Below are 111,778 nucleotides of genomic sequence, written 5' to 3' on the forward strand. Positions count from 1 at the left end.
GGGCGTCTTCGGTGTGCGTGAGCCGGTCAAACAGGTCCCAGGTGTAGCGGCAGGTCTCGCCGTTGCGCCAGCGCTGGGTCAGGTTGCCCCGCGCGTCATACTGATAGTGCGTGCCCGCGTACTGTTTGAGCAGGTTGTCCAGCGCCTTCGGGCGCGGCTGGCGCGCGCGGTCGGCCTCGCGCTGCGCGTCAGGGTCAATCAGGTTGCTGGCCGGGTCGAAGGCGAAGGTCTCGTGGCCGAGACGGCTTTGCGCTTCTATAAAAACGTAATTTGGTTCGTTATTTTTTACCTGGATGCCGAGCGCTGAGGGTCGATGTGTTAGCGGCTTCGCGGCGGGGCTGGGAAAGCGTATTCCGGCAACCCCTTGCACCTCGTCGCATTGCCGCCAAACCATTGGGTACCATCAAAGCTACATGGCGAATGAAAATTATCTTCCTCGAATCGGCAATCGACATATTCACAATTCAGGAAGCGGCAATCAGCGAAGTTAGATCCACGGAATACGCAGCCAATGAATTTAGTGTCAACAAAAAGGCAGCAATTGAATAGCCCCCAATACCAGTTCAAGTCCTCCATGAAGCACGACAAAAAAACTGAATCAACAACCTTCCCATCAAGCGAAAAATTTTTGAGTGTGCAATATCTGAGTACCGATCCTTCCAGGGTCTTCAACAGCGACGACTCGTCGCTGAACTCTACATTTTCGATTAGCATGTCCACCTCAATTTATCCAAGGTCAGGAGCGAGCAGAACAAGCACTAGCTCCTGTTGAGCCTGTCGAGAAATTACGGTACCGGAATCAAGTTGCGCGGTGGGAAGATAACTCGTAGGCCTTCACTTATTATCCAATAAGCAATCCCAGCCCCCGTCGCCGCGCCGGCTACTTTTGCTGCGGTGTTATCCGAGGTTGCAGACGTCACCGGCGCTGTAGCCGTGCCACCTCCATCACCGCCACATTTTTCAGCATATAACCTCTCATCATCGGCAAGGCCATCCTTCAACTCTTGAATGATGTCTTCATGCCCTTGCACGCTCAATCTCGGGCGCGCACCAAGATATGGTGGGTAATATGGGAGATTGCCGGGATTAGTCTTTACTTCACATATCCGTTTATTAATGTCCGCTTTCTTGTTCTGAATCTTCCTCTTCAGTTGCTGACATTCTGCTCCATTGGGGTCAAGCTGGCGAACTAGACCAGACGGGTCGGTATACATCACTGGATTGCCATTCACATAGGCATAGGTATTGGCGCTCCCAGCCAGCCCAATGGGGTCCTTACTGATGAACCGCCCCACTTCAGGATCGTAATACCGGTAGCGGTTGTAATGCAGCCCGGTCTCCAGATCATGATACTGCCCCTGAAACCGGATCGGGTTCGTGACGGGCGCAGGGCCAGACGCTTTCCGTATCGCCTCCCTCGCCACACCCCACGCGCGGTACTCCGCCGCCCACGCGATCTCGCCCTTCTCATCGGTGACCTCCTGCGGCGTGCCCAGGTGATCGCACTGGTACCATGCCACGCGGTCGATGGGCGGGGCAGGCGGTGGCGGCAGCCACAGCGGGTCTTCATCCTGCCGGTAGTAGTCGCCGTACACCGGTTCATCCAGCAGCGCGAGGGTGTCTTCGCGCACCGCCTGCGCGAGCGGCACAAAACTGCCCGGCTCATACACGTAGTGCGTGGTGCGCGCGCCCAGCCCTTCTTCATCGGCGATCCGGCTCTCCCACGCCAGCGTGTCGCCGTCCCAGCCGTACAGCGTAAAGCCGCACTGCCGTTCACGGTTGCGCTTCACGCGTTCGCTCCGGTTCCAGTGCGGCCCGGCTTCCCGTCTTTGCTCGCAATGCACCTGGCTGTGCATTTCCTAGAAATTACTGTGTCTCCAACAATCGGAACGCCAAGGTTGGAGTATTCGCTTCCCGACGCACGTCCGCAACAAGGGTGAGGTCAGATTTTTCAGTGGCATTCCATAGCTGGCAATAGACTCTTCCAATCTCCGATTCGGAATTCGATTCGACAATATCGAATGGAATTCGCCCGGTGCTGTCCGTTTGAAAAGCGATGCTGTATGGAGGCACTTGAAGGCCTTCGACATTCTCTCTCGACCTTGCTAGCTCATCGGTTATTTCTTCATAAATAGCTTCATTTATCTCGTAGACAGATAAGGCATCAAAATCCCCCGACTTAATTGCTACAAGAAGCCCCTCCAAAAGTCGGTAAATCTCTTCTTTCACCATCGATTTCATTGTCTATCTCCTTCGCTTTGGAACAGTAGTAGAGGACGATGCCGAAGCGCCAATTCCTGAAAAATATGGGTCCGCCTTCATGAGGGTGCATCTAGCCTGCTCTGGAGTAAGCCCCGCAGTTCTAACTGCCTTGTAGGCAATACGTCTCTCCGCAGCCAAAGTTCCACCACCTCGTTGATCCTCAGTCGAATAACGAACCAGACTACGTTTTCAACGGCTCCGCATTAGCGCCCCCCACGCCGGAACAGGCGCTCGTGCATCCAACCGTCGTTGGTCAGGATGACAACCGCCTTGCCCCGCATATCTCCCTGAGTCTGCTCCTCGAAATTCTTGTAGTTGGCGCGGATGCCATCCAATTTGGCCCAGTTGTCGGCGCCATCTACCTTGTAGTGGTAGTTCACCTTCGACAGCCTGACGCCCATCACGTCGCGGGGTTCCGTGAAGCTGTCCACTGCCACGAGGGTGTACCTGCCGGTGCAGAAGGCGTCTTGTCCAGCCGGGGTGTTGGCGCCGTGGGCGACGAGGAATTTCTTGCCAGTGTCCGTGACCTGGTATTCGGCGGCCGGCTCCATCTTGTCGCCGAACAGGGGCGGGGCTTCGGTGTCTCGCTTGCTCAGCAGCCCGGCATGGACCAGCGCATCGGCACGCTTCTGGTTCTGACCGCCCAGCAGGTCTTGATTTGCCAGGGTGAACGGCAAGCCCGTTGCAGGAATCGCGGCGCATAGGCCCTGCTGTGTGTCCAGATACGCCTGGATGGCCTGACCGAAGTTGCTCTTGCTGGCATCCCTGGCGCTGTCGCACGCGGCTAGGGTAAGGGCAACGCTGCTGATGGCGACGAACTTGAGAACGGGGTGCAAAACGGACTTCCTCTGCAGAAATAGCGTGGGAAGTAACGAACCACGCTGCGCTTTCACAGGCAGAGGACTGGAAACCATGAACACCCGGTCCGTCGGCCCAAAGCGGGACTCCCGATATTAGGAATCGCCACGCCGCGCTGGAATTGGAAGATTCTGAAAGCGAACGCAGGACCGCAACGGACTACCCGGGGGACGCGGTCAAGCAAACAGGATCGGGAGATTTGCCAGGGAAAATCTGGCGATCGCGCTGCCCGGCGGCAGGCCCGTGGAGAAGACGGTGGGGAAAGCTGGAGCGGGTGAAGGGAATCGAACCCTCGTATGAAGCTTGGGAAGCTGCCGTTCTACCATTGAACTACACCCGCTCGGGTGTCGTGCCCGGCTATCAAACTCGGGCAGAGACCGGAATTATAGCGTGCCTTTTTCTGCGCCGGGAGGCGGCTTGCCGCCCCCCGGGTTCGCCATCAGCCGAGCTTAATTGGCCGAGATGTTGGCGGCCTTGACGACCTTGCCCCAGCGGTCCAGTTCCGACTGGGTGTAGGCGCCCAGTTCCTTCGGCCCCATGAAGATGGCCTCGGCGCCCTGCTCGGCGGCTTTCTGGCGGAAGGCGTCGGTCTTCATGATCTTCTGGATTTCGCCGGCGATCTTGTCCACGACCGGCGCGGGCGTGTCTTTGGGCGCGTACATGGCGAACCACGACGACACGATCAGGTCGGGATAGCCGGCCTCGGCGGCGGTGGGCACGTTCGGCAGGGACGGCAGGCGGGTGTTGCCGGTGACGGCCAGCGCGCGCAGCTTGCCGGCGGCGATCTGCCCCAGCAGCGGCGGTGGCGTGGTGATGGTCATGTCCACGGCGCCGCCCAAGAGGTCGTTCAGCGCGGGACCGGTGCCCTTGTACGGAATGTGCGCGATCTGCGTGCCGGCCATCTGGTTCAGCAGTTCGGTGGCGACCTGTTGCAGCGAGCCATTGCCGGACGAGGCATAGTTCAACTTGCCCGGATTGGCCTTGGCATAAGCCACCAGTTCCTTGAGCGAGTGGATGGGCAGATCGGGGCGCACCACGACCACCTGCGGCGCAGACAGCACGTTGGCAACAGGCGCGAAGTCCTTGATGGGATCCCAGCCGGCGGCGGGCGTGACATGGGGCGTGATGACCTGGAAGCCGGAGTATTGCAGCAGCAGCGTATAGCCGTCGGGCTTGGCGCGGGCGACGGCCTGCGCGGCGATGCCGCCGGAGGCGCCTGGCTTGTTTTCGACGACGACGCTTTGGCCCAGCGCGGCGCCCAGCGGCTGGGCGATCAGGCGGGCGGCGATGTCGGTGGTGCCGCCGGGCGCGGCGGACACGATCAGCGTGACGGGTCGGTTGGGAAAGTCGGTTTGGGCGCTGGCGGCGCCGGCGGCAACGGTCAGCGCGGCGGCGATACCGGCGCGCAGGATGGTGGGCAGGCTGGGAAATGCCATGGGTGTGTCTCCTTGGTTTTTATAGTGTGGTCAAAACGATATCGGTACTACTGCGGAAATTTCTCGGCCAGCCACGCGGGCGCCGCATGGGTCGCCAGGCGCGGCCCCGCTTGCAGCAAGGCATTGGACAGGTCGCGCTGTACCAGCGCGGGCAAGCCGCGCACGATGGCCAGCAAGGGCGCCAGCGACACGCCGGACTCCACGCCCATGCAGGCGAACATGTGCACCAGCTCTTCGGTATTGACGTTGCCGCTGGCGCCCGGCGCATAGGGGCACCCGCCCAGGCCGCCAACCGCCGCGTCAAAACGGGTGATGCCGGTCTGCCAGGCGGCGATCGCATTGGCCAGCGCCATGCCGCGGGTATTGTGCAGATGCACGGTCAGCGGCACGCCGGGCAAGCGGGCCGACGCCTGTTCGCACAAGGCGGCCACTTGCGTCGGAAACGCCATGCCCGTGGTGTCGCACAGCGTGATGCCGGCCGCGCCCGCATCGACCAGGCGTGCGGCCAGGTCCAGCACCTGTTCCGCCGCGACGTCGCCGTCGAACGGACAGCCGAAGGCGGTGGACAGGGACACGTTGCACGGCATGTCGCTGCGGCCGGCCGCGGCCAGCACCTGCGACAGTTCGGCAAAGGACTGGTCGCGCGTCATGCGCAGGTTGGCGCGGTTATGCGTTTCGCTGCACGACATGACCAGGTTCATCTCGTCGGTGCCCGCTTCCAGCGCGCGCTCCAGGCCACGGATGTTGGGCACCAGCGCGGTGTAGATCACGCCGGGACGGCGGCGGATGCGGCGCATGACGTCCGCCGCGTCGGCCAGCGCGGGGATGGCCTTGGGCGAGGTGAAGCTGGTGACTTCGATGCGTGCAAAGCCGCAGTCGGACAAGGCGTCGACCAGGGCGACCTTGTCGTCGGTGGCAACCAGGGCCTGCTCGATCTGCAGGCCGTCGCGCGGGCCGACTTCGTTGATCTCGATCTGGGTGGGGCCGGTGTTCATGCGATGACTCCCTTGGCGCGCAGGGCGCTGCGTTGTTCGTCCGACAGGCCCGCCTGCGCCAGCACGGTGTCGGTGTGTTCGCCCAGGGTGGGCGCGCGCTCGCGCACCGCGCCGGGATTGGCCGACAGGTAGGGGAAGACGGCGGGCATCTCCACCGGCACGCCGGCGGCGGATTCGACGGTGGTGATGGCGTTGCGGGCGCGGTAATGCGGGTCGGCGGCGATATCCGCGACCGAATAGATGCGGCCGGCGGGCACGTCGGCCTCGCGCATGGCAGCCAGCACGTCGTCGATGCGGCGGGCAAGCGTCCACGCGCCGATGGCGGCGTCGATCTCGGCCACGCGCCGGGCGCGGCCGTCGTTGTGCGCCAGGTCCGGGTCCCGGCCCAGGTCGTCGCGGCCGATGCGGGCCATCAGGCGGGTGTAAATGGCGTCGCCGTTGCCGGCGATGAGCACGTAGCCATCCTGGCAGGGATAGGCGTTGGACGGCGCGATGCCGGGCAGCGCGGCGCCGGCGGGTTCACGCACGGCGCCGAACACGGAATATTCCGGCAGCAGGCTTTCGCTGAGGTTGAACAGGCTTTCGTACAGCGCCGCGTCGATCACCTGGCCCACACCGCCGCGCGCATCGCGCTGGTACAGCGCCATCATCACGCCCAGCGCGCCATGCAGGCCGGCAATGGTGTCGCCCAGCGACAGTCCCGCGCGCACCGGCGCGCGGCCCGGCTCGCCGTTCAGGTAGCGCAGCCCGGCCATGGCCTCGCCGATGGCGGCAAAGCCCGGTTCGCGCGCCTTGGGGCCGGTCTGGCCGTAGCCCGAGACGCGCAGCATGATCAGGCGCGGGTTCAGTTCATGCAGGGCTTCCCACGACAAACCCCATTTTTCCAGGGTGCCGGGGCGGAAGTTCTCGATCAGCACGTCCGCCTGTTGCGCCAACAGGCGCACGATGTCCTGGCCCTCGGCCTGACGCAGGTCCACGCATACCGACTGCTTGTTGCGCGACTGCGCTTCCCACCAGACGGACGTGCCCTCGTGCAGCAGGCGCCATTTGCGCAGCGGATCGCCCTGCCCGGGCGGCTCGATCTTGATGACCTGCGCGCCAAAATCCGCCAGCGTCTTGGCCGCGAACGGTCCTGCGATCAGTTGGCCCAGCTCCAGCACGCGGATGCCGGCAAGAATCTGCCCTGCCATTTCGCCTCCCTGGCGACACTCGATATCAATGGACGGCAGTGTGCGCGCAAAGTCGCGCCGGGCGGAATGGACAATCGGGGAAAGGGGCATTCCCGGAACGAGAAACCCCGGGCAAACCCGCAACCGCGGGAATCAGCTGTCGCTGCGCAGGTGCGCCAGCAGCAGGCGGGCCGCCACGGTCAGCGTGTCGGCATCGCGCACGCCCAGCAGCAGCCAGCGGCGCGCCCACTCGTCGGTCAGGGGAATCAGCTTGATCGGCATCGAGCGCGCATGCGGCTCGGCGGCGATGCGCGGCAGGATGCCCACGCCGCGGGTGGCCGACACCATGCGGCAGATGGCATCGAAGCTGCGCACCTGGATGCGCAGGCGTATCGCCCGGCCCAGGCGCCCGCTTTCATCGGCCAGGCGCGTGGCCAGGGACGTGGCGGGCGGCAGGCCGACGTAGTCGTAGGCCAGCGTGTCGGCAAAGGCTACCTGGGGTTCACCGGCCAATGGGTGACGCTGCGGCACGATCAGCACCAGTTCATCCAGGCGGTACGGAAAGGTGGCCAGGCCGTCGGCCGGAGTGCGGTCGGCGAAAACGCCGATATCGGCGCGGTTCTCCAGCACGGCAGTGACGATGTCGCTGCTGTTCTGCTCTTCCAGGTCGATGCGTACGGCCGGGTGGCCGTCCATGAAGGCGGCCAGGTCTTCGGGCAGGAATTGCGTCAGCGACGAGGTATTGGCGGCGATGCGTACCTGCCCGCGCACGCCCTGGGCAAAGTCGGACAGCGCGCCGGCCATCTGCTCCACTTCCTGCAGCACGCGCAGCGCATGGACCAGGCAGGCCTGGCCGGCGTCGGTCAGCTCCACCCCGGCGGCGTTGCGGTACAGCAGCGCGGTGCCCAGGGCGGCTTCCAGGTCGGAAATTCGCTTGCTGGCCGCGCCCACGGCCAGATGCGACTGGCGCGCGCCCGCCGAGATGCTGCCCTGGCGTGCCACCGAGACAAACAGGGAAAGCGTGACGAGGTCGAAACGGGCAACGTTCATGACAAGAAACCGGGGCGGTGCGCGCCCGATGGAAAGCCGGGCTGGAAACTATAGCCGGGAGGGGCCGGGACAAATATGTCCCTATTTTAATCCCCCCTGGCAGGGGCGGCTGGCCTGGGCTGCCACTACAATTCCCCCCATGACTACGAATAACCCCGCGGACACCCCCGCGAACAACTCCGCGACCACGCCAGTGAACACCCCCGCAACACCCGCCGGCGACGCCGCTGCCACGCCCATTTCCCAGGAAACGCAGGCCGCGCTGGCCAGTACCCCGCATGCGCCGAACAGCCCCGGCGCCACGCACATCCGCAGTTTCGTGCACCGCCGCGGCCACATCACCCAAGGCCAGCTGGCCGCGCTTGAGCGCCTGATGGGCCAGTGGTCCATCCCCTACGCGCCGCGCCGCCTGGACCCGGCCGCCGCTTTCGGCCGCGAGGCGCCGACGGTGCTGGAGATCGGCTTCGGCATGGGCGAAACCACCGAGAAGATCGCGCTGGCCCGCCCGGGCGACAACTTCCTGGGCGTCGAAGTGTTCAACGCCGGCGTCGGCTCGCTGCTGCGCCGCATCGAAGACTCCAGCATCCCGAACCTGCGCATCATCCAGCACGATGCCGTCGAGGTCGTGCGCGACATGATCGCGCCGGACTCGCTGGCCGGCGTGCACATCTATTTCCCCGACCCGTGGCCCAAGAAGCGCCACCACAAGCGCCGCCTGGTCCAGCCGCCGTTCATCGCGCTGCTGGCCAGCCGCATCGCCCCCGGCGGCTACATCCACTGCGCCACGGACTGGGAAGAGTACGCGGTGCAGATGCTGGACGTGCTGGGCAACGAGCCCCTGCTGAAAAACACCGCGGACGGCTATGCGCCGCGCCCGGATTACCGCCCCCTGACCAAATTCGAGACGCGCGGCCTGCGCCTGGGCCATGGCGTCTGGGACCTGATCTTCAAGCGAGTCGCCTGATGCTCTATCCGTCGATTGAACCCTACCGCCACGGCTTCCTGGATACCGGCGACGGCCACCAGGTCTACTGGGAGCTCTGCGGCAATCCGCAGGGCAAGCCGGCGGTGTTCCTGCATGGCGGTCCGGGCAGCGGCTGCTCGCCGGTGCATCGCCAGCTGTTCGACCCGCAGCGCTACAACGTGCTGCTGTTCGACCAGCGCGGTTGCGGCCGGTCGACGCCACACGCCAGCCTGGACAACAACACCACCTGGCACCTGGTCGCGGACATCGAACGCCTGCGCGCCGAGGTCATGGGCGCCGACAAGTGGCTGGTGTTCGGCGGCTCGTGGGGCTCGACGCTGTCGCTGGCCTACGCCGAAACGCATCCGGACCACGTCAGCGAACTGGTGTTGCGCGGCATCTTCGCGCTGCGCCGCGCCGAGATCGACTGGTTCTACCAGGAAGGCGCGTCGTGGCTGTTCCCCGACCACTGGGAAGCGTACCTGGCGCCGATTCCCGAAGCCGAACGCGGCGACCTGGTGGCGGCGTATCACAAGCGCCTGACGGGCTCGGACCCCGCCGAACAGCTGCGCGCGGCCAAGGCCTGGAGCAAATGGGAAGACAGCACGATCACGCTGCTGCCCAGCCCGCGCCACCAGCAAAGCCACGCCGCCGACCGCGCGGCGCTGGCCTTCGCGCGCATCGAGAACCACTATTTCGTCAATGCCGGCTTCATGGAAGAAGGCCAGCTGATCCGCGACGCCCACAAGCTGCGCGGCATTCCCGGCACCATCGTGCAAGGCCGCTACGACACCTGCACCCCCATGCGCACGGCGTGGGACCTGCACCGCGCGTGGCCGGAAGCCGACTTCCACATCGTGCCCGACGCGGGCCATGCCTTTGACGAACCCGGCACGCTGGCGCGCCTGATCGCGACCACCGACGCCTACGCAAAACGCTAAGGAAACGCCATGCACATTACCCTGAACGGCGATGCCCGCGAGTTCCCGCTGGACACCACGGTGACCGAACTGCTTGAAACGCTGGGCTACGCCGGCAAGCGCGTCGCCGTGGAACGCAACGGCGAGATCGTGCCCAAGAGCCAGCACGGCCAGACCGCGCTGACCGACGGCGACCAGATCGAGATCGTGGTGGCGGTGGGCGGGGGCTGAACGCCCCGGGCCAAGATCCCTTGGATGTCGACAAAGGGCTGCAGCGATGCAGCCCTTTTTGTTGCGGGCAGGCCGACGCAGTCGCTCGCAATCTTGCGCAGTCTGACGTCGGGCTAGCAACCTGTTACACGTTAACCCCTCGTCTCAGGCCGACGGAGGGGGTCATAATCGTCGTTGCTGGCGTTGTCGTCGTACGGTTGTCGTGTTGTTGTTCTAGCGTTGCACATTGCCCCATGGGCAGAGGAGGCATCATGAACACCGCGGTCATCATTAACCTCATCATCCAGCTTGTCGCCGGCGCCGCCGGGGGCAATGGCCTGGGCAAGATGCTTCAGCAATTCACGCTGGGGCCCCTGGGCAACACGATCGCAGGCGCGATCGGCGGCCTGGCAGGCGGGTCCTGGCTGGCCCCGATGATCACCGCCGGGGCGGGCGCCATGGCGGCGGGCAACAGCGGCATGGATCTTTCCGCCATTGCCAGCAGCGTGGTCGGCGGCGGCGTGGGCGGGGCGGTACTGACGCTTATTGCCGGCGCCGTGCGCAAGATGCTGGTCGGCCGCACGTCCTGACAGCAATTTCTCGTTCTCTCACCGCAACATAGATAAAGGAAACACTATGGGTCTGCTCAATTTCATCAAGGATGTTGGGGAAAAGCTCTTTGGCGCGAGCGAAGCCAAGGCGGCAACGGCGGATGAACTGAAGAAAGAACTGGATAAGCACGGCCTGAACGCCGACGGCCTGCAGATCACCGTGGACGGCGACAAGGTCACGGTCGCGGGCGAAGCCGCCAGCACCGAGGCCGCCGAGAAGATCTCGCTGGCGCTGGGCAACACCGTCGGCGTGGCCGCGGTGGACAACCAGCTGAAGGTCAAGCAGGCCGCCCCCGAAGCCAAGATGTACACGGTGCAAAAGGGCGACAACCTGTGGAAGATCGCCGAAGCGCAGTACGGCAAGGGCCAGGGCGCCAAGAACACGCTGATCTTCGAGGCCAACAAGCCGATGCTGACCAGCCCCGACAAGATCTATCCGGGCCAGGTGCTGCGCATTCCGCCCCTGTCGTAAATCAGAACAGCGAACAAGCCGGCTGCGCCTTTGCAGTGGTCGGCTTGCATCGCGGCGCAGAACCCCCTGCTGCCGCGATCACTTGGCCAGACGCAACGTCTGGCCATTTTTTTGGCGCTGACCCATCAGCCCTTCATGAAGCGGCCCATGCCCTTCATGCCGCCCATGGCGCGCATCATCTTGGCCATGCCGCCCTTTTTCATCTGCTTCATCATGCCCTGCATCTGTTCGAACTGGGCCAGGAGGCGGTTGACCTCTTGCACGGGCACGCCCGACCCCGCGGCGATGCGGCGCTTGCGCGAGGCCTTGATGAGTTCGGGCTTGGCGCGTTCGGCGGCGGTCATGGAATTGAGGATGCCTTCGGTGCGGCGCAACTGCTTTTCCGCCTGGCCCCCCTGCAACTGGCCGGCGGCCTGCTGGAACTGGGCCGGCAGCTTTTCAAGCAGTGAACCCATGTCGCCCAGCTTTTTCACCTGGCCGAGCTGATCGCGGAAGTCGTTCAGGTCGAACTTGTTGCCCGACTTGATCTTGGCCGCGAGCTTCTGGGCTTCGGCGATGTCGATATTCTTTTGCGCCTGCTCGACCAGGGAGACGATGTCGCCCATGCCCAGCACGCGCTGCGCCATGCGCTCGGGGTAGAAGGGTTCGAGCCCGTCCAGTTTTTCCGAGACGCCGACGAACTTGAGCGGCTTGCCGGTCACGTGGCGCACCGACAGGGCCGCACCACCGCGGGCGTCGCCGTCCAGCTTGGTGAGCACCACGCCGGTCAGCGGCAGGGCCTCGGCAAAGGCGCGGGCGGTGTTGACCGCGTCCTGGCCTTGCATGGCGTCGACCACGAACAGCGTTTCGATCGGCTTGACCAGGTCATGCAGGGCGCGGATTTCGCGCATCATGGCTTCGTCGATACCCAGGCGGCCGGCCGTGTCCAGGATCAGGACGTCGTAGTGGTGGCGGCGGGCATGATCGACCGCGTTGCGGGCGATGTCTTCAGGCTTCTGGCTGGGGTCGGACGGCAGGAAATCGACGCCGACCTGGGCCGCGACGCTTTTCAACTGATCGATAGCGGCCGGACGATAGACGTCGGCGGACACCACCAGGACCTTTTTCTTGCCGGTCTTGCGGCCATGCTGGGTGTGCTGGCCTTCGGACAGCCAGCGCGCCAGCTTGCCGGTGGTGGTGGTTTTACCGGCGCCCTGCAGGCCGGCCATCAGGATGACGGCGGGCGGCTGCACGGCCAGCGACAGTTCGCCGGAATCGGCGCCCAGGTCGCCGCCCATGAGAGCGGTCAGTTCCTTGTGGACCACGCCCACCAGGGCCTGGCCGGGGCTGAGGCTGCCGGCGACTTCTTCGCCCAGCGCCTTTTCCTTGACCCGGGCGACGAATTCGCGCACCACGGGCAGCGCCACGTCGGCCTCAAGCAATGCCATGCGCACTTCGCGCAGCATCTCTTGCGTGTTGGCCTCGGTCAGGCGGGCTTCGCCGCGCAGCGTCTTGACGACGCGCGAAAGGCGTTGAGTTAGGTTATCGAGCATGAGAGGCGTTTCCGCTTAAACTAGCTGATTGAACGGTGGCCGCAGGCGCGGATTCTGCGCTTTCCGGTGGTATGCACCCCAAGGCCCCATCCAGACAACGGTTTCTATGTCACTAGGCATTGTATTTCACACAGCGGCTGCCTTGGCGTACGCAGTGCTGGGAGGCTCCCTTTGGGTCCGCCTGGCGGGCGCCGGGGAAGTCGAGCACACGGGCAAAATCGCCCGGGCGTGCCTGCTGGGGGCCCTGGTTTTACATGGAATCGGGCTGCAACAATCCATGCTGGGGGCCCCGCACCTGTTCATAGGGTGGGCACTGGCGCTGTCCGCCGCCGTGTGGCTGGGCCTGGTGGTGTTCTGGCTGGAAAGCCTGCTGGTGCGCATCGACGGCCTGCAATTGCTGCTGTTGCCCGCCGCCACCCTGGCCAGCGGCCTGGCGGCCCTGTTTCCCCAGGGGCAGTTCGTGCCCCATGCCGACAACCCCTGGCTGCGCGTCCACCTGCTGATCGCCCTGGCGGCCTACGGCCTGATCACCATCGCCGCCCTGCACGCGATGATGATGGCCCTGCTCGACCGCCATCTGCACCGCCCCCTGGACGCCCCCGCCGAACGCAGCATCATCGGCCGGGTGCTCGATTCCCAGCCGCCGCTGCTGGTGCAGGAACAGCTGCTGTTCCGCATCATCTGGATCGGTTTCGTGGTGCTGACGCTGGCCGTGGGGTCGGGGTCGGTGGCGTCCATGAAGCTGACCGGCATGATTCTTCCGTTTGACCACAAGACCGTCTTCACCCTGCTGTCCTGGCTGACCTTCGGGGTGCTGCTGGCCGGACGCCACATCTGGGGCTGGCGCGGCCGCGTGGCCCTGCGCTGGACCCTGACGGGTTTCGGGTTCCTTATCCTGGCCTATACCGGCAGCCGGTTTGTGCTGGAAGTCATTCTGCATCGAGGCTGACGTGGGCAAGTTGCTGTTCTGGATCGTCATCATCATCCTGGTGCTGTTCGTGGCCCGCATCGCCGGCCGCATGGCCGCCGCCCGCCAGGCCCCGCCCCCGGGCGCCAAGCCGCGCCCCGCGGCCGGCCAACCCGCCCCCGGCGCCCCTCAGCCGGGCACCCCTCAGCCGGGCGCCCCCGAAGCCATGGTCCGCTGCGCCCATTGCGGCATCCACCTGCCGCGTTCCGAAGCGCTGCTGCAGGGCGGCCACACCTGGTGCAGCGCGGAACACGCGCGGCTGGGGCCTGCAGCGAAGTAGGACGGAAGGGGCTGGTTGGGGTCTGTATGTCCTGTTTGCGCAGGCCCCAAACCGCTCCAACCGACCCGCTGCGCCGCGCAGGCATAATGCATGTTGGATACAACATGCATGCTTCCTTCCCATGGCCCTGCTTCTGGATCGACATGGCTGGCTGGCGCCGGCCCCTGGTGTTTCCCGCCTGCCCTCTCCCAACTGCGACGCGCGCCCGCCGGGCACGCAGGTGTCGCTGCTGGTCCTGCACAACATCAGCCTGCCGCCGGGGCAGTTTGGCGGCCCCGAGGTTGCCGGGCTGTTCCTGAACACGCTGGACTACGGCTCGCACCCCTGGCTGGAACGGCTGCGCGGGCTGCGCGTGTCGGCGCACTTCTTCATCCGGCGCGACGGCCGCATCGTGCAGTTCGTGTCCACCGACGCGCGCGCCTGGCATGCCGGCGTGTCCCGGTTCGCGGGGCGCGAACGCTGCAATGACTTTTCCCTCGGCATCGAGCTGGAGGGCACGGACACCCTGCCCTACACTGACGAGCAATACGTGGCGCTGCGCAAGCTGACACCGGTGCTGCGCACGCGCTATCCCCTGGCGGCCGCCTGGGGCCACGAGCACATCGCTCCTGGCCGCAAGACCGACCCGGGCCCCGCTTTCAACTGGACGCGCTTTTCGCGCGACAGCGGCTTTGCGCGGCGGCAATTGCCGCCCGCCTGACCCTTACAAGGATTCGTTATGTTGAAGATCTGGGGACGCCTGACTTCCGTCAACGTGCAGAAAGTCATGCTGGCGGTGCGCGAACTGGCGCTGCCGCACACATTCATCCAGGCGGGTGGCCCGTTCGGCGTGGTCGACACGCCGGACTACGCCAAGATCAATCCCAACCGCACCGTGCCCGCCATCGACGACGGCGGCTTCGTGCTGTGGGAATCGAACGCCATCGTGCGCTACCTGGCCTCGCGTTACGGCGCCGGCACGCTGTGGCCTGAAGACGCCTGCATGCGGGCCGATTCCGACCGCTGGATGGATTGGCAGACGACCGAATGGCAAGGTGCCATGGGCCCGGCCTTCCTGGGCCTGATCCGTACGCCCGAAGACAAGCGAGACCGCGCCGCCATCGACCTGTCGGTCAAGCGCAGCAACGCCCGCGCCCAGATCCTGGACCAGGCGCTGCAAGGCCGCGAATTCATCGCCGGCCGCCAGCTGACCATCGGTGATATCGCCCTGGTCTGTTCGGCGCATCGCTGGCTGGCCCTGCCCATCGAACGTCCGGATACGCCTGCGCTGTCGGCCTGGTACCGCCGCGTGATGATGCGCCCCGCGCCGCAGGGCGTGCTGACGCTGCCGCTGGAATAAGCCGGCTTATTCGACCCAGGGCGTCTTGGCCCAGATGGCCCGCAGGCGGGTGTCGTCGCCTTTCAGGCGCTCTTGCCATTGCGGGCCGTCCAGGTAGTCCATCTCGGTGAACTGCTGCTTCATCTGGGCCTGGAATTCCGGGTTGGCAGCAACGTTGCCCAAGGCACGGCGCAGCTTGTCGGCCACGTCCGCCGGCAGGCCCTTGGGCGCCACGATGCCGCGCTCGGATGCAAACACCAGGTTCACACCCAATTCCTTGAAGGTCGGCACGTCCGGCCCCAGCGGCGACCGTTCGGCGCTGGCCTGCGCCAATACCCGCATGTTCTTGCCGTGATAGGGCATGACTTCGCCCAGGTTCAAACCGCCGATCACCGTATGCCCGCCCAGCACCGAGCTGCGCAAAGGCCCAGCCCCGTTGTAGGGCACGTGGTTCAACTGCGTGCCCGTCAGGTTCTGAAACAGCACCAGGGCCAGGTGGTCGTCGGTGCCCACGCCGGTGGACCCGTAGCTGATGGCGCCGGGCTTGGCTTTCGCCGCGGCGATCAGTGCGTCCAGTGTCTGGTAGGGACTGTCGGCCGCCACGCTGAAGGCGCTGGGGTCTCGCACCAGGTTCGCCAGGTAGGTGAAGTCGCCAGTGGTGAAGCCCGCCTTGCGCTCGATGGGCAGGGACACCAGCCCCGGCATGTTGGTCATCGCCAGCGTATAGCCGTCGGGCTTGGCACGGGCCACGTACGACAGGGCGATGGCGCTGGACGCGCCCGGCTTGTTCTGCACCACCACCGTGGCGCCCAATTCCTTTTCCAGGAACACCGCCAGCGAGCGCGCGGTCAGGTCAGTGCCGCCGCCGGGCGCGAAGCCCACGATCAGTTCGATCGGATGATCGGGCCAGGCCCATGCGGGCAACGCGGCGCACAGTCCTGCGACGGAAAGCGCGGCGCGCGCGACGGTCTTGTTCGAAAAAAACATGCTTGTCTCCTGGGTGCTTTCTTGTTTGTGTTTATGTATTGGGGGGATCGGCCGGCAGGACCTTGCCCGGATTCATCAAGCCCTGCGGATCCAGCGCCTGCTTGATGCGTTGCATCAACGTCAGTTCCACCGCGCCCTTGTAGCGTTGCAGGTCGTCGACGCGGCGTTGGCCGACGCCTTGTTCGGCACTGATCGAACCGCCTGCCTCGTGCACGCGGTCGTGCACCAGACGCTGGATGTCGGCTTCCCGCGCACCCGGCGGGGGCAGCAGGTTGTAGTGCAGGTTGCCGTCGCCCAGATGGCCGAACACGCGCATCGCAACGCCCGGAAACGCTTGCGCCAAAGCCTGGTCCGTGGCCCGCACGAAATCGGGAATGCGCGAGGCGGCAAGCGAGATATCGTGTTTGACGCACGCATCGGCCTGCGCCAACGCCAGCGTGATGCTTTCGCGCAAATGCCAGAAGGCGTGGCTCTGCGCCTGGGATACCGCCACGGCGGCATCGAGCGCTTCGCCGGCTTCCAACGCCTCCGCCAGCACGGTTTCAAGCAGCGTCTGCGCATGCTGCTCGTCTTCGCTGTCGGAGATTTCCAGCAGCGCGCACCAGGCCTTGTCGGGCAGCGCCGGGAAAGGCAGGCGCTGTGATGGAAACGCCCGCGCCACGTCGTGCAGGCAGGGCGCCGCCATGACTTCGAATGCGGTCAGCGCCGCGCCGAAGCCCGCGCGGGCGCGTTGCAGCAAACGCAGTGCCGCATGCAGATCCGGCACGACGATCAGGGCGGTGCGCTGTGCCCGTGGCAACGGAAACAGCTTGAGCACCGCGGCAGTGATGATGCCCAGCGTGCCCTCGCTGCCGATGTACAGGTCACGCAGGTCGTAGCCGGTGTTGTCCTTGCGCAGGCCGCGCAGCCCATGCCAGATCTCGCCTTGCGGCGTGACGACTTCCAGCCCCAGCGCCAGTTCGCGCGCATTGCCGTAGCGCAGCACCTGCGTGCCGCCCGCGTTGGTGGCCAGGTTGCCGCCGATGGTGCAGCTACCTTCCGCCCCCAGCGACAGCGGGAACAGGCGGCCCGCCTGCCGGGCGGCGTCCTGCACCGCCTGCAACACGCAACCGGCTTCGACCGTAATGGTGTCGCCGTCCAGATCGACGGCACGGATGCGATTCAGGCGCACGAGCGACAGCACCACCGCGGTCCCGTCCGCGCTCGGCGTGGCGGCCGCCACCTGGCCGGTATTGCCGCCTTGGGGCACCACGGGCACGCCAGCGGCGGCGCACAGGCGCACCACCTGCGCCACCTCCTCGCACGAGCCGGGTCGCAGCACGGCCAGCGCGCGGCCGGTGACGGCCCGGCGCCAATCGGTCAGGTAAGGTTCGGCATCCGCGCCCGTCAAGACCTGCGCGGCGCCCAGGAAGACGACCAGATCGGCCAGCAAGGCCGCATGGCTTGGCACGCCGGGCGCGGTCATGACTGCCATTCCCGCGCGGCCACCGGCGTCAGCAGCTTGCCGCTGTCCATGAAAGCCGCCACGTTGTCCAGCACCAGCTGTGCCATGGCGGCGCGTGTTTCGCGGGTGGCGCTGCCCACGTGGGGCATCAGGGATACCTGGTCCAGATCGGCGAATTCCGTGGCGGGCGTGGGTTCGCGTTCCAGCACGTCCAGTCCGGCGCCGCCCAGCTCGCCCGCGCGCAATGCCGCCAGCGCGGCAGCCTGGTCCACCACGCTGCCGCGCGCGATGTTGACCAGAATGCCCTGCGGGCCCAGCGCGCGGATGACGGCGGCGTCGACCAGATGGCGCGTGGCCGGGCCGCCCACGCAGGCGACCACCAGGAAATCCGCCCACTCGGCCAGATCGACCAGGCGAGCCTCGTAGCCGTATGGCGTCTGAGGCCGCGGCGTCCGGTTGTGATAGCGCACGTCCATGTCGAACCCCGCCCCCCGCCGCGCGATGGCTTCGCCGATGCGACCCAGCCCCAGAATGCCCAGCCGCTTGCCGGACACCCGCGTGGTCACCGGAAACTGCCCCAGGGCGCGCCACTGGCCGCTCTTGACGTAGCGATCGCCCACGGCCGTGCGGCGCGCGGCGGACAAGAGCAGCGCCCAGGCCAGGTCGGCCACGCAGTCGTCCAGCACGTCGGGGGTGACGCTGACGCCGATGCCGCGCCGCGCCGCCGCCTGCAAGTCCAGCGTGTCGTGGCCGACGCCCCAGCTGCATACCGCCTGCAAAGCCGGCAGCGCCTCGAACATGGCCTGCGTGAAGCCGTGGCGCACCGAGGTGACGGCCACGCGCAGGCTGCGCAGTTCGTCGCCGAATGCGGCCAGCCCTTGCGGTTCGCGCCAGGCGGGCAGGACCCGGTAGCGCGACGCCAGCTGCTGGTCGAAAGCCGGCCCCAGCGATGCCACCTGGACAATGTCGTAAGGGGCAGTCACGCAGGCGCTCCGGCACGGGCGGGGATGTAGTTCGCGGCAGCCGCGGCCTCGGCGAACGACAGGCCGTCGCGAATGCCTTGTTCCACCCGCGCATCGGTGTCCTGCGCCTGCTGCGCGGCCGCCAGCACCGCTTCCAGCTGCGCCCGCGGCACCACCACCAGACCGGTGTCGTCGCCCACCACCAGGTCGCCCTCGGCCACCGTCACGCCGCCGATGGTGACGGGCTGGCCCATGGCTTGCAAGCGCAGCCGCGTCTTGCCCGTCAAGGGCGTGACATGGCGAGCCGCCAGCCACAAGCCGGTGGCTTCGATTTCGTCGACATCGCGGCAGGCGCCGTCGATCACCACGCCGGTCGCCTCGCGCCTGGATGCGGCCAGCGAGGCAATACCCCCAAAGGTGGAAATGCAGGCGCCGCCCGCGTCCACCATCAGCACGCGTCCGGGGCCGGTGGCGGCCACCAGGCGTCCCACCGCGAAATCGGCGCGGTCGAAATCGCCCAGCCCGCCGCTGACGTGGCGGGCGGTGACGGCAAAGCCGGCAATGCGGCCGTGTCCGCCGCGCCGCGGGATGCCCTGCACCACCCCGGCGATCCCCAGGGTATCCATGGCGTCGGCCCAGGTGCTGGTGCCATAGGCGGCGCAACGCGCCAGCAAAGCGTGTTCGGTCGTGCTCATCTTGCGGGTCTCCTGTCGGGATGGCGCGCCGGCCATCTCGGGGTGAACGGGCGTTAATCGATTTGCGCGCCGGAGAGCTTGACGCCCTCGGCCCAGCGCTGCGCTTCGGCGTTGATGAAGGACTGGAACTGCTGCGGCGAACTGTTGTTCACCTCGCCGCCCATGTCCTGCAGCTTCTTGGTCATCTCGGGCGTGGCCACGATCTTGGCGACGTCGCGATAGATCTTCTCGCGCAGGTCCGCCGGCATGCTGGCAGGCGCGAACAGGCCGAACCAGGTCGCGGCTTCGAAACCCTTCATGCCGGCTTCGTCCAGCGTGGGCACCTGGCCGATCGCCTCGACCCGCCGCGGATGCGCCAGCGCAATCGCGTGCAACTTGCCCGACTGGATGTACGGCAGCGCCGCCGACAGCGTGACGAACGCCATCTGCACCTGGCCGCCGATCAGGTCGGTCAGCATCGGCGCGTCGCCGCGATACGGCACGTGCACCAGCTTCATGCCCGTCTTGGCCTTGAACAGTTCGCCCGTCAGGTGCTGGGGCGTGCCGTTGCCGGTGGACGCCATGCTCAGGCCCTGCGGCGCGGCCTTGCCGTAGGCGATGAGTTCGTCCAGGTTCTTCACCGGCAGCGACGGCGCGGTCACCAGCACCAGCGGGATCGTCGAGGTCAACGTCAGCGGCGCGAAGTCCTTGAGCGGGTCGTAGTTCAGTTTCTTGTACAGGCTGGCGCTGATGGTGTGCGCCGCCGTCGTCATGTACAGGGTGTAGCCATCGCCGGGCGCGCGCGCCACGGCTTCGGCGGCCACGGTGGTGCCCGCGCCCGGGCGATTGTTGACGATGACCTGCTGCCCCCAGGCCGCGGGCAGCTTTTCGGCGATCAGCCGCGCGATCACGTCGGTGGCGCCGCCCGGCGGATACGGCACCACCAGCGTCACCGGCTTGTCAGGAAAGCCCGCGGCCGATGCCACGGCGCTGCCCAACGCGAATCCCAGGGCCAGCAGCGCCCCGCCCATGCTTTTCAGCTTTCTCATTGCCTTGTCTCCTCGTGGTGTGCCTGATCGGCACTTTTTTCAGGTGCCCGCGCTCTATGGCGCGGTGCACGGGACTGCACGGGCGCGGACTGCTCGTAACGTCAGCCGCCGCCTTGCTGCTCGCGCCAGGCCAGGAGGCGCGCCACGCCCTCGGCCATGCCGACCCTGGGCTGCCAGCCGATGTGCTGGCCCGCCAGGTCATGCGGAATGTGGAACGCGCCGCCCGAGGTCAGGCGCACGGTGCCCGGGGGGTCGGGCTTGATCTCGGGCTGCAGGTCGCTCTTGCAGTAGTCGAGCACCAGCCGCACCAGCTCACCGGTGGTGATGGGCGCGGGGCCGGATACGTTCACGGCCACGTCGGTCGCCGCGCTCTGGAACGCCGCGACGTTGGCGCGCGCCACGTCCGAGACGTGCACGAAGTGCTTGGTGTCGGTGCCGTCGCCCGGCAGCACGGGGCGTTCGCCCTTGCGCACGCGGTCGTAGGTTTCCATGATGTACAGCGAATTGGCGGCGCGGTAGTGCTGCCGTTCGCCATACACGGTGGAATAGCGCAGCACCACGTAGTCCAGGCCGGCCTTCTGGTAGTACTGGCGGCACAGCTGTTCGCCCATGATCTTGGACGCGCCGTACAGGATGGCGGCGGGTGGCGCGCCCACGGAATGGAAGGGGCCGTTTTCCACCAGCGCGCCCGCGATACCCGTGCCGTAGCCATACACCGCATTGGACGAGGCGAAGACGATCTTCCTGACCTTGTTGACGCGGCAGGCTTCCAGCATGTTCTGCGCGCCGCGCACGTTCACGTCCACCGCCTGCCACGGTGTCTGCGCAAAGCCCAGCGTCATGTAGGCGGCCAGGTGCAGCACGCCGTCCACGCCTTCGGTGGCCGCCAGCAGGTCGGGCAGGCGCATCAGGTCGCCGCGCACCACTTTCACGCGCGGGTCGTCCTGCAGGTGGGCGATGGCTTCGGGCGTGCCGAAGGCGAAATTGTCCAGCAGGATCACCTCGCGCACACCGGCGGCCAGCAGCGCGTCGGCAGTGTGCGAGCCCACCAGGCTGGCGGCGCCGGCGATCAGGATGCGGGAATCGGCCAGCGTCAGGGCCGCGTTTTTCTTGTCAGTCGTCATGGTGTTCAGAGTCCCATCGGTTTGTCGTGCATGCCCCAGTACAGGCTCTTGACCTGGCTGTACAGGCGCAGGCCGTGCAGGCCCTTTTCGCGGCCGATGCCGCTGGCCTTGAAGCCGCCGAACGGCGTGGCAATGTGCGATTGCTTGTAGGTGTTGATCCAGACCGAGCCCGCTTCGATGTCGCGGGCCACGCGCCAGGCGCGGGCGTAGTCGCCCGTCCACATGCCGGCGCCCAGGCCGAAGGGGATGTCGTTGGCCTGGCGGATCACGTCGTCTTCGTCGTCGAAGGGCAGCGCCACCAGCACCGGGCCGAAGATCTCTTCCTGGCACACACGCGCCTGGTTGCCCAGGCCGTCGATGATGGTGGGCAGGTAGAACCAGCCGTTGGCCAGCGCCGCCTGCGACGGCGCGGCCCCGCCCACCAGTACCCGGCCGCCTTCCCCGCGGCCGATATCCACGTAGCCAGCAACCTTTTCACGATGGGCGCGCGACACCAGCGGGCCCATCTGCGTGGCCGGGTCGTCCGGCAGGCCGACGCGCACCTGCTGCGTGCGGGTCACGAGTTCGTCCATGAAGCGCTTGTAGAGGGATTTCTGCACGAACAGGCGCGAGCCGGCCACGCAGCTCTGACCAGCCGAACCGAAGATGCCCGAGATCACGCCCGCCACCGCGCGGTCCAGGTCGGCATCGTCGAACACGATGTGAGGCGACTTGCCGCCCAGTTCCAGGCCCACCGGAATCAGGCGCTGGCCCGCGATGCCGCCGATGATGCGGCCGGTTTCGGTGCCGCCGGTGAACGACACCATGCGCACGCCGGGATGCTTCACCAGCGCCGCGCCCACGTCTTCGCCATGGCCGGGCAGCACCGTCAGCAACCCTTCGGGCAGGCCGGCTTCACTGCACAACCGCGCCAGTTCCAGCGCCAGCTGCGGGGTTTCCTCGGAGGGCTTGAGCAGCACCGCGTTGCCGGCGGCCAGTGCCGGGGCGGCCTTCTGGGCTTCGTTCATGATGGGCGAATTCCACGGCGTGATCGCCGCGATGACGCCGAACGGTTCAGCCAGCGCCATCGAGAAATATTCGCCGCGCGGCGAGGTCATCTCGTTCTGCCAGGTTTCGCACACGGCGGCGTAATAGCGGAAATGCCCCGCCGCGCTGTCGACCATGTTCAGGCATTCTTTCCAGGGCTTGCCACTGTCCAGCATCTGCAAGCGCGCCAGCGGCTCGCGTTCGGCGGACAGGCGCCGCCCGATTTCATACAGGGTGGCGGCCCGCTGGTCGGGACGCAGCTTGCGCCAGGGCTTGTTCTGGAATGCGTCCCAGGCAATGGCAACGGCGGTGTCCACGTCCTGCGCCGTGGCGCGCGTGACGATACCGGCAATGCTGCCGTCGGCCGGATTGATGGAGGTGATGACGGCGTCGCCGTCTTGGCTGTGGCGCCAGTTGGCGCCCAAGCGGAAGGGCTTGTGGCTCGATGCGTCCATAACGTCTTGGGTCCGGGAGTTCTGCGGTAGGCGTCATCATCGGCCGGCCGATTATTAGACACAAATAGATATTTTTCTAATATTCTTAGTCTATGGCTATAAATATCAAATACCGGCCGCTCAAGGCCTTTCTGCTGGCGGTGGACACCGGTTCGTTCACCCACGCGGCCAATCAGCTGGGCGTCACGCAGCCATCGTTCACGGCCCTGATCCAGGACCTGGAAGAGGTGCTGGGCCTGCGCCTGTTCGAACGCACCACGCGCAGCATCAGCCTGACGTCCGCGGGGCAGGACTTCTATGCCCGGGTGCAACGGCCTATCGCCGACCTGGAAGAGGCCTACCGCAGCCTGGCGGACCTGGCGGCCGTGCGGCGCGGCAGCGTTGCGCTGGGCGCCCTGCCGTCAACCGCCCTGGCCTTGCTGCCGGCGGCCGTGGGCACGCTGAGCCGGGCGCATCCGGCCCTGAAAGTGCGGGTCGTGGAAGCGCACAACGATGAGTTGATGGCCATGCTGCGCACCAACCAGATCGAGTTCGCGGTGGGCGCCCTGCCCGAGCCGGTGTCCGACCTGTCTTTCACGCCGATGGCCGAAGATTGCTTCTGCGCCATCTTTCCCGCCGGCCATCCGCTGGGGGATGCGCCGGGGCTGCTGCATTGGCGCGACGTGCTGCGCTACGACCTGGTGCTGTTGTCACAGGGTTCGAACGCGCGGCAGCAATTCGACCGCGCGGTGCGTGACGAAGTCGGGGCGCCGGTCACCGCGCTGCGCTACGACGTGACCAACATGGGCACCGCGGCCAGCATGGTGCGCCAGGGCCTGGGCGTGAGCGTGTTGCCGCGCCTGGCGTTGCCGGAATTGAATCTGGCGGGGCTGCGTGCCGCCCCGCTGTGCGATGCGTCGGCGCGCCGCTATATCGGGCTGCTGCACCGGCGCGATCGCTCGCTGTCGCCTGCCGCGCAGGCGCTGGTCGCGGAATTGGAAATCGCCATGGAGAACATTGCGCGGCAGCTGTTGCCGCTGCCACCGCTGGCAGGGGCCGCCTGACCCTCACGCGGCCATCAACCGCGCGCCACCTTCCAGCCCAGTTCCGCCGAGATATCGGCCGCCACGCCCTGCACGACAGCGACCATTTCCTGCATGCGGTCCAGCGACATGTAGGGCACGGTGCTGGACACGCTGATCGCGGCAACGATGCCGCTGGACGCATCGCGCACCGGCGCGGCCACGCAGCGGATCGACGGCTCGTTGTCTTCCAGGTCGAACGCATAGCCGTGCGCGGCGTAGTCGCGCATGCGGTCGCGAAAGGCTTCCCAGGTCTGACGGCCGCCCGGCGCGCGTGACGACACCGGCGCGCCCACCCGGTGCAGCGCCTTCCATTGCGGTTCGTCGGCATCCAGCAGCAGCGCCTTGCCCACGCCGGTGGCGGCCAGCGGCATGCGGTGACCTACGCGCGACCGCATTTCCAGGCCTTTCTTGCCGGGAATCTTTTCCAGGTACAGCACTTCGTCGTTGTCGCGCACCGCCAGGTGGATGGTGTCGCCCGTCTGCGCGGCCAGGCTGTCCAGATAGGGGCGCGCCAGCGTCGCCATCGGAAAGGCTTCGCGCGCCTGGAAGCCCAGTTCGATCAGCTTGGGGCCCAGCACGTAGCCCACGCCCGCCAATGACCGCAGATAGCGTTCCTGCACCAGGCAGCTGGCCAGCCGGTGCGTGGTGCTGCGCGCCACGCCGATGCGGGCGCAGATGTCCTTCAGGTCGCGCGCACCGCCCGCCACGGCCTGGATGACGGCCAGGCCGCGCATGAGCGTCTGCGTGCCGGCGGGGGCCGCGGCATCGGGATCGATCGGGGGAGAAGAGGCGGGAGACGGCAAGGCGGTCATGGATACGGCAGATTCAAGAGACGGGCGAAGCGGGAGGGTTGCCTGGTATCTTGCCACAGATGGTTTCCCTATATGTGGGATTAAATTCTATATTTTGAGATTTTTCAAGCACTGATCTAGAATTTTTCGCACTGCCCGCCCGGCGCGCCAAGACACCGCCCACGGGCTCGACGACAACAAGGCCGACGCGCGCCGCTCCGCACCCCACACGCGGACCGGGCCACGCGGCGGCCCGAGACGAGACAGCTACCTGATGACTTCCGGATCGCCTGCCCGCGCGGCGCTGATAGCGCTGGACTGGGGCACCTCTTCGTTGCGCGCCTATCGCCTGGACGGCGCCGGCCGCACGCTGGATACCCGCCACCTGCCCTGGGGCATCATGCGGCTGCCCCAGCCTTTGCAGGACGGCGCCGCCACCGCCAGCACCCAGTCGGGTTTCGAACTGGCTTTCGAACAGGCCTGCGGCGACTGGCTTCGTGCCGAGTCGGCGCTGCCCGTGATTGCCTGCGGCATGGTGGGCAGCGCGCAAGGCTGGCAGGAAGCCGCCTACCTGGACGTGCCAGTCGACCTGCCGCGCATCGGCACGCTGCTGACCCGCATCGACCGCTCGGGTGCAACGCCGGTGCATATCGTGCCGGGCCTGATCCAGCGCCACGGCCTGCCCAATGTGATGCGTGGCGAAGAGACCCAGGTGTTCGGCGTGCTGTTCGACCAGGCTGGCGGCGGCGCGGATGACGTGCTGATCGGCCTGCCCGGCACGCATTCGAAATGGGTCACCGCGCGCCGCGGCCGCGTCACCCACTTCGATACCTTCATGACCGGCGAGGTCTACGCCGCGCTGCGCGGCCACACCATCCTGGGCCGCACCATGACCGAAGCCCCCGCGCCCGACATGGCCGCCTTCGAACGCGGCGTGAAAGTGGCGGGCGCCCCCGCTGGCCGCGCCGGCGTGCTATCGACGATTTTCAGTACCCGCGCGCTGGGGCTGACCGGCGAACTGGCCGGCGCCTCGCAAGCCGACTACCTGTCGGGCCTGTTGATCGGCCACGAAATAGCCGCCCTGGCCGAGATGCTGCGCCAGCAAGGCGAGCTGCCGCGCATCGTGCTGTGCGGCGACGACGCGCTGTGCCAGCGCTACATCCTGGCGCTGCGCCACTACGGCCTGGGCACGCCCGAACAAGCCCGCAACGCTACCGAACGCGGCCTGTGGCACCTGGCGGTCTGCGCCGGGCTGGTGCCCGCCGCCCAAGCGGCCCCCTCGACATCGCCTGCATCGAACAAGGAAACGCCATGATCCATCCCGGACTGCAAACCGCCATGGGCCACTGCGGCCTCATCGCCATCCTGCGCGGCATCACGCCTGCCGAGGCCGTGCCCGTTGCCCGTGAACTCTACGCCGCGGGCTTTCGCCTGATCGAAGTGCCGCTGAATTCGCCCGAGCCGCTGGCCAGCATCCGCGCCATGCGCGACGCGCTGCCGGCCGATTGCCTGGTCGGCGCCGGCACCGTGCTGAACCCCGACGACGTCGCCCGCATCAAGGACGCCGGCGGCGAGATCATCGTGATGCCGCACAGCGACCCGGCCGTGATCCGCGCGGCCAAGGCCGCTGGCCTCGCGTCCTGCCCCGGCGTGGCCACGCCCACCGAAGCCTTTGCCGCGCTGGCCGCCGGCGCCGACGTGTTGAAGATGTTCCCCGCCGAACAGCTCGGCCCCGTCGTGATCAAGGCCTGGCGCGCCGTGATGCGCCCGCCGATCGCGCTGGTGCCGGTCGGCGGCATCACGCCCGACAACCTTTCCACTTACGCCCAGGCGGGCGCCAGCGGCTTCGGCCTGGGCTCCGCCTTGTACAAACCCGGCCTGTCGGCCGCCGAAGTCGGCCAGAACGCGCGCGCATTCATCGCGGCCTGGCAACGCGCCTATCCCGCCCAGGAGACCCAAGCATGAAGATCACCAAGCTCACCACCTACATCGTGCCGCCGCGGTGGTGCTTCCTGAAGATTGAAACCGACGCCGGCATCGTCGGCTGGGGCGAGCCCGTCGTCGAAGGCCGCGCCCACTCGGTGGCCGCTGCCGTCGAAGAACTGTCCGACTACCTGATTGGCAAAGACCCGCGCAACATCGAAGACCACTGGACGGTGCTGTACCGCGGCGGCTTCTACCGCGGCGGGGCCATCCACATGAGCGCCCTGGCCGGCATCGACCAGGCGCTGTGGGACATCAAGGGCAAGCACCTGGGCGTGCCGGTGTCGCAGCTGTTGGGCGGCAACGTGCGCGACCGCATCCGCGTGTATTCGTGGATCGGCGGCGACCGGCCGGCCGATACCGCCGCGGCCGCCAAGAGCGCCGTCGAGCGCGGCTTCACCGCCGTGAAGATGAACGGCACCGAAGAGCTGCAGTACATCGATTCGTTCGACAAGGTCGAGAAGTGCCTGGAAAACGTGGCCGCCGTGCGCGACGCGGTAGGCCCCAACGTGGGTATCGGCGTGGACTTCCATGGCCGCGTGCACAAGCCCATGGCCAAGGTGCTGATGAAAGAGCTGGACCCGTTCAAGCTGATGTTCATCGAAGAGCCGGTGCTGAGCGAGCACTACGAGGCCCTGAAGGAACTGGCGCCGCTGACGTCCACGCCCATCGCGCTGGGCGAACGCCTGTTCTCGCGCTGGGACTTCAAGCGCGTGCTGTCCGAAGGCTACGTCGACATCATCCAGCCCGATCCGTCGCATGCCGGCGGCATCACCGAAACCCGCAAGATCGCGGCGATGGCCGAGGCCTATGACGTGGCGCTGGCGCTGCACTGCCCGCTGGGCCCGATCGCGCTGGCCACCTGCCTGCAGATCGACGCCGGCTGCTACAACGCGTTCATCCAGGAGCAAAGCCTGGGCATCCACTACAACGCCGCCAACGACCTGCTGGATTACGTCAGCAACCGCGAAGTCTTCGCCTATGAAGACGGCATGGTCGCGATTCCGCGAGGCCCGGGCCTGGGCATCGAGGTCAACGAGGAATACGTCAAGGAACGCGCCGCCGTCGGCCACCGCTGGCGCAACCCCGTCTGGCGCCATGCCGACGGCAGCTTCGCCGAATGGTAAGCCGCTGACCCGCACGCCGATAAAAGAGAGAGGAGACCCCCTTGACCACTGCCACCCATCCGGGCCTGCAAAGCGCCCAGCGGCCCACGCGCAGCCGCTATCTCATCATGGTGATGCTGTTCATCACCGTCGTCATCAACTACCTGGACCGCAGCAACCTGTCCATCGCCGCCCCCGCCCTGAAGGACGAGTTCGGCCTGGACACGGTGCATGAAGGCCTGATCCTGTCGGCCTTCGGCTGGACCTACGCCGCCATGCAGATTCCCGGCGGCTGGCTGGTGGACCGCGTGTCGCCGCGCGTGCTGTACGCGGCCGCGCTGATCCTGTGGTCCACGGCCACGTTCTTCATGGGTTTTGCGGGCAGCTTCGTGATCCTGTTCGTGCTGCGCCTGGCCGTGGGCGCGCTGGAAGCGCCGGCCTATCCGATCAACAACCGCGTCGTCACGACCTGGTTTCCGGAAAAGGAACGCGCCACCGCCATCGGCTTCTACACGTCCGGCCAATTCGTCGGCCTGGCGTTCCTGACGCCGGTGCTGGCCTGGCTGCAACACCACTACGGCTGGCACATGGTGTTTGTCAGCACCGGCCTGCTGGGCATCATCTGGGGCGTGCTGTGGTACCTGATCTATCGCGAACCGCGCCAGTTCAAGGGCGCCAACGCGGCCGAGATCGAGCTCATCCAGCAAGGCGGCGGCGTGGTCGACCTGGACCGCAATGTCAAAGAGAAGAAGGCTCCGTTCAACTGGAACGACCTGGGCCTGGTGATGACCCGCCGCAAGCTGTGGGGCGTTTACCTGGGCCAGTTCTGCCTGACGTCCACGCTGTGGTTCTTCCTGACCTGGTTCCCCACCTACCTGGTGAAGTACCGCGGCATGGACTTCATCAAGTCTGGTTTCCTGGCGTCGGTGCCGTTCCTGGCGGCCTTCGTGGGCGTGCTGTGCTCAGGTGTGCTGTCCGACTTCCTGATCCGCCGCGGCGCCACGGTGGGCCTGGCGCGCAAGCTGCCCATCATTCTGGGCCTGTTGATCTCGACGTCGATGATCGGCGCCAACTTCACCGATTCCACGCCCTGGGTCATCTTCTTTCTGGCCGTCGCGTTCTTCGGCAACGGCCTGGCGTCGATCACGTGGTCGCTGGTGTCGACGCTGGCGCCGGTGCGGCTGCTGGGCCTGACCGGCGGGGTATTCAACTTCGTGGGCAACCTGTCATCGATCTGCACGCCGATCGTGATCGGCTTCCTGGTGTCCAAAGACAGCTTCGCGCCGGCCATCGTGTACGTGTCGTCGCTGGCCTTGCTGGGCGCGCTGTCGTACATCCTGCTGGTGGGCAAAGTGGAACGGATCGACGCCTGATCGTTCCTCTTGCCCCCCCCTCAAGGGCGCCTGCAAAGGCGCCCTTTTTCATGCGCGGACGATTCATGGATGGCATTATTGTTATGATATAACATAACTAATATAGAAGGACACCCCGTGCTTGAAGCCATTGGCCTGACCAAACGCTACGGCGACCAGATCGCATTGCATCCGCTGGACCTGCGTATCGAGCCGGGCGAAATCTATTGCCTGCTGGGCGCCAACGGCGCCGGCAAGACCACCACCATCAACCTGTTCCTGAACTTCATCGCGCCCGACGGCGGCCAGGCCCTGATCAACGGCCTGGATGCGGCGCGCGAGCCGCTGGCCACCAAGCAGCACGTGGCCTACATCCCCGAGCAGGTGAACCTGTACGGTACGCTGACGGGCCTGGAAAACCTGCGCTACTTCGCCGCGCTGGCGCTGGGCGAGGCGCCGCCGCGGGAACGCCTGCTGGCGCTGATGGCGGACGTGGGCCTGGAAGCGGCGGCGGCGGACAAGCGCGTGGCCGCCTATTCCAAAGGCATGCGGCAAAAGGTCTGGATCGCGGTGGCCTTGGCCAAGAACGCGCGCGCCCTGCTGCTGGACGAGCCGACCTCGGGCCTGGACCCGTCGGCGGCGGCAGAATTCACGCGGCTGTTGCAACGCGCCAGCGAACGCGGCGTAGCCATCCTGAACACCACCCACGACCTGTTCCACGCCCGCCAGACTGCCACCCGGGTCGGCATCATGAAGCGCGGCCGGCTGGTCGACAGCCTGGACAGCCGGCAGATCAGCGACACCGACCTGCAAGCCCTGTACCTGGCGCACATGAAGGCCGACGCATGATCTTTCTCATCGCCTTCAAGGACCTGCGCGAACGGCTGCGCGACGGCCGCCTTTACTGGGCCGGCGGCATCGTCGCCGTGCTGCTCCTGACCGCGCTGGCGGTCGGCTACCTGCACCAGCAGGAAGCGCGCGCCGAGCAGGCCGCCGCCCAGAACGCCGACTACGGCGACTGGCTCAAGCAGGGCGCGCGCCATCCGCACGATGCCGCCCACCAGGGCATGCACGTTTTCAAGCCCGACACGGCCCTGGCGCTGCTGGACGCCGGCATCAACCCCTACATCGGCAGCACCGTGTGGCTGCAGGCGCACCGCCAGAGCGAAGTGAAATTCCGGCCGGCGCAGGATGCCACGGGGCTGCAACGCTTTGGCGACCTGTCGGCCGCTTGGATCCTGCAAGCGCTGGGGCCGCTATTGGTGATCGTATTGGGCTTCAACGCGCTTTCGGGCGAACGCGAACAGGGCATCCTGCGCCAGACGCTGAGCCTGGGCGTGGCGCCCTGGCGCCTGTTGTGGGGCAAGGCCTGCGCGCTGGGCATGAGCCTGGCGCTGCTGCTCGTGCCCGCAGCCATCGCCGCAGGCCTGGCGGTGTGGCTGGCCGGCGGACGCGCCGACGCGCTGTGGCGCCTTGTCGCGCTTGGGGCCGGCTATGCCTTGTACCTGGCCACCTTCGTCTTCATCACGCTGGGCGTGTCGGCGGCCGCGCGGTCATCCCGCGTGGCCATCACGGTGCTGCTGGCCCTGTGGATCGCCAACACCGTGGTCGCGCCGCGCGTCATGGCAGAGCTGTCGCGCGGCGTGCATCCCAGCCCTACCCGCCTGGAATTCAACCAGGCCTTGCAGGACGACCTGAAAGCCACGTCCGACCGCGTGTGGATGCAGGCCTTCGGCACCACCGAACGCTGGAGCCGCGACGTGCCGCTGAACCAATGGGGCCTGGCGCTCAAGCTGGATGACCAGTCCAGCTACGCCGTCTACGACCGCCACTTCGGCGGCCTGTGGGACACCTGGGAAAGGCAGCAGGCCGTGCAGGAATCCGCCGGCTGGCTGCTGCCGCTATTGGCCATCCGTGCGTTCTCGGCCGCGATGGCGGGCACCGACTTCGCGCACCATCGCGACTTCACCGTGGCCGCCGAACGCCAGCGCCGCGTGATCCAGGACATCGTCAGCGCCGACCTCGTCGCGCACGCCGACACGCTGGACCACCAGCACTTTTCGTATCAGGCCAGCCCGTCGCTGTGGGCCCGCGTGCCGCCCTTCCAGTACCAGCCGCCCGCGGCCGGCTGGGCGCTGCACGAAGCCCGCCTGAGCCTCTTGATGCTGGCCGCGGCGCTGCTGCTGAGCCTGGCCTTTGCCTGGCGCGCCGTGGCCCGCCAGACCGCCCTGTAGGAGACCCCTGGTGCACGCCCGACAATCCCGCCGCTACGCCCTGGTGCTGCGGCACGAACTGCGCCTGTTGACCCGCGAGCGCGCCCTGTGGCTGTGCGGATTGCTGTTCCTGCTGCTGGTGGCCTATGCCGTCTTCAACGGCCTGTGGCAGACCTCGCTGCGCGACGAGGCCCAGGCCGCGCTGGTGCGCGCCGATGCGCAGGCCCGCGCCGGCCAGCTGGCGCAGCTGAACCGCATCATGGACGGCCGCGAAACGCCCACGCCGTTCGGCAACCCCGCCAGCCCCGCCAACATGGGCGGCGGCCTGGGCGCGCATTACGCCGTCATGCCCAGCGTGGCCCTGGCGCCGGTGGCGCTGGGCCAGACCGATCTGTTTCCGTCGCAATTCAAGGTGACCTACCAAAGCAAGGTCAACTTCATCCACAACAACGATATCGAGAACCCCTGGCACCTGCTCAGCGGGCATTTCGACCTGGCATTCGTGGTGGTCTACCTGCTGCCGCTGCTGATCTTTGCGCTGAGCTACAACCTGCTGTCGGGCGAGAAAGAAGACGGCACCTTGCGGCTGCTGTTGTCCCAACCCCTGGCGCTGCTGACGCTGATCGCCGGCAAGATCTCGCTGCGCGCCGCCGTGCTGCTGGGGGCCGCGGTGCTGTTGCCCATGGCGGCCCTGCTGCTGGTGCGCCCCCAGGCCCTGCACACGATCGGCACGACACTGTGGTGGGCGCTGCTGGTCGGCGCCTATGCGCTGTTCTGGTTTGCCGCCGTGGTGGCCGTCAATGCCTTCGGCAAATCGTCGGCGGCCAATGCCATGATCCTGATGGTGGGTTGGGTGCTGCTGGTGCTGGTGGCGCCGGTGCTGCTGAACCTGGCCGCCGCCTTCGCCAGCCCCGCGCCGTCACGCGCCGAACTCGCCACCCGCACGCGTGTCGCCACCGCACTGGCCATGCGCGACAACGCCGCGCTGCTGTCCACCGACTACCAGCACATGGACAAGCCCGACGTGCTGATCCCCCGCGACGGCCGCCTGGAGATCACCGGCCGGCCCATGGGCCAGGCCCGCGTCGAGCGCCAGGTGGACGAGGCCATGCAGCCCGAGCTGGACCGTTTCGACGCCCAGCTGGCCCGCCAGCAAACGCTGGTGGCGCGCTACAGCGTGCTGTCGCCCGCCGCCGTCGCCTACGAGGGCATCACCGCCCTGGCCGGCACCGGCCAACGCCGCCATGCCCATTTCATGAAACAGATCGACGCCTACCACCAGGCCTGGAAGGACTTTTTCCTGCCCCGCATCGAAGCCGGCCGCGCCATCGCACCCGAAGACTTCGCGGCCATGCCGGTGTTTCGCTGGCAGGAAGAGGACCCCGGCATCGTGCGCGCCCAGGCGGTGCGGGCGCTGCTGCAACTGTTGGCGCCCACGGTGCTGCTGCTGGCCCTGGCCGGCTGGCGCCTGCGCCGCTACCGGGTCGTCTAGCGCCGGCCCACGCCCAAGACACGCTGTCCCCCCCTTCAAGCCCAACGGGAAAGAGTCATGAGGAAAGTCGTATCCACCGCCGCCTTCGCGGCGTGCGCCGCCGTGCCCGGCGTCCAGGCACAGGAACCCGAGCTGCCCGCCATCCGCGTGGAAGCCGCCAGCGAAGCCGATGGCCTGCGGCTGGATTCGCGCAGCAGCACCGCGTCGCGCCTGGGCCTGACCCTGCGAGAAACGCCCGCGTCCGTCGAAATCCTGTCGCAGCAGACGCTGCGCGAGCGCGGCGCCAGCACGCTCAGCGACGCGCTGCGCGGCGCCACGGGCCTGGCCGGCGGCGGCCCGCCGTCCTCGCCCACCACGCTGTCTTCGCGCGGCTTCACCGACATCCTGTACCTGTACGACGGCCTGCGCATGTCCGGCGCCGGTTCGACCAACCGGGTCGAAGACACCTGGAACTACGAACGCATCGAAGTCCTGAAAGGCCCCGCATCCGTGTTGCAGGGCGACAGCGCCATCGGCGGCATCGTCAACTTCCAGACCAAGCGACCCGACCGCGACAATCCCAGCCGCGAAGCCATGTTCTCGTATGGCAGCTACGGCAGCACGCGCACCGGCATCGGCCTGGGCGACAACTTCGGTGAAACCGGTGCCTATCGCATCGACTACAGCCACAACGACTCGCGCGTCGGCACCATCGACCGCGACAGCAACAAACTGGACCACCTGACCACCGGCATCGCTTTCGACGTGGCGCCCGCCACCCGCCTGGACCTGTCGTTCGACTACTCGCGCGACACCGGCCATGCCTACTGGGGCACGCCGCTGGTGCCGCGCAGCGTTGCCCGCGACCCGACCGGCGTGGTCAGCACACCCGACGGCCGCGTGCTGGACCGCAGCCTGGCCCGCAACAACTACAACGTGCTGGACGACCGCAACGAAGCCGAAGCCTACTGGCTGCGCGCCCGCGTGACCCACACGCTGACGCCCGCCTGGACCCTGCGCAACGAATTCGCGATGAACAAGGTCGACCGGCTGTGGAAGAACTCGGAATCCGCCACCTACAGCGCCCCCGGCTTCATCGACCGCGACCAGACCATCATCACGCACCACCAGCGTTACCTGATCGACCGCTTCGACGCCACCCACAGCGGCACGATTGCGGGGCTGTCGAATAAATTCGTGGTGGGCGGCGAACTCAGCAAGACCAGCCTGGACAGCGAACGGCGCTTCTCCAACCGCAGCGCGTCCACCGCCGATGCGCTGCGGGTGTCGCTGCGCAACCCTGCCGTCGGCGACTTCAACGATGACCCGGCGCTGATGAGCGGCCCCGGTAACCGCACCGACTTCACCACCGACGTGCGCGGCGCGGCGTTCTTCCTGGAAGACTCGCTCAAGCTGGCCGAGCCCTGGACGGTGGTGGCCGGCTACCGCTACGACCGCATCCGCGTCGATCGCAGCGTGACGGACCTGAACGTGGGCAGCCGCAGCGAATTCGGCACCCGCTATTCCGCCAACTCGGCGCGCCTGGGCACCGTCTTCGACCTGACGCCGTCGTCGTCCGTGTATGCCCAGTACACCAACGCCACCATTCCGGTGGGCTCGCTGTTCCTGCTATCGCAGGCCAACGCCTCGTATCCGCTGGCCAAGGGCGAACAATGGGAAGCCGGCTTCAAACAGACGCTGGAAAACGTCGAATGGACCGCGGCGGTCTATCACATCAAGCTGGAAAACGTGTTGTCGCGCGACCAGAACGATGCGCGCCTGACGGTCAACAACGGCCGCCAATCGTCGCGCGGCGTGGAACTGTCGGCCGACTGGCGCGTCACGCCCCAGTTCACGCTGTCGGGCAACGTTGCGGTGCTGAACGCGCGCTTCGATTCCCTGACCGAGGCCGATGGCGCATCTCGCGTGGGCAACACCCCGCCCAACGTGCCCGAGCGGGTGGCCAACCTGTACGCCAACTACCGGCTGGCGGACCTGCCGATGAACCTCTTCGTGGGCCTGAACCACACGGGCAAGATCTACACCGACAACGCCAACCAGATCCGCATCAACAGCCACACCACCGTCGATGCCGCGATCAGCTACCGCATCCGGCCCGCCCTCTTGACCTTCCGGGTACGCAACCTGACGGACCGGCTGTATGCCTATTACGGCGGCCGGGCCACCAGCCAGGTGCTGCTGGCGCCGGGCCGCACGTATGAGCTGGGGGCTACGTTCGAGTTCTGACCGATCAGCAGCCTTGCACCGCCAGCCGGCGACGCTGGTTGGCGGCGCGCTGCACCAGCACCAGGGCCAGGCCGGCCGTGGCGATGACCGCACCGGCGATCGGCACGGCGGCATAGCCCAGGCCCGCCGAAATCACCGCGCCGCCCGCAGCCGCCCCCACCGCATTACCCAGGTTGAAGGCGCCCACGTTCACCGACGACGCCAGGCCAGGCGCATCCGTCGCGGCGCGCATCACGCCCATCTGCAACGGCGGCACCACCGCGAACGTCGCCACACCGAAGATCAGCAGCGAAATCGCCGCGCCGACCGACGTCTGGCCGATCCACGGAAACGCCAGCAGGTCGATGATGACGATCACCAGGAACGTGATCAGCGTGCCGTCCAGCGAGCGGTCGGCCATGCGGCCGCCCAGGCCGTTGCCCAGCGTGAAGCCCAGGCCGATCAGCACCAGCATCCCGGTAATGAAGGCAGGCGATGCGCCGGTGATGTCCGCCAGCGTCGGCGCGATGTAGGTGTACAGCGTGAACATGGCGCCCGCGCCCAGCACAGTGGTCAGCAGCGCCAGCAGCACGACGGGGCTCTTCAGCACGGCCAGTTCATGGCGCACATTGGGACGGCGGCCCGCTTCGCCCGAAGGCAGCGCGAACCACAGCGACAGCATGGCAACCAGGCCCAGCACGGCGGTCGCGGCAAACGACATGCGCCAGCCGATCACCTGGCCCAGCCATGTCGCGGCGGGTACGCCGCCCACGTTGGCAATCGTCAGCCCCATGAACATGGTCGCCACCGCGCTCGCCTGCTTGTGGCGCGGCACCACGCTGGCCGCCACCAGCGACCCCAGGCCGAAGAACGCGCCGTGGTTCAGGCTGGTCACCAGACGCGCGAGCAGCAGCGTCGTGTAATTGGGCGACAGCGCCGACAGGATGTTGCCGAGGGTGAAGATCGCCATCAGCAGAATCAGCGCCTTGCGCCGCGACCAGCGCGAAAACGCGAGCGTCATCAACGGCGCGCCCACCATCACGCCGATGGCGTAGGCGCTGATCAACATGCCGGCGCTGGGAATCGACACTCCCACGCCGTCGGCAATCACGGGCAGCAGGCCCATGGGGGAAAATTCGGTCACGCCGATGCCGAAGGCGCCGACGGCCAGCGCCAGCAACGGCAAGCCGGCTTTGACCGGCGGGGATTCATGGATAGACATGCGGGTTCCTTGGAGGGATTGCGCCGACCGGACGGTTCAGGGGCGATCCAGCTACATCAGCCGGCACCTAGGGAAAACCCGATCGGAAGACAGGCGCCCAGTATGCCGGGGATACCCTTGCGGAAAAAGCGACTAAACGGGGAAACACTTTTGACCTGGAGTCATGAATGGCGGGGGGGCAGGCCAACCTGCACCGGGGAAGTCGGACCGCCCCCCTGACCACTCAGGCCGACAGCCCCCACCGCTTGGCGTGCTTGCGGGTATTGGTCCGAATCCATAGCCCCAGGCGATCGATCAGCGTGGTTTCAGTACCTGCCATCGCCTGTCCTCGCAGCGCGGCCTGTACCGGTTCCAAGGCGGCGAGCAACGCATCTATCAGCGCCTGCGCCACCCCCATCACATAGCGAGGGCCGAAACCCAGATCCCGCGTCATCGCCAGCACCTGCTCCGGGCCGATATTGCCCGGCTTTGTTTCGCCGCCCACCGCAAACGCAAAATTGCGCGCAAGCCCGGGATACATCGCCGTGCACATCAGGTCATAGAACGGCGCCAGATGATAGCGACCGTCGGGCATCAGCAACACCGACAGGTTCTTGGCGTGGCTATCGTTGTTGCCCACGCACAGATTGAACAGCACCCACTGCAGGAACCGTTTCAGGTCGAACGGCCCCACGGCCATTCGAACCAGCAGATCGCGGCACTGTGCCAGCGACGGGCCGCCGTCGGCTTCATACTTCATGTCGGACGGCTTGCCTGCCAATTGGCATAAATCCAGCTGATGCAGGCGCAACAAGCCGCCCTCGCCATCCGGCGCCCGGTCGTAGCGCCTGATCAAACAAGCCCGCGTGTCGGGTTGCAAGGCGGCCTCGGCGACTCCCAGCCCCAACCGCGCAGCCAATTGCATCACCAACGTCTCGTTCAACGCCGATGCCCACACCGAGGCGAAGCCCCGGATATCCGGCTTAAGGATGTGCGAAGACGGCGCCGCGCCCTCGGGTATCGCGGGTGAGCCGTCGGGCATCACGGTCACCAGCAACTTGTCCTGCGCCCCGGCCAGCGAAATGCGTGCTCCGTCTGCATTCTCGGCGACCAGCGCCGGTATGGCCGTATCTTGCAAGCGCGTGGCGATATCCCTCCATGTCGCCGCGCGATATCGCGCCGGTGCGGGGCGTTCGCCCTGTGGCAGTATCGTCAAGCCGCTGGCCGTATCCCCCCCCACGCTGCCCAGCAAGCCGAACACCGTTGTGGCGTGGCGGCTGACCTGCAGGAAGCGACGGATCGAGCCTTCGGGCAGCAGGTTTTCAAAAAAGGCATGTACCGCGGCATCCGTGTGGTCGCCGACGCGCAGCGTCACCTCGGGCGAGATCGCATGCGCATCGGGCCACTGCAACCAGGCATCGTCGTAGACGAAGCGCAACGGCCGTTCGTCGAACAAGCGGCCCACCCGACGATCGGCCTGGTAGACATTCAGCACATCGACTCTCATGACCGGCCCACGCGCTTGGGCCGGATCAACACCTCCAAGCCCATCAGATCCAGCAGGTCCAGCACCTTCTGCAACTGCAAGGTGGGTTTGCCGCGCTCCAGGTCGACCACGAAGCGGTTGCCGCTGCCCGACAGGCCTGCAAGGTCCGTTTGCAGCAGGCCCTGCTCGCGCCGCAGGCTTCTCACCAGCTCGCCCAAGTCAGCGGCGGTGCGGATCGTGGCAGGGACATCATTGGCGAACGATGACGCTGACATGAGGCACTCCAAAATTACCGTTCGGTAAGTTTATGCCTATTCAGCTCAAAAATCCCAACAAAATTACCGATCGGTAATTTTTATCAAGATTTTGCTCGTTCAAGTCGAAAAAATTACCGAACGGGAATAATTTGCACGCTCCCCTCTAGGCAAACGCCGCCCGCCCGTCACCCGTGCTGATACCGCCACTCCTGCGTCACGCCCCCATACCCGTATGCCGTTGGCCGGCAGTCCGCGACGTGGATGCTTGAATGCGGGTGCACGTTGCCCAATAAGCCGGCCAGCAGTTCATAGGCCGCCTTGTGATAATCCGCCTTTTCACCGCGGGTATTGGTTTCGCCCGTGATCGTGACCTCAAGCTGGAACGAGTTCCTGCCCTCTTCGGCCAGCGACCGCCCAGCCACGAACCATTGATCGGCCGGCACGTACTGCACGATGACGCGGGTACGCGCGCGCTCTTTCTTCAGCACGTCGCAGGTGAGTTGGGTCAGTTGTTCCACCAGTTGACGGGTAAGCGCCGCGTTGGGGTGGCCAGACACGATGACATTGATACCAGGCATGTTTGCTCCTTGTTGAACCGTGAGCCGCCAGTGTCGGCTGCCTCTTGTTCACGGAAAAGCGGGAAGTTATGCTGACATCTATCGGAAAAACAGGCAGATAGATGTCACGCCTTCTGGATCTGGAGCTTCTCAATACCCTGGTGGTGGTTGCCGATGCAGGCAGCCTGTCGGCCGCGGCGCCCCGGTTGTACCGGTCCCAATCGGCGATCAGCGACCAGGTGCGCAAGCTGGAACAGCTATGCGGCGTCTCGCTGCTGGTGCGCGCCAAGACGGGAACCCGCCTGACCCCGGCGGGCGAACGGCTGGTGGCGCATGCGCAAAAGCTGCTGTCGCTCAGCGACGCGGCCTGGCGCGACATGCAGGGCGCCCAATTGACGGGCGACCTGCGCCTGGCCATCACGGATTATTTCCGGCCGCACGCGTTGCCGATCATCATTCGGCACATCCGCGAACAGTTTCCGCAGCTACGCCTGCATGTCGGCATCCGCAAGAGCGCCTGGATCGAGCAGGAGGCCAATGCCGCCAGTTTCGACATCGGCGTCTCGATGACGATTCTGCACACCGGCCATTCGCCGAACGACGCCCCCTCGGAACGCATCAAACTGCGCCGTGAACCCCTGCACTGGATCGCCGACCGGTCGTTCGCCTTGCCGCCCGCCGGCCAGACACTGGGCCTGATCGTGTTGCCGGACACCTGCTCGCTGCAACGGTTTGCCGTGCATACCCTGGACGCGGCCGGCGTTGCCTACAGCATCGAGCACACGGCGTCCGACATCGGCGGCTTGCACCTGGCGCTGGCGGCGGGATTGGGAATCGCCTGCCTGAACGCGTCCGCGGTTCCCGCTACCGCGATGGCCGTGGAAGGCGACCCCCGGCTGCCCGCGCTACCGGATGTCGAGTTCAGCCTAGCACCGCCGCGCAGACAGGAGCCGGCTTTCATCTCCGACGTCAGGGACATGCTTGCCGCGCATCTGCGCTGAACAAGCGCATGCCGTGTGCAGCAATGAAAAATGGCGCCCGGACTCGGGCGCCATTTCCGGGCAGACTGCCGCTTACTTCAGCAGCAACGCATTCAACCGCTTCACGAACGCCGCCGGGTCAGCGATCTGGGCGCCTTCGGCCAAGAGCGCCTGGTCGAGCAGCAGGCGGGCCCACTGGTCGAACTCGCCGTCATCGGCCGCGCGAATGCGGGCCAGCAGCGGGTGTTCGGGGTTGATTTCCAGCACCGGCTTCACGTTGGGCGCTTCCTGGCCGGCGGCCTTGAGCATGCGCAGCAGGTGCGGGCTGAGTTCGTTCTGGCCTACCACCACGCAGGCCGGCGAATCCACCAGGCGCAGCGTCACGCGCACTTCCTTGACCTGGTCTTCCAGCGTCTTTTGCAGGCGCTCGACCAGCGGCTTGAAGTCTTCGGCGACTTCGGCCTGGTGCTTCTTTTCTTCTTCGTCGGCCAGTTCGGCCAGGTCCAGGCCGCCCTTGGCCACCGACACCAGCGACTTGCCGTCGAATTCGCGCAGGTACGACAGCATCCATTCGTCGACGCGGTCGGACAACAGCAGCACTTCGATGCCCTTCTTGCGGAAGATTTCCAGGTGCGGGCTGTTGCTGGCCGCCGCGAACGTGTCCGCCGTGACGTAGTAGATCTTGTCCTGGCCTTCCTTCATGCGCGCCACGTAGTCGGCAAACGACACGGTCTGCGCCTGGTCACCGCTGTGGGTCGACGCAAAGCGCAGCAACTTGGCGATACGTTCCAGGTTGGGTTGGTCTTCGCCCGCGCCTTCTTTCAGCACCTGCCCGAATTCCGACCAGAACGTGGCGTAGTCTTGCGGCTTGTTCTCGGCCAGGTCTTCCAGCAGCGACAGGATGCGCTTGGCCGACCCTTCGCGAATGGCGCGCACGTCGCGGCTTTCCTGCAGGATTTCGCGCGACACGTTCAGCGGCAGATCCGCCGAATCGATCACCCCGCGCACAAAGCGCAGGTACGACGGCAACAGCTGGTCGGCGTCGTCCATGATGAACACGCGCTTGACGTACAGCTTCACGCCGCGGCGGCCGTCGCGGTCCCACAGGTCCATCGGTGCGTGCTTGGGCACGTACAGCAGCTGGGTGTATTCGCTGCGGCCTTCGACGCGGTTGTGCGTCCAGGCCAGGGGATCGTCGTAGTCGTGCGAGACCGTCTTGTAGAACTCGCGGTATTGCTCTTCTGTCACGTCCGACTTGCTGCGGGCCCACAGCGCATTGGCCTGGTTCACCGTTTCCAGTTCGTCTTGCTTGACCTGCTCGCCCTTCTCCGCATCCCATTCTTCCTTGGCCATGCGGATCGGCAGCGAGATGTGGTCGGAATAGCGGCGCAGAATCTCGCGCAGCTTCCAGCCGTTGAGCAGTTCATCTTCGTCGGCGCGCAGGTGCAGCGTCACGTCGGTGCCGCGCGTGGCTTTTTCGGCCGCGGCAATCGTGAATTCGCCCTGGCCGTCGGATTCCCAGCGGATGGCGTCCGTGGCCCCTGCGCGGCGGCTGATCACCGTGACCTTGTCGGCCACGATGAACGACGAATAAAAGCCCACGCCGAACTGGCCGATCAGTTGCGCGTCTTTCTGCTTGTCGCCGGTCAGTTGCGAGAAAAATTCACGGGTGCCGGAACGGGCGATGGTGCCCAGATTGGCCACCGCTTCGTCGCGCGACAGGCCAATGCCGTTGTCGGAAATCGTGACCGTGCGCGCGTCCTTGTCGTAGCTGACCGTGATGGCCAGCTCGCTGTCGCCTTCGAGCAGCGCCGGCTGGTCGATGGCTTCGAAGCGCAGCTTGTCGCAGGCGTCCGACGCGTTCGACACCAGCTCGCGCAGGAAGATTTCCTTGTTGCTGTACAGCGAATGGATCATCAGGTGCAGCAGTTGCTTCACCTCGGCCTGGAATCCCAGGGTTTCGGACGGGGACGACGCGGCGTTTTGGCTCATAGTTCTACGTGAAGGTCTAAAAAATTAGGGACAAAAGAAACCGGTTACCGGGACGAAGCGCCCGCGCGGTTTCCGGGAAACCCTGCTGTGATGGGGGCCATCGGCCACTTTTCAAGGCCGATCAGAAAATGCCCCAGGACTTGCGGTAGCGCGTCTTGGCTTCCAGTATTTCCTCGCCCTCGATCGCGGCCATTTTGCCGTCGCGAATCAGCTTGCGAATATCGTCTGCCCGGATCTGCAAGGTCTGCTGCGAGCGCAGCAGGAAATCGGCGGTGGCCGGGTCCAGGATGCGGTAGATAGGGCTGAAGACCAGTTGGGTCGCACCCAGCTCGTCAAAATAATAAAGCGCGTCGCCATGGCGCCAGACCGAGCCGAAGCGGTGATATACGTCGCCCAGTTTCTGCCATTGGCCGCCCGGCGCTGGCGTCATCCGGTAGATCAGAGTCGACCGCGAAATCAGCCCGCCGCTGCTGCGAGACCGATACCAGGATTCCTTGCCCCGAAGAAACAGCACCTGCCGACCATCTGAAAATACAAACGGCGACAGCGCGGTAAACGCCCCCGACGCAAATGGATCATCGCCGGCCCGCTCGACCTGCCGGGTCTGGCTGTTATAGAAATAAATGCCATCCTTGCCGGCAAACAAGGCCTGATTGACGTGGCCGCCTTTTTCGCTGATCAAGCGGTAAGGCGCCCGCGCCGCATCGAACGCCTGCGCGCCGACATACACCATGCCGTCACGCGGGTCGCGCAGATAACGCTGGCGGTCCAGGCCGTCGACCTGAAACGCATACAGGCCCGGGGCGTCCGACAGCGGCAGCAGCGTCTCGCGGTAATACACGTGGCGGCCATCAGCAAAGAATTGATCGCCCGGCCGCGTCTCGCCATCTTGCCGCGACGCGATCCGCCGCAACGTCGCCGGGTTGGCCTGCGGCATTTCCGTGCCTTCGTAGAACACCCGCGCGCCGTCGGTGGCCAGCTCGCGCTCGAGCAGCGGCCGGTACGGCTGCGAACTGGCCGGCAAGGCCTTGAACGGATAAAGGTAGGTCTGGGGCTTCTCGCCCCGGCCCGCGCTGAACAATATCTGCTGCCACACTTGCCGCACGCCACCCAATGCCTCGTTCGACTCGGAGTGGAAGGCGCAGAAATAGGTGATCGTGCCATCCGTGAAGTAGCTGTTGCCCAGGAACCTGGCCGACGCCGGCTTCATATCCGGCAGGATCTGATTGCCGCAATACACGTGGCGGCTATCGCGCCCCGCCTGGCGGCCATCGTAGGTGCGCGTTTCAAAGGCATCGAAACTTGCCGGGTCCGCCGCATCCATCCGGTAATACCCATTGCTGGGCACGGCCGCGTAGATGGCGCCCTGATATCGCTTGTAGATACTGCTGCGATAGGACTCGCCCTTGTCGACAGCGACAAAGTCGTCGTTGTCGTTGATCACCAGAAACAGCAGGCTCATTGGCAAACCGGCAATCAGCAAGGCGCAAACGATCGCGATCCATCTGGTGCGTTTCTGCATGGTTTTCGGCCAGGAAGGCCCGGTGCGAAGGTCGGGTTGATGGCCGGAAATTCTATCAAGCCGATCCGCCCCGGATTATCCGATCGTTGATCGCACAAGGCGCATCGCCGCCTTCCCCGCTAAAATCCCGCACTTTCTTCCATCCCCCCACCTTGCCGGCCCCTCCGCCATGCAACCCGCCTCCCTGACCCAACCCGCCTCCCACGGCGCCGCCGACGACGCCGAGCCCAGCCACGACCTGGTCTACGGCCCCGACGACCGCCCCGCCGCCCCCGTCGCCTTCGTCGCCGCCTTGCAGCACCTGCTGGCCATCCTGGTGCCCATCGTCACCCCCGGCCTGCTCATCTGCCAGGCCCTGGGCGTCAGCAGCCGCGACACCACCCTGATCGTGTCCATGTCGCTGGTCATCTCCGGCATCGCGACGTTCGTCCAGTGCAAGCGCTTCGGCCCCCTGGGAGCCGGCCTGCTCATCGTGCAGGGCACCAGCTTCAACTTCGTCGGCCCGCTGATCGCCGGCGGCTCGGTGATGGTCAAGCAAGGCACCCCGGTCGAAGCCGTCATGGCCGCGATCTTCGGCGTCGTCATTGCCGGGTCCTTCGTGGAAATGGGCATCAGCCGCATCCTGCCCTTCGTCAAACGCCTGATCACCCCGCTGGTCACCGGCATCGTGGTGCTGCTGATCGGCCTGACCCTCATCAAGGTCGGCCTCATCAGCATGGGCGGCGGATTCGGCGCCATGGCCAGCGGCACCTTCGCCAGCGCCGAGAACCTGACGCTGTCCGGCCTGGTGCTGGGCACCATCATCCTGCTGAACCGCGTGCCGGTCGTCTGGATCCGCAGCACCGCCCTGGTCCTGGCCCTGGCCGTCGGCTACATCGCCGCCGCCTACATGGGCCGCCTGGACTTCACCGGCGCCCGCGAAGCCGCGCTGTTCCAGGTCCCCATGCCCCTGCACTTCGGCCTGGGCTTCTCGTGGGCCCTGTTCGTGCCCATGCTGATCATCTACCTGGTCACGTCCCTGGAAGCCATCGGCGACGTCACCGCCACCAGCAAGGTGTCCAAGCAGCCGGTCGAAGGCCCGCTGTGGATGCAGCGCATCAAGGGCGGCGTGCTGGTCAACGGCGCCAACTCGCTGCTGGCCGGTGTCTTCAATACGTTCCCCAGCTCGGTCTTCGCCCAGAACAACGGCGTCATCCAGCTCACCGGCATCGCCAGCCGCCACGTCGGCGTGTGGATCGCCGGCATGCTGATCCTGCTGGGCCTGTTCCCGTCGGTGGCCGGCGTGCTGCAAGCCGTGCCCGAACCCGTCCTGGGCGGCGCCGCCATGGTCATGTTCGGCGCGGTCGCCGCATCGGGCATCAACATCCTGGCCGGCATCCACCTGGACCGCCGCGCCCTGCTGATCATTGCCGTGTCCCTGGCCCTGGGCCTGGGCGTGTCGCAAGTGCCGGAAATCCTGTCGCACCTGCCGCATGCCGTGAAAAGCGTGCTGGAATCGGGCGTCGCTACGGGCGGCATCTGCGCGCTGGTGATGAACTGGTTCCTGCCCGAGAAGAAGTGAGCGGTGGCCGACTGGGCCTTGCGCGGCACTACGGCGCGCGGGCCGGGCAGGCCTGCGTTGCCAGGCGCCGGCCCGTCGCCTGACAATTTTTTCCAGACCGCATATAATCGCGGTCTTCGCTTCTCCCGCAGCCGTCCTCAAGTAGCACCGGACGCGTTCGCGACCCCCTTGCCCGGGTGGTGAAATTGGTAGACGCAGGGGACTCAAAATCCCCCGCCGCAAGGCGTGCCGGTTCGATTCCGGCCCCGGGCACCATCAAGAATATTCCCCGTGATTGCCACGCCCTGTATCCCGACAGCTGGATACGGCGATCTCGTTGCGCGCACACTCGCGTCACGAACTCATCGAGACAATTCGGTCGGTTCACCTGATTCGATCCATCGCTCTGACCCATTGAAGCTCCAGTGTGTGCGTGTGAACGCACGCTGTAAAAAGCGCGCGCTATTTGTCACTCGGCCCGATTCAGGCGGCCGGAAATTCGGCAAACTTGGCGCCTCACGGGTGGACTTTGCCTTCCTGCACGTCGCTCCCCATCAACTCGCTCCTGCCGACTGCCCGGGCGTCTTTGTCGCGTCGTGCCATATCGGTTTTTGCTATTTTTATCTGCTTTTGCGATAATTCTCCATGCACATCATCTCCAAGCGATCGTTGCGTGAGTTCTGGCTGATCCATCCCGGGTCCACCAACTCCCTGCTTCATTGGCACACGACGCTGGAACACGCAGAAGCCGCTGATTTCTCGGCGCTGAAGGCGGTGTTCAACACGGTGGACTGGGTCGGCGGCTATGTGGTTTTCGACATAGGCGGCAACAAGTACCGCATCGTTGCCGATGTGGTGTTCCGATCGCAGACCGTCTTCATCAAGTACGTTTTCACGCATAAGGAGTACGACTCATGGAAGCCGTAATCCCCGACCTGACCGAAGTGGCTCGCAGCTATGCCGAATTCCGCGCGATCGCGGGCGTGGGTGCGATCCGCAATGAAGCGGACTACGGCCGAGCGCTTGCGCTGATCGAAGCGATCCTGGACAAGACACGTGGCACCCCAGCGCGAGAAGACCCCTCGCACCCGCTGGCGGATCTGCTGGATCTGCTGACGGCGGCAGTGCATGAGTACGAGGCCGATCACCACGCCATCCCGGCGTCATCGCCCCGCGAGGTGCTGCGCTTCCTGATGGATCAGCACGGGCTGAACCAATCCGACTTGCCTGAGGTGGGCAGCCAGAGCGTCATGTCCGAGATTCTGGCGGGCCGCCGGATGCTCAACACCCGCCAGATTGCCGCATTGGTCGAGCGCTTTCACGTTCGGGCGGATGCCTTCATAGAGCGCGCGGATGCGCATTGAGGGAGCGGTCCCGCCCCACAGCGACGGGCAGGACCTTTTCCCCCTCTCAATGCCGCCCCCACCTACCCTCGTAATACACCCAGTGCCCATGCCGCTGGCGCCATTCCGGGCCGTGGTACACGTACCCGCGCCGCGCCGGTAGCCACACGCCGCCGACCCAGGCATGGCGTCCGCCGACCCATTCCCAATGGCCGGGCGCCCAGACGTAGCCCACGCGGGGCGGCGGCACGACCTCGACCCGGGGTGGCGGCGGCGCCACGTCGATACTGATGGCCACGCTGGCCTGCGCGACGCCCGGCACGCTCAGCGCCCCCAAGGACAACACCACCGCGGCGCCCGCGGTCATCGCGGCTTTGATGAAGCTTTTCATAACGGTTTCTCCCTTGCAATCGCCGCGCCGGACGAGGCGGGCGCGGTGAGGCTAGTGTGCGCGGCGGGAATTATCGAAACGGTTACGCGGCGGGGGCTGGTGGTTTCAGGCGGTTTCGGTGGCGGGCCTGGCCCGGTGCGGTTCTGCCGCCCGTCCCCATAAATTCCGCCCAATGGATTTAACGGGAATTCCCCGATTCTCCGCCCCCACACCGGCCGATACCATTCGCCGCACTTCCGCCGGCTGGCGGGATGACATCCATACGTTGCGCCCCTCGCGCGGAGACACCATGAAAACTTTGACCACTGTCGCGGCAGGCGCCGCGTTGCTTCTTTCGTCGTGGGGCGCCAGCGCGGGCGTGACGTTCGAAAGCGTCAAGAACAAGGGCTTCGTCCAATGCGGCGTGTCCACCGGCGTGGCGGGGTTTTCGGTCAATGACAGCAAGGGCGGCTGGATGGGCCTGGACGTGGACCTGTGCCGTGCGCTGGCCGTGACCATGTTCGGCGACGCGTCCAAGGCCAAGATCATGGCCGTCAGCGCCGTGCAGCGCTTTACCGCCTTGCAGTCGGGCGAAGTGGACGTCCTGCCGCGCAACACCACCTTGTCCCTGACGCGCGACACCACGCTGGGCCTGATCGGCGTGGGCGTGAACTACTACGACAGCCAAGGCATCATGGTGAACAAGTCGCTGAACGTGAAAAGCGCCAAGGAACTTGATGGCGCCACCGTCTGCGTGCAGCCTGGCACCACCACCGAACTGAACCTGTCCGACTGGTTCCGTTCGAAGAACATCGTGTTCAAGCCCGTGGTGGTGGAGCGCCTGGACGAGATCATCCGCGCCTTCGCGGTGGGCCGCTGCGACGCCTTTACGGGCGACAAGTCGCAACTGGCGGCCGCCCGCACCAATCTGGCCAACCCTGAGCAGTACGACATCCTGCCCGAGAACTTCTCGAAGGAACCGCTGGGCCCGATGGTGCGCCAGGGCGACGAGCAATGGTTCAACGTGGTGCGCTGGACGATGTTCGCGATGCTGGAGGCGGAAGAGTATGGCGTGACGTCAAAGAACGTCGACGAGATGCTCAAAAGCACCAACCCGAACGTGCAGCGCCTTCTGGGCGTGACGCCGGGCATGGGCAAGAACCTGGGGGTGGATGACAAGTGGGCCTACAACGTCATCAAGACGATTGGCAATTACGGCGAAAGCTTCGAGAAGAACCTGGGCGAGACCAGCCCGCTGAAGCTGCCGCGCGGCCTGAATGCGTCTTACCGCAATGGCGGGTTGATGTACGGGTGGCCAGTACGTTAAGGACGTTTCCTCCCCAAAAAAGCGAGCGCCCTGTGCGCTCGTTTTTTTTGCCTGCCGCCTCGGTGACGCATGGCGCTGCGGGGCGCCGCGCCCGGAATTCACTTACGTAGTATCGTTGACGACCCCGGCCTTTCCCCTTCCCTCAGGTACATGACCCCTTCATCGATCTCCGTTCAATTCATTCCCACAGGTTTTGTTCCGACCGACGAACAGAGAAAGATCCAGGCGTCCCGCCATCGCATCAATCTGGTCCTGGCCAATGCGGGCGCGGCCAAGACCACGACGTTGGCGCTGCGCATCGGCGAAGCCATCAGCAAGGGAACCGCACCGGAAGAGATCCTGGCGCTGACGTTCACCGACGAGGCCAGGCAGGTCCTGCAGGCGCGCCTGACGGCCGTGGGCATCGCCTACAACACGGCCCGGCGGGTTCGCGTGCAGACGGTGGAGGAATTTTCGCGGCAGGTGCTGGCCGGGATGGAAGATGCCGTGCCGAGCGCGCTGGCCTCGGTTCGCGAGCAGAAGGCCTTCGCGCTGGACGCCCTGGAAAACGTCGGCCCCAATAATCCCGACCGGGGCGATGTGCTGGATATCCGCACGCACAACACGGCGGTCAGCCAGTTTCTGGACAACCTGCTCAAGCTGAAGGCCACCCTGACGCTCATGCGTGGCGGCGACGGCGTGGACCCGGAATTCGCGGCGGAAGGCCTTGCCGTGCCGCTGACCGATTATCTGTGGGCCATCGAGTATGAAAAGCAGCGCATCGACCTGTTCGGGTATGTCGAGGCGCGCGGGTTTTTCGATGCCACGTATGACCTGGCCTGCGCGCTGCGCACGACGCCTGAACTGCACCAGGCCCTGCCCGCCTGCAAACTGGTCGTATGCGACGAGCTGCACGACATCAACGAAGCGTCTTTCTGCATCATCGAAACGTTGTTGAATGTTCACCAGCCCTACTTTGTGGGCGTGGGGGATAAAGACCAGGTGATTTATTCGCACCTGGGCGCCGACGACGCTTTTCTGCAATATCGAATCGCGGCCAGTTTTCCGGACTGCGCGACATTTCCGCTGTCGATGACTTACCGCCATGGCCCGCATCTGGCCTATGCCATGGAAGCGTTCAAGAACAAGGCCGTGGAATCGAATCTGCCGCTGCGCACGGAAATTCATGAGGCTCCCTATGCCGACCAGCCCGGCGCGTGCGGGCAACAGGTTGTGGAGGCCGTTCTGCAGTGGCAGCAAGACGGCAAGCCGCTGGATGCGTGCTGCATTCTGTTTCGCGATCAGCATCAATCCATCGACATCGAAAACGCGCTGATGCAGGCGCAGATGCAATATCGCACGCTGACGATGCACAGCTATCTGCAACGCGACGAAATACTGTTTCTGCGTGGGATGCTGGCGATTGCGCTGGGGGATTTTCATCATGTGGCCTCACCTGAAACCCGGGCCGCCATCGTGGAAGCGCTGGCGACTTTCGCCGAGGTGCCGCTGACCCCGCAAGAACTCAGCGAAGCCAAGGCGACGATCGCCCGGGACCCCGCCACGCTGGAGTATTTCTTCGAAGGCCAGATCAAGCGCGTCGGCAACCCTGCCGCCCGGGCACGTATTGAAAAGGCCGTGGAATATCTACGCGGCCTGGAACCGGCCGCCCCCGCCCACGCCGCGCTGGCAGCGGTCTGCGAATTCGTGGAAATGGAAAAACTGGCGCAGCGCCTGTATGTCCACCCGTACGAAGCCTCTGTCGTGACCAAATGCGTGAACGGCTTCATCGGCACGGCGCGCAACTTGAACCAGAACCTGACCGACTTTTCCGCATGGATCGGGACCGCGGAGAAAGTCGCCGGGGCACGGCCCGGCAAGGCCACGGTATTGCTGGATTGCGTGGCCAACGTCAAGGGCAAGGAATTCGACCACGTGATCCTGCCCTTCCTGGACCAGGGGGAGTTCCCGAATCCGCTGCGCACGCTGTCTGAAGAGGAAAACCTTTTCTATGTGGCGGCCACCCGGGCCAAGTCCCGCCTGACCCTCATCCCGGCGCAAGATCCCGCGCGCCGCAGCCCGTTCATCGCCCGCATGCAGCTGGCCGGCACGCTCAACCGCGCCAACAACGCCGTGCGACGCAACCTGGCCGTACCCACGGCCACCGCCGGCCGCCGCGACCTGAAGGTGGCGTATGCCAACAAGGATGCGGTGAAGTCATTGGGCGCCCAATGGGACCGCACTCGGAAGGTCTGGTATGTCCCCGACCACCTGGACCTGGAGCCGTTCAGGAATTGGCTGGCCGAGCCGTGATCCGTCCCCGCCAAAGCTTTTCCGTTGGCCCGTTTATGATGTCGGGGTAGCGAGTCCACGCAAATGCGGTACTCTCCCCTCCCCAATCATTCCCCCGCAAGGAGCCCAACATGGCACAAGCCTCCGCCCGTCACATCCTCGTTTCGACCGAAGCCAAAGCGAACGAACTGAAGACCGCCATCGCCAACGGCGCCGACTTCGCTCAAGTGGCCAAGGAAAACTCCAGCTGCCCGTCCAGCCGCGACGGCGGCAACCTGGGCACGTTCGGCCCGGGCCAGATGGTCAAGGAATTCGACACCGTAGTGTTCAGCGCCCCGGTCGGCGAAGTCCAAGGCCCGGTCAAGACGCAGTTCGGCTATCACCTGGTTGAAGTGACCAGCCGCAAGGACTAAGTCCCCGCTGCCGCACGCAAAAAAGGCCGCCGCCAGGGTTTCCTGGCGGCGGCCTTTTTCATGGGTGGAACGCTTGCGATGCTGCAAGCGGCTGGCCTGCCACACAGTGGCAACGCCCCCCCTACAGCAGATACAACCTGAACGGATACGCGTAGTAGATCTGCTCGGTCCGGTTCACCCGGCCTTCGAACGCTTTGTAGAGCTGCCTGCGGGTCTGGAACAGGGCGTCCATCGGCGTCACCCCCTTGTTCAAGTCGCCAAAGAAGTAGCGCAGCGTGAGCGTCGAAGAATGCCCGGCTTCATGGCTGATGAGGGGTGCCACGTAATGACGCGCGCCGCTGCGGCGGGCGGCGTCGATGAAGGCCTTGCTCATGGCCAGCTGGCTGGCGTCCAGGTAGACCAGCTTGAAGGCGGCGCCTTGCAGGTCTTTGGGATACATGTCGTCTTCGCCCAGGCCGATGGCGTCGTTTTCGTCTTTTTCGGGCTTGCCCCAGGTAGGGCTGACGACGCCTTCGCCGCTGATCAGCAGGAAGTCGTAACGGCTGCGGGCGAACATGTCGGGCGTGGCCGTGCGAATCAGCTGGAAGGTCGAGCCGGGATAGAGCTTCTGCACTTCACCCGTGGCGTCGTCGGGATCCGTCTCCACATCGCGCAGGATGAATCCCTTGGACTGCGGATCGAGTCCCTTGGCGGAAGGCGTGCGCCCATCGGCAGCCGACGCCTGATTCCCAGAGCCGCCGCCCAGCTTGTCGAAGCTGAACGCGACCGGCTTCAACACGAACAACGGCACCCCGTCGACGGGCAGCAAATCCAACGCGAAATGCATGGACGTGGGTTCGATCTGGAAGATCACACAGGGCGCCTTGCGCAGGCCGGGCAGCAGCGGGCCGAAGAATTCATGAGACAGCACCGCCATGCGGGCGTCGAACCGCGCATCCAGCCGCCGGTTTTCTTCGAGCATGTCGTAGATGCGGCGAAACTCGCGTGACAGGATGCCGGCCGAACGCTCGGGGTTGACGGTTTGCGTAACGGCGTCGAATTCGGCTTGCAGGGTCAGACGGTCATCTTGCTGATGCACGCCGATGCGCATACAACGCTCGGGCGCGGTCGGGGCGACCGTGCCAGCGGCCGTCGTGATCTCGACCGCGGCGGTGGCAATGCCGGGCAAGGCGCCGGCCAACAACGCGCAGACCAGGACGCGGCAGGAAAGGCGTTGGGAAAGCAGCCCGAAGCGGCAGGCGGCGGTGGGGGTCATGAGTGAGACGGCTCTCGAAAACCAGACCCGCCCATGCTACGCACGAACCGTGTGAAGGTCTGTGAAGTTTGCGCCTGACTTTGTTGATGGACAAGCGCCCGTGAACGCCGCCAGCCGCCTGTCCCCGGCCCTAGGCCTTGCCCGTCATCACCATATGGGCCAGGGCATCGGCATCCAGCCCCGCCACGTCCCGCTCAATGACCTTGACGCCACTTTTCAGGATGGCGACGCGATCGGCCAGCGCCACCACGTCGGCCATGTTGTGGCTGATGAGAATGACGGTGCGCCCTTCTTCGCGCAGCTTGCGCACCAGGTTCAGCACCAGGGCGGTTTCCTTGACGCCCAGGGCGGCGGTGGGCTCATCCATGATGACGACGCGGGCGTCCCAGCGCAGCGCGCGGGCGATGGCCACCGCCTGACGTTGGCCGCCGGACATGCGCTCGACGGGCCGATCCATGTCGTCGATGGGCACCGACAGACGTTGCAGGTAGCCGCGCGCTTGCTGGGCCATGCGGCGCTTGTCCAGCAAGCGCAGCGGCCCGATGCGGCGCACCAGTTCGGCGCCCATGAAGACGTTTTCCCAGATGGACAGGCGCGGGGCCAGCGCCAGGTCCTGGTAGATGGTGGCAATGCCTTGCACCAGGGCATCGTGGGGCGAGCGAAACACCGCGGGCTTGCCGCGCAGGCTGAGCGCTCCGCCGCTGGGTTCCTGGGCGCCGGAGATGATGCGGATCAGCGTGGACTTGCCGGCGCCGTTGTCGCCGCAGATGGCCATGACGCGGCCTTCCGGCACGTCCAGGTCGAGGCCCTTCAGGGCCTCGACGGCGCCGTAGGATTTACGGACTTGGCGTAGCGACAAGGCGATGGACGGGGCAGCGGTCATGGCAAAACCATCAATCAACGAAATCAGCGCGTCACTTGGCGGGCGCGAGGAACTTCTGCACATTGCCGGCATCGACCAGCACCGAATCCATGAACAGGTACGGCCCGGACGCGATCTTGTCCTTGGGTTCCTTCTTGACGACGATGCGATCGATGGCGTCGATGGCGGTCACGCCCAGCTGCTCGAACGGGATCATCATCGTGGCGGTGATGAGGCTGTTGGGGTCGGCGATGCGGCGGTACGTCTCGGGGCCGCCGTCCACTGACACCAGGGTGATGTCGCCCTTCTTCAGGCCCTGGGCCTGCAGCAGGTCGTCGATGACGTAGGCCTGGCCGTCGAACGAGGCCCACACGCCCTTGAACTGGCCCTGGTGGCGCAGGAACAGCGCCTGCATGCCGTTGCGCACGTCGTCGCGCCAGCTTTGGGTGCGGGCCATGCTGAACTTGGCCAGGTCCTTGACGGCGGTGTTTTCCGACAGCACGGCGTCGAGCATCTTGCCGCGGATGCGGGTGCCGGAATTGCCGTCGAAGCGGGCGGACAGGATGTTGCCCTGGTAGCCCATCTTGCCCAGCAGGTACAGCACCGACTGCGCACCGGTGGCGTATTCGTTGACCTCGACGTCGAACAGCATGTGCGGGCTGGCGCCCGACATCACGCCCACGACGGGAATGCCCTTTTCCTTGGCGGCCTGCAATTGGGCGTCGGTTTCCACCGGCTTGCCCATGGCGACGACAATCGCATCGACCTTCTTGTTGACCAGGGTATCCAGCTGTTCAGCCAGCTTGGGCAGCGAGCCTTCGGCGTTCAGCTGGGTCACCGTCCAGCCCTTGGCGCGGGCCGCTTCCGAGGCAGCGTTGGCCGCGCGGGCATGGGTTTCCGAAGACATCTGGAAGGCGATGACGCCGACCTCGAAGGCGTGGGCGGCGCCGGCCGCGGCCAGCGCCTGCACGGCAAAAGCGCCCAGCAGCAGTGTGCGCGTGATGAGTCGGTTCATGGCGTTGCCCCTTGCTTATCCGAATTTGAAGGCCGCTTTCTTGAGCACGGCCGATGACACCGCGACGGACGCGATGATGATGAACCCCAGGACGATGTCCTGCACGTAATAGGCGGCGCCCATCAGCACCAGGCCGTTGCCCAGCACTTTCAGGATCAGCGCGGCGACCAGGGTGCCGGGTATGTTGGCGTGGCCGGGGTTGAACATGGTCATGCCCAGCAGCACGGCGGCGATGGCGTACAGGAAGTAGTCGCCGGCCATGTTGGGCGCGGCCGACGACAGGCTGGACGTAAGCAGCACGGCGGCCAGGCCGGCGCACAGGCCGGACAGCGCCAGGCCGATGCCCTTCATGGCATGGATGTTGATGCCGGCCAGGCGGGCGGACTCGCCGGCCTCGCCGGTGGCGGTCATGCGGGCGCCGGTGCGGGTCCACTTGACCAGAAAGAAGGCGAACAGCACGGCGCCCAGCATCCACAGCACCAATGCCGGAATGCCAAAGGGCTTGGCGCGGGCCAGATCGGTAAAGGCGGTGGGCCAGCGGCCCACGTAGGACACGCCGTCGGTCAGCATGAACGCGAAGCCGCGCGCCATGGCGGCCATGCCCAGCGTGGCGATCAGCGATGGCACCCGCAGCCGCGTGACGGCCATGCCGTTGACCAGGCCGCACAGCAGGCCCACGCCCAGCCCCGCCGCGATGGCCAGCACGACAGGCTGGCCGGTGTGCACCAGGGCGCCGGTGACCACGGCGGCCAGGCTGGCGACGTCGGCCACTGAAAGATCCAGCTCGGCCGTGACCAACGCCAACGTGAAGCCGATGGCGATGATGGCCAGGAAACTGGTTTCCTTGGCGATGTTCAACAGGTTGTTGGGGGCAGCGAAGTTCGGGGCGGCGATGGCGAAAAAAACCACCAGGGCCACCCCTGCGATGGCCGTACCGTACTTTTCCAGGATGCCGCGCATCGACTCGACCCTTGCTGCGTTTGATGATGGCGGGGCGGCTGCGCCCTGCCGACCGGGTCTATGCCCTGGCCTGTGGCGTCGTAGTTTATACCCGGCGATGGGGCGCCGGCGCGACTTGGCGCGGCCGCACGCCTAGGGTTTTACCCCAGCCGGGCAGCCGCCAGCGCGTGCGAGACAGGCGCCAGCGCGGCCTCGGCAGCGCGGAACTGGGTGTACAGGCCGCGATAAATGTCGACGCGCGCGGCCTGGGGCTCGTAGCGTCGCGCCCCCTGCACCAGGGCGTCCTGCGCCGCGGCAAAGCCGGAAAAGCGCCCTAGGCCCGTCCATGCCGTGATCGCGGCGCCCAGGATGCCCGGCTGGTCGGCCTGCCCGACGACGACGGGGCGTTCGCAGATGTCGGCCTTGAGCTGGCACCATTCGGGGCTGGATGCCGCGCCGCCGCCAAAGCGAATCTGCGCCACGGGGTGCCCCAAGGCGGCCTCGGCGCGCTCGAGCACGATGCGGTTCAGGAAGGCCACGCCTTCCAGCACGGCCCAGGCGAGGTCGCCCGGGCCATGGCGGCGGTTCAGGCCCAGGAAGGCGCCGCGCAGGTCCGGGTCCCAGTACGGCACGCGCTCGCCTTGCAGGTAAGGCAGGAACAACGCGGGCTGCCGGTCGCGCGGGGCGGCCAGCAGCGTGCTCAGGGCGTCGCCCACGCCGGCCATGCCTTCGTCGCCCAGGCGGCCCAGCAGGGGCAGCAGCCAGGCAAGCGTATCGGCGCCGTTCTGGCCAGGCCCGCCAATCTGGTGATTGCCGCCGCCCCAATCCACGGTCATCAGGCCCTGGGCCTGCACGGGTTCGGCGCCGATGGCGCCGAACACTTCAGTGGTGCCCGAGATGTTGTAGGCATAGCCCGGCCGCAACGCGCCCAGGCCCGCGACGGCGGCCCAGGTGTCGTTGGCGCAGGCGATCACGGGGCGGCCCGCCAGACGGGCCAGTGCACCGGGCAGGCCGGCTTGCACCGGACCGACGGTATCCAGGGGGTCGAGCAAGGCCGGCACCCAGGCAGGATCGGCGCCAATGGCGGTCAGCAGGTCGGTGGCGGACGGGGCCGGTTGCGCGGCGGATGCAGTCGCCGCCACGGGCGTCGGACCCGGCCGCGCCGATGCCGCCAGACGGGCCATCGACACGGTGTCGCTGGCCGCCCGGCCCGTCAGGCACAGGTTCAGGTAGTCCTTGGGGTCCAGCACGGTCCGCACGCGGGCGGCATGGTCGGGCTCCGCGCGCAGCAGCCACGCGATGCGGGCCCAGGGATGAAAGGCGTTGATCTGGCGGACTTCGGGATGATCCGACGGCAAGGCCTTCAGCCATTGGCTTGCGTCCGCCGCGGTACGCGTATCGCGCCAGGTGATTGCGGGCCGGATGGCGGCCCCCTGTGCATCCACGAACACCTGCGTGCGCGTGACGCCGCACAGGGCCAGGGCCTGCACGGCATCGAAGGCCGGACCGGCCTGCACCGCCAAGGTGTCGCACAGCACCTGCAGGCCGCGCCACCAGGCGTCGGCGTCGATCTCGTCCCACCCTGGATGCGGGCCGGCGCCGGGCGGGCTGTCGATGGCGCAGGCATGGGCGGTGGCGCCCGATTCGTCCACCAGCGCCGCGCGAAAGCGCGTGCCGCCCAGGTCCACCGCCAGCACGTAGCTCATGGCAGAGCCTCGGCCAGACGGACGATGCCCCACGGGGCCATGACATCAGGGAGCGAGAATAAATCGGACTTCAGAGGCACGGTCGCGTATCCAATCGCCCTGCCGGCGCCGGCAGGCTAAGCGTGCAACGATTGTATTTCAGGGGTGCGCTGCATCGCAGCACCGGATTCCCTATCAATTGATAATTTCTGTTCAGGTGACAGCCCCGATACCCTGCGACAGAATGGCCTGCACCCGGAGGAGACAACCGGGCCCCTGCAAAAAACCAGAAGGTGCCAGGCCATGAAGCATTCCAGGAACAAGGTCATCATCACCTGCGCCATCACCGGCTCGGTCCATACGCCGTCGATGTCGCCCCACCTGCCCGTCACGCCCGACCAGATCGCGCAATCGGCGATCGAGGCGGCCGAGGCGGGCGCGGCCATCGTGCACTTGCACGCCCGCCAGCCTGATACCGGCCAGCCCACGCAAGACCCGGCGCTGTACGCGCAATTCCTGCCCCGCATCAAGGCGGCGAGCGATGTGGTGATCAACATCACGACCGGCGGGTCGCCCGTACTGCCGCTGGCCGACCGCATGGCGCCCGCACTGCAGTTCAAGCCGGAAGTGGCCTCGCTGAACATGGGGTCGATGAACTTCGGCATGTACGAGTTGCTGGAGCGTTTCAAGGAATTCCAGCACGCCTGGGAACGCCCCTACCTGGAAGGCAGCCACGACCTGATCTTCAAGAATACGTTCAAGGACATCGAGCACATCCTCAGGTCGTGCAACGACAACGGCACGCGCTTCGAGATCGAGTGCTATGACATCGGCCACCTGTACACGGCGGCGCATTTCGTGGACCGCAAGCTGCTCAAGCCGCCCTTCCTGATCCAGTCGGTCTTCGGGATACGCGGCGGCATCGGCACGCACCCCGAAGACGTGATGATGATGAAACGCACGGCCGACCGGCTGTTTGGCGATGACTACACCTGGTCGGTGCTGGCAGCAGGCCGCAAGCAGATTCCGCTGGCGACCCAGGCCGCGACGATGGGCGGCAATGTGCGGGTGGGGCTGGAAGACTCGCTGTGGGACGGACCGGGCGAACTGGCGAAATCCAACGCCGACCAGGTGCGGCGCATCCGCAAGATCCTGGAAGGGCTGTCGTTGCCGGTGGCGACACCAGACGACGCGCGCCAGGCCTTGCAACTGAAGGGCGGCAGCAACGTCGCGTTCTGAGCGCGGCGGGCAAGCCTGCGCGGGCGCCGGCCAGGCGTGCGCGACAACAACATCCAAGGGAGCAAGGAGACACCATGAAAAAGACATTGTGCGCGGCCGCGCTGGCCGCGGCGCTGGGCTGGGGCGCAGCCGCCCAGGCCGACGACGGCGTGATACGCATCGGTTTCATCACCGATATGTCCGGCCTGTCGGCGGACGCGGACGGCCCGGGCGGGGCCGAAGCCATCAAGATGGCGATTGCCGATTTCGGCGGTTCGGTGGCCGGCAAGAAGATCGAGGTACTGGTGGCCGACCACCAGAACCGCGCCGACATCGCGTCATCGCGCGCCCGGGAATGGCTGGACCAGAAAGGCGTGAACATGCTGATTGCCGGGGCCAATTCGGCAGCGGCGCTGGCGATGGCCAAGGTGGCCGAAGAAAAGAAGACGCCCTTTTTCGTGGTGAGCGCGGGCGCGTCGGAACTGACCAATTCGCAGTGCACGCCCTACACGGTGCATTACGTGTACGACACCGTGTCGCTGGCCCGCGGCACCGCGCGCGCCATGCTCAAGGAAGGCAACAAGGACTGGTTTTTCCTGACGGTAGACCACGCCTTCGGCCAGGCGCTGGAACGCGATGCGTCGGCGGTGGTGACGGCCGACGGCGGCACCGTCAAGGGCCGCGTGCGCCATCCGCTGAACACCGCCGATTTCTCGTCGTTCATCCTGCAGGCGCAGGCGTCCGGTGCGACGGTGCTGGGGCTGGCCAACTCCGCCAGCGACACCAGCAATGCCGTCAAGGCGGCCGCGGAATTCGGCCTGACGCCCAAGATGAAGATCGCCGGCCTGCTGGTGCTGATCACCGATATCCACGCCCTGGGTCTGCAAGCCGCGCAGGGCATGTACCTGACCACGGCGTGGTACTGGGACCAGGACGACGCCTCGCGCCAGTGGGCCGCGCGCTTCGAGGAACGAATGAAGAAAAAGCCCTCGATGCTGCAAGCGGGCGATTATTCGGCCGCCACCACCTACCTGAAGGCCGTGGCCGCCACCAAGACGACGGACGGCGACACGGTGATGAAGTGGCTGAAGGCCAATCCGGTGAACGACTTCTTCGTCAAGGACGGCAAGATCCGCGCCGATGGGCTGATGCAGCACGACATGTTCCTGATGCAGGTGAAGACCCCGGCAGAATCGAAGGGGCCGTGGGATTACTACAAGCTGGTGGCACGCGCGCCCGGTGACCAGATCTACACGTCGCCCGCGGAATCGACCTGCCGGCTGATGAAGCCCTGAACCGACAAAAGGAATTCGAATGGCTGAGAAGAATCCTGTCCCCGGCGATATCGGCGCCCTGCCCGTCGACCTGGCCGGCAAGCGCGTGATCGTGACGGCTGGCGCCGGCGGCATCGGCGCCGCCATCGCCGGTGCATTCGCGGCCCGCGGCGCGCGGGTCCACGTCTGCGACGTGGACGAACAGGCCCTGGCGGCCTGCCCGCACCCGTGGTCGCGCGCTGATGTCAGCCGCCGCGACGAAATCGATCGCTACATGCAAGAGGCCCTGTCGCACCTGGGCGGCCTGGATGTGCTGGTGAACAACGCCGGCATCGCCGGCCCCACGGCTGGCATCGCCGACATCGCACCCGACGCCCTGGACGCAACGCTGGACATCAATCTGGCCGCGCAATTCCATACCGTGCGGCATGCGCTGCCGGCGCTGCGCCAGGCAGGCGGCGGCAGCATCATCAACATCAGCTCGGTCGCGGGCCGCATGGGCGTGCCGATGCGCACCCCGTACGCGGCCACCAAGTGGGGCGTGGTGGGTCTGACCCGCTCGCTGGCGGTGGAGCTGGGCGGCTACGGCATCCGCGTCAATGCGCTGCTACCCGGCCTGGTGGCCGGGCCGCGCATCGATCGGGTGATCGAAGCGCGCGCCGGGAACATGGGATTGACTGTGGAAGAGGAAACCCGCCTGGAGCTGGCCGGCGTCAGCCTGGGCCAGTTCGTCCGGGCGGCCGACATCGCCAACATGGCGCTGTTCCTGGCCAGCCCGTTTGGCGCGATGATCAGCGGGCAGGCGATCAGCATCGACGGCGACTTGCAGTCGCTGCCGTGGCAGCCGCCTGCGGATTGAGCTGCACCCTAAACCAACAGCTGGATGGTATCGGCATACACGCCCTGCCGGCGCGCCTGGGCGCCGGCATGCAAGGCTTCCAGCAGGCGCTCGGCCACGTCTTGATTGGCGCTTTCCTTGCGGGTGATCAGCAGAAAATCGAACCACTGGCGCGACGTCAGCGGCAAGGCGACCAGATCCGGATAGGCCGACACGATGTCGGACGCCGACAACGCATTGACCAGACTGATGCCGCGCACCGCCCTGACCGTACCCGCCAGCAACGTCATGTGCGCCTGCATGCCGGACCGCAGCTGCAGCGTATCGGCGATGTCGCCCTGGGGCATGACGTAGTCAGACCACAAGGGCTGCACATAAGTGTCCGGCGCGATATCCGCCACGGCCACCGTGCTGCCGCCTGCGAGCGGATGGTCGCGATGGGCAATCGCCATGACTTCGGTGCGCAGGAACGGCCTGAAACTCAGGCGCGCGCTGTCTTGCGACACGGCACCCAGGCCGACATCGGCGCGCATGGTTTCCACCGCACTGATGAGCTGCACGGACGATTCCAGGTCGATCGAGAACGGCCGAGTGCCGTTGGCCTGCACGTAGCGGCGCACGGCGTCGGACGCGTAGTCCAGCGCCAACGCGGGCGAGGTCGCGATGCGCAGGCTGCGGCCGCCGAACTGCTCGATGCTGTGCAGGGCTTCGTCGATGCGCACCAGCTCGTCCAGCACGAACTTGGCCTCGCTGTACAGGTACTGGCCGGCCTCGGTGGGGCGCAGCGTCTTGTGGGACCGGTCGAACAGCAGCACGCCGGTGGCGGCTTCCAGCCGCGAAATGGCGTGGCTGACTGCCGGCTGCGTCAGGTGCATGGCCTGCGCGGCCTGCCGGGTCGACCCCGTCATGACCACCGTGTAGAAGATACGCAGGTCGTGGATGTTGAAGTTGCGCTTCATGCGAGATCGCGGCTCCCGGTAGAACACAGCCGGCGGGGCCACGCCCCGCCCGGTTCCTGATTCTAGGGGGTATCGCGGCTGACCCGTCCGTCGCCGCACGGGAAATCCGTCCGACAACGGGAAGGCACCTGGCGTTACGCCTGATCTTCCGAGTAGATGCCGGCCGAAATGGTGGAACTGCCCACGATCAGCTCGCCGTACAGCAGCGGCACGGGATTACCCTGTGCCGTCGTGTTGACCGGGCCGTTGAAGTTGTACGACGCGCCGTTGTTGGGCCCGTCCTTGGCGCTCAACGCCCGTTGCTGGGGGCTCAGCATCTGCACCAGGCCCCCAAGGGCCATGGCCATGCCCATCGACGCCATGGCGCCCGAGAGCGTCATCGAGCCCCAGGCGATGGCGTTCAAGCCGGGAATGAAGGACGCGACGATCAACGCCACCCCCACCACCACCTGCATCAGGCCGCCACGCTTGGCGCCCGTCGGCATGGGCGCGATGCGGATGTCTTCGTTGCCCGCCGGACGCGCCAGTTCGTCTTCGCCCAGGTTGCGCCGGCCGATGAAGCAGGCGTAGCGCACCCCCTTGGATTCACTGTCGAGCAGTCGGTTTTCAAAGCCGGGCAGCAAGACGCACAACGCGCGGATCGCCTCGGACGTGCTGGACACGGCCAGCCGGTGCAACCGGCCGAATTCCGCGCCCAGCCTGCCGTAGAGGCGGATGGTCTTCAGTTGTTGTGTCATGGTCTGCTCTCGCTAGGCGGGCGGCAGCGGCGCGGCGCCACTGCCGGCAGTCTTCGGAAAGCGCTGCTTGACGTGGTTGCATTGCGCCACCCACTGGGCCACTTCGTCGGGCAAGACCTGCCCCGACGTTTGCAGGTGCTGCGCGAACTTCATGATCGCGTCCAGCTGGTCGCCGATGGCGGGGTAGGCGCGTGCGCGCAGCGGCGCATACGGTTCATAGTGCCGGATTTTCAACGGTGAACTCCTTGTTCAGATAGGGCCAGGCCCGGACGATGATTCGATAGGTGCCGGGTTGGTCGAAAGCCAGTTCGGCGACCGGCTCGTCGCAGGGGTAGTCGACGTCGCCGATGGTGATGGAGCTGGGCACGGGCAGCCCGCGCAATGCCCCGCCATCGAGCACCGCCGGGTTCTGCGGTCGTGGCGTCAAGACGCCCTGTTTCACATAGTGCGTTTCGGGGTCGCTGCCACCGTCGACCCACTGCTGTTGGTTGTGCTGGCCCGTCGCGACGATGCAGTCGTGTGGCCCGCTCATCACGCCGACGATGCGGCCGTCGGCGTCGTAGAAAGAAACGGTTTCCATATCTTTACCTCTTGACCATCAGAACCAGCAACCGAAGCGGTGCGTTGCCGGTATTACCCTCGGAATTCACGGTGATGGTCGACGTGCCCGCGGGCAACTGCGTCACTGCCATGACCGACAAGGGCATCGTGTTGTAGATGAGACCTCCCCCTTCGTTGGGCGTCGTGGAGGTATACGAAGGCTCCACCCGATCCAGCTGGACATTGTTCGCGGAGATCCTCAGCGCACTGGGCTGAGACGGATACCCGCCACGGTAGGCAATGATGACGGCAGGTCCCGCCACGTTGCTGACGAGCGACACTGAACCCGCCCCGGTGCCCGACCATGCCACCGGTATCGTCACCGCATTACCGGCGATGGCCAGCGTATCCACCTGCGCATCGAAGATGTGCGCACGCTTGATGTAGGCCTGGCCGATATTGGCCACCTTGGCGTTGAACGACCCGGTATCGATCCGTTCCGCGCTCATGAACCCCGCATTGATCTTGTGGGCCTCCAGACTCTGGATCATCGCGTTGGTGATCCGCCCCGTACCGATCACCGCATCATTGATGAAGGTCTGCCCCCCTTGAACCACGAAGGGCGTGGTGGTCTGGCCGTTCGCCAGGTTCAATAGCGCCAACCGGTCCGCCAGGAAGTACACCGAGCTCTGTACCGTGCCGTCGGGCTGGGCGTAGGCGCCCATCGACATGCCGGCCGCATAGATATCACCGCCCTGCGTGATCTGGGCGCGGATGCTGTAGGTGGCCTTCAATTGGCCATCCACGCCGACCAACGCGGAGCGGGTCTCCTGCACCCCGGCAGCCGCGCCGTTGGCGGTCGCCATGACCGTGTCCACCCGCGAGGACAGCGCGCCGTCCTCGTCGGCGCGCTTGATTTCCTCTGCGGTGATCGCTGCCCGGGTTTCATCCAGGCCGTCGGTCAGGCCGTCGATGGTGCCGACCAGTTCCTTGGCCAATTCATCGCGGCTGATCTGGCCGTTCAGGTATTCCAGGATCTCGCTGGCCTGCCAGCTGGCCTCGCCCATCACGCCCTGCTCGCCCGGATACCAGGCGCCGATCTCGCCGTTCAGCGCAACGATGCGCCCCCAGAAGTAGAAGCGCTTGCCGGCCGACAGCCCCATCAAGGTGTGGGCGCTTTGCGGGAAGGCGTAGTCGCCCAGCTTGATCGCGCTGGCGCGGTCGTTGGATGCGCTGTACCAGATCTCGGTGCGTTGCGCCGTGAAGCGCCCTTGCGGAAAGGCCCAGCGCAGGTCGATGCCGAACACCAGCGATTTGGTGGCCAGCAACGCCAGCGCGGGCGGCGGCGCAATGTCGCCTTCCAGCTGCGTCTCGGTGGAATTGACCCAGACCGACGAGACGTCCGCCACGTTGATGGCGCGGATGCGCGCAATGTAGCCGCCGGCGCGGATGTCCGGCAGTTCCAGCGTCAACGCGCCGGTGCGGCCTGCCTCGACCCAATCGGACCGGTCGCGCCGCCATTGCACCTGGTAGGCCACGGCCGACGGCGCCGCATCCCAGCTGATCACGCCGACGTGCCGGGCGATGCCCTGGTCGATCACCGAGCGCGAGGCCAGACGGATGTTCGTCGGCGCGGGCTGCACCGACGGCGGCACCACCGTGATGGGCTTGGGATCCAGGCGGGTGCCGAAGTCCACGTTGTCGAACTTGCCGGGTTCGTGCTGCACAGCCGAAATTTCCGCCACCAGGCCTTCCTTGCGCTTCACGCTGAGCACGCGGAAGGTCTGCGCCGACAGCACTTCGGATTCCAGCGTCCAGACGCACTCGACCTCGGGCGCCTGCGAGAACGGCGTGGTGACGGTGATGTGCAACACCGTCCCGGGCAGGCCGACCAGGTCGGCCGTCAATTCGGTCGAATCCACCGTGAAGACCGTGTTATCCGCCGTCAGGCCCGTGCCCACCGCCTTGGCGACCACGCGGGTTTCGGACAGGCCATTGGGCAGGTTGACCGTCAGGCGATCGCCCGGGCGCACACCCAGCTCGGCATCCACCGTGATCTTGCTGGCGCTGCCTTCGTGGATACGGCCGCCGATGCGGCGGCCGGCCAGATGCTGGTCGGCCACGCGGATGACGCTGCCCGGCCGGACGCGGCAGGCATCCAGGCCCACCGAGAACGTCACCGAGCGCGTTTCCATGTTGGACGTCAAGAGCATCCATTTGCCGATGCGATGCGCCTGGCCACGCGACGTGCAGCCAAAACCCGTCACCTCGATCTGCTGGATGCCATAGCGCGCGATGCCCTCGCGGTTCTCGACGTATTCGACCTTCTGGCGGCCCATTTCGGACATGTCGTTCCAGGACACCAGCGCCACGGTGTAGCGGGTGGTCAGCGCGGACCCGACGTAGTTGAACTTGCCTTCGACCACGTTGGCCGACGAGAACGTATAGACCGGATCGCCCGGCATGTCGGCCGACGCGAACACCGCGGCGTTCGCCCAGTAGGCCATGCCGCGAAAGATCGACGCGAAGTCCTGCACCACGCGGTAGGCATCGGCCGCCTGCTGCAGATAGACGTTGCAGGTGAAGCGCGGTTCCTTGCCGCCAAAGCCGTCGTCGACCATCTCGTCACAATATCGGCCGATCTGGTACAGCCCCCACTTGTCCAGCCAGCCGGCGGGCACGCGGGTGCCCAGGCCATAGCGGTCGTTGCTGATCAGGTCGTAGAACACCCAGGCCGGGTTGTTGGTCCAGGCCAGCTTGAAGGTGCCGTCCCACACGCCGTCGTAGCTGCGCAGGTCGGTGTGGTAGTTGGACGGCACCCGGATGATGCGGCCACGCACGTGGTAAGCGCGGGTCGGAATGCTCTGGAACTGCGACGCATCGATCTTGATGCCCACCACCGCCGACATCGGATAGCGCAGCTTGGCGTCGATGATCTCGGTCACCGTATCCACCACCGTACGGTCGGAGATGGTGTTGCTGTTGGCGTTGGGCGTGATGCGGCGCACGCGGATGTTCCAGCCCTGGCGAGCGCGCGGCAGGTCGATGCGGTGCGAGCGGGTGTAGCGCTGCGTGGTCTTGCCGTCGAACGCGGTGGACAGCACCACCTGGTAGCCGGCGCCGTCGGTGTTCACCTCGATCAGGTATTCCACCCGATAGCCGTTGATGTCGCCATTCTTGGTGTCCGCCTGGCTCAGGCCCTCGACGGCCAGCGTGATGCGCACGGCGGATGCCTGCAGATTGGTGAACAGGCGGTTCCACGGCTGGCCGGACTTCAGCTCGGCATTGATGCCAATGGTGCTTTCCGACGCGGGAAAGCCGGGCAGCGGGTCCTGCCACTGCGTGCCCGTGCGAAAGTCGATGGACGCGCCGGTGAAGTTCAGCGAGCCGTCCTCGTTGGCCACGGGCGTGCCGTTCAGGTAGACGTCGCGCAAGGCGTTGTCCAGCCCGTGCACGGGGCCGTAGATCTCGCCCTCGCCCAGCAGGTCGATGACCCGCGCATAGGCGGTGCTGTGCAGGCTGTCCGGCGATTCCACTGGCGCGCGGCCGCCGCCGCCGCCCTTGCCCTTGTGGCCGATAAGGTGCTGGCTGCCGGCCGCCCGCTTGCCGCCAAAAGCAAAGGCACCCGCGGGCGCCTTGTTCCTGATGCGATGTCGTTGTTTCATACGTGGTCTTCCGAATAAATGCCTGCGGAGATCGTGGCGCTGCCGACGAACATTTCCCCGTAGAGCAGCGGCACGGGGTTACCCTGCGCCGTGGTGTTCACGGGGCCATTGAAGTTGTAGGACGCGCCGTTTTCCGGGCCGTCCCTGGCGCTTAGCACCCGTTGCTGCGGCGACAGCATCTGGGCGACGCCGCCCAGCATCATCGACAGGCCCAGCGTCGCCGTGGCCTGCACCATGCCCCCAGCCTGAAAGGCTGCCGCCAAACCGCCGCTGTACCACGCCGCTGCCGCGATCAGCACGGCACCCAGCACGGTCTGGAACAGACCGCCGTTCTTGGCCCCCGCCATCACCGGCGCAATGCGGATGGCATCGCCGCCCACCGGATACGCCAGCTCGTCTTCCGACAGGTTGCGCCGGCCGGCAAAGCAGGCAAAGCGCACGCCCCGCGCATCGCTATGCGCCAGCGATTTCTCGAAACCGGGCAACAGCGCACACAGCGCCCGCACGGCCTCGGCGGGGCTGGCCACCGCCAGCCGATGCTCGCGGCCAAAGCGCGCGCCCAGCCAGCCATACAGCCGCACCAAACGTAGTTTGTCGTTCATGCCATTCCCCCATGACGCAATACGATGCGCGTCGCCTCGCGCCAGAATCCGCCGTACACCACCCGTTCGGAATCGCGTCCGTACAGGTGGTGCAGCATGGCATCCGGCAGCGGGAACAGGCCCGGCGCTTCGGCCAGCGGCTCGGCCCCGATGAAGACGCCCGCATGGTTGGCCCGGTCGGACCGCACCTGCATGATCACCACGTCGCCGGGCGCCATGGACTCGCGCGACGCCAGCGGCCGAAAGCCCGCTTCGGCGTAATGGTCCATGTACAGATCCCCCGCGCGACCCGGTTCCCACCAGCCGTCTTCGCGCGCAAAGTCGCGCAGGCGAATGCCGCGTTCCCTGGCGTACCAGTCGCGCACCAGCGAATAGCAGTCCAGCACGCCGTGGGCGAACTGGCGCCCCAGCAGCGGCGCCTGGAAGCCTTCCGGCGTGAAGCCGCGGATTTCCCCGGCCCGGACCTTGCCGTCCAGGCCTTTGTCCACGGCCACGATGTACCAGGGCAAGCCCGAGGCCTCGCAGGCCACCCGATCGGCTTCGCTGGGCACCGCCGCCGCATCCGGATGCGAATGCACCACGGCCGCGATCTTGCCGGTCTCCTCGGCGGCCGCGTAGTCTTCGGCCGACATCACGAAATGTTCTTCGCTGGCGGCCGTATTGCGGCACGGCACATACCATTCGCGGCGGCCGGCCTTGACCACCAGCCCGCAACATTCTTGCGGATACGTCGCCTCGCCATGGTCGCGGATGGCCTGCATCGTGCTCTTGCGCATGCTTATCCCCTGACCAGGTCGGCGGACGGAAAGCCGCCGAAGTTGATGATTTCGTATTCGCCAAAGCGCTTCTTGCAATCCGACATCAGGCCGGAACAGCGGTCCAGCGTCGGATCATTGACGGGCTTGCCGTCCAGGTCGAACATCCGGCTGCCGGTGTAGCCGCAATACGGGCCGCGATAGCCGCCCTTGCGCAACCACGAACACACACCCGCGATGATCGGCCGGTCGGGCAGCTTCTGGCCGTTGAAGTCCAGTGCGCTGGACAGCGAAAATTCCACCGCCTGGGCGGTTTCCGCGGTCTTTTGCTGCACGATCCACACTTCGGGCGGCAGCTCTTCCTGCGGGTCCGCCGTCGGGTTGCCTTCCGGGAAGTTGGCCACATCCAGGTATTTGCCCAGCGTGCGGCGCACCACCACCCGCGCCCCCACCAGGTCGTCCAGGTGGATGCACAGGGCCGAGATCACCCCGGCCAGCGGGTTGCCCTTTTCGTCCTGCCCGATGTTGCCCACGCGCAAGGTCGGCGACGGCTGCTGGCCTTCGCCCACCTGCTCGAAGCCTTCGGCCTGGATCGACCAGGGGTCGTACTGCTTGCCTTGCCAGTAGATCGGGCCCGTCTGCGCATAGCCATGAAAGCGCTGCACGGCGCCCCCGATCTCGCTGGCGTCCAGCTCGAACAGTTCGACCAAGGCGCCAGGTTCCAGCTTTTGTACATCTGCGTTGATAGTCATTTTTCAAATCTCCTTCCGCGTGGCGGAAATGGCCTGGCGCCTTACCAATAGAACTTGGCAAGGCCGCCAGCGCCGGCCCCGCCCGCGCCGCCGCCGGCCTGTGCCCCCGCCGGGGTCGTGCCACCGCCGCCGCCGGCGCCGTGGCCATAGGCGGGCAGGCCCGCCATGAGTTCAAAGCGGTTGGCGCGTGCGCCGCCACCGCCGCCGAACGGGCCGCTGGCACCCGCACCGGAGGTCACCCAAGAGGCCACGCTGGTCACGTCACCCGCGGTTGCGTCGCCGCCCACGGGATAGCCGGCTCCGCCCAGCGCGGGGCCGCCCGCGGAGCCTCCCTGACCGCCCTGGCCGGGATCCAGTGTCACCACCGTGTTGCCGTTGACCTTCACCGTGGTCGGGCCACCCGGCAAGCCGCCGCCCCCCGCGCCCGATACACCGCCACCGGCACCCCCCGCACCGCCCGCGCCGATGGACACCGTGACGGTGGAACCAACCGGTGCGGAGATCGTCCAGCCCAACACGGGCAAGCCCGCGCCGCCTCCAGCGCCGTTCAGCCGCACGCCCGTGCCGACGTAACCCGACCCGCCGCCGCCGCCCCCGCCGCCCGCACAACCATCCAGGTACACCGTCGGCGCCGGCATGGCGAAGGTGTAGGTGCCGGGCTGCCGATACACCAGCGCCCGAACGCCGTTCTTGATCGCGTCCAGCTGATCGCGCGTCACCATGTCGACCCGGGCATAGGCCGCGCCGCTCCAGCGATGCCAACCCACGCCGTCGACATAGACGTCGCCCGCATCCTGGCGCGGCAACTGCGATACCGCCGACACCGCTCCCAGTGCCAGCCAGCGGCCCCATTGGCCTGAGGACGGGTCTCCGCTACGGACATAACGTGCATTGCGCAAGGACGAGTCCTGCTCATGCATCTCTGCCGTCTGCATGACGACGGCAGCAGATATGCGCAAACTCCACAAAGCGCCCGGACGGTTCGACGGGTGTGGGGGAAAGTGCGCGCCGCCCGCCATGGTGGCCGCGGCGTCCCAGGTGTAGCAGGCCGGGCCTGCATGCAGGGCGTCAAGGTCCACCCCGGGGCCCGTCAAGACCACGCGGTCGACCTTGCGGTCCAGGGCCACCTGTACCTGCCCGGCGCCGGCCAATTCCGCCCAGGGCCCCCACGTACCCAGGTAGCGCGTGCGCAGGAACTCGCGCGGCTGCTCCAGCGTATAGACGCGATAGCGCTGGTACACGAAATCACCCTGCATCGCGACGTCGCGGCTCCAGGGCGTGGCGGCCACCGCCAGATGCCCGGCCAACGGCACGGGATAGTTGTGCCCCGCGGCGGCCACCTCGTTATTCAACTGGAAGTAGTCGCCCGGCACGTCCAGGGAATTCAGGTCCGTCTCAGGCGGCATCAGGATGGTGCCGTAGAGGGGGGGGACTTGAGCTTCGGGTATGGTGGCGCCGGCCCCGAGCGTGGCGACGCCATGCGGGATGCCCTTCTGCGCCAAGGGCACCGCCATGTCCGCCGTGGTCTGCGCGGCGGCGGCGGCCAGGCCTGCCGTGGTTGCCGTCGTCTGTGCACGCGTTGCCGCCGTCACGGCCGAGTCGGCAGTGGCCTGCGCCGTCGCGGCGTCCGCGGCCGCTCGATCAGCCTGGTGCTGCGCCTGCGCGGCCGCGGACGTGGCGCCGTCCGCGGTCGACTGGGCCTTGGTGGCAGCCGTGTGCGCGACGACGGCTGCCGCCTGTGCCGCATCCACGCCGGTCTTAAGCTTCCTGTCGTTGGCGTTCACCTTGGCGAACGCATCACGATTCGGGTCGCCCAGCCGGTCGTTGGGCATGGCGCCGATGTTTATGATGTCAAGATTTTCCATAGTGCCTTCCGTGTTTGTCCGGTCAGTGCCTGTACTGGCGATCAAGGGATCGCCGTCTGTTCCAACGTGACCGCGACGGTGTACATGTCAGCGCCCATCGGCTGCACCGACAGGGAGCGCGCCTTGTAGCGGCCTTCCTCGCCCAGCGGCGGTGTCCACGCGAAAGATCTGCCACCGGCATGCCGGTTGATGAAGTCAAGGATGGGTCGCACGTAGGTCTCGTTGCCCACGAACTGCAGCGGCCACGACTGCGACACGGTATGAATGCCGTCCGCCACTTCCTGCTCGTAGCCATCGCCGAACTGCACCCGCAGCGTGCGGTCCTTGAACGTGCCGACGGGGTTGGGCCGCGGCGACCAAGTGAAGGTTTCGATTGCCATGCTCATGCCCCTGCTAAACGGTTGTTGCTGGCCTGCCATGCGAGGCCGCCCTGGCGGTACGACTGCGTCATGCGACGGTCGACCAACTGGTTGACGTATTCGCCGATCTGCTGGCCGAATTGCTTCCAGCCGCCTTCGCCCGACTCGGTTTCGGCGTTGACGTTGCCGTCCTGCACATAAACGTTGACGGATACGCCGCCGCCCACCTGGCCGGTGTCGCCACCCACAGTGGGGAACGCCGCACGGATGCCCAGCGAGCCGTCAGCGCCGCGATGCAGCGGCATGATGGCTTCGGGGCCGGCCTCGCCCATGACGCCCATGGGGAAGGCCACGGGGCTGCTGACCATGCCGTTGGTGAAGGCGTTGCCTTTGGCGCTGGGGAAAAGCCCGTTCAGTGACGACAGCGCAGTTCCACCGGAAACGAAATTGCTTCCCACGGAAATCGGACCCTGGGCGGCGGCGCCCCCGCTACCGAACAGACCGGAGATGAATTTGCCCGCGGTGCCGATCCAGCCACCCAGACCGCCACCGTTCTCGTTCTTCATGAAATCACCGCCCAGCAGCGTTTCCATCAGCTTGGCCGATGCCGCCGACGTCACCATCTTGGCGACGTTGTTCAAGAACGACAGGCCCATCTTGTCGAACTTCTCGGCCACGAAGTCGTACATCTTCGTGCCCAACGTGTCCTGGATCTTGCCCGCGCTGGTGCGCGCGGATTCGACCAGCTTGTCATTCAGGTCCAGCATGAAATCGCCGTCTTTCTTGACGCCGAGATTCCTTCGCGCCTTGTCATAGGTGCCCTGGTCCAGCCTGCCGTCTTGCAGGGCCTGGTCCAGCGCCGCCATTTTCTGGTCTTTCTCGGCTGTTGCGGTTTCCGCGCCTTTCAGACTTGCGATGTAATCGCTCATCTTGACCTGCTCCCGGCGCTTGTCCAGACGCGTCGCGCCTTCGATCAGCCGATCCTTATCAGGTTCGCTCTCGCCCGCGTACTTGCCGAATTCCGTCTCGTACAGCATCTTGCCGGTCTCGGACTTCAGGCTCAGATAGGCCGCAGTGCGCTTCTGGTCGGCAAGCACCTGCTCGACCACGGCCGATTTGACCGCTTCGGCGTTCTGCTTCAACGCCAGCGTTGCCTTCGCCTTTTCACTCGTGCCGATCTTCGTGACCGAGTTGTCCTTCGTGCCTGCCGTTGCGGACTTCGCCAATTCACTGCAGCGCGCATTCTGGGCTTGGGCGTTTCGAGCGAGCAGGTCGTTTTGCTGCTTGAGCGCCAAGTTCTCCGCGGCCAGCTGTGCCGCTGTCTTGTTACTTGCCATGGTCTTTCACCTCTTATAAATCCGCCTCCGGCCCGCTTGCGCGGGCCGGGTACGTCGTCAAGACCCCTTCTTGACCTTCGACAGCAGGAACGCCTTCAACGCGTCCGCGCCGGCCTCGGCCGGTGTTTCCGCGTCTTGCTCGCCCCAGCGCACCAGCATGTCGGTGGCGCGCACCTTGGCGCCGGCAGCCTGCGCCACCGTGGCGGCCAGGCTGGCGGCGAGCAGGTCGGCCCGTTCGTCGCCCAGGGGAGACGTGCGGTCCAGTTCGCGCCACAGCGACAGTTCATGGGTGTCGATGGCCTGCATCAACTCGCCCAGCGTGCGCCCCAGCCGAAGCGCCAGGACCATCAGGAAACGGAGGTCTGGCGTTTCCTGGAGGGCTTTTTTGCGCGTTCTTGCGCCCCCTCCCCGAGGTTGCCCAGTTCGATCGCCTTGGCCACCAGCGTGGCGTGCGCCAGCCCGTAGGCCGCCGCGACGATATCCACGTCTTCGTCGCGAAAGACTCGCTGCGGACCATTGGCGGTCTGCTCGAACAGCGTGCGCACCAGCAGGCTGGCCGAAGCGCGGGTGTAATCCACGCCCGGCGCATCCAGTTTGGCGCGCACGGTGTCGTTGTCTTCGCCCGCCACCACGCCCGCGGCCGCCCAGATGGCGCGGATGTGGAACAGGTGGTCGCTGGCGCTGGGCGCACGCACGATGACGCGCGCGTCCTGCCATTGCGGCACCGTGACGGCTTCGTGATGAAAGCCGGCCAGGGGGTCGGCGGCCAGGCCGCGCAGGCCCGGGCCGCGTGCCAGGGGATTGATCGACGTGTCCGTCATGGCGCTCAGCCCCCGTTGGCGGGTGCGTCGGTCAGCTTGACGGCGCCGGTGACGCGCACGTTGAACGTGGCGGACACGACGTTGTCCAGCTGGCCTTGCCACTGGTACTGGGTGACCAGGCCCAGGAACTCGAACTTGGCGCCATCGGCGAAGGTCACGCGGAACGCGCGGGTCTTCTTGTCGCTGCGGGCGGCCACCAGCGCCTTCTGGGCGGGGTCGCCGGCCTTCCAGTTGCCGGCCATGCTGAAGGTGCCGCTGTCGTCCAGGCCCAGGGCGTATTCCTTGGCGGTGGACTTGAGCACGGTGACGTCGATCTCGGTGGTCTGGCCGCCCTGGAAGTTCGGGTCCTTGATGGTGATCGCCAGATCGGCGTAGGTCAGGCCAGCGGCGCCCAGGTCTTCGGTGGCCGTGGTGGACACTTCCAGCTGCGTGCCTTGGGTTTGAACGAATTGCGAAACGGTAGTACCTGCCATTGCAGACTCCAGAAAAAAGCCCGCCATAGGCGGGCAGCTGCGGCTACCCCGGGGTTCCGGCGCAACCATGAAAAAGGCCCCATGGCGAATGCCACGAGGCCTGATCAGCGTGTTGAGGATGAAATGTCGAAGCCGCGGCGCCCGCACGCTGCGCGATGCCGGCGCTGCACGGATGCTGAAAAGAAAAAACCCGCGGGCAAGCACGGGTTTCGTGTAGGCCAGCGGGTTTGTTTACTTCGGGCGCAACTTGCCCCGACGACTGAATTATGCGCGGGCCTTGTAGGGGCTGCAAGCGTTTGCGCGATCAGCGTGTCGCACTTGCGGGGCGGTCACCAGCGAACGGCGGCGCAGCGCGGGCAACAGCGCGATCTTGGCCTCTTGGTAGGCGGCGTGCTGCTGTTCGGGCGTCATGCGCGGGTTGCTGAATACGCGTGCCCCCGCCGCCTTGTTGCCGGCGTGCACGCCGATAGCAGAGCGTTGCTGCCAGGGCAGTTCATCGATGCACAGCTCGGTCTGCTCGCCACGCGCGGCGGTCAGGCGTGCATCGATGTCTTCGTCGTCGACGTAGGCATCGTCCGGCATCATGCCGCGCGCAAAGGCCGATACTCGGCCCACGCCCAACTTGGGCCGGTAGCCGCGGCTCCAGTGGTACCACTCCATGATCAACGCTTCAACCTGGTCCGATTCTTCTCGCGTCATGCCCTGCCCCTTCTGAATACTTGCGCGGACCGTGCGGTCCGCATTGCCCGCCGGCCGCGCGGCGATCGAGCGCGCAATCGCGGCCCCCGCCTGCGATGCCGCCACTGCCCAGCCTTGCGGTGCCCGCAATGCCATGTTTGCTGCCTGATCCATATGCCGCTCCTTGCCGTTGAGTTCGTTGCCGGGGTGAGCCGCCTGGGGGCTGTCCCGGGAGTGCGCCGCGAGGGCGCCTGGTGCGCGGACCGGCGCAATCGCCGGTCGGAAAGATTGTCGGGAGAAGTCTTCTGGCAGCGAAACGCTACCAACGCTTCCGTCTGATAACAGCACGCGTTTTGGGTAATTCATGTCTGGAATTCTACAAGTGTATAATCGCCGTTTCAACACTTGTTGTTGCACAACATTCCACAACTGTTTAGCGTCCGCACCATGGCTCTCGGAAAACAAATCAGGCGCTATCGCGCCGCGCTCGGTCTCACCCTGGAACAGCTGGAAGCCCGTACGGGCGTGGGCGTGGGCACCATCGCCGCGCTCGAAGGGCGCGACAGCGAACGCTCGAAATACGCGGCTCGGCTGGCAGCCGGACTGGGCTTGTCGCTGGAACAGCTGCTGGATGAAGCGGCGCAGTACCCGCCCGACACCGTGCTGTCAGCGCCCGACGCGCTGGTGCGTCTGGACGACGGCATGGCCGACGACTTGCGCATCCCGCGCTTCGATACTGGAGGCGCCATGGGCGCGGGGGTCGAACTGCGCGACCAGCCCGGCGTCATCCAAAGCCTGCGCGTCAGCCAGGAATGGCTGCACAAGAACCTGCGTCATTACACGTCGGTGGGCAATCTGTGCGTGGTCACCGGTTTCGGCGACAGCATGCGGCCCATGTACAACCCCGGCGATCCGCTGCTGGTGGACCTGGGCGTGGCCAAGGCCGACATCGACGGCATCTATTTCTTTCGGGTGGGCAACGAAGGGTTCATCAAGCGGCTGCAACGCATTCCCAGCGCGCAGGGGTTGCTGATTCGCGCCAAATCCGAAAACACCAAGTACGATGCCTGGGACATCACCGAAGACATGGACCTGCAAATCTTCGGACGGGTACTGAAGGTGTGGCGCAGCGACGACTTCTGAGGCGCGTGATCGCATGCGTGCGATCCGACGCGTGCCGGCCTGCGTGGCGCGGCAGGCGCATCGCCACCCGATTCGCCCGATTGATTCACGGCAGCGCCGCACTCCCCCTACTGCGCGACCCGTTGCAGCGACGGGCTTTGCCACGAGCCATCCAACAGCGCGGGCTTGGGCCAGTAGTAGCGCAGCGCAACCATGAACGGACCCGGTGGCGTGGGTAGCCAATTGGCCTCCAGGCCCTTACCCGGCGATGCCGGTTGCAGGGTAAGCGTGACGCCGCCGTCGCGGTCGCGCTTGAGCGACGACAGCATTCCCGCGTTGATCGTGTAGCGCTTGGCGGCGTTGGTCACCAGCGTTTGCCCGGGCAGTTGATATAGCGTGACCGACCAGTAGGCATTGACCGGCGGCAGCCCTTTCGGGGCAAAGCGCAGGGTGTAGGCGCGCATGCCATCCAGCGGCTGCCCGGCGCTGTCTTGTTCGATGACCGGCGCCAACGCTTCCTCGCGGCTGCTGCCGCCCAGGTCGACCTGGGCCCCCGTGGCGCGGGCCAGGTAATCGTTCTTGAAGGTGCGGCGGTCGGCGAACAGCGTGTCGGTCTTGCCGGCCAGCGCCACGCGGCGCTTGTCGATATCGTTCTGGCCGTCGTGCATGCCCTCTTGCATCATCTGCCGCAGGCGGGGGTTCATGCGGTCGGTCACGACGGGTTCACCCGGCCGGATGCGCAGGCTGTCCAGGCGCCGGCGCAGCATTTTTTCGCTGTGCTCGACGGGCGCGAACTGCAGCAGGAAGGCCAGCTGGTTGTAGAACTCGAGCGAGCTGCGCATCTGCGCCGGGGCTTCCGGCGCGATCCACGTAACGGGTGCCGGCGCGGGCGGCGCGGCTTTTTTCAGGAAGGCCGACAAGGGCTGAAGCTTGAAGCCCGCCTGGATGCGCTTGACGTGGGCCAGGTCTGACGCGGAATACAGCAAGGTGCGCCCCGACAGCGTGACCAGTTCGGTTTCGGCCACGATGACCTTGGCCACGTGCTTGGGCGCCGTGCCCTTCCAGCGCGGGCCGGCGATCAGGAAATGCCCCCCGCCATTACCCGTGGCGCGGCTGCCGATATAGGCAAAGTTCTGGCCGTACAGGTCTGTCAGTTGCAGCGCGACATAGCGCCGGGATTCCATGGGCGGCACGCTGACCACGACCGGCTCGGCCCGCAGATCCAGCACGGCGGATGACGTGGCGGTGTCGAGATTGGGCGCCGCAATGCCGGCGTCTTCTGGCGTGTACACCCGCGCGACGTGGTGGAACGTGTTGAAAGGGCCGCGATACTGTGAAGAGGTGGAATCGATGTTCGTGGCGTACACCGCCTGGTAGCTGGCGACCATGGGGTAGCCGTACACATAGGCTTCTTTGGCAATGCGACGCGCCTCGGGTGCCGAGACTCCATCGATACCCACGAACTGCGACCCCGTTGCCGCATCAGGAGACGTGAAGCTGCACCCGGCCAAGGTGGCGGCCAGCGCCACACCGGCCACGCCTTGAAGGGTGGAAATGAGGGCAGTGCCAACCAGGCGGTCGCGCATTCGATGCTCCAACATGGGCGGATGTTGGCAACGCCCAGATGGCGGCAGCGTCGCGGGCAAGACGGATAGTCGCCGAAATTCTGGCACACTTTTCGTGACCATAGTGAAACAGTGCCCCCTCAGCTGCACTACCTGGCGTCTGATTGCTCGACCCCAGACGGCCTGCACCCGGCCTCAAGCGGGCAAGGGCAGCCCTTCAAGCTGGGCCGGTGGAATCGGCGTGATGGCGCTTTCGGTGGCGGCCGCATCGGTGGTCAGGTGCTGGATCAGGTCCACGGTGGTGGACCGACGCGTCAACATCAGGCAGGTCACTTCGGCGTCGGCCACGCGGGTGGCGTGCCAGCACCCAGGCCGCATGCAGACGCCCTGCCCCTGCGGCACATGAAAGGCGGCCAATGTGGACAGGTCGGGGCTGCCGTCCGCCGCGCTGCGCGCCACCACCTGGATGATGTTGCCCGTCAGCGGCACGATGGCCTGCTGCGTCAGCAAGTGCTTTTCCAGGCTGGCGATATCGGCCGACGCGCTGCGGTAGTTGACCCACAGCACTTCCGCATCGCCGCCCGCGCCGGTGTTGAACACGTGTTCTTGCCAGAAATCGGTGGCGTCGTTGCTGAACAGCGGAATGCCATTGCCCTGCGGAATGGGCTTGCCCAGCATCCAGCCATAGGGCTTGAAGGCATCGTCGGTCAGGTCGTGTACAGGCAATGCGGCAGCGCGGGTCATGCGTCATCCTTGGAAGAAGCGGTAGGCGGGGCGGAAGGCTCCGATGGCGTGCGCAGGCGGGACGCGGTGCGCTTGGGAAATTCGGCGTCGTAGTCGAAGTCGCCACGGGCAATGGCGGCCAGGATCGCGGCGCGCCGCTCTGTCGCGCGTTTCAGGTTGGCCGCCGTGGGCTTGACGCGGACGCGTTCCACACAATGCCGGCCCTGGTAGAAAAAGCCGATCTCGATGGACGACTCGGAAGCCGGCCGTACGCCGTCGAATCCTTGGTTCATGCCGATAATTGCTCCGATATGCGGTGGGCCACGTCCTGCAACGGCGCCAGGTAGCGCTCAACCGCCTGCGCAGGCGTCAAGGCGGACGAAAACCACGTGACCCCGATGGAGGCCGCCACGAATTCCCGGGCCATGACAGGTACCGCAAGCGTACCGGAAACCGGGCGCAAGGCCGGGTCTCGTAGCGCGTAGCCACAGGCCCGGATATCGTCCAGCATGGCCTTGACGGCCACATGATCGTGCGCAAGCTGGTCTTCGGGGTGGCCACGCTGGCGCACGACTTCAAGCAGCATCTCCTGTTCGTCGGGCGAACAGAACGCCAGGTAGACGCGCCCCAACGCCCGGGAGATCAGGCTCAGGCGCATGTTGATGGACGAATGCAGCAGCGACAGCGGCGAATAGGGAATGGTGCTGCAACGAATGACGACTTCGTCGACATCAAGCATTGCCACGGCGATCGGCCACTTGATGTCTTCGGTCAGTTCGCGCACCAGGGGCGAGGCGATCTCGACGACGCGCGGCACATGGTGGTAGCCGGAATTGAGCGCGTTGACGCCATTGAGCAGACGGTATTCGCCGGGGCGGGAACCGCGTGCGACCAGTTCCTGGTCGGCAAAGGTGCGCAGCAGCCGGATGAGCGTAGGCTTGGGCAGCGCGGTCAGTTGATGCAGCCCGTCCAGCGTGGAAATGGGCATCTGGTTCAAGGCGCGCAACAATGTAATCGCCCGCTCGACTGCCCGGATCGAAGACTCGCGCTCGCCCATCGTATCGCCTTGCCCTGTTGGCCGGGCCCGTTTCTGCCACCACGGCGCGGGCCCGTCGAAAACGCGAATTATCGCAGTTTCGTCAGAGCATCAGGGATAGCGCGCCTTTGCGCAATAGAGATTGGTCCGAACCCACCACGAACCAGCTGGCGCCCATGCTTTCGAACTCTGTGCGCTCGGCGGCATCGCCCAGCGCAACGCCCGCAATCTTGCCGGCTTGGCGGGCAATGGCAAGAATGTCCACCGTGGCCTGCATGACCTCGGGAGCGCGGGCATCGGTCAGGCCCATGGATAGGGCAAGATCGGCGCGGCCGACGAACAGCCCGGACACGCCGTCGACCGCGGCGATGTCGCGCGCGGCGTCACAGCCCGCGCGGCTTTCGATCTGGCACATGATGGCCGTGCCGTCGCCGGCCTGGACGGCCTTTTTCATGCCGAGTGCGCCGTAGCCTGCAAACCGCGGCGAACTGGAAAACCCCCGCTCGCCGCCGATGAACCGGCTGCGGCCCACCACGGCACGCGCCGCCTCTGCGGAATCCACATGGGGCACCAGCAAGCCATCCACGCCCAGGTCCAACGCGGACTGGATGGTGGCCGGCGCCACGTCAGGTATGCGCACGAACAGCGGCAAGCTGACCGACCGCGCGGCGATCACCAGGATGTCGAGGGTGGCGCGATCGAACGGTGCATGTTCGGCGTCGACGACGGCGAAATCCAGCCCGGCGCCGCCCAGGATCTCGAGGATTTGCGGGGCCCCAGTCTTGACGAAGGTACCGGTCTGGCGGGAAGCAGGAATGCGGGAGTCGATAGGCATGGCGATGGGCGGAAACAGGGATCAGGAAGCCAGCGGCGCCGGCTGGCGGGTGGCGGTGGCGCGGAGGATGAACGCGATGACGCCAACCAGCAGCAGGCAGAACGCGGGCAGCAGCATGGCATAGCTGGGGTGGCCCAGCGTCTTGCCCAACCACGGCATGGCGTTCTGCGCCAGGAACCCGCCCAGGTTGCCAACGCAGCTGATGGCGGCCAGGCTGGCGGCGGCGCGCCGGCCGCTGAAATACTTGGACGGCAGCGACCAAAAGCACGGCAACAGCAACGACGTGCAGGGCGTGCCCAGCACGATGGCGATGTAGCGCACCACCGGGTCGGCGACCAGCAGGCTGGTCAGGAACGCCAGCCCGCCGACCGCGCCGATGACGGCGGCAGCCAGTTGCACATGGCGTTCGCTCTTGAGCAGGCGCGGCACCGTCAAGAGCAGCGCGCCGGTGAAGGCCCAAGGCACCATGGTCAAGAGACCGTTCAAGCTGTTGGACACGCCAAAGCCCTTGATGACGGTGGGCAGCCAATAGATGATGCCGTACAGCGACGTCAGCAGCAGCGCGTAGGCGGCGCCCAGCACCAGCACCTTGCGGTCGCTCAACACGGCCCACACGCTGCCTTCGTGACGGGCCGCGGGGGCTTCGGCAGCGACCATCTGCGCCAGCCTGTCACGTTGTTGCGGCGCCAGGAAGGCGGCCTTTTCGATGTTGCGCGGCAAGAGCCACAGCACCACCGGCGCCAGCGCCAACGCCATTACGCCGGTCACCAGGAACACCCATTGCCAGCCCGCGTGGCCCCACAGGCCATCGAGCGACAGCAGCAGTCCGCCGAATGCCGAGCCCAGCATGTTGCCCAGGGCGCTGCCCAGCGTCAGCAGTGCCAGCGCGCGGATCTGGTAGCGGCGAGGAAACCACACCGACAGGTAATAGACCACGCCCGGGTACAGGCCGGCCTCGGCCGCGCCGACCAGGAACCGCAGCGCGGCAAAGGCCGACCCCGAGGCCACGTAGGCGATGAGTACCGTGGCAATGCCCCAGCTGAGGATGATGCGGAAGAACCATTTGGGCGCGCCGTAGCGGTGCACCGCCAGCGCGCTGGGAATCTCGAACAGCAGGTAGCCGATGAAGAACAGCGACGAGGCCAGGCCATAGGCGGTTTCGGACAGGCCGATCTGGCTCACCATCTGCAGCTTGGCAAAGCTGACGTTGGCCTTGTCGATGATGGAGACCAGGTAGGTCACCAGGATGAGCGGCATGATGCGCCACCACACCTGCTTGATCAGGCTTTCGTCTTGCGCGCTGTAGGCGCTGGCCCCAATGGCCGCTTTTGATTCCATGTCGTCTCCGTTGCTGCTGGCTGGCCGGGCGCGGTGCCGGCCTTTATGTGATGGTTGCGCGGCGGGCGCAGGCCCTCCACGGCGAGCCATGCTATGCCGGCCGCGTGCCCCTTTCCAAGCGCGAATCTTGGACATTTCGCGTGGCGGAATCGGGGCCTGGGATTGGTCTTACGCGTCGACCCCAAACGCGTGATTTCGCCACGCGGAAAGTTTCGGAAACGTGCTTGGATGGCGGCTGGCCGCGTGGGAGGATTGGCGCCGTTGCATGGAGACAAACAATGCCCGCCCACCCAGAAACCCCCCGTTCTTCGCCGCGTTCCGCCCAGCGGATCTTCGATTCGCACGCCCATCTGGTCGCCGACGACCAGGCCCGCTATCCGCGCAATCCCATGAAGCGTTCGCCGCTGGCGCCGCCGCGCCCGCCTGGCGTGATCGGGCTGCCTGGCGGCAAGCATGGCGACCACCCGATCAACGAAATCCCGGACGTATCCCGCATGCTGCCCTGGATGCGCCAAGCCGGCGTGGAAGGCGCGGTGGCGGTGCAAAAGCGCATGGTCTACCGCTACGACAACCGCTACATCCTGGATTCGTCCGACGCGCATCCCGACACGTTTTCCGCCGTCGTCATTCTTGACGCCGAAGACGCCGGCACGCCAGACCTGATCCGGTCTTATATTGCGCGACACGACCTGGTCGGCGTGCGCCTGTTCGGCGGCCGCGAGGCCGACGGCAGCATGCCGTGGCTGGATTCTCCCCGCGCGCTGCAGGCGTGGGCGGTGGCCGACGAACACGGCATCGTGATGGACATCGAAGTGCTGGCCGCCGGCGGCGGCGGGCCATCGGTGCCCGCCATCATCGCGCTGGCGCGGCGCCATCCCCGATTGCGGGTAGTGCTGGACCACATGCTGGAACCCGAAGCCGAAGACGCGAACTTCGGCCTGGACGAACGCTTCGAGCCGCTCGCCGCCGAACCCAACATCTACTTCAAGTTCACCTCGATCAACCTGGACCTGTACCGCGAAGCCGACCTGCCCGCCGACCAGGCGCTGCGCAGCGCGGTCGATCTGTTCGGCGCCGACCGCATCATGTGGGGGTCGGACATCGGCACGTCATCCGGCACCTACCAGGACATGGTGCAGCGCATGCTGGCGGCCACGGCATTGCTGACCGACGCCGAGCGCGATGCGGTGCTGTACCAGACCGGCAAGCGCGTGTTCGCCAAGCCCAACACGCGCGATTGACCCGGAGAAACGACGATGTTCCTGGACCTCGCCGCCACCCCTGGCTTCAAGCGCACGCTGTTCAACGCCATCGTGGCGCCGCGCCCCATCGGCTGGATCAGCACCGTCGATACCCTGGGCCGCGTCAACCTGGCGCCGTTTTCCCATTTCAACCTGGTGTCCACCGCGCCGCCGGTCGTGATGTTCTCGTGCAATGCGCCGGCCGACCGCCCTGAAAAGGACACCATCGCGAACGTGCGTGAAACCGGCGAATTCGTCACCAACCTGGTGACCTGGTCGTTACGCCAGCCCATGAACGCCAGCTCGTTCAATGCGCCGCGCGGGGTCGACGAGTTCGAACTGGCCGGCCTGGCCAAGGCGCCCAGCGTGCTGGTGAAGCCCCCGCGCGTGGCAGCGTCGCCGGCCAGCATGGAATGCCGGCTGCTGCGCATCATCGACATCGACCCCATCGGCCCGGGCGACACCCGCAGCAACGTCGTCTTTGGCCTGGTGGTGGGCGTACACCTGGACGACCGCTATGTCGATGCCGACGGCTATTTCGACACGGCCCGCACCGAACCCCTGACCCGCCTGGACGGCAACCGCTACGCGACGGTCGGCCCCCTGGACGTGCTGGGCCGGCCCAGCCCGCGGCGCGACTGATGCGCGTGAGGCCCGACCGACTCCCTTCCTTTTCTACACACCACGGATTCCCCACATGACTACGCTTTCCGACAATGGCGTCCGCGAGACTGCCGTCTATGGCCTGGCGCCTGGTGCCGTCGCACGCGGCCAGAATTTCTTCGTGCAGTGGCTGGAAGGTCGCGAAACGCCCTATCCCGCCCGCAGCGGCCACGAAATGCTGCTGTTGCTGCCCGATGACGGCGCACAGGTGCGCGTGGGCAACGGCGACTGGCAAGCCGTGCCCGGCCGCAGCGTCTGTGTCTTGCCTGCCGGCGACGCGACGGTGCAGCTCAAGCCCAACGCGCGCGCCGCCCTGCTCGCGTCGTCACGCCCGGACCTGGCGCCGGACAGCATCGCCAACGCGTCCGACTACGCGGTGCCTGACCCTCGCATCATCGCCGGCGATAGCGGCTACCGGCGTACGCACGGCCAGGGCGAATTGCAGGTGATTGCCATCGATGCGATCCGCCCGCCGGCCGACAAGCCGCGGCTGAAGATGCTGCAGACCGAAACCCTGAGCATCAACTGGGTGGAATACCAGAACGCACGCGACCGCAGCAGCCTCAGCCCGCACAGCCATGCCGATTTCGAACAGGGGTCGCTGGCCATCGACGGGCACTTCATTCACCACCTGCGGGTGCAATGGGGCCCGAACGCCGACCAATGGCGCGACGACCGGCACCTGCAAGCCGGACCCGCATCGATGATGACGATTCCCGTGCAGATGATCCACACCACCGAAGGCGTGGGGCCGGGGCGGCACCTGTTGATCGACGTATTCTCGCCGCCCCGCCAGGATTTCATCGGCAAAGGCTGGGTGGCCAATGCCGCCGACTACGGCCGCGCCTGACGCTCAGCCCGGTACGCCATGGTCTCCATACAAGCCCGCTTGCGCGGCCCGCAACCCGGCCAGCGCAAACACCGTCTTCAGCCAGGGCGCATCGAATTCCAGCCGTGCCGCGCACTCGAGCGGCGCGGCCAGGATGGCGTCCAGTTCGACCCAGCGGCCGGCTTCCAGGTCTTGCAGCATCGAGGTCTTGATGGCGCCCAGCTGGCGCGTCTGGGCGATGCGCTGCTGGACGTCGACGTCCAGCGTCAGGCCCGCGCGGCGGCCCAGCGCCAGGCATTCGGTCAGCAGGTTCTTGAACACGGCCCGGGTGCCGGGGTTGTCGACGATGCGATCGGTGGTGGCCTGGGTAATGAGGCTGAGCGGGTTGGAACACGCGTTGCCCAGCAGCTTCATCCACAAGTCGCGGCGGATGTCCGTGCTGGCCGCGGTGGGCAAGCCGGCCGCCGTCAGCACCTGCGCCCAATCGCTGGCGCGGTCGCTGGCACCACCGGCGGGTTCGCCGATGACGACCTTGCCGCCGCTATGGTGCCGCACCACACCGGGGGCCGGGCAACTGCACGACGCCATCACGCTGCCGCCCAGCACCTGCCCCAGCGGCAAGGCGCGTTCGATGCGGCCGTCGGGGTCGACGCTGGCCAGGCGCAACCCTTGCAGCGGGTTGCCGGGCGTCAGGAAATACCACCATGGCAGCCCGTTGCCGACGGGCAGCACGACGGTTTCGGGACCGATCAGCGGCGCAAGCGAATCGACCACACCCGGCAGGGCATGCGACTTGAGCGCGATGACCACCAGGTCTTGCGGGCCCATGGCGGCGCAGTCTGCAAAGGCGTTCACGGGCACGGTGCGTTCAGGTTCGTCGGGTGCGGCGTAACGCAGGCCCGATGCGCTCAACGCCTGCAAGGTGGCGCCGCGCGCCAGCATCGACACGCGATGCCCGGCCAGGGCCAGGCGCGCGGCGAAATGGCCGCCGATGGCGCCGGCCCCGATGATGGCAATACGGCGGGCAGAAATGGAAGTCTGATTCATGGAAGCGTCGGCAGCAGAAACAAGGTCTGCCCATTGTCCTCAAGCCGCCTTTGCCGTCCAGCATTTTCTGGCGGGATTTCTCCTGCCGAAATCTGGCCACGGTGGAACCCGCTCGGCCTTCCGGCACGAATCCCCACGCCCCAGGGTCAGCCCTGCTGTCCTGGGCTGACCCTTTTTTTCTGGAACCCATGATGCCCATCAGCAGCGCGACGATCAAACGCGTCACGGCACAGCTCTACGAACGCTCGCTCAAGGCGATCCCGCGCGACACCCGCGCCTTTTTACAGCGGGCGACCCGCACGGAAACCAGCCCTACCGGCCGGGCCACGTTGGCGATCATGCTGGAAAGCGCCGATGGCGCCCAGCGCGATGACGCCCTGGTGTGCACCGACGTGGGCATTCCGACCTATAGCCTGAAGATCGGCACGCGCGTGCAGTTCGACGGCCCGGTGCGCGCCGCCATCCGCGACGGCTTCGCCGATCTGGCGGCCCACATCTCGCCGCCGATCCTGAAGATGGTCACCCACCCTCTGACCCATGAACGCAGCTATGCCGGCAAGGACATGCCGATCGTCAGCGTCGACCTGCTCGATGACGCCGACTACATGGATATCGTCTGTGCCCCCAAGGCGATGGGCACCGGCCGCTGGGAAGCCATCGACGCGTTCGTCTACCCCACGCTGGAGCAGATCGAGCGCTTCGTGCTGGACACCGTGCTGCGCGCCGGCTCGCAGCCTTGCCTGCCGCTGGTGATCGGAGTGGGTATCGGCGGCACCTTCGACTACGCCGCGCGCCTGGCCAAGGAACAGGTGCTGCGACCCTTTGGCCAGACCAATCCGGAACCCGCGCTGGCGCGCATGGAACAGCGCCTGCGCGATGCCGTCAATGCGATGGGGTTCGGCCCCATGGGCACGGGCGGCGATACCTCCGTCATGGCGGTACACGTGGACTACGCGGCCAGCCACGGCTTCGTGCCGGTGGCCGTGTGCCTGAACTGCTGGATCAACCGGCGCACCGCGGCCCGCATCCATGGCGATGGCCGCGTCGAATTTTTCGAGGACTGACCATGCCCGCCATCCGAACCCTGCAATTGCCATTGGCGCCCGCACAGGTGCTGGACTTGAAACTGGGCGACATGGTGTGCCTGTCGGGCCAGATCACCGTCAGCATCGGCCTGCCGACCCACCGCCGCCTGGCCGAACTGGTCGCCCGGGGCGAGGCGCCCCCGATCGATCTGCAAGGCGGCGCGTTCTTTCACTTGAGCACCTATGTCGACGAGACCGCCGACGGGCCGGTGCCGCTGTATCTCAACCCCAGCACCAGCACGCGCTACAACCCGTGGATGCCAACGCTGATCCGCGGCCTGGGCCTGCGGCTGGTGGGCGGCAAGGGTGGCCTGGACGCGGCCAGCGCACAGGCGATGCGCGAGTCCGGCTGCGCGTACCTGTCGTTCCTGGGCGGTGGGGTCAACCTGCTGTCGCGATCGCTACGGCGGGTGGCGGCCATGCACTGGCCCGAATACATATCGCAATTCCGGCTGCTGACGCTGGACGTCGAACACCTGGGGCCGGCCACTGTGGCGATCGATGCGCACGGCAACAGCCTGTATGCCCAGCTGCACGAGCAGGCCGCGGCCCGATTGCCGGATATCGTCAGCGCGCTGGGGCACCGCTGAGCGCGGCCTGTGCTTCTGCTGACTGCGCTTGCAACGCCAGCCGGCGCCAGTTGCGACTGGCGTAGGCGTGGGCCTGGCGCAAGCCGGCCCACAGGCTGATCTGCTTGACCCAGCGCAGGCTGCCCGCGGCCTCGAACTGGGTGGTACGGCGCACTTCGGTGCCCTGTCCCGGCACCGCGCGCAGTTCAAAGGTATCCACCAGCGTGCCGACCCAATCCGCGCACCAGACGGTGCTGTGCTGCATCTGATAGCGCAGGCGTTCGTCGGGCTGCAATATCAGGATGCGCTGGTCGATGGTGCCCCGGTCGGTGGTGCATTGGCGCGTGTTGCCCACGGCCGCCACGCCTTCCAGCACCTTGCAACTGATCGGCTTGGGAACGCCCAGCCGGAACAGCAGCGGCCGGGTATCGTCCATGCGGGCATGCAGGAAATGCGGCCAGACATGGCGCGGTTCGCAGGGGAACAGCCAACGGGATTCAATCTGCATGCCGGGCTCCTTGCCGCAATGGCCTGCGCCAACGCGGCGCACGGCACGGTTATAACGCGGATTCCCGTTCCCTCACGCAGCGCGGTCCCCCCCGGCACCAGGCCAGCCATGGCCCCATCAGCCGGCCATCGCCGTCCGCACGCGGGGCAGTTCGCGGTCGTCGATGGGCCAGTGCAACACGGCCGACAACACCCCCAGCGCCATCGCCCCCAGCCAGATCAGGTCGTAGGAATGCGTGGCTTCGAACACCACGCCGCCCAGCCACACGCCCAGGAACGACCCCACCTGATGGCCAAAGAAAACGAAGCCGAACAGGGTGGTGATGTAGCGCACGCCGAAGACTTGCGCGATCAGCCCGTTGGTGAGCGGCACCGTGCCCAGCCACACGAACCCCATGACGGCCGCGAACGCATAGACCGACCCGGTGGACAGCGGCAACAGGAAGAACAGCGCCATGGCCGCGGTGCGCAGCAGATAGATGCCGGCCAGCAGGTACTTGCGGCGATGATGCGCGCCCAGGAGGCCGCAGACATAGGTGCCGATGACATTGGTCAGCGCGATGATGGCCAGGGCCGCGACCGCGTCGGCGGCGCGCAGGCCCTTGTCCATCAGGTAGGCCGGCAGGTGCGTGCCGATGAACGCCAGCTGGAAGCCGCAGGCCAGGAAGCCCAGGTTCAGCAGCCAGAAGCCGGGTTGGGCGAACGCTTCGCGAATGGCGGCGCCCATGGGCAGGTCGGACGGTTTGGCGGCCGCGGTACCCGCCCCCGCGGGCTGCGCGTCGCGCCGGGCCGTTTCCTTCAAGGGCCACGCCAGCGGCAGTACCACCGCCAGCACCACGGAGAACGTCAGCAGCGCGGTGACCCAGCCCCAGCCGCCGATCAGCCATTGCGCCGCCGGCACCAGCGTGAATTGCCCCAAGCCGCCGATCGCGCCGGCCACGCCCAGCGCCCAGCCGCGCCTGTCGGCCGGCACCAGCCGGCTCAGCACGCCGTAGATGACGGCGAACGCGGTGCCGGACAAGGCGATGCCGATGCAGATGCCGGCGGTCCACATGAAGGCCGCCGGGCTGGCAGCGTGCGCCATGCCGACCAGGCCCAGGGCATAGAACACCAAACCGCCCAGGATGACCTTGGCCGAGCCGTAGCGGTCGGCGATCATGCCGGTGAACGGCTGCGCCACGCCCCAGGTCAGGTTCTGCACCGCCAACGCGATGGCGAAGGTTTCGCGCGACCAGCCGCGGTCCATCGTGATGGGCAAGAGGAACAGGCCCTGCACATGCCGCACGCCCAGCGCCAGGCCCATGACGATGCCGCCGGCCAGCACCATGACCCACAGGTTGCGTGCAATGGCGGGATGAGCGGACGGGGCGGACGGGGCGGCAGGCATGGCGGACCTCTGATGGGAAACGTCAACGCCCGCACGCGCGGGCAGCTTGCGCTATTACAGGGCCGGCGCGGCCGGCGTTCAACTGATTATTTATCGCCGGCGGCATGCGCTGCGGGAATGCCAGGCGGCAGCCACAACGAGAATACCGAGCCCTTGCCCGGCACGGACCGCAGCGACACCTGGCCGTGCAGCAAGTCGGTCAACCGGCGCACGATGGCCAGCCCCAAGCCCAGCCCCTGGCCGCTCGGGGCCACGGCGGACGGCGCGGCGCCGCGCGTGAATTCCGCAAACACGGATTCCTGCAGGTCGGGAGCAATGCCCACGCCGGTATCCCATACCTGGATCAGCACGCCGCCGCGTCGCCTTCGGGCGGCCAGCAGCACGCCGCCCGCTGGCGTATACGCCAGCGCATTGCCCAGCAGGTTGTCGAGGATGCGGCGCAGCAAGGCGGGATCGGTATCCACCACTGCGGTGGTCGGCGTCACCGACAGCCGCAGGCCGCGCGTACGCGCCTGCGGTTCGAAGTCCTGGCGCACGTCGTCGAACACGGCATCCAGCGGCACCGCCTGGCGTTCCACCCGCAGCGCATGCGCGTCCATGCGCGACAGGTCCAGCAGGCCGTCGAGCAGGCGGTTCAGGCCGTCCAGCACCGTCTGTTGGCGACGGGCCACGTGCAGCGCGTCCTGCGGCGTGACGCTGCCCTGTTCGGCGCGGCTGGCCAGCACGTCAGTGAACATGCCCAGCGCATGCACCGGCTGGCGCAGGTCGTGCCCCGCTGCGGCCAGGAAGCGGGTCTTGGCGCGGTCGGCCGCCGCCACCCGGTCGCGCTCGCGCTCCAGGCTGTGGATCAAGGCGGAGTTCTCAAAGCGCAGCGCCACCGTGGTCTGCAGGCTGCGATACGTGACGGCGCTGTAGTACAGGTTCACGCCCAGCAGGCAGACGCCAAAGACCGCATACACCCAGCTCAGGCCGTCGGCCGCCGCCAGGCAGGCGATGATGAAGGGCGCCACCATGCCCAGCGCCGACCCCGCGTACGCGGGCGGATAGGCCGACAGCGACGGCACGGCGCCGCTGCACATGCCGGCCAGCATGACGCAACCAAAGGCCAGCAGCATGTCCTGACCCGACAGCACCGCGGCCACGCCCGCCAGCCCCCACAAGAGGCCCGACGTCCAGGACAGCAGGCAGAACCCCCAGACCCAGGGCCGCAGCGGTCCGGGACCGCGCCGGGAAAAACGACGGCTGACAGCCACCCGCAGCAAAGTCAGCAAATACAGAATGGCGGCCCACGACGCCAGCAGCCAGACGGGCACGCTGTCGCGCATGACATAGGCCACGGGCACCACGATGGCGAAGTTGGCGAACAGCACGCCATGGGACTGCTTGTAGAGCAGCGTCGCCAGTTCGGCCGCGATGGCGTCGTCGACCGCCGGGGCGTCGACGTCAGGCTTGCCTGGCAAGCGGGGCGGGGGCAGTGCGGAAGGGGCGGTCATGCGCGTTGATCGGTCCCTATAATGGTGCATCATTCTGACACAACCTTGCGGCGCCGCCCCTCGTCCGCCTGCCATGACCCTGACCTCTACGCCCCCCTTGCTGCGCGTCCTGCTGGCCGACGACCATGGCATTGTGCGCGAGGGCTTGAAGATGGTCATGCACCAGGCGGTCGGCCTGATCGGATCGGTGGATGAGGCGGCAACCGGCGAACAGGTGCTGGCCCTGCTGGCCGCCCATGGCGCCGATGTACTGGTGCTGGACCTGGGCATGCCGGGCGTGGCGGGATCGGGCTGGGTGCGCGCCCTGCGCGAACGCCATCCGTCGCTGTACATCATGGTCCTGACCGCCAATACCGACGCGCGCAGCCGCCAGGCCATTCTGGAGGCCGGCGCCGATGAATACCTGACCAAGACCGGCAGCTCGCGCGAGTTGATGGCGGCCATCCAGCGCCTGCACGATGGGCAGGCCCGCCTGCCGGCCCGCGCCCAGCTCAAGCACGTGCCCACCCCCGCCGAGACCCTGACCCGGCGCGAGCAACAGGTGCTGGCCCTGGCCGCGCAAGGCGCCACCTCTGCACAGATCGGGCAAGCACTGCACATCAGCCCGCTGACCGCGCGCAAGCATCGCGAAAACCTGATGCGCAAGCTCGCGCTGCACAGCACGGCAGAACTCGTGGCGTATGCGGTGCGGCTGGGCCTGCCCAGCGCCTGAAAGAAAAAGTCTTCCAAAAATACGGCGCTCGTCGTATTTGCTACCGAATCTTCCAAACGTAGACTGATTCCGCAGCGTCCTGCGTTCTCTTTCCGCAAGGGGCCATGGGAGATCACAGGCCTGCACTGAATTCCCCCCCACGCCCATCCGAACGTGCGCGGACCGCTCCGGTTCCGCGCCGGGACGTTGCGCGCCCGAGCCAGGCGCCGGCCCCTGCCCGGCGTGCCGAGCATCCCGTCCATGCACAGCTGCACCGTCACCATGCACCCTGCTCTCCATTACGCCGCTTCCCCCCAACCCGATCCGGTCAGCCAGCTGGTGCGCGAGGAATCCGAACGCTTGCGGCGCTTCGTGCTGCGCCACGTGGGCAACGGCTCGGACGCCGACGACATCACGCAGCAGGCGTTCGTCGAAATGTCCTGTTGCTACGACCAGTTCCGTGGCGAGAGCAAACCGTCGACATGGCTGTTCGGCATCGCGCGCAATCTGATCCGCAACCACCTGTCGCGTTCGCCCGAACGTCGCTTCACCTTCGTGAGCGACGCGGCGCTGACCGACGAAGCCGACCTGCAAGCCGATCCGGCCAGCCGCGTCGAACTGCTGCAGCTGATCCGCATCCTGGACCGCTCGCTGGCGGAGATGCCCCCGGACCTGGGCGAACTGCTGGTGCTGATCTGCGTGGACGAGCTGTCGTATGAAGAGGCCGCCATCCAATTGGGCCTGCCGGTAGGCACAGTGCGCAGCCGCCTGTCGCGCGCCCGCGCACTGGTGCGGTCACGCATGCGCGTCCAGGACGCCTGGCTGGACGATTAACGGTTCGTTTTTTATCGTTACATTTCTCGGTTTTTTGACTGCTACTGCTGGTTACAGTGCTGCCTTCCCCCATTTTTTGGCAGGCAAACCGACCATGCGGCACGTCCGGCTTCGCTCATTCCGCCTGTTGGCGCTCGCTACGGCCCTTGCCGGCCTGTATGCGGCCCCCGCCAGCGCCCAATACGACAGAGACTGGCAGCGCGCGTGCATCGGCAGCACCTATGCCATCAACCCGGACACGCCCTGCAACCGCGCCTATACCGAGGGGCTGGCAGCCGTGCAGGTCGGCAAGACGAGCGACCCGGCCGGCACCTGGGGCTACATCGACAAGCAAGGGCGCATGGCAATCCCGCCCGCCTTCCAGGAAGCCGAATCCTTCCAGAACGGGCTGGCCGCCGTGCAGCAGGGCGAGCTTTGGGGTTACATCGATACCCGCGGCGAGTGGGCGATCAAGCCGCGCTTCACGCGAGCCACCGGCTTCAATGCCGAAGGCACCGCGCTGGTCGAACTGGACGAGCGCGACGTGCTGGTCAATCGCCAGGGCCAGATCGTCAAGACCTTCGAGCTGGGCATGCGTTCGTGGGGCTTCGAGCCCGGCCAGAAACTGGCCTCGATGGAAGTGCCGCAAGCGCCACGGCTGTTCGACACGACGACCGGACGCGCCCTGACGCTGCCCGGCGACGTCATGGCCCTGTCCAAGCCCACCGATGGTTACCTGCCCGCGCAGCGCCGCAGCGCCCGCTACGGTGGCGCCTGGGGGCTGCTGGATGCCGAAGGCCGCTGGGCCATCGCCCCCGATGTGCTGCGTTCGCACGAACCACCGCGACGCGATGGCGACACGATCGCCGTGCGCCGCGACGAAACCTGGGTCTTCGTACGCCCCGACGGCACGCCGCTGTCCGACACCCGCTACAGCGACGTGCAGCAGGTCGCGCCCGGCCTGTGGCTGGTCAGGGCCAAGAACGACGGCCCGTCCCTGCTGCTCGACGGCAAGCTGGCCACGCTGCACACCTTCTCGGTCAATTACGCGGCCGTGGAAGAACGAAGCGGCTGGAAGATCCTGAGCGACGCCGACGCGGTGATGCTGGTCTTCCCCGACGGCAAGATGCGCAAGATTCCCGGCCACCTGCCTCAGGTGACGATCAAGAATGGCCTGGCCTGGGTGTATGCCTTTGCACCGACGCCGCCCGCCAATGGCGCCGGCGATGCCGCCCGCCCGCCGGACGAAACGGACGCCTCGGCCGCGGCCCCGGCCGAGGCCACCGCTGCCGCCGACACCGCCACCGTCGCCGATGCCGCGGTGGATGCCGCCTCGGACCAGGCCGTCCCTGCCGCCACAGCTGCCGCCGACACCGCAACCGCGATCGACATCACCGGCAGCAGCACGCAGACCGAAGCCAGCCTGGTGCAGATCTACCGGCCCGACGGCACGACGCTGCTGGACGCCGACACCGCGGCGCGTCTGGCCCGCTACCGGGTGTCGGAATTCACGCCCCGGACCGCAGCCGACGCCGCACCGGACGAGGCCCCGGCCGGCACGCAAGACAACGCCCAACTGCCCCTGGCGCTGCTTCGCCCCGACGACTACACGCAGCCTTCCGGCATCCTGACGCCATCCGGCAAGATCGTCACCAACCCGGATTGGGACGACATGAATACCTACAACGCCAGCGCGCCGCTGGTGGTCAAGACCCGCAAGCGCGGCGCAGGCCTGATCGACGCGGAAGGCAACTGGCTGTTGCCGCCCGACTACGAAGGCATCCGCGGTTTCGACGGCCCGTATTCCTGGGCCCGCACGGCCGACATGGACCGCCGCGCAGCCTTGCTGATCGACGCCCGCGGCCAGGTGCAGAAGCTGCCCGCCCGAGTGGAGGTCAACGGCGAGAAGATCGACGGCGACCTGCTCTACTACTACACGCAGGACGACAACCGCCGCCAGCGCTGGGGCCTGTGGAACATCCGCAGCGCGAGCGTGGCGGTCAAGCCGACGCTGGAACGCATCGAGGAATTCAAGGACGACTGGGCCAACGCCCAGGACAATGACCGCTGGGGCGTCATCGACCGCCAGGGCAAGTGGGTGGTGCCGGCCACGTATTCCGGCAGCTACGAACTCGAATACCTGGGCAACGGCTACCTGCTGGCACGCGAACCGCGGGTCAAGGGGGCATCCGGCAGCTATCGCGAAGGCTATCGCCTGATCAACTTGCGTACGGGCCAGCACAGCCCGGTGCTGCGCGAAAAGCCGCAGAACCTGCGCCAGGGGCGCTTCCTGGGGCAAGGGCAGGACGGCGCCACGCTGCTGTTCGACCGCCAGGGCGGCACGACCCGCCTGTGGGAAGGCAGCCCTGACCGCAAGGAACAGTATGGCGACTGGATCTACGTGCAGTACCGATCGCGCAACGGCGCGATCGATGCGCGCGGCAACATGAAGATCGCCGCGGTGAACGGTGAATTCAATCCGTTCTTCGTGCAGCCCGAAGGCCTGGCCCGCGTCTATGACGGGCAGAGCTACCGGCTGATGGACGAAAACGGCAAGACGCTGCTTGCGCAGCGCGGCGACGGCACGCCGCTGGCGTCGATGAAACGCCTGGTGTTTGACGACGAAGAGACGTCCGAAGGCATCATCACCGACCTGCAGGGCCGCGAGATCACCCGCATCAAGGGCAAGTATTCGCTGGAGGAACGCAAGGCCAGCGAAGGGGTCGTGCCGTATCGCGGCCAGAACGACCGCTATGGCTTCATCAACGCCGACGGCAAGCGCATCGTCGGCCCCTACTTCGACAAGCTGGGCCCGCTGCGCAATGGGCGGGCGCTGGCCCAGCGCATCCAACGCACCGGCGAACAATACGGCTACATCGACCTGACCGGCCGCTACGCGATCGCGCCGGACTTCGGCTGGGCTTCCGACTTCCAGGACGAACGCGCGCTGGTGCGCCGCGGCCGCCTGCTGGAATTCATCGACCCCCAGGGCAAGACCACCGCGCTGTTCGGCAAGCTGTGCGACGAAATCGTGGTGCTGGACGCGCAAGAGAACCAGACCTGGCCGCGCGAAAAGCTGACCTGCCCCGAAGCCGCCGAGATCGAACAGCCGCCCGTCCCCGCATCCGCCAAAGCAGAATGACCATGACCTCACGCGCGTTTCACGCCACCCGCATCGCCTGCGCCGTCGCCGCGCTGGGCGTTTCCCTGTCCGCCCACGCCCAATACCGCCAGGCGCGCAGCGCCTGCGTCGATGCGTCGGCCGTCAACACCACGGCCATGGTCGAAGACCGCGACGGCACCCGCAACGCAGACCTGGGCTGCATCCGCGCGCTGTCCGACAACCGCGCCGCCGTGCTGCTGCCGTCGGCGCTGGAAGAGATCGACCGCGTGCCCACCGATGAATCGCTGCGCCGGCACGCCTGGGGCTTCCTGGACGGCAATGGCAAGCTGGCCGTCAATCCGCAATTTGAAGCGGTAGGTGACTTTCACCATGGCCTGGCCGCCGTGCGCTGGAAGGGCAAGTGGGGCTACATCGACGCCAAGGGCAAGATGGCCGTGCCGCCGCGCTACAGCAGCGCGTCCGACTTCGTCGAAGCGGGGCTGGCCGTGGTGACGCTGGACGGCCAATACCAGGTGATCGACCGCAGCGGCAAGGCCGTGGGCGAGGCGCTCGACGCCAGCGTGCAAAGCGTGCAGCTGGGCGAAGGCAAGCCGGCGCAGGCGGCCATCACGTACCGCGAGGAATACCGGTCCAACACCGGCGAACGCCGCTACGCCACCGACGACATCCGCATCCTGTCCAGCTACGGCCCCGACCTGTTCATCGCCGCGGACGCGCGCGGCCGGTATGGCCTGCTCGACAGCGACTGGAACTGGCGCGTGAAACCCCAGTACCTCGACATTTCCCGGCGGTCCAAGGATACCCTGGCGCTGGCCATGGGCGAAGACGAAGTGGCGCTGATCGACACCGCCGGCAACGTCATCGGCCAGGGCAAGGACTATCGCCGCATCATCAAGGTGGGCGAGGCGTTCTGGAGCGCACAGTTGCCACGCGGCGGCTATGCGCTGCTCGACGCCGCCGGCCAGCCGCTGGGCACCTTGACCGACGCCGAGGCGCAGTCGACGGTGCTGCACGGCGACACGCTGGTCTACGCCACGGGCGACACGCTCAAGGCCTATGTGCCTGGCCGCGCCGAACCCGTGACCCTGGGCACGGGCATGACGGCCGCTGAGAACGAAGGCAACTACGTGCTGTTCCGCGACCCGGCGGGCCGCGTCGCCGGGCTGCTCACGCCCAAGGGCACGTGGCTGCACGGCGACACCGCGCCGCCGTGGCTGGCGCAAGTCAGCCGGCTCGCGCTGCGCCAGGGCAAGCTGTGGCTGTCCGGCGAAGACGGTGAGCTGTTCAATGCACTGGATGCCGAGGGCCGCGCGATACTGCAGCCCGAGGCCCTGGCGGCCGCGCAGGGTTCGCAACTGCGCGACATGCCGCTGGATGTGCCCGGCGGCCCGCTGGGCCTGCTGGGCCAGGGCTACTGCCAGTGCGGCGACAGCAGCGCCGGCCTGCTGCTGGCCGATGGCAGCGTAGCCACCGACAAGACCTGGACCGCCGTCCTGCCGCTGGATGGCGCAGAAGATGAATACGCCCCGAAAGACGAGGCCGGCGACACGCCCGCCGCCGACCAGCTGCGCTACGCCGCGCAGACCGAAGACGGCATGCAGTTGCTGGATGCCCGCGGCAAACCGATGGACCTGCCTTTGCAGCAGCACATCGGCGCCTTCCGCCACGGCTACGCGCTGATCTACGCCAAGGGCGAAGCGCGCCTGATCGACCGCGCCGGCAAGACCTATGCGCTACCCGACTATTTCGAAGCCGAGGTCGTGGCGCCCGGCCTGGTGCGCTACCTGAAGACCGCGGCCGAAGGCGATCCCTGGGGCCTGTACGACTTCATCGCCGGCAAGGAAGTGTCGGCGCCGGCGTTCCAGTTCATCGGCGTCTTCCAAAAGGGCCAGGCCGTAGCCGCACTGGGCGCGGACAAGGTCGGCGTGATCGACCGGCAAGGCAAATGGGTCGTGCCGCCCAGCCATCACGGCGCCACGCGCGTCAACGACAAGCTCTGGCTGGTGTCGCAGGCCGGCTGGAAAGGCGAGGACTACCAACGGCCGCAAGCGGTCATCAACGCCAGCGGCCGCGCGCTGACCACGTTCCAGTCCGGCATGGACGTCTCGCGCACCGACGACGGCGCCTACCTGGCCTACAGCCAGAAGCAGCGCTGGATGATCGCGCCCGATGCATCCGATGCGCTGGACGTGCAGGATGCCCGCTACACCCCGATGGGCAACTGGATGTCCATCCGCCGCGCCGATCGCTACGGCTATCTGGACGGCGCCGGCCGCTGGCAGATTGCCCCCGGCCCGGTCGCGGGCACGCCTTTCCAGGGCAAGCCCGCCCGCGCGCTGCTCAGCGACGACGAAGGCGCACGCATCATCGACGAACACGGCAAGACCGTGGCCACGCTGCCCGCGGGCGAATGGAGCTGGCCGGCGGGCTCGCCCTGGCTGGTGCGGCGCGACCAGCAGCAGGGCCAGCACATCACCCACTACGCGGACCTGACAGGCAAGACGCGCATGACGCTGGCCGGCTTCGGCTCGGGCTTCTCGGAAGGCCGCGCGGTCATGACGCTGCCCAACGGCACCGAGCGCGCCGTCAACGACAAGGCCGTGGCCGATGGTCCGGTGTTTGAATACCTCGGCCTGCGGCGCGACGGCCTGGCCCTGGCCCGCGTAGGCGGCCTGCTGGGCTATGCCGACGGCCAGGGCAAGCTGGCGATCGCCCCGGTGTACCAATACGCCACGCCGTTCTCGGGTCAACGCGCCGTGGTGTCCACGCGCGACATGTCGATGATCCTGGATCAGCAAGGCGCGATGGTGGCGCGGGTCGGCATGGAGTGCGGCATCCGCACGCTTTACGGTGCGTACAACCAGCGGCTGTGGCCACTGTCGATGCCGCAACGCTGCCAGCGGTAGCGCGCAGTCGCAGCGGCGTGGTCACCGGGTGCGCCGCGGCTGTCGGATGCATTGCCGTGACCGGGCCTTCCACGCCCGGTCCAAAGCGCGCCGTTACTGCGTATCCAACGCCAGGTAACGGCGAGTCTGCACGATTTCTTCGCGTTCCTTGAAGCTGGTCAGCCGGTCGGCCAGCGCGCTGCTGTCGCCCGTCTCGCGGATGGCGGCCAGCGTGGCCTGCATTGCGTGAATGGCTGCGCGCTGCAGATCAGACGGAATGATCGCCAGGCGATAGCCCATGGCCGCCAGGTCGGGCAAAGGCACCAGCGGCGTCTTGCCGCCGTAGAACATGTTGATGAGCTTCAGCCCGGGCAACCGGTCGGCAATGGCGCGGATCTGCTCCAGCGTTTCGGGCGCTTCGACGAACACCATGTCGGCGCCCGCCTTCACGTATTGCTCGGCGCGCGCGATGGCCGCGTCAAAGCCCTCCACCGCGATGGCGTCGGTGCGCGCGATCACCAGGGTGTCGGCGTCGGCCAGCGTCTGCCGCGCGATATGCACCTTGCGGCACATTTCCTCGGCATCCACCAGGCTCTTGTCGTCCAGGTGGCCGCAGCGCTTGGGAAACGACTGGTCTTCGATATGAAAGGCGGCCACGCCGGCCCGTTCCATGATGCGCACGGTGCGCTCGACATTGGCCGAGCCGCCGAATCCCGTGTCCGCGTCGGCCACCACCGGCAGGCCGCTGGCGTCGACGATCTTTTCCACGCGGTCCATCACCTCGGTGAAGCTGAGCAGCCCGATGTCCGGGTAGCCGGCCGCGCGGGCAATGGCGCCGCCGCTGGCGTACACCGCGTTGAAGCCGGCGGCTGCCACCAGGCGGGCCGAGATGCCGTCGTAGGCGCCGGGGGCAACGACGATGTCCTGGGCCAGATGCTGGCGCAGCCGCGCGCCGGGGGTCAGGGAGGGAGGCATGTGCATTCCTTGAAAACGAAAGATCGATGCCTGCATGATCGTTCCGCTGCAATAGAATGTCCAATATATGGAAAATTGATAATCAGTACTTTTCAGGTATCGATATGGAACTGCGCCATCTGCGCTATTTCGTGGCCACGGCCGAGGCCCAGCACTTCACCCGCGCCGCCGAACAGCTGGGCATGGCGCAGCCGCCGCTGTCGCAGCAGATCCGGCAACTGGAAGAAGAAGTGGGCACGCCGCTGTTCGACCGCCGCGGGCGCGGCGTCAGCCTGAACGACGCCGGCCGCGCCTTCCTGGTGTGCGCCGAAGACATCCTGCAACGCGCGCAAGCCGCCGTGCAGACGGCGCAACGCGCCGCGCGCGGCGAGGTCGGCGAACTGGCGCTAGGCTTTACCGAGTCGGCCTCGTTTCACCCGGTCGTGACCGAACTGATCCGCCTGTATCGGCAACAGTATCCCGACGTGGAAATGACGCTGTCGCAGGACGACAGCGAAACGCTGGTGGCGCAGTTGCGCGACGGCAAGATCGACGCGGCGTTCGTGCGGCCGCCCTTCGCGATGGACGGCGGGCTGCGCTTTCTGCAACTGACCGAAGAGCCGTTGATGGTGGCCTTGCCGCTGGGCCATGCGCTGGCGCGACGCAAGCGGCTGGCGCCCGCCGACCTGGCGCAGGAACGCTTCATCCAGTATTCGCGCAAGTCCGGCTACGGGCTCAGCGCCGACATCATGGCCGCCTGCCGGCAGCACGGCCTGAATCCGCTGCCAGGGCAGCGCGCCCCGCAGCTGTCATCCGCGGTGAACCTGGTGGCCGCGGGCATGGGCGTCGCCATCGTGCCCGCGTCGCTGCGCCACCTGCGGCCGGACGGCGTGGTGTACCGCCCGTTCGCGCTGGATTGGCCGCGCGCAGTGCTGGGGCTGGCGGTGCGTGAAGACACGCCAGGCGGGCGCGTGGCCAATCTGCTGGCACTGGCGCAGGGATAGACGCCAGCACGCGGCCGACATGCGCCGCGGTGGGACGATAGCCCAGGGCCGATGGGCGCGTTGCGTCAGTCTTCGTGCGACTCGTGCACCGCCACCGCGCCGCGCTTCCAGTAGCTGGCGGCGCGAATGCGGCTCTTGTCGATGCCGTGCTGGGCCACCATGATTTCGCGCACCGCCTTGGCCGCCGCGGATTCCGCCGCGATCCAGGTATAGCCCTCGCCCGGCGGCAACGTCAGTTCGCGCGCGGCCTCCAGCAACAACGTGCTGTAGCCGGCGGCCGTGCCGTTGCGATGCAGCCAGCGCACGTTGGCCTGGGCGCGCGTGGCCAGCGGGATTTCGTTGTCGGCGCCAGGCACCTCGATCAGCACCAGCGCCTGCGCGGTGGCGGGCAGTTCCTCCAGGCGGCGCGCGATGGCCGGCAGCGCGGTCTCGTCGCCGATCAGCACATGCCAATCAAAGCCCGTGGGCACGACGAACGAACCGCGCGGGCCGCCAATGCCCAGGCGCTGGCCCGCCTCGGCCTGTTCGGCCCAGGTGGATGCAGGGCCGTCGCCATGCAGCACGAAATCGATATCCAGTTCCTGGCGGGCCGTATCGAAACGACGCGGCGTGTAGTCGCGCGCGGCTGGACGCGGCACGCCTTCGGGGAACTTGATGCCGTCGGGGCCGACTTCGGGCAGGGCCGGCGGCTGGGACGGATCAGCGGGGAAAAACAGTTTCACGTGGTCGTCGAAAGACGCCGAGACGAAGTCGTGCAGGTCTTCGCCGGTGAAGGTGACGCGGGCCAGCAGGCCCGCGATGCGCTCGACGCGCGCCACGGTCAGGATGCGCATCTTCAGCGAATGGCGCACGCGTTCGACAGTCAGGTCGCTACGGGTCATGGGTACTCCAAGGGGGTGAACGGAATCAGGCACAGTCTTTCTTGCCGGTGATTTCCTCGGTGGCGCGGCGCAGGATCGCGGCGATGCGGCGCTGTTCGGCCGGCGAGGCCTCGGTGCGTTCCAGCAGCGCATGGCGGATCGCCTGGCGGGCGTGGACGAATTCGTCGATCCAGCCGGTGGCGTTCTCGTCGTCCGCGGGCGCGGCGCGCGATTCGCCGCTCCAGGCCTGGCGCATCCAGTCCATCTTGCGCGCCACGTGCTTGAGCTTGTTGAACATCACCGACAGGCGCTCACGGTTGGCTTCCAGGTGGGCGCGGCCCGGCTCGGCCAGGTGGTAGCGCTTTTTGGTGCCTTCCTGTTCGACGGTGGCGTAGCCCAGCTCTTCCAGGTAGGTCAGCGCGGGGTAGACCATGCCGGGGCTGGGCGTGTAGAAGCCGTTGGACAGTGCGCCCAGCGCCTTGATCAGCTCGTAGCCATGGCTGGGGTTCTGTTCCAGAAGGCCGAGCAACATCAGTTGCAGATCGTCGGCGGACACCTTGCGGCTACGGCCCCAGCCGCGGCCATCGCCGCCGAAGCTGTCGTCGGCATCGCCGCCACGGCCGCCCCAGGGGCCACCGAACCAACCGCCGCCTGCGGCATGGCGACGATGACGGCCGCGGCCGCCTTCGCAGAAATTGCCGTCAGGCATGTCCTGGGCGTGACGGGAGCCAGGCTGTTCGTTCGGGCTGCCGGGGTAATCGTGATGGTGACTGCCGCGTTCGTGATGGTGGCGGCCGCCGTGGCCGCCGTGGCCGTGGCCGTCGCGGGATTCATGGCGAAGACCGCGTGAAAACGCAGCCAGGAAGTGGAAGTGGCGCATGGCATGGCCTCGCTGGGTATCTGGGACATGACTTACGATGTATCTTAAGATATATATCTTACGATACACAGCCCCGCTTCCCGGCGTCAAGCGCCTTTTTAAAATCTTGCTAGCCGCGCCCCTTGTCCAGCACGCCGGCCGCGATGCCCGCCACGATCAGCGCCATCCCCACCACCAACGGCGTGCTCAGCGGTTCGTGCAGGATGGCGGCCGAACACAGCAACCCCACCACCGGCACGCCCAGCAAGCCGATGGACGTGACGCCGGCAGGCAACGAGCGGTTCACATTCACCGCCGCCCAGTACGCCACGGCAATGCCGAACACGCCGCCATAGCCCAGCAGCCAGCCCAGGTCCGGGCTCCAGATCACGCGTGGCGTGCCTTCGGCCGCCCACGCCACCGCCGCCAGCACCACGGACGCCAGCAGCGCCTGCCAGAACGCCAGTTCAAACGGCGGCGTGACCCAGCGATGCGCCCGCACGTAGACGATATTGGCGGCCCAGCACAACGCGGCCAGCAGCACCAGGCCATTGCCGAACACGGCGTCGGCGTTGTGCCAGTCAAATGCCAGGGGGTTGAAGATGACCACCAGTCCGGCCAGGCCCAGCGCCAGGCCCGCCTGGCGGCCACGGCCGATGGGTTCACGCAGGAACAGCCGCGCGGCGGGAATGACCCAGAGCGGCGTGGTGTACGCCAGCACCACCGAGCGGCCTGCGGGCACGTATTGCAGCCCCAGGCTGACCAGCGCGGCAAAGGCGCCCATGTGCAGCAGGCCCACGCTGAGAATCACAGGGACGTCGGCCTTGACCGGCCACGCCACCCGCCGCAACGCCAGGCCCAGTAGCAGCAATGCGGCGGTGCCGACCACGCTGCGCGCCGCCACGGCCCAGATCGGCGTCGTGTATTGCAGCAGCAGCTTGCTGACGACCCAGGTGAATCCCCAGGCCAGCACCACGATGGCGAGCAGGGTCAGGGCATGGCGGCGAGACAGATTTTCGGCAGGCATGGCGCCGACTATAGGAGTGCGCCGCGCCCCCGCCGTAGACCCACGCGGCGCTTATTCTCTGGAGCCACGCGCAGGCAGCAGTGGCTTGCGCGCCAGCCACTGCGAGAACGCGCGAGCCTGCGGTTCGTCCGGCGCGGGCGCATACACCACCAGGCGCAGATGGCGGCTTTCGTCCACCGACAATGTCGAGTGTTCGAACGCCACGTCGCCCAGCGGATCGATGTGCAGGCAGCGCACGCCCATGCAGTTGCCATGCACGTCGTGCTCGCGCCACCACGTCTTGAAGTCCGGCGACACGCGTTCCAGTTCGTCGACCAGTTCGGCGATGTCGGGCACGCCCGCGGCCGATGCAAAGTCACGCCGAAACGTGGACAACATGGCGGGCGCCTGCGCCGGCCAGTCGACGAACAATTGCCGCATCGCAGGGTCGGTAAACAGCATCCACAGCAGGTTGCGTCGCCCCGGCGCTTGCGCACCGAAACCGAACACGCGCTCGGCCGCAGCGTTCCACACCACCACGTCCCAACGCAGGTTCAGGATGTAGGCGGGGCGCGTGGGCAGATCGTCCATCAGCCGGCGCACCTGCGGCGGCACGGTACACCAGGTGCGCCCGGGTTCGGCGGGCGGACGTTGATGCGCCAGGAGGTACAGGTGGCGGCGCTCGGCCGCGTCCAGCTTCAGGACCCGCGCCAGGTTTTCCAGGAACGTCGCCGACACGCTGATGTTGCGGCCTTGCTCGAACCAGGTGTACCAGGCCAGGCCTACGCCGGCCAGGGCCGCCACTTCTTCGCGCCGCAACCCTGGCGTGCGGCGGCGGCCGCCTGCGGGCAGGCCCAGCGCGGCCGGACTCAGCCGTTCGCGACGCAGGCGCAGGAATTCGGCCAGGTCGGTGCGTGTGCGATCCAGGCGTGCAGCGGACGGGGACGTCGATGCGCCAGCGGCATCGACGGCGCCTGCCAATGCCGCAACGGGCGTCACGTCAGACGTCCTTTCACTCAGGGCATCGGATTTGCGGAAACGGGGCATCGACTATTGCCTTCAGTAATAGCATAAGCAGCTAAATTGTATAAGGCTGCGGGACTCTCCAGAATAGCGCCAATCGTCTACGCCCCGGCCTATCCATGTCTTCCAACGCCCTGCCCGCCGCCTGCCCCGCCCCCGCATCCACGCCTGTCACCCCGGGCCCGCTCGGCCTGGCCGTGCTGCTGTCCGGCGGCTTCATCACGATCTTCGACCTGTTCGTGGTCAACGTCGCCATTCCCAGCATGCAGGCCACGCTGGACGCCAGCTTCGCGCAGATCAATTTCATCATCGTGGCCTACGAGCTGGCCTATGGCGTGCTGCTGATCGCGGGCAGCCGGCTGGGCGACCGCCACGGCCGACGACGCCTGTTCATGCTGGGCATGGCGGGCTTTGCAGTGGCGTCTGCCCTGTGCGGCCTGGCGCCGGACGCCAACGCGCTGATCGCCGCGCGCGTGCTGCAAGGCGCTGCCGCGGCGATGCTGTTTCCGCAGGTCTATGCGCTGATCCGCGTCAGCTACGACGGCCATGCACGCCGCCGCGCCTTCGGCCTGCTCGGCATGACGCTGGGGCTGGCCGCCATTGCGGGCCAGGTGCTGGGCGGCTGGATCGTGCACGCCGATTGGTTCGGGCTGGCCTGGCGCACCCTCTTCCTGGTCAACGTCCCGTTGGGATTGATCGCGTGGCGGCTGGCCCGCCACATTCCCGAATCGCGCGATGCCGCGGGCGCCAGCATGGACTGGCCGGGTTCCGCGCTGGTCGGCCTGGGCCTGGGCCTGCTGTTGCTGGCGCTGGTCGAAGGCCCCGCGCACCACTGGCCCGTGTGGACCTGGGCCGCGGGCGTCGCGTCGATCGCATTGCTGGCGTGGTTCACGCAATTGCAGCGCCGCGCCGCCGCCGCGGGCCGCACGCCGCTGGTGGACATGGCCTTGCTGACGCAACCGCGCTTTGCGGCGGGCTGCCTGCTGGTGACGCTGGTGTTTTCCACCGCCAGCGCCATGTTCCTGTGCTACGCCCTGCTCTTGCAGACCGGCCTGGGCGTGGACGCGCTGACGGCGGGTACGGTGTTCGCGCCGGCCAGCGTGGGCTTCGTGGCCGGCTCGATGGCGGCGCCGCGGCTGGTGGCGCGTTACGGCACGCGCGCGATCCTGGTGGCCGCCGTGCTGTATGGCGGTGCGACGGCGGCGTTGATGCTGCAAGTGGGTGCGGCGGGCGGCGCACTGGCGCCCTGGTCGCTGGTACCCGCGCTGGTGTGGCTCGGTGCGGCGCAAGGCGCGGTGAACACGCCGCTGGTGAACCTGGCGCTTGGCCTGGTGGAAGACCGCCAGGCCGGCATGGCCGCCGGCGTGGTCGCGACCTTGCAGCAGGTGGGCGCGGCATTGGGCGTATCCGCCGCCGGCATGCTGTTCAGCGGCGCGCTGGATGTGTATTCCGATGCCGCTGTCGGCGATCGCTATGCGCACGCGTTCGCCAGCGCCATGCAATTCAACGTGGCCGCCATCGCGGCATCGGTATTGCTGTTGGCGTGGCTGGGCCGCCAGCGCTGACCCCGTCGACCTACCCCGCCGACAATTCCCGTGCGCGCTGCTCGGCCTTCAAGGCCGCCTCGGTGATGGCCTGCGCCACGCCGGCCTCGCGCAAGTGCGTCAGCGCGGCGTAGGTGGTGCCGCCCTTGGATGTCACGCGGTCCTGCAACGCGGTCAGCGCCGCATCGTCGCCCGCGGCCAGTTCGGCCGCGCCGCGAAACGCCGCCACCGCCAGGCGCCGCGCATCGGCCGCGCCAAAGCCCAATTCCCCCGCCGCCTTTTCCAGCGCCGCCATGAAATAGAACACGTAGCCCGGGCCGCTGCCGGTCACGGCGGTGACCGCGTCGATCATGGCTTCGGTGTCGACCCAGATGCGTTCGCCCACCGCCGCGAAGAGGCTGTCCACCTGGTCGCGCTGCGCCGTTTCGCAAGCCGCGGTGGCGTACAGGCCCGTCATGCCCAGCCCCACCTTGGCGGGCGTGTTGGGCATCGCGCGAACGATACGCGCATGGCCACCCAGCCATTGCGACAGCGAAGCCAGGTTCACGCCCGCCGCGATGCTGACCACGGTGGCGTGCGCCGGCAAGTGCGCCTGTACCTGCGCGCAGGCTTCACGCAAACCCTGGGGCTTGGTTGCCAGCACGCACAACGCCGCGTCGGCCAGTTCGGGGCCGACGCTTTCGCGGCACGCCAGGCCGCGCGCCAGCAGGCTGGCGCGGGTGGGCTCGTAGGGTTCCACCACCAGGAAGTCGGTGAGCTTGCGGCCTTGTCCGAGCAAGCCGTCGATGATGGCGCTGGCCATGTTGCCGCCGCCGATGAAAACCATTTTTTCGCGCATGATGTTCCGTTCCTCAGGTCAATCGACAATGGCCCGGCGCCGGCGCACCGCAGCGCCGTCCAGCGCACCGATGTGATCACGGCCCAGCAGCCTTAACGTGTTTTCCAGCTCGGCGCGCAGAATCGCCAGCACCTCGCCCGCGCCGCGCGGCCCGCGCCCTGCCAGCCCGTACAACGGCGCCCGGCCCAGCAACACGGCACGCGCGCCCAGCGCCGCCGCCTTGGCAATGTCGCTGCCGCGCCGCACGCCGCCGTCCACCAGGATTTCGAGCGACTGGCCCAGTTCAGCCGCCACCTCGGGCAAGGCCTCCAGCACGCAGGGCGCGCTGTCCAGTTGCCGGCCGCCATGGTTGGACAGCACGATGCCGTCCAACCCGCGGGCCCGGGCACGGCGCGCATCGGCCAGCGTCTGGATGCCCTTGACGACGATACGCCCCCGCCATTTGCGGCGCAGCCAATCGATGTCGTCCCAGGTCAATGCCAGATCCATCTGCCGGCTCAGCGCGGACGCCTGCTCGGTGATGTTTTCGCGCGCGTTGGAACTGACGGCCAGGTTCTTCAATTGCGGGCCGCCGCCACGCAGCAGGCGCCAGCACCAGCCGGGGTGTGCCGCCAAGTCCAGCAGCAAGCGGGCGGACGGGCGCAGCGGCAACTTGAAGCCGTTGCGCTTGTCGTGGTCGCGGTTGCCATGCACCGGCACATCCACGGTCAGCAGCAGCACGGTATAACCGCTGGCCCAGGCGCGGTCCATCAGGTGTTCGGCGATGCGGCGGTCGCGCTGCACGTAGAGCTGCAGCCACAGTTCGCCCGCGCTGGCCGCACGCACCTCTTCCAGCAACGAGGTCGATGCGGTGGACAGCACGAACGGCAGGCCCGCCTGGTGGGCGGCACGCGCCAGATGCGCGTCTGCATCCGGCCAGAACAGGCCGTTCAGGCCGGTCGGCCCGACGATCGCGGGCATCGCCGCGGTGGCGCCCAGCACCGTGGTGCCCAACGCGCAGTCGGTCACGTCCGTCATTACCTGCGGCAGGAATTCCAGTTCGCCATAGGCGGCGATATTGCGCCGCAGGGTGACGCCGTTCTCGGCCCCGCCTTCCAGATAATCAAACGCCAGCCGGGGCAGTCGCTTGCGCGCCTGCGTCCGGTAATCCATCACGCTGGGCAGCATGGCTCTTCCTTGTTGGCCGGATTCCGTTTAAATTACATATCGAACGTATCGATTGTATTTCGATTATTTTAAAAACCGCCATTCGGGCCTTCCGCCCTAGGACATACCCTAAAATCAATTGATATACGATTAATCAAATCGAAAAGCGATTTAAGTAATCGTATGCTGTGTCTCAACGTGATCGGGGTTTCCTTCCCCCGATCCCCACGGGACGACAGAAATGACCAGCACTTCCCTGCTCGACGCGCTGACCCAGGCCCTGGGCGCCGACGCGATCCTGCGCCATGACGCCGACATGGCCGGCTACACCGAAGACTGGCGCGGCCGCTACAAGGGTCCGGCCCTGTGCGTGGCGCTGCCGGGGACCACGCAGCAGGTGGCCGACATCGTGCGCCTGTGCAATGCCTACGCCACCCCCGTGCTGCCGCAAGGCGGCAACACCAGCCTGTGCGGCGGCGCCGTCCCCGATGCGGCAGGCCCGCCGCCCGTCATCGTCAACCTGGGCCGCCTGCGCAAGATCCGCCGCATCGACCCCGCCAACAACTCCATGGAAGTCGAAGCCGGCTGCGTGCTGGCCACCGTGCAGCAAGCCGCCGCCGACGCGGGTCGCCTCTACCCCATCAGCCTGGGCGCCGAAGGTTCCTGCCAGATCGGCGGCACCATCGCCACCAATGCCGGCGGCACCGGCGTGCTGCGTTACGGCAACACGCGTGACAACATCCTGGGGCTGGAAGTGGTGCTGCCCGACGGCACGATCTGGAACGGCCTGACCGCGCTGCGCAAGAACAACACCGGCTTTGATCTCAAGCACCTGTTCATCGGTTCCGAAGGCACGCTGGGCATCGTGACCGCGGCAGTGCTCAAGCTGCATCCACTGCCGACCCGTCACGCCGTCGCGTGGCTCGCACCGACTGATCCGCAGGCCGCACTGGACATCCTGGGCCTGTTCCAGCAGCAATGCGCTTCGCGCCTGTCCGGCTTCGAAATGATCGACAGCAACCAGCTGGACATCGTCATGGCGCACGTGCCGGGCCGCAAGAACCCGCTGGGCGGCACGCATCCTTGGCACGTACTGGTGGAATTGTCGGATACCGGCAGCGGCCCCGAACTGCAGGACGTGCTGCAACAGATCCTGGAACAGGCCTCGGAACAAGGTCTGTTGCACGACGCCGTACTGGCCACCAACGACAGCCAGCGCGCCGCGCTTTGGGAAGTTCGCCACAGCGTGTCCGAAGGCAACAAGAAGGCCGGCGTCGGCCTGACCACCGACAGCGCCGTGCCCGTTTCGTGCGTACCGCAGTTCATTGCCGACGCCACCGCAGCCGTCCATCGCCTGGTGCCAGGCCTGCCCATCCTGATCGTGGCCCATCTGGGCGACGGCAATGTGCACTTCATTCCGTTCTTCACGTTCGACGCCTGGAACGCGCTGCCCGAGCGCGACGCCACGGCCGCCGCCATCCGTCGCGCCGTCAACGATGCCGCCGATGCACTGGGCGGCACCTTCAGCGCCGAGCACGGCGTGGGCCGTACGTCGCTGGCCGAAATGGCGCACTACAAGTCGCCGGTCGAGCTGGCCATGATGCGCACGCTGAAAGCCGGCTTCGACCCCGCCGCCCTCTTCAATCCCGGCCGCTTGCTGCCTTGAAGCGCCCTTCCCGTCCGCCGTCCCCGCCCCGCTGGAGCCTTCCATGAAACGCACTTCGTACAACGCCTCGCGCCGCAGCGCGCTCAAGACCGCCGCCGCCGGCGTCGCCGCCCTGGCCATGCCCATGATCTGGACGCCGTCGCGCGCGGCCTCCAAGCGCATCGTCGTGCGCGATGACGGCGGCATCTACAGCAAGGCCTACGGCGCCGTGTTCTACAAGCCATTCACCGAGGCCACAGGCATCCAGGTGGTGGGCGTGCAGGCCAACGCCGAACCCACCGCGCAGATCCGCAGCATGGTCGACACCGGCAACTACACCTGGGACATGGCCAAGATCAGCCAGCCCGCCATCCTGATGCTGACCGAAGGCGGCAAGGTCTACCTGGAAAAGCACGGCCTGGAATCCGACCCCGTCGTGGCCACGATTCCCAAGCAATACATGTCGCCGTACGGCGTGGGCAACAACGTCTACACCACCGTGCTGGCCTACCGCACCGACGCCTTCAAGGGCCGCCGCGCACCGGCCTCGTGGGCCGACTTCTGGGACGTCAAGAACATCCCCGGCCGCCGGGGCCTGCGCAAGCATCCGTTCGACACCATCGAAGAAGCGCTGATGGCCGATGGCGTGCCCACCGACAAGGTCTACCCCTGCGACATCGACCGCGCCCTGGCCAGCCTGGACAAGATCAAGCCGTCGGTCGACGTGTGGTGGAACACAGGCGCACAGGTCGAACAGATGCTCGGTTCCGGCGAAGTCGACATGATCGCCACCTGGGTCTCGCGCGCGCAATCGGCCATCGCCAACGGCGCCCCCGTGCAGATCGTATGGGACCAGAACATCTGGGGCTGCGACAACTGGTCGATCCTGAAAGGCACGCCCAACGCCGACGCCTGCCGCGAATTCATCAAGTTCGCGTCCGACCCCAAGCGCCAGGCCGCGCTGGTCGAGTATTTCGCCGCCGGCGTCACCCAGCCCGCCGCGTTTGATTTCATCAAGACCGACGTCGCGCGCAACTGCCCCACCCACCCCGACAACATCAAGACCGGCCTGCACATCAACGCCGCGTACTGGCTGGACAAGCAGCGCGACGTGCTCGAGCGCTTCAACGGCTGGGTCCTGAAGTAAATCTCCGCAAACGCCGAACACCATGTCTTCTTCCAATCTGCAAATCTCCGGCCTGGGCAAACGCTATGGCGACTTCGTCGCCCTGGCGCCCACCCACCTGGACGTCGCCCGCGGCGAATTCCTGACCCTGCTGGGCCCGTCCGGGTCGGGCAAGACCACGCTGCTCAGCCTGATCGCCGGCCTGGCCCGGCCCGACGAAGGCCGCGTGCTGATCGACGGCCACGACGTCACCCACGGCGCGCCGTACGAACGGGATATCGGCATGGTGTTCCAGAATTACGCGCTGTTCCCGCACATGACCATCCTGGAGAACATTGCGTTCCCGCTGAAGATGCGCAAGGTCCCGGCGGCCGAGGCGAAACGCCGCGCCCAGGAAGCGCTGGACATGGTGCGCCTGCCCCAGGTCGGCGCGCGCCTGCCGCGCGAACTGTCCGGCGGCCAGCAACAGCGCATCGCGCTCGCGCGCTGCATGGTCTACCGCCCCGCGATCATCCTGATGGACGAACCGCTGGGCGCGCTGGACAAGAAGCTGCGCGATCAGATGCAGCTGGAGATCAAGCGCATCCACCGCGAACTGGGCACGACCATCGTCTACGTGACGCATGACCAGGAAGAGGCCATGACCATGTCCGACCGCATCTGCCTGATGAACGGCGGCGCGATCGAGCAACTGGGCACCCCGGCCGACCTGTACTTCCGCCCGCGCACGCTGTTCGTGGCCGACTTCCTTGGCGAATCCAACCTGCTGCAGGGCGAGGTCACCGAACTGAATGGCGACACGCTGACCGTCAAGCTTGCCCACCAGGGCGTGACCGGCCAGGCGCTGTCCAACGGCGCCGCCATCCGGGTCGGCCAGAAGGTCACGCTGATGCTGCGGCCGCAGAACCTGCAGGCCGGCCCCGCCGCGGCCCCTGACCTCAATGGCCCGGCCTTGACCGGCAAGCTGCTCGACGTGATGGTGACGGGCAGCCTGACCAAGCTCTACCTGGACACCGGCGTGCCCGACAGCGCCCCGATCGTGGTGGCCTACCCCACCCGCCGCGAAGCCGAGCAATACGCCATCGGTCAACCCTTGTCGGTCAGTTGGCAGGCCGCCGACGCGGTCGCCATCGCGGAGTGACGGCATGAGCCCCCTTGCCCCACCCCGCAAGCGCATGAGCCAGGGCCGGCGCCATTTCCTGATGGCCGCGCCGCTGGTGATCCTGCTGCTGGTGCTGCTGATCTATCCGGTCGGCCAACTGCTGCTGCTGAGCTTCTACGGCGACCAGGGCTTCACGCTGGCCCAGTACCACCGGCTGTTCGAGTCGTCGGTGTACGTCAACGTGCTGCTGATCACGCTGAAGATCTCGCTGTGGACGACGTTCTTTGCGGTGGTGGCCGGGTACCCGGTCGCCTACCTGATCTCCAGCCTGTCGGCCCGGCGCAAGACCTCGCTGCTGTTCTGGGTGCTGCTGTCGTTCTGGACCAGTTTCCTGGTGCGCACTTTCGCCTGGGTCGTGCTGCTGGGCCGCAACGGCGTGGTCAACCAGCTGTTGCAGGCGCTGGGCATCCTGGATGCGCCGGCCAACCTGCTCTACAACTTCGGCAGCGTGCTGGTCGGCATGGTGCATGCGCTGATGCCGCTGGCGGTGCTGACGATGCTGTCGGTCATGGAGAACATCGACCGCAACCTGCCGCGCGCCGCATCGACCCTGGGCGCGCGCCCCGGCACGGCGTTCTGGAAGATCTATTTCCCGCTGTCGATGCCCGGCGTGGCCGCCGCGGCCATCATGGTATTCGTCACCGCGATCGGCTTTTTCATCACGCCCGCGCTGCTGGGCGGCCGCAAGGAAACGATGATCACGCAGATCATCATCGATCAGGTCCAGCAGACCATGAACTGGGAATTCGCCGGCGCGGTCTCGGTGCTGCTGCTGGTGGTGGTGCTGGCGGTGTTCGCGCTGTACGACAAGATCCTGGGCCTGTCGACCATGACCGGCGGCAGCGCATCGCGCCCCCGCACGTCCAGCAAGCCCGGCCTGATGCGCCGCGCGGGCGAAGCGCTGCTGGACCTGCTGGCTTCGCTATCGGACCGCCTGTTCTCGCTGCTGCCATCGCGCCTGCGCCGCTCAGTGTCCGGCACCGGCCAGTCCCGCACGCTGTGGTGGATCGTGCTGGCGGTGCTGGCCTTCCTGTCCGCCCCCGCGTTCCTGATGATCCCGCTGTCGTTCGATTCGGGTTCCGGCCTGACCTGGCCGCCCAAGGGCTTCTCGCTGCAATGGTACGAGCAGATGTTCACGTCGCCGGTATGGATGCAGGCGATCACGCGATCCTTGATCGTGGGTGTGGGCACCGGCCTGCTGGCCATGCTGATCGGCACGCCCGCCGCCTTTCTGCTGGTGCGCGCTGACATGCGCGGCAAGTCGGCCATGCTGGCCTTCGTGCTCTCGCCCATCGTGGTGCCGCGCATGATCATCGCGGTGGGCATGTTCTATTTCTTCGCCCGCGTCGGCCTGGTGGGTTCCACGATCGGCCTGATCCTGGCCCATACGGTGGTGGCGGTGCCGTACGTGGTGATCACGATGATGGCGGTGCTGCGCAACTACGACACACGGCTGGACCTGGCGGCGCAAAGCCTGGGCGCCGGCCCGTGGTCGACGCTGCGATTCGTGACGTTCCCGATCCTGGGCGCGGGCCTGATGTCGTCGTTCCTGTTCGCGTTTGCAACGTCGTTCGACGAGCTGACGATCGCGCTGTTCGCCTCGGGCGGCCTGAACGCCACCCTGCCCAAGCAGTTCTGGGACGAGGTGACGCTACAGATCTCGCCAGTGATCGCCGCGGTTTCGACCTGCCTGTTCATTTTCATCGCCGCGCTGATCTGGCTCGCCGACCGGCTGCGCCGCCGCAGCCTGGCGGGCTGACACGCGGCGCCGTTTCCTCTTTATCAGGACCTATTCCATGTTGAATGCAAGCCAACTGCGCGGCGTGTTCCCCGCGATTCCCACCCCGGTCAACGCCGACGACACGATCAATGCTCCGGCCGCCCAGGCGCTGATCGCCTATCTGCTCAAGCAAGGCATCGACGGCATCGTGCCGCTGGGCGGCACGGGCGAATACGGCGCGCTGGCCCGCGCCGAACGCATCCGCATGTGCAAGCTGACGGTAGACGCCGTCGCCGGCCGCGTGCCGGTGATCCCGGGCGTACTGGACCCCGGCTTCTACGACGCACTGCAAGCCGGCCAGGAATTCGCCGACGCAGGCGCGGACGCACTGATGGTGCTGACGCCCTACTACACGACGCCGACGCAAGCCGGCATCCGCGAGTATTTCCTGCGCTACGCAGACGCCTCGCCGCTGCCGATCATGATCTACGAAATTCCGTACCGCACGCGCATCGCGATTGCCCCGGAGGTATTGCACGAGCTGTCGCGCCACCCGAACATCATCGGGATGAAGGCCTGCAACACGGACATGTACCACTTCCTGCGCACGGTGGCAGGCGTAGACGATTCGTTCGCCGTCTTCAGCGGCGAAGACACACTGCTCCCCGTCCACCTGGCCGCCGGCGCCCGCGGCGGCATCGTGGTCACGGCAAGCCTGCTGCCCAAGGCCTGGCGCAAGGTCTACGACCTGGCCGCCGCCGGCCAAACCCAAGCCGCCATGCTGCTGCACCGCCGCCTGATCCCCCTGATGAACCTGGCATTCGCGGAGACGAATCCTGGACCGATGAAGTCTGTGATGGATCTTATCGGCGTCGATTCTCCTTGTGTTTTGGATCCTTTAGTGGAGCCGGGGGCTGAGTTGCAGGCGTCTTTGCGGGCGGTTGTTGAGCCGTTGTTGAGGGAGTTTGAGGGGGTTTGAGTTTTTCGATGTGCGTGGGCTTTGGTTCTTAAGTCGCGCTTGGCGGGGTCGGCTGGCAGAGGGCGGGGCTACGATTGCGGTCCGGAGCCTTCGCTCCGGA

General features: G+C 66.6%; 106 protein-coding genes and 2 tRNA genes (1 of these 108 only partly in view). 46 read left to right on the forward strand and 62 right to left on the reverse strand.

Annotation, left to right across the window (positions count from 1 at the left end; translation table 11 throughout):
* The 9 genes from AC3WMR_RS23075 to AC3WMR_RS23115 form a co-directional block, all read right to left on the reverse strand.
* Positions 1-394, reverse strand: partial view of an RHS repeat-associated core domain-containing protein gene (locus AC3WMR_RS23075; RefSeq protein ID WP_492265069.1) — the 5' end (the start) only. It extends 1,100 nt beyond the left edge of the window; 394 of the gene's 1,494 nt are visible here — the first part of the coding sequence; the start codon lies at positions 392-394; its stop codon lies off the left edge, out of view.
* Positions 395-785: 391 nt separating this feature from the next.
* Positions 786-1,790 carry an RHS repeat-associated core domain-containing protein gene (locus tag AC3WMR_RS23080; protein ID WP_492265068.1) on the reverse strand — a complete coding sequence of 335 codons (1,005 nt, stop codon included), beginning with the start codon at positions 1,788-1,790 and terminating at the stop codon, positions 786-788.
* A 76-nt stretch (positions 1,791-1,866) separates the two neighbouring features.
* Positions 1,867-2,241 carry a hypothetical protein gene (locus AC3WMR_RS23085; protein ID WP_492265067.1) on the reverse strand — a complete coding sequence of 125 codons (375 nt, stop codon included), beginning with the start codon at positions 2,239-2,241 and terminating at the stop codon, positions 1,867-1,869.
* Positions 2,242-2,465: 224 nt separating this feature from the next.
* Complete coding sequence (locus tag AC3WMR_RS23090; protein ID WP_492265066.1) at positions 2,466-3,098, reverse strand: hypothetical protein; 633 nt, start codon at positions 3,096-3,098, stop codon at positions 2,466-2,468.
* 288 nt (positions 3,099-3,386) lie between these two features.
* Positions 3,387-3,460: transfer RNA gene (locus AC3WMR_RS23095), tRNA-Gly, on the reverse strand.
* A 109-nt stretch (positions 3,461-3,569) separates the two neighbouring features.
* On the reverse strand, positions 3,570-4,556 hold the full coding sequence (locus AC3WMR_RS23100) for a Bug family tripartite tricarboxylate transporter substrate binding protein (protein ID WP_492265065.1): 987 nt from the start codon (positions 4,554-4,556) through the stop codon (positions 3,570-3,572).
* Positions 4,557-4,603: 47 nt separating this feature from the next.
* Positions 4,604-5,551: a hydroxymethylglutaryl-CoA lyase gene (locus AC3WMR_RS23105; RefSeq protein WP_492265064.1), complete on the reverse strand. Its 948-nt coding sequence runs from the start codon at positions 5,549-5,551 to the stop codon at positions 4,604-4,606.
* On the reverse strand, positions 5,548-6,741 hold the full coding sequence (locus tag AC3WMR_RS23110; protein ID WP_492265063.1) for a CaiB/BaiF CoA transferase family protein: 1,194 nt from the start codon (positions 6,739-6,741) through the stop codon (positions 5,548-5,550). Before AC3WMR_RS23110 ends, AC3WMR_RS23105 begins: the two co-directional genes overlap by 4 nt.
* A 132-nt stretch (positions 6,742-6,873) precedes the next feature.
* Positions 6,874-7,770 (reverse strand): LysR family transcriptional regulator, encoded by an 897-nt coding sequence (locus AC3WMR_RS23115; protein WP_025138160.1) that lies wholly within the window; start codon positions 7,768-7,770, stop codon positions 6,874-6,876.
* A gap of 139 nt (positions 7,771-7,909) precedes the next feature.
* Between AC3WMR_RS23115 and trmB the strand changes: the two genes are divergently transcribed.
* The 5 genes from trmB to lysM all read left to right on the forward strand — a co-directional run bounded on the left by trmB (position 7,910) and on the right by lysM (position 10,947).
* Positions 7,910-8,734: a tRNA (guanosine(46)-N7)-methyltransferase TrmB gene (trmB, locus tag AC3WMR_RS23120; protein ID WP_492265062.1), complete on the forward strand. Its 825-nt coding sequence runs from the start codon at positions 7,910-7,912 to the stop codon at positions 8,732-8,734.
* Positions 8,734-9,675: a prolyl aminopeptidase gene (gene pip / locus AC3WMR_RS23125; RefSeq protein ID WP_183004321.1), complete on the forward strand. Its 942-nt coding sequence runs from the start codon at positions 8,734-8,736 to the stop codon at positions 9,673-9,675. The genes trmB and pip overlap by 1 nt, the downstream gene beginning before the upstream one ends.
* A 9-nt stretch (positions 9,676-9,684) precedes the next feature.
* Positions 9,685-9,885, forward strand: a complete 201-nt coding sequence (gene thiS / locus AC3WMR_RS23130) for a sulfur carrier protein ThiS (protein WP_199166861.1) — start codon at positions 9,685-9,687, stop codon at positions 9,883-9,885.
* Positions 9,886-10,136: 251 nt separating this feature from the next.
* Complete coding sequence (locus tag AC3WMR_RS23135) at positions 10,137-10,454, forward strand: hypothetical protein (protein WP_025138164.1); 318 nt, start codon at positions 10,137-10,139, stop codon at positions 10,452-10,454.
* Between the two features lie 46 nt (positions 10,455-10,500).
* Positions 10,501-10,947, forward strand: coding sequence for a peptidoglycan-binding protein LysM (gene lysM, locus AC3WMR_RS23140; RefSeq protein WP_025138165.1), 447 nt, complete (start codon positions 10,501-10,503; stop codon positions 10,945-10,947).
* Between the two features lie 125 nt (positions 10,948-11,072).
* Here the strand turns inward: lysM and ffh are convergent, their stop codons facing one another.
* The gene (gene ffh, locus AC3WMR_RS23145; RefSeq protein WP_025138166.1) at positions 11,073-12,479 is read right to left on the reverse strand and encodes a signal recognition particle protein; all 1,407 of its coding nucleotides are present in this window, start codon (positions 12,477-12,479) and stop codon (positions 11,073-11,075) included.
* Positions 12,480-12,585: 106 nt separating this feature from the next.
* On the opposite strand from ffh, the gene AC3WMR_RS23150 reads away from it, so the two are divergent.
* The 4 genes from AC3WMR_RS23150 to AC3WMR_RS23165 all read left to right on the forward strand — a co-directional run bounded on the left by AC3WMR_RS23150 (position 12,586) and on the right by AC3WMR_RS23165 (position 15,065).
* Positions 12,586-13,428: a cytochrome C assembly family protein gene (locus tag AC3WMR_RS23150; RefSeq protein WP_025138167.1), complete on the forward strand. Its 843-nt coding sequence runs from the start codon at positions 12,586-12,588 to the stop codon at positions 13,426-13,428.
* A gap of 1 nt (position 13,429) precedes the next feature.
* Entirely contained in the window at positions 13,430-13,726 is a 297-nt protein-coding gene (locus AC3WMR_RS23155; RefSeq protein WP_492265061.1) for a PP0621 family protein, read from the forward strand.
* A 121-nt stretch (positions 13,727-13,847) separates the two neighbouring features.
* Positions 13,848-14,426 (forward strand): 1,6-anhydro-N-acetylmuramyl-L-alanine amidase AmpD, encoded by a 579-nt coding sequence (gene ampD / locus AC3WMR_RS23160; protein ID WP_492265060.1) that lies wholly within the window; start codon positions 13,848-13,850, stop codon positions 14,424-14,426.
* Between the two features lie 18 nt (positions 14,427-14,444).
* Positions 14,445-15,065 (forward strand): glutathione S-transferase family protein, encoded by a 621-nt coding sequence (locus AC3WMR_RS23165; protein WP_175191774.1) that lies wholly within the window; start codon positions 14,445-14,447, stop codon positions 15,063-15,065.
* A gap of 6 nt (positions 15,066-15,071) precedes the next feature.
* On the opposite strand, the gene AC3WMR_RS23170 is transcribed toward AC3WMR_RS23165, so the two are convergent.
* The 7 genes from AC3WMR_RS23170 to AC3WMR_RS23200 form a co-directional block, all read right to left on the reverse strand.
* Complete coding sequence (locus AC3WMR_RS23170; RefSeq protein WP_492265059.1) at positions 15,072-16,031, reverse strand: tripartite tricarboxylate transporter substrate binding protein; 960 nt, start codon at positions 16,029-16,031, stop codon at positions 15,072-15,074.
* A gap of 31 nt (positions 16,032-16,062) precedes the next feature.
* Positions 16,063-17,496 (reverse strand): FAD-binding oxidoreductase, encoded by a 1,434-nt coding sequence (locus AC3WMR_RS23175; protein WP_492265058.1) that lies wholly within the window; start codon positions 17,494-17,496, stop codon positions 16,063-16,065.
* Positions 17,493-18,458: a 2-hydroxyacid dehydrogenase gene (locus AC3WMR_RS23180; RefSeq protein WP_492265057.1), complete on the reverse strand. Its 966-nt coding sequence runs from the start codon at positions 18,456-18,458 to the stop codon at positions 17,493-17,495. Before AC3WMR_RS23180 ends, AC3WMR_RS23175 begins: the two co-directional genes overlap by 4 nt.
* A complete protein-coding gene (locus AC3WMR_RS23185; RefSeq protein ID WP_492265056.1) occupies positions 18,455-19,132 on the reverse strand; it encodes an RraA family protein in 678 nt (225 codons plus the stop codon). Before AC3WMR_RS23185 ends, AC3WMR_RS23180 begins: the two co-directional genes overlap by 4 nt.
* A gap of 53 nt (positions 19,133-19,185) precedes the next feature.
* A complete protein-coding gene (locus tag AC3WMR_RS23190; RefSeq protein ID WP_492265055.1) occupies positions 19,186-20,160 on the reverse strand; it encodes a Bug family tripartite tricarboxylate transporter substrate binding protein in 975 nt (324 codons plus the stop codon).
* 101 nt (positions 20,161-20,261) lie between these two features.
* The gene (locus tag AC3WMR_RS23195) at positions 20,262-21,284 is read right to left on the reverse strand and encodes an NAD-dependent epimerase/dehydratase family protein (protein WP_492265054.1); all 1,023 of its coding nucleotides are present in this window, start codon (positions 21,282-21,284) and stop codon (positions 20,262-20,264) included.
* A gap of 5 nt (positions 21,285-21,289) precedes the next feature.
* On the reverse strand, positions 21,290-22,765 hold the full coding sequence (locus AC3WMR_RS23200; RefSeq protein WP_492265053.1) for an aldehyde dehydrogenase: 1,476 nt from the start codon (positions 22,763-22,765) through the stop codon (positions 21,290-21,292).
* Positions 22,766-22,857: 92 nt separating this feature from the next.
* On the opposite strand from AC3WMR_RS23200, the gene AC3WMR_RS23205 reads away from it, so the two are divergent.
* Positions 22,858-23,808, forward strand: coding sequence for a LysR family transcriptional regulator (locus AC3WMR_RS23205; RefSeq protein WP_492265052.1), 951 nt, complete (start codon positions 22,858-22,860; stop codon positions 23,806-23,808).
* A gap of 14 nt (positions 23,809-23,822) precedes the next feature.
* Here the strand turns inward: AC3WMR_RS23205 and AC3WMR_RS23210 are convergent, their stop codons facing one another.
* Positions 23,823-24,641 (reverse strand): IclR family transcriptional regulator, encoded by an 819-nt coding sequence (locus tag AC3WMR_RS23210; protein WP_492265051.1) that lies wholly within the window; start codon positions 24,639-24,641, stop codon positions 23,823-23,825.
* Positions 24,642-24,894: 253 nt separating this feature from the next.
* Here AC3WMR_RS23210 and AC3WMR_RS23215 point away from each other — a divergent pair, with 253 nt between their 5' ends.
* The 8 genes from AC3WMR_RS23215 (at position 24,895) to AC3WMR_RS23250 (ending at position 34,992) form a co-directional block, all read left to right on the forward strand.
* Positions 24,895-25,935 carry a 2-dehydro-3-deoxygalactonokinase gene (locus tag AC3WMR_RS23215; RefSeq protein ID WP_492265050.1) on the forward strand — a complete coding sequence of 347 codons (1,041 nt, stop codon included), beginning with the start codon at positions 24,895-24,897 and terminating at the stop codon, positions 25,933-25,935.
* On the forward strand, positions 25,932-26,585 hold the full coding sequence (locus AC3WMR_RS23220; protein WP_492265049.1) for a 2-dehydro-3-deoxy-6-phosphogalactonate aldolase: 654 nt from the start codon (positions 25,932-25,934) through the stop codon (positions 26,583-26,585). Before AC3WMR_RS23215 ends, AC3WMR_RS23220 begins: the two co-directional genes overlap by 4 nt.
* A complete protein-coding gene (dgoD, locus tag AC3WMR_RS23225) occupies positions 26,582-27,730 on the forward strand; it encodes a galactonate dehydratase (protein ID WP_492265048.1) in 1,149 nt (382 codons plus the stop codon). The genes AC3WMR_RS23220 and dgoD overlap by 4 nt, the downstream gene beginning before the upstream one ends.
* A 41-nt stretch (positions 27,731-27,771) precedes the next feature.
* Positions 27,772-29,082 carry an MFS transporter gene (locus AC3WMR_RS23230; RefSeq protein ID WP_492265047.1) on the forward strand — a complete coding sequence of 437 codons (1,311 nt, stop codon included), beginning with the start codon at positions 27,772-27,774 and terminating at the stop codon, positions 29,080-29,082.
* A 117-nt stretch (positions 29,083-29,199) separates the two neighbouring features.
* The gene (locus AC3WMR_RS23235) at positions 29,200-29,910 is read left to right on the forward strand and encodes an ABC transporter ATP-binding protein (protein WP_492265046.1); all 711 of its coding nucleotides are present in this window, start codon (positions 29,200-29,202) and stop codon (positions 29,908-29,910) included.
* A complete protein-coding gene (locus AC3WMR_RS23240) occupies positions 29,907-31,295 on the forward strand; it encodes an ABC transporter permease subunit (protein WP_492265045.1) in 1,389 nt (462 codons plus the stop codon). Before AC3WMR_RS23235 ends, AC3WMR_RS23240 begins: the two co-directional genes overlap by 4 nt.
* A 10-nt stretch (positions 31,296-31,305) precedes the next feature.
* Complete coding sequence (locus tag AC3WMR_RS23245; RefSeq protein ID WP_492265044.1) at positions 31,306-32,766, forward strand: ABC transporter permease subunit; 1,461 nt, start codon at positions 31,306-31,308, stop codon at positions 32,764-32,766.
* A gap of 57 nt (positions 32,767-32,823) precedes the next feature.
* Complete coding sequence (locus tag AC3WMR_RS23250) at positions 32,824-34,992, forward strand: TonB-dependent receptor (RefSeq protein WP_492265043.1); 2,169 nt, start codon at positions 32,824-32,826, stop codon at positions 34,990-34,992.
* Positions 34,993-34,996: 4 nt separating this feature from the next.
* Here the strand turns inward: AC3WMR_RS23250 and AC3WMR_RS23255 are convergent, their stop codons facing one another.
* The 4 genes from AC3WMR_RS23255 to AC3WMR_RS23270 all read right to left on the reverse strand — a co-directional run bounded on the left by AC3WMR_RS23255 (position 34,997) and on the right by AC3WMR_RS23270 (position 38,493).
* Positions 34,997-36,193, reverse strand: coding sequence for an MFS transporter (locus tag AC3WMR_RS23255; protein WP_492265042.1), 1,197 nt, complete (start codon positions 36,191-36,193; stop codon positions 34,997-34,999).
* Positions 36,194-36,416: 223 nt separating this feature from the next.
* The gene (locus AC3WMR_RS23260; protein WP_492265041.1) at positions 36,417-37,667 is read right to left on the reverse strand and encodes a type II toxin-antitoxin system HipA family toxin; all 1,251 of its coding nucleotides are present in this window, start codon (positions 37,665-37,667) and stop codon (positions 36,417-36,419) included.
* A gap of 8 nt (positions 37,668-37,675) precedes the next feature.
* The gene (locus AC3WMR_RS23265; RefSeq protein ID WP_492265040.1) at positions 37,676-37,933 is read right to left on the reverse strand and encodes a helix-turn-helix domain-containing protein; all 258 of its coding nucleotides are present in this window, start codon (positions 37,931-37,933) and stop codon (positions 37,676-37,678) included.
* Positions 37,934-38,100: 167 nt separating this feature from the next.
* The gene (locus AC3WMR_RS23270; protein WP_492265039.1) at positions 38,101-38,493 is read right to left on the reverse strand and encodes a tautomerase family protein; all 393 of its coding nucleotides are present in this window, start codon (positions 38,491-38,493) and stop codon (positions 38,101-38,103) included.
* Positions 38,494-38,594: 101 nt separating this feature from the next.
* Between AC3WMR_RS23270 and AC3WMR_RS23275 the strand changes: the two genes are divergently transcribed.
* Positions 38,595-39,473 (forward strand): LysR family transcriptional regulator, encoded by an 879-nt coding sequence (locus tag AC3WMR_RS23275; RefSeq protein ID WP_492265038.1) that lies wholly within the window; start codon positions 38,595-38,597, stop codon positions 39,471-39,473.
* Positions 39,474-39,545: 72 nt separating this feature from the next.
* Here the strand turns inward: AC3WMR_RS23275 and htpG are convergent, their stop codons facing one another.
* Together htpG and AC3WMR_RS23285 are read right to left on the reverse strand one after the other, a co-directional pair.
* Entirely contained in the window at positions 39,546-41,444 is a 1,899-nt protein-coding gene (gene htpG / locus AC3WMR_RS23280; RefSeq protein WP_492265037.1) for a molecular chaperone HtpG, read from the reverse strand.
* A gap of 121 nt (positions 41,445-41,565) precedes the next feature.
* Positions 41,566-42,966 carry a DKNYY domain-containing protein gene (locus AC3WMR_RS23285; RefSeq protein ID WP_492265036.1) on the reverse strand — a complete coding sequence of 467 codons (1,401 nt, stop codon included), beginning with the start codon at positions 42,964-42,966 and terminating at the stop codon, positions 41,566-41,568.
* Between the two features lie 169 nt (positions 42,967-43,135).
* On the opposite strand from AC3WMR_RS23285, the gene AC3WMR_RS23290 reads away from it, so the two are divergent.
* The 4 genes from AC3WMR_RS23290 to AC3WMR_RS23305 all read left to right on the forward strand — a co-directional run bounded on the left by AC3WMR_RS23290 (position 43,136) and on the right by AC3WMR_RS23305 (position 45,870).
* The gene (locus tag AC3WMR_RS23290) at positions 43,136-44,527 is read left to right on the forward strand and encodes a nucleobase:cation symporter-2 family protein (protein WP_175191751.1); all 1,392 of its coding nucleotides are present in this window, start codon (positions 43,136-43,138) and stop codon (positions 44,525-44,527) included.
* A gap of 170 nt (positions 44,528-44,697) precedes the next feature.
* Positions 44,698-44,782: transfer RNA gene (locus AC3WMR_RS23295), tRNA-Leu, on the forward strand.
* Positions 44,783-45,151: 369 nt separating this feature from the next.
* Positions 45,152-45,433 carry a type II toxin-antitoxin system HigB family toxin gene (locus AC3WMR_RS23300; RefSeq protein WP_492265035.1) on the forward strand — a complete coding sequence of 94 codons (282 nt, stop codon included), beginning with the start codon at positions 45,152-45,154 and terminating at the stop codon, positions 45,431-45,433.
* Entirely contained in the window at positions 45,421-45,870 is a 450-nt protein-coding gene (locus AC3WMR_RS23305; protein WP_492265034.1) for a helix-turn-helix domain-containing protein, read from the forward strand. Before AC3WMR_RS23300 ends, AC3WMR_RS23305 begins: the two co-directional genes overlap by 13 nt.
* Before the next feature lie 46 nt (positions 45,871-45,916).
* On the opposite strand, the gene AC3WMR_RS23310 is transcribed toward AC3WMR_RS23305, so the two are convergent.
* Positions 45,917-46,240 carry a YXWGXW repeat-containing protein gene (locus tag AC3WMR_RS23310; protein ID WP_492265033.1) on the reverse strand — a complete coding sequence of 108 codons (324 nt, stop codon included), beginning with the start codon at positions 46,238-46,240 and terminating at the stop codon, positions 45,917-45,919.
* A 289-nt stretch (positions 46,241-46,529) separates the two neighbouring features.
* Here AC3WMR_RS23310 and AC3WMR_RS23315 point away from each other — a divergent pair, with 289 nt between their 5' ends.
* The 3 genes from AC3WMR_RS23315 (at position 46,530) to AC3WMR_RS23325 (ending at position 50,230) form a co-directional block, all read left to right on the forward strand.
* On the forward strand, positions 46,530-47,546 hold the full coding sequence (locus AC3WMR_RS23315; RefSeq protein WP_492265032.1) for an amino acid ABC transporter substrate-binding protein: 1,017 nt from the start codon (positions 46,530-46,532) through the stop codon (positions 47,544-47,546).
* A gap of 150 nt (positions 47,547-47,696) precedes the next feature.
* On the forward strand, positions 47,697-49,838 hold the full coding sequence (locus AC3WMR_RS23320; protein WP_492265031.1) for an ATP-dependent helicase: 2,142 nt from the start codon (positions 47,697-47,699) through the stop codon (positions 49,836-49,838).
* Positions 49,839-49,948: 110 nt separating this feature from the next.
* Positions 49,949-50,230, forward strand: a complete 282-nt coding sequence (locus AC3WMR_RS23325; RefSeq protein ID WP_175174789.1) for a peptidylprolyl isomerase — start codon at positions 49,949-49,951, stop codon at positions 50,228-50,230.
* 121 nt (positions 50,231-50,351) lie between these two features.
* Here AC3WMR_RS23325 and AC3WMR_RS23330 read toward each other — a convergent pair whose 3' ends face one another.
* From AC3WMR_RS23330 to AC3WMR_RS23350, 5 genes are all read right to left on the reverse strand, one after another.
* A complete protein-coding gene (locus AC3WMR_RS23330; protein WP_492265030.1) occupies positions 50,352-51,485 on the reverse strand; it encodes a hypothetical protein in 1,134 nt (377 codons plus the stop codon).
* 130 nt (positions 51,486-51,615) lie between these two features.
* Entirely contained in the window at positions 51,616-52,368 is a 753-nt protein-coding gene (locus AC3WMR_RS23335) for an ATP-binding cassette domain-containing protein (protein ID WP_492265029.1), read from the reverse strand.
* Positions 52,369-52,399: 31 nt separating this feature from the next.
* On the reverse strand, positions 52,400-53,362 hold the full coding sequence (locus AC3WMR_RS23340; RefSeq protein ID WP_175191744.1) for a sugar ABC transporter substrate-binding protein: 963 nt from the start codon (positions 53,360-53,362) through the stop codon (positions 52,400-52,402).
* Between the two features lie 15 nt (positions 53,363-53,377).
* Positions 53,378-54,322 (reverse strand): ABC transporter permease, encoded by a 945-nt coding sequence (locus tag AC3WMR_RS23345; RefSeq protein WP_025138203.1) that lies wholly within the window; start codon positions 54,320-54,322, stop codon positions 53,378-53,380.
* A 140-nt stretch (positions 54,323-54,462) separates the two neighbouring features.
* Complete coding sequence (locus AC3WMR_RS23350; protein WP_492265028.1) at positions 54,463-56,007, reverse strand: xylulokinase; 1,545 nt, start codon at positions 56,005-56,007, stop codon at positions 54,463-54,465.
* Between the two features lie 282 nt (positions 56,008-56,289).
* Here AC3WMR_RS23350 and kce point away from each other — a divergent pair, with 282 nt between their 5' ends.
* The 3 genes from kce to AC3WMR_RS23365 all read left to right on the forward strand — a co-directional run bounded on the left by kce (position 56,290) and on the right by AC3WMR_RS23365 (position 59,337).
* Positions 56,290-57,225: a 3,5-dioxohexanoate:acetyl-CoA acetone transferase gene (gene kce, locus AC3WMR_RS23355; RefSeq protein ID WP_492265027.1), complete on the forward strand. Its 936-nt coding sequence runs from the start codon at positions 56,290-56,292 to the stop codon at positions 57,223-57,225.
* A 74-nt stretch (positions 57,226-57,299) separates the two neighbouring features.
* Positions 57,300-58,499, forward strand: a complete 1,200-nt coding sequence (locus tag AC3WMR_RS23360; protein WP_025138206.1) for an ABC transporter substrate-binding protein — start codon at positions 57,300-57,302, stop codon at positions 58,497-58,499.
* A gap of 19 nt (positions 58,500-58,518) precedes the next feature.
* Positions 58,519-59,337 (forward strand): SDR family oxidoreductase, encoded by an 819-nt coding sequence (locus AC3WMR_RS23365; RefSeq protein WP_492265026.1) that lies wholly within the window; start codon positions 58,519-58,521, stop codon positions 59,335-59,337.
* Between the two features lie 8 nt (positions 59,338-59,345).
* On the opposite strand, the gene AC3WMR_RS23370 is transcribed toward AC3WMR_RS23365, so the two are convergent.
* The 15 genes from AC3WMR_RS23370 to AC3WMR_RS23440 all read right to left on the reverse strand — a co-directional run bounded on the left by AC3WMR_RS23370 (position 59,346) and on the right by AC3WMR_RS23440 (position 73,033).
* Positions 59,346-60,275: a LysR family transcriptional regulator gene (locus AC3WMR_RS23370; RefSeq protein WP_492265025.1), complete on the reverse strand. Its 930-nt coding sequence runs from the start codon at positions 60,273-60,275 to the stop codon at positions 59,346-59,348.
* 134 nt (positions 60,276-60,409) lie between these two features.
* The gene (locus AC3WMR_RS23375) at positions 60,410-61,012 is read right to left on the reverse strand and encodes a tail assembly protein (protein WP_492265024.1); all 603 of its coding nucleotides are present in this window, start codon (positions 61,010-61,012) and stop codon (positions 60,410-60,412) included.
* Between the two features lie 12 nt (positions 61,013-61,024).
* Positions 61,025-61,246, reverse strand: a complete 222-nt coding sequence (locus AC3WMR_RS23380) for a hypothetical protein (protein ID WP_492265023.1) — start codon at positions 61,244-61,246, stop codon at positions 61,025-61,027.
* Positions 61,227-61,592, reverse strand: a complete 366-nt coding sequence (locus AC3WMR_RS23385; RefSeq protein ID WP_492265022.1) for a hypothetical protein — start codon at positions 61,590-61,592, stop codon at positions 61,227-61,229. The genes AC3WMR_RS23380 and AC3WMR_RS23385 overlap by 20 nt, the downstream gene beginning before the upstream one ends.
* A gap of 4 nt (positions 61,593-61,596) precedes the next feature.
* Positions 61,597-65,217 (reverse strand): TipJ family phage tail tip protein, encoded by a 3,621-nt coding sequence (locus AC3WMR_RS23390; RefSeq protein ID WP_492265021.1) that lies wholly within the window; start codon positions 65,215-65,217, stop codon positions 61,597-61,599.
* Positions 65,214-65,819, reverse strand: a complete 606-nt coding sequence (locus AC3WMR_RS23395; protein ID WP_492265020.1) for a tail assembly protein — start codon at positions 65,817-65,819, stop codon at positions 65,214-65,216. The genes AC3WMR_RS23390 and AC3WMR_RS23395 overlap by 4 nt, the downstream gene beginning before the upstream one ends.
* The gene (locus AC3WMR_RS23400) at positions 65,816-66,595 is read right to left on the reverse strand and encodes a C40 family peptidase (protein ID WP_492265019.1); all 780 of its coding nucleotides are present in this window, start codon (positions 66,593-66,595) and stop codon (positions 65,816-65,818) included. The genes AC3WMR_RS23395 and AC3WMR_RS23400 overlap by 4 nt, the downstream gene beginning before the upstream one ends.
* 2 nt (positions 66,596-66,597) lie before the next feature.
* Positions 66,598-67,326 (reverse strand): phage minor tail protein L, encoded by a 729-nt coding sequence (locus AC3WMR_RS23405; protein WP_492265018.1) that lies wholly within the window; start codon positions 67,324-67,326, stop codon positions 66,598-66,600.
* Positions 67,327-67,367: 41 nt separating this feature from the next.
* Positions 67,368-69,191, reverse strand: a complete 1,824-nt coding sequence (locus AC3WMR_RS23410) for a pyocin knob domain-containing protein (RefSeq protein ID WP_492265017.1) — start codon at positions 69,189-69,191, stop codon at positions 67,368-67,370.
* A gap of 41 nt (positions 69,192-69,232) precedes the next feature.
* Positions 69,233-69,571: a phage tail protein gene (locus AC3WMR_RS23415; protein WP_025138217.1), complete on the reverse strand. Its 339-nt coding sequence runs from the start codon at positions 69,569-69,571 to the stop codon at positions 69,233-69,235.
* Positions 69,572-69,573: 2 nt separating this feature from the next.
* Positions 69,574-70,887: a phage tail tape measure protein gene (locus AC3WMR_RS23420; RefSeq protein WP_492265016.1), complete on the reverse strand. Its 1,314-nt coding sequence runs from the start codon at positions 70,885-70,887 to the stop codon at positions 69,574-69,576.
* 57 nt (positions 70,888-70,944) lie between these two features.
* Positions 70,945-71,235, reverse strand: a complete 291-nt coding sequence (locus tag AC3WMR_RS23425) for a phage tail assembly protein T (protein WP_199164523.1) — start codon at positions 71,233-71,235, stop codon at positions 70,945-70,947.
* Positions 71,235-71,708, reverse strand: a complete 474-nt coding sequence (locus tag AC3WMR_RS23430) for a phage tail assembly chaperone (RefSeq protein ID WP_492265015.1) — start codon at positions 71,706-71,708, stop codon at positions 71,235-71,237. The genes AC3WMR_RS23425 and AC3WMR_RS23430 overlap by 1 nt, the downstream gene beginning before the upstream one ends.
* Before the next feature lie 5 nt (positions 71,709-71,713).
* Entirely contained in the window at positions 71,714-72,181 is a 468-nt protein-coding gene (locus tag AC3WMR_RS23435) for a phage tail tube protein (protein ID WP_049076510.1), read from the reverse strand.
* 264 nt (positions 72,182-72,445) lie between these two features.
* Positions 72,446-73,033 (reverse strand): hypothetical protein, encoded by a 588-nt coding sequence (locus AC3WMR_RS23440; protein WP_492265014.1) that lies wholly within the window; start codon positions 73,031-73,033, stop codon positions 72,446-72,448.
* A 273-nt stretch (positions 73,034-73,306) separates the two neighbouring features.
* Between AC3WMR_RS23440 and AC3WMR_RS23445 the strand changes: the two genes are divergently transcribed.
* Positions 73,307-74,002, forward strand: coding sequence for an XRE family transcriptional regulator (locus tag AC3WMR_RS23445; protein WP_175191725.1), 696 nt, complete (start codon positions 73,307-73,309; stop codon positions 74,000-74,002).
* Positions 74,003-74,109: 107 nt separating this feature from the next.
* On the opposite strand, the gene AC3WMR_RS23450 is transcribed toward AC3WMR_RS23445, so the two are convergent.
* The 6 genes from AC3WMR_RS23450 to AC3WMR_RS23475 form a co-directional block, all read right to left on the reverse strand.
* Positions 74,110-75,567, reverse strand: coding sequence for a DUF1254 domain-containing protein (locus AC3WMR_RS23450; protein WP_492265013.1), 1,458 nt, complete (start codon positions 75,565-75,567; stop codon positions 74,110-74,112).
* A gap of 174 nt (positions 75,568-75,741) precedes the next feature.
* Positions 75,742-76,290, reverse strand: a complete 549-nt coding sequence (locus tag AC3WMR_RS23455; RefSeq protein WP_492265012.1) for an ureidoglycolate lyase — start codon at positions 76,288-76,290, stop codon at positions 75,742-75,744.
* Positions 76,287-76,562, reverse strand: coding sequence for an Arm DNA-binding domain-containing protein (locus AC3WMR_RS23460; RefSeq protein WP_492265011.1), 276 nt, complete (start codon positions 76,560-76,562; stop codon positions 76,287-76,289). The genes AC3WMR_RS23455 and AC3WMR_RS23460 overlap by 4 nt, the downstream gene beginning before the upstream one ends.
* A complete protein-coding gene (locus AC3WMR_RS23465) occupies positions 76,559-77,326 on the reverse strand; it encodes a DNA-binding transcriptional regulator (RefSeq protein ID WP_492265010.1) in 768 nt (255 codons plus the stop codon). The genes AC3WMR_RS23460 and AC3WMR_RS23465 overlap by 4 nt, the downstream gene beginning before the upstream one ends.
* 82 nt (positions 77,327-77,408) lie before the next feature.
* Positions 77,409-78,140: an HpcH/HpaI aldolase family protein gene (locus AC3WMR_RS23470; RefSeq protein WP_492265009.1), complete on the reverse strand. Its 732-nt coding sequence runs from the start codon at positions 78,138-78,140 to the stop codon at positions 77,409-77,411.
* A gap of 21 nt (positions 78,141-78,161) precedes the next feature.
* On the reverse strand, positions 78,162-79,478 hold the full coding sequence (locus tag AC3WMR_RS23475) for an MFS transporter (RefSeq protein WP_492265008.1): 1,317 nt from the start codon (positions 79,476-79,478) through the stop codon (positions 78,162-78,164).
* 278 nt (positions 79,479-79,756) lie between these two features.
* Between AC3WMR_RS23475 and AC3WMR_RS23480 the strand changes: the two genes are divergently transcribed.
* Genes AC3WMR_RS23480 through AC3WMR_RS23490 form a run of 3 tightly spaced genes read left to right on the forward strand, consistent with a single transcriptional unit; the run spans position 79,757 to position 82,232 of the window.
* Positions 79,757-80,719 (forward strand): amidohydrolase family protein, encoded by a 963-nt coding sequence (locus tag AC3WMR_RS23480; protein ID WP_492265007.1) that lies wholly within the window; start codon positions 79,757-79,759, stop codon positions 80,717-80,719.
* 15 nt (positions 80,720-80,734) lie between these two features.
* A complete protein-coding gene (locus tag AC3WMR_RS23485; RefSeq protein ID WP_492265006.1) occupies positions 80,735-81,361 on the forward strand; it encodes a flavin reductase family protein in 627 nt (208 codons plus the stop codon).
* Positions 81,362-81,416: 55 nt separating this feature from the next.
* Positions 81,417-82,232: a cupin domain-containing protein gene (locus tag AC3WMR_RS23490; protein ID WP_492265005.1), complete on the forward strand. Its 816-nt coding sequence runs from the start codon at positions 81,417-81,419 to the stop codon at positions 82,230-82,232.
* A gap of 3 nt (positions 82,233-82,235) precedes the next feature.
* Here AC3WMR_RS23490 and AC3WMR_RS23495 read toward each other — a convergent pair whose 3' ends face one another.
* Positions 82,236-83,258, reverse strand: coding sequence for a ketopantoate reductase family protein (locus AC3WMR_RS23495; RefSeq protein WP_492265004.1), 1,023 nt, complete (start codon positions 83,256-83,258; stop codon positions 82,236-82,238).
* Between the two features lie 191 nt (positions 83,259-83,449).
* Here AC3WMR_RS23495 and AC3WMR_RS23500 point away from each other — a divergent pair, with 191 nt between their 5' ends.
* Together AC3WMR_RS23500 and AC3WMR_RS23505 are read left to right on the forward strand one after the other, a co-directional pair.
* Positions 83,450-84,322, forward strand: a complete 873-nt coding sequence (locus AC3WMR_RS23500) for a fumarate hydratase (RefSeq protein WP_492281590.1) — start codon at positions 83,450-83,452, stop codon at positions 84,320-84,322.
* Positions 84,323-84,324: 2 nt separating this feature from the next.
* A complete protein-coding gene (locus AC3WMR_RS23505; RefSeq protein WP_492265002.1) occupies positions 84,325-84,933 on the forward strand; it encodes a fumarate hydratase C-terminal domain-containing protein in 609 nt (202 codons plus the stop codon).
* Here AC3WMR_RS23505 and AC3WMR_RS23510 read toward each other — a convergent pair.
* The 3 genes from AC3WMR_RS23510 to AC3WMR_RS23520 form a co-directional block, all read right to left on the reverse strand.
* Complete coding sequence (locus tag AC3WMR_RS23510) at positions 84,911-85,420, reverse strand: SRPBCC family protein (RefSeq protein ID WP_492265001.1); 510 nt, start codon at positions 85,418-85,420, stop codon at positions 84,911-84,913. The two genes, AC3WMR_RS23505 and AC3WMR_RS23510, sit on opposite strands and share 23 nt — an antisense overlap.
* Positions 85,421-85,537: 117 nt before the next feature.
* The gene (locus AC3WMR_RS23515) at positions 85,538-86,806 is read right to left on the reverse strand and encodes an MFS transporter (RefSeq protein WP_492265000.1); all 1,269 of its coding nucleotides are present in this window, start codon (positions 86,804-86,806) and stop codon (positions 85,538-85,540) included.
* Between the two features lie 86 nt (positions 86,807-86,892).
* Positions 86,893-88,299 carry a sensor histidine kinase gene (locus AC3WMR_RS23520; RefSeq protein ID WP_492264999.1) on the reverse strand — a complete coding sequence of 469 codons (1,407 nt, stop codon included), beginning with the start codon at positions 88,297-88,299 and terminating at the stop codon, positions 86,893-86,895.
* A gap of 73 nt (positions 88,300-88,372) precedes the next feature.
* Between AC3WMR_RS23520 and AC3WMR_RS23525 the strand changes: the two genes are divergently transcribed.
* From AC3WMR_RS23525 to AC3WMR_RS23540, 4 genes are all read left to right on the forward strand, one after another.
* The gene (locus AC3WMR_RS23525; RefSeq protein WP_492264998.1) at positions 88,373-89,011 is read left to right on the forward strand and encodes a response regulator; all 639 of its coding nucleotides are present in this window, start codon (positions 88,373-88,375) and stop codon (positions 89,009-89,011) included.
* A 240-nt stretch (positions 89,012-89,251) separates the two neighbouring features.
* Positions 89,252-89,824 carry an RNA polymerase sigma factor gene (locus AC3WMR_RS23530; RefSeq protein WP_492264997.1) on the forward strand — a complete coding sequence of 191 codons (573 nt, stop codon included), beginning with the start codon at positions 89,252-89,254 and terminating at the stop codon, positions 89,822-89,824.
* Between the two features lie 94 nt (positions 89,825-89,918).
* The gene (locus tag AC3WMR_RS23535; protein WP_492281591.1) at positions 89,919-92,945 is read left to right on the forward strand and encodes a WG repeat-containing protein; all 3,027 of its coding nucleotides are present in this window, start codon (positions 89,919-89,921) and stop codon (positions 92,943-92,945) included.
* Positions 92,946-92,947: 2 nt separating this feature from the next.
* Positions 92,948-95,833: a WG repeat-containing protein gene (locus tag AC3WMR_RS23540; protein WP_492264995.1), complete on the forward strand. Its 2,886-nt coding sequence runs from the start codon at positions 92,948-92,950 to the stop codon at positions 95,831-95,833.
* A 93-nt stretch (positions 95,834-95,926) separates the two neighbouring features.
* On the opposite strand, the gene AC3WMR_RS23545 is transcribed toward AC3WMR_RS23540, so the two are convergent.
* On the reverse strand, positions 95,927-96,787 hold the full coding sequence (locus AC3WMR_RS23545; protein ID WP_492264994.1) for an isocitrate lyase/PEP mutase family protein: 861 nt from the start codon (positions 96,785-96,787) through the stop codon (positions 95,927-95,929).
* A gap of 104 nt (positions 96,788-96,891) precedes the next feature.
* Between AC3WMR_RS23545 and AC3WMR_RS23550 the strand changes: the two genes are divergently transcribed.
* Positions 96,892-97,770 (forward strand): LysR family transcriptional regulator, encoded by an 879-nt coding sequence (locus AC3WMR_RS23550; protein ID WP_492264993.1) that lies wholly within the window; start codon positions 96,892-96,894, stop codon positions 97,768-97,770.
* A 65-nt stretch (positions 97,771-97,835) separates the two neighbouring features.
* On the opposite strand, the gene AC3WMR_RS23555 is transcribed toward AC3WMR_RS23550, so the two are convergent.
* The 4 genes from AC3WMR_RS23555 to AC3WMR_RS23570 form a co-directional block, all read right to left on the reverse strand.
* Positions 97,836-98,651, reverse strand: coding sequence for a siderophore-interacting protein (locus tag AC3WMR_RS23555; RefSeq protein ID WP_175217473.1), 816 nt, complete (start codon positions 98,649-98,651; stop codon positions 97,836-97,838).
* A gap of 25 nt (positions 98,652-98,676) precedes the next feature.
* The gene (locus AC3WMR_RS23560) at positions 98,677-99,339 is read right to left on the reverse strand and encodes a PadR family transcriptional regulator (RefSeq protein ID WP_492265200.1); all 663 of its coding nucleotides are present in this window, start codon (positions 99,337-99,339) and stop codon (positions 98,677-98,679) included.
* A 280-nt stretch (positions 99,340-99,619) separates the two neighbouring features.
* Positions 99,620-100,516, reverse strand: coding sequence for a DMT family transporter (locus AC3WMR_RS23565; RefSeq protein WP_492264992.1), 897 nt, complete (start codon positions 100,514-100,516; stop codon positions 99,620-99,622).
* Between the two features lie 51 nt (positions 100,517-100,567).
* Positions 100,568-101,515 (reverse strand): helix-turn-helix transcriptional regulator, encoded by a 948-nt coding sequence (locus AC3WMR_RS23570; RefSeq protein ID WP_492265199.1) that lies wholly within the window; start codon positions 101,513-101,515, stop codon positions 100,568-100,570.
* 122 nt (positions 101,516-101,637) lie between these two features.
* Between AC3WMR_RS23570 and AC3WMR_RS23575 the strand changes: the two genes are divergently transcribed.
* A complete protein-coding gene (locus AC3WMR_RS23575) occupies positions 101,638-103,083 on the forward strand; it encodes an MFS transporter (RefSeq protein WP_492264991.1) in 1,446 nt (481 codons plus the stop codon).
* Positions 103,084-103,093: 10 nt separating this feature from the next.
* Here the strand turns inward: AC3WMR_RS23575 and proC are convergent, their stop codons facing one another.
* Positions 103,094-103,900 (reverse strand): pyrroline-5-carboxylate reductase, encoded by an 807-nt coding sequence (gene proC / locus AC3WMR_RS23580; protein ID WP_492264990.1) that lies wholly within the window; start codon positions 103,898-103,900, stop codon positions 103,094-103,096.
* A gap of 18 nt (positions 103,901-103,918) precedes the next feature.
* Positions 103,919-105,067 (reverse strand): alpha-hydroxy acid oxidase, encoded by a 1,149-nt coding sequence (locus AC3WMR_RS23585; RefSeq protein WP_492264989.1) that lies wholly within the window; start codon positions 105,065-105,067, stop codon positions 103,919-103,921.
* Between the two features lie 220 nt (positions 105,068-105,287).
* Between AC3WMR_RS23585 and AC3WMR_RS23590 the strand changes: the two genes are divergently transcribed.
* From AC3WMR_RS23590 to dapA, 5 genes are read left to right on the forward strand one after another with little or no spacing between them, the layout of a single operon-like run.
* Complete coding sequence (locus AC3WMR_RS23590; protein ID WP_492264988.1) at positions 105,288-106,712, forward strand: FAD-binding oxidoreductase; 1,425 nt, start codon at positions 105,288-105,290, stop codon at positions 106,710-106,712.
* A gap of 43 nt (positions 106,713-106,755) precedes the next feature.
* The gene (locus AC3WMR_RS23595; RefSeq protein ID WP_492264987.1) at positions 106,756-107,838 is read left to right on the forward strand and encodes an ABC transporter substrate-binding protein; all 1,083 of its coding nucleotides are present in this window, start codon (positions 106,756-106,758) and stop codon (positions 107,836-107,838) included.
* Positions 107,839-107,860: 22 nt separating this feature from the next.
* Positions 107,861-108,958, forward strand: coding sequence for an ABC transporter ATP-binding protein (locus AC3WMR_RS23600; protein WP_492264986.1), 1,098 nt, complete (start codon positions 107,861-107,863; stop codon positions 108,956-108,958).
* Between the two features lie 4 nt (positions 108,959-108,962).
* Positions 108,963-110,738: an ABC transporter permease subunit gene (locus AC3WMR_RS23605; RefSeq protein WP_492264985.1), complete on the forward strand. Its 1,776-nt coding sequence runs from the start codon at positions 108,963-108,965 to the stop codon at positions 110,736-110,738.
* Between the two features lie 37 nt (positions 110,739-110,775).
* Entirely contained in the window at positions 110,776-111,678 is a 903-nt protein-coding gene (gene dapA, locus AC3WMR_RS23610; protein WP_492264984.1) for a 4-hydroxy-tetrahydrodipicolinate synthase, read from the forward strand.
* The last annotated feature ends 100 nt before the right edge of the window (positions 111,679-111,778 follow it).

This window comes from Achromobacter sp. FW305-C-28, from assembly GCF_058783235.1.

Coding starts and splice junctions, on each gene's coding strand:
- thiS (WP_199166861.1), top strand. CDS start 9,685: ATGCACATTACCCTGAACGGCGATGCCCGCGAGTTCCCGCTGGACACC.
- AC3WMR_RS23110 (WP_492265063.1), bottom strand. CDS start 6,741: ATGGCAGGGCAGATTCTTGCCGGCATCCGCGTGCTGGAGCTGGGCCAA.
- AC3WMR_RS23375 (WP_492265024.1), bottom strand. CDS start 61,012: ATGACACAACAACTGAAGACCATCCGCCTCTACGGCAGGCTGGGCGCG.
- lysM (WP_025138165.1), top strand. CDS start 10,501: ATGGGTCTGCTCAATTTCATCAAGGATGTTGGGGAAAAGCTCTTTGGC.
- AC3WMR_RS23275 (WP_492265038.1), top strand. CDS start 38,595: ATGTCACGCCTTCTGGATCTGGAGCTTCTCAATACCCTGGTGGTGGTT.
- AC3WMR_RS23590 (WP_492264988.1), top strand. CDS start 105,288: ATGACCAGCACTTCCCTGCTCGACGCGCTGACCCAGGCCCTGGGCGCC.
- AC3WMR_RS23565 (WP_492264992.1), bottom strand. CDS start 100,516: ATGCCTGCCGAAAATCTGTCTCGCCGCCATGCCCTGACCCTGCTCGCC.
- AC3WMR_RS23100 (WP_492265065.1), bottom strand. CDS start 4,556: ATGGCATTTCCCAGCCTGCCCACCATCCTGCGCGCCGGTATCGCCGCC.
- AC3WMR_RS23315 (WP_492265032.1), top strand. CDS start 46,530: ATGAAAACTTTGACCACTGTCGCGGCAGGCGCCGCGTTGCTTCTTTCG.
- AC3WMR_RS23220 (WP_492265049.1), top strand. CDS start 25,932: ATGATCCATCCCGGACTGCAAACCGCCATGGGCCACTGCGGCCTCATC.
- AC3WMR_RS23510 (WP_492265001.1), bottom strand. CDS start 85,420: ATGCAGATTGAATCCCGTTGGCTGTTCCCCTGCGAACCGCGCCATGTC.
- dgoD (WP_492265048.1), top strand. CDS start 26,582: ATGAAGATCACCAAGCTCACCACCTACATCGTGCCGCCGCGGTGGTGC.
- AC3WMR_RS23525 (WP_492264998.1), top strand. CDS start 88,373: ATGACCCTGACCTCTACGCCCCCCTTGCTGCGCGTCCTGCTGGCCGAC.
- ampD (WP_492265060.1), top strand. CDS start 13,848: ATGGCCCTGCTTCTGGATCGACATGGCTGGCTGGCGCCGGCCCCTGGT.
- AC3WMR_RS23490 (WP_492265005.1), top strand. CDS start 81,417: ATGACTACGCTTTCCGACAATGGCGTCCGCGAGACTGCCGTCTATGGC.
- AC3WMR_RS23585 (WP_492264989.1), bottom strand. CDS start 105,067: ATGCTGCCCAGCGTGATGGATTACCGGACGCAGGCGCGCAAGCGACTG.
- AC3WMR_RS23285 (WP_492265036.1), bottom strand. CDS start 42,966: ATGCAGAAACGCACCAGATGGATCGCGATCGTTTGCGCCTTGCTGATT.
- AC3WMR_RS23365 (WP_492265026.1), top strand. CDS start 58,519: ATGGCTGAGAAGAATCCTGTCCCCGGCGATATCGGCGCCCTGCCCGTC.
- AC3WMR_RS23430 (WP_492265015.1), bottom strand. CDS start 71,708: ATGACGGACACGTCGATCAATCCCCTGGCACGCGGCCCGGGCCTGCGC.
- AC3WMR_RS23395 (WP_492265020.1), bottom strand. CDS start 65,819: ATGAACGACAAACTACGTTTGGTGCGGCTGTATGGCTGGCTGGGCGCG.
- AC3WMR_RS23400 (WP_492265019.1), bottom strand. CDS start 66,595: ATGCGCAAGAGCACGATGCAGGCCATCCGCGACCATGGCGAGGCGACG.
- AC3WMR_RS23255 (WP_492265042.1), bottom strand. CDS start 36,193: ATGTCTATCCATGAATCCCCGCCGGTCAAAGCCGGCTTGCCGTTGCTG.
- AC3WMR_RS23330 (WP_492265030.1), bottom strand. CDS start 51,485: ATGACCCCCACCGCCGCCTGCCGCTTCGGGCTGCTTTCCCAACGCCTT.
- AC3WMR_RS23460 (WP_492265011.1), bottom strand. CDS start 76,562: ATGAACCAAGGATTCGACGGCGTACGGCCGGCTTCCGAGTCGTCCATC.
- AC3WMR_RS23600 (WP_492264986.1), top strand. CDS start 107,861: ATGTCTTCTTCCAATCTGCAAATCTCCGGCCTGGGCAAACGCTATGGC.
- AC3WMR_RS23595 (WP_492264987.1), top strand. CDS start 106,756: ATGAAACGCACTTCGTACAACGCCTCGCGCCGCAGCGCGCTCAAGACC.
- AC3WMR_RS23240 (WP_492265045.1), top strand. CDS start 29,907: ATGATCTTTCTCATCGCCTTCAAGGACCTGCGCGAACGGCTGCGCGAC.
- AC3WMR_RS23540 (WP_492264995.1), top strand. CDS start 92,948: ATGACCTCACGCGCGTTTCACGCCACCCGCATCGCCTGCGCCGTCGCC.
- AC3WMR_RS23405 (WP_492265018.1), bottom strand. CDS start 67,326: ATGACTATCAACGCAGATGTACAAAAGCTGGAACCTGGCGCCTTGGTC.
- AC3WMR_RS23150 (WP_025138167.1), top strand. CDS start 12,586: ATGTCACTAGGCATTGTATTTCACACAGCGGCTGCCTTGGCGTACGCA.
- AC3WMR_RS23340 (WP_175191744.1), bottom strand. CDS start 53,362: ATGAACCGACTCATCACGCGCACACTGCTGCTGGGCGCTTTTGCCGTG.
- AC3WMR_RS23190 (WP_492265055.1), bottom strand. CDS start 20,160: ATGAGAAAGCTGAAAAGCATGGGCGGGGCGCTGCTGGCCCTGGGATTC.
- AC3WMR_RS23535 (WP_492281591.1), top strand. CDS start 89,919: ATGCGGCACGTCCGGCTTCGCTCATTCCGCCTGTTGGCGCTCGCTACG.
- AC3WMR_RS23495 (WP_492265004.1), bottom strand. CDS start 83,258: ATGAATCAGACTTCCATTTCTGCCCGCCGTATTGCCATCATCGGGGCC.
- AC3WMR_RS23345 (WP_025138203.1), bottom strand. CDS start 54,322: ATGCGCGGCATCCTGGAAAAGTACGGTACGGCCATCGCAGGGGTGGCC.
- ffh (WP_025138166.1), bottom strand. CDS start 12,479: ATGCTCGATAACCTAACTCAACGCCTTTCGCGCGTCGTCAAGACGCTG.
- htpG (WP_492265037.1), bottom strand. CDS start 41,444: ATGAGCCAAAACGCCGCGTCGTCCCCGTCCGAAACCCTGGGATTCCAG.
- AC3WMR_RS23445 (WP_175191725.1), top strand. CDS start 73,307: ATGGCTCTCGGAAAACAAATCAGGCGCTATCGCGCCGCGCTCGGTCTC.
- AC3WMR_RS23450 (WP_492265013.1), bottom strand. CDS start 75,567: ATGCGCGACCGCCTGGTTGGCACTGCCCTCATTTCCACCCTTCAAGGC.
- AC3WMR_RS23115 (WP_025138160.1), bottom strand. CDS start 7,770: ATGAACGTTGCCCGTTTCGACCTCGTCACGCTTTCCCTGTTTGTCTCG.
- AC3WMR_RS23420 (WP_492265016.1), bottom strand. CDS start 70,887: ATGGCAAGTAACAAGACAGCGGCACAGCTGGCCGCGGAGAACTTGGCG.
- AC3WMR_RS23135 (WP_025138164.1), top strand. CDS start 10,137: ATGAACACCGCGGTCATCATTAACCTCATCATCCAGCTTGTCGCCGGC.
- AC3WMR_RS23480 (WP_492265007.1), top strand. CDS start 79,757: ATGCCCGCCCACCCAGAAACCCCCCGTTCTTCGCCGCGTTCCGCCCAG.
- AC3WMR_RS23325 (WP_175174789.1), top strand. CDS start 49,949: ATGGCACAAGCCTCCGCCCGTCACATCCTCGTTTCGACCGAAGCCAAA.
- AC3WMR_RS23335 (WP_492265029.1), bottom strand. CDS start 52,368: ATGACCGCTGCCCCGTCCATCGCCTTGTCGCTACGCCAAGTCCGTAAA.
- AC3WMR_RS23165 (WP_175191774.1), top strand. CDS start 14,445: ATGTTGAAGATCTGGGGACGCCTGACTTCCGTCAACGTGCAGAAAGTC.
- trmB (WP_492265062.1), top strand. CDS start 7,910: ATGACTACGAATAACCCCGCGGACACCCCCGCGAACAACTCCGCGACC.
- AC3WMR_RS23195 (WP_492265054.1), bottom strand. CDS start 21,284: ATGACGACTGACAAGAAAAACGCGGCCCTGACGCTGGCCGATTCCCGC.
- proC (WP_492264990.1), bottom strand. CDS start 103,900: ATGCGCGAAAAAATGGTTTTCATCGGCGGCGGCAACATGGCCAGCGCC.
- AC3WMR_RS23185 (WP_492265056.1), bottom strand. CDS start 19,132: ATGAGCACGACCGAACACGCTTTGCTGGCGCGTTGCGCCGCCTATGGC.
- AC3WMR_RS23175 (WP_492265058.1), bottom strand. CDS start 17,496: ATGACCGCGCCCGGCGTGCCAAGCCATGCGGCCTTGCTGGCCGATCTG.
- AC3WMR_RS23290 (WP_175191751.1), top strand. CDS start 43,136: ATGCAACCCGCCTCCCTGACCCAACCCGCCTCCCACGGCGCCGCCGAC.
- dapA (WP_492264984.1), top strand. CDS start 110,776: ATGTTGAATGCAAGCCAACTGCGCGGCGTGTTCCCCGCGATTCCCACC.
- AC3WMR_RS23300 (WP_492265035.1), top strand. CDS start 45,152: ATGCACATCATCTCCAAGCGATCGTTGCGTGAGTTCTGGCTGATCCAT.
- AC3WMR_RS23250 (WP_492265043.1), top strand. CDS start 32,824: ATGAGGAAAGTCGTATCCACCGCCGCCTTCGCGGCGTGCGCCGCCGTG.
- kce (WP_492265027.1), top strand. CDS start 56,290: ATGAAGCATTCCAGGAACAAGGTCATCATCACCTGCGCCATCACCGGC.
- AC3WMR_RS23200 (WP_492265053.1), bottom strand. CDS start 22,765: ATGGACGCATCGAGCCACAAGCCCTTCCGCTTGGGCGCCAACTGGCGC.
- AC3WMR_RS23440 (WP_492265014.1), bottom strand. CDS start 73,033: ATGGATCAGGCAGCAAACATGGCATTGCGGGCACCGCAAGGCTGGGCA.
- AC3WMR_RS23435 (WP_049076510.1), bottom strand. CDS start 72,181: ATGGCAGGTACTACCGTTTCGCAATTCGTTCAAACCCAAGGCACGCAG.
- AC3WMR_RS23270 (WP_492265039.1), bottom strand. CDS start 38,493: ATGCCTGGTATCAATGTCATCGTGTCTGGCCACCCCAACGCGGCGCTT.
- AC3WMR_RS23265 (WP_492265040.1), bottom strand. CDS start 37,933: ATGTCAGCGTCATCGTTCGCCAATGATGTCCCTGCCACGATCCGCACC.
- AC3WMR_RS23105 (WP_492265064.1), bottom strand. CDS start 5,551: ATGAACACCGGCCCCACCCAGATCGAGATCAACGAAGTCGGCCCGCGC.
- AC3WMR_RS23605 (WP_492264985.1), top strand. CDS start 108,963: ATGAGCCCCCTTGCCCCACCCCGCAAGCGCATGAGCCAGGGCCGGCGC.
- AC3WMR_RS23360 (WP_025138206.1), top strand. CDS start 57,300: ATGAAAAAGACATTGTGCGCGGCCGCGCTGGCCGCGGCGCTGGGCTGG.
- AC3WMR_RS23305 (WP_492265034.1), top strand. CDS start 45,421: ATGGAAGCCGTAATCCCCGACCTGACCGAAGTGGCTCGCAGCTATGCC.
- AC3WMR_RS23545 (WP_492264994.1), bottom strand. CDS start 96,787: ATGCCTCCCTCCCTGACCCCCGGCGCGCGGCTGCGCCAGCATCTGGCC.
- AC3WMR_RS23415 (WP_025138217.1), bottom strand. CDS start 69,571: ATGGCAATCGAAACCTTCACTTGGTCGCCGCGGCCCAACCCCGTCGGC.
- AC3WMR_RS23555 (WP_175217473.1), bottom strand. CDS start 98,651: ATGACCCGTAGCGACCTGACTGTCGAACGCGTGCGCCATTCGCTGAAG.
- AC3WMR_RS23310 (WP_492265033.1), bottom strand. CDS start 46,240: ATGAAAAGCTTCATCAAAGCCGCGATGACCGCGGGCGCCGCGGTGGTG.
- AC3WMR_RS23425 (WP_199164523.1), bottom strand. CDS start 71,235: ATGGTCCTGGCGCTTCGGCTGGGGCGCACGCTGGGCGAGTTGATGCAG.
- AC3WMR_RS23470 (WP_492265009.1), bottom strand. CDS start 78,140: ATGCCTATCGACTCCCGCATTCCTGCTTCCCGCCAGACCGGTACCTTC.
- AC3WMR_RS23205 (WP_492265052.1), top strand. CDS start 22,858: ATGGCTATAAATATCAAATACCGGCCGCTCAAGGCCTTTCTGCTGGCG.
- AC3WMR_RS23550 (WP_492264993.1), top strand. CDS start 96,892: ATGGAACTGCGCCATCTGCGCTATTTCGTGGCCACGGCCGAGGCCCAG.
- AC3WMR_RS23500 (WP_492281590.1), top strand. CDS start 83,450: ATGCCCATCAGCAGCGCGACGATCAAACGCGTCACGGCACAGCTCTAC.
- AC3WMR_RS23560 (WP_492265200.1), bottom strand. CDS start 99,339: ATGCCTGACGGCAATTTCTGCGAAGGCGGCCGCGGCCGTCATCGTCGC.
- AC3WMR_RS23475 (WP_492265008.1), bottom strand. CDS start 79,478: ATGGAATCAAAAGCGGCCATTGGGGCCAGCGCCTACAGCGCGCAAGAC.
- AC3WMR_RS23575 (WP_492264991.1), top strand. CDS start 101,638: ATGTCTTCCAACGCCCTGCCCGCCGCCTGCCCCGCCCCCGCATCCACG.
- AC3WMR_RS23385 (WP_492265022.1), bottom strand. CDS start 61,592: ATGGAAACCGTTTCTTTCTACGACGCCGACGGCCGCATCGTCGGCGTG.
- AC3WMR_RS23515 (WP_492265000.1), bottom strand. CDS start 86,806: ATGCCTGCCGCCCCGTCCGCCCCGTCCGCTCATCCCGCCATTGCACGC.
- AC3WMR_RS23370 (WP_492265025.1), bottom strand. CDS start 60,275: ATGAAGCGCAACTTCAACATCCACGACCTGCGTATCTTCTACACGGTG.
- AC3WMR_RS23320 (WP_492265031.1), top strand. CDS start 47,697: ATGACCCCTTCATCGATCTCCGTTCAATTCATTCCCACAGGTTTTGTT.
- AC3WMR_RS23215 (WP_492265050.1), top strand. CDS start 24,895: ATGACTTCCGGATCGCCTGCCCGCGCGGCGCTGATAGCGCTGGACTGG.
- AC3WMR_RS23455 (WP_492265012.1), bottom strand. CDS start 76,290: ATGACCCGCGCTGCCGCATTGCCTGTACACGACCTGACCGACGATGCC.
- AC3WMR_RS23210 (WP_492265051.1), bottom strand. CDS start 24,641: ATGACCGCCTTGCCGTCTCCCGCCTCTTCTCCCCCGATCGATCCCGAT.
- AC3WMR_RS23085 (WP_492265067.1), bottom strand. CDS start 2,241: ATGAAATCGATGGTGAAAGAAGAGATTTACCGACTTTTGGAGGGGCTT.
- AC3WMR_RS23505 (WP_492265002.1), top strand. CDS start 84,325: ATGCCCGCCATCCGAACCCTGCAATTGCCATTGGCGCCCGCACAGGTG.
- AC3WMR_RS23465 (WP_492265010.1), bottom strand. CDS start 77,326: ATGGGCGAGCGCGAGTCTTCGATCCGGGCAGTCGAGCGGGCGATTACA.
- AC3WMR_RS23390 (WP_492265021.1), bottom strand. CDS start 65,217: ATGAAACAACGACATCGCATCAGGAACAAGGCGCCCGCGGGTGCCTTT.
- AC3WMR_RS23520 (WP_492264999.1), bottom strand. CDS start 88,299: ATGACCGCCCCTTCCGCACTGCCCCCGCCCCGCTTGCCAGGCAAGCCT.
- AC3WMR_RS23170 (WP_492265059.1), bottom strand. CDS start 16,031: ATGTTTTTTTCGAACAAGACCGTCGCGCGCGCCGCGCTTTCCGTCGCA.
- AC3WMR_RS23410 (WP_492265017.1), bottom strand. CDS start 69,191: ATGGAAAATCTTGACATCATAAACATCGGCGCCATGCCCAACGACCGG.
- AC3WMR_RS23530 (WP_492264997.1), top strand. CDS start 89,252: ATGCACAGCTGCACCGTCACCATGCACCCTGCTCTCCATTACGCCGCT.
- pip (WP_183004321.1), top strand. CDS start 8,734: ATGCTCTATCCGTCGATTGAACCCTACCGCCACGGCTTCCTGGATACC.
- AC3WMR_RS23485 (WP_492265006.1), top strand. CDS start 80,735: ATGTTCCTGGACCTCGCCGCCACCCCTGGCTTCAAGCGCACGCTGTTC.
- AC3WMR_RS23350 (WP_492265028.1), bottom strand. CDS start 56,007: ATGAGCTACGTGCTGGCGGTGGACCTGGGCGGCACGCGCTTTCGCGCG.